The sequence below is a fragment of the Paenibacillus silviterrae genome (assembly GCF_030167925.1).
GTDB lineage: Bacteria > Bacillota > Bacilli > Paenibacillales > NBRC-103111 > Paenibacillus_G > Paenibacillus_G silviterrae.
In genome coordinates this window covers 1,211,103-1,326,445 of sequence record NZ_JASKUT010000002.1, presented here as the reverse complement: position 1 = coordinate 1,326,445, position 115,343 = coordinate 1,211,103, and the positions used below count along the sequence as shown (strand labels likewise).

The window sequence follows — 115,343 nt, the reverse complement described above, 5'->3', positions numbered from 1 at the left end:
AGGCGGAGACGCTCGATCGAAGCCCGGTTGCGGTCCTGTCGGACGGTGGCATTTATATCGGCTGGCGTTTGCTCGGCACCGACCCGGAACATATTTCCTTCCACCTCTACCGTGACGGACAGCGAATCAACAGCGCACCGATAGCAACAAGCACGAACTACTTGGATCCTGAGGGAACCGTCGACTCGACTTATGAGGTCCGAGCCGTCATCGGGGGAATCGAGGAGCAGAGCTCGGAAGCTTTTCCCGTATGGCGGGATCCATACAAGTCCGTTCCGCTTCAGAAGCCTGCAGACGGGGTGATCAACGGCGCAGCTTATACTTACAGTGCAAATGACACCAGCGTCGGCGATCTTGACGGAGACGGCAAGTATGAGCTGATCGTCAAGTGGGACCCTTCCAATTCGAAGGATAACTCCCAAAGCGGGTATACGGGCAATGTCTTTATCGATGCATACCGATTGGACGGTACGCTACTGTGGCGGATCGATCTCGGACGGAATATTCGGGCCGGCGCACACTATACTCAATTCATGGTTTACGATCTGGACGGCGACGGGAAAGCCGAGGTTGCTTTCAAAACGGCGGACGGAACCGTGGACGGTACGGGGCAGGTCATCGGCAGCCCGAACGCGGATTACCGCAATTCCAGCGGATATATTCTGAGCGGTCCCGAGTATCTGACCGTCTTCGAAGGGACCACAGGGAAGGCACTTGCCACGACGAACTATGATCCGCCGCGCGGCAACGTATCGAGCTGGGGAGACAGCTACGGCAACCGTGTGGACCGTTTTCTCGCAGGCGTTGCTTACTTGGACGGGGAACGGCCGAGTCTGATCTTCTCCCGCGGCTATTACACCCGTACAGTGGTGGTAGCTTATAACTGGAGAGACGGACAGCTTAGCAAACAATGGACCTTCGATACCAACACTCCGGGATACGGCGATTATGCCGGCGAAGGCAACCATCAGCTCAGCATTGCGGACGTAGACAAGGACGGCAAGGATGAAATCATTTTTGGCGCTATGGTCCTTGACGATAACGGCAAGCCGCTGTACCGGACCGGACTCGGACACGGGGACGCGCTTCACGCTGGAGATCTTGACCCGAGTAATCCGGGGCTGGAGGTATTCAGCGTACATGAGCACTATCCGAGCTCTGCCGGCATTGAACTCCGGAATGCGGAAACAGGCGAGCTTCTCTGGGGAATTCCGACCAATTACGATGTAGGACGTGGTATGTCAGGAGATATTGACCCGCGTTATCACGGCGAGGAGATGTGGGCTTCCGGGGAATCCGGGGGTGTCTACACGGCAAAGGGACAACGGATTTCCACCAGAACGCCTTCCATTAACTTCGGCATTTGGTGGGACGGCGATTTGCTTCGCGAGCTTCTTGACCACAATTACTCCAGTACGGCAGGAGCCGGTACCGGAAAAATAGACAAATGGGATTATATGAACAGCCGGGCTGTCAATTTATTGACGGCAACAGGCACGTACTCGAACAACACGACGAAAGGGACACCGAACCTGCAGGCTGACCTGTTCGGAGATTGGCGGGAGGAAGCGGTGTGGCGTACGGAGGATAGCAGTGCATTGCACATCTATACAACTAGCGAGATGACTCAGCACCGACTGTATACGCTCATGGATGATCCGCAATACCGTCTGTCGATTGCATGGCAGAATGTAGGCTACAATCAGCCGCCGCATCCGAGCTTCTACTTAGGCGACGGCATGTCCGCTCCGCCCGTACCGAAGCTGAAGCGAACACCGGTGCGAGTGTCCGGCATCGAGGTGACCGGAGTCGGGAAGGCCGACGGGCTGTTTGTCTCCGAGTCTCTTCAGATGGTCGCTTCCGTATTTCCCGCGGCGGCAACGGACAAATCGGTCATCTGGACGGTGACTTCGGAGGACGGAGGACCGACAGCCAATGCTCTGATCAACACATCCGGCGAGCTGAGGGGTCTGGCGGAAGGTAACGTCCTCGTAACGGCTACGGCTGCCGACGGCTCTGGAGCTTCGGGAAGCACACGGGTGCGCATTCGCTCGACCACAATCGAAGGCAATACGATCCACCAATACAGCCTTCCTGAGAAGGACGGCAAGGTGATTGCGGATGTGAAAACGAAAGATCTTCAAGAGGCGGCAAACGCGGCCTCCGACCAAAAGGTCAGAGTAACCCTACATTCGCAAGCCGATTACACCTCGGCGCAAATCAACCTGCCGGCGTCGTTCGTATTCTCGGCGGAAAGTCAGGGGCTCCAACGGCTCGAGATGGATACAGGCATTCTACGTGCTTTCATTGACCCGAATCTGTTCAAGCGGCACAATTTGGACCGCACATCAGTACAGGTGGAGATTTCCTCAAGGCTTGTTGATGTGACCCAGCTTTCCGCCAATGACAGACAGAAGGCCGATGGCAAGCCGGTATACGCCTTCACTTTAAGCATCGACGGGAAAGAAATTCGAGGCTTCGGAGACGATGTGCGGCTCTCGGTCCCTTATTCGGGCGGGAATACCAATCCAATCGTCATCTATATGCTCGATGACAACGGCCATATGTATACGGTAAATAACGGCAGCTATGACCCTGACACAGGTACGGTGATTTTTAAAGCGAACAGATAACGAATAGGTTCGAAACTCACAGACGGCTCCTGATCCTGCAGGAGTCGTTTGTGCTGTAAAACAATAAGAACTTGAAATTCAAATGAAATCAAACTACCCTTACTAAATAAGTCGGATTCGATTCGGCAGGATGGACTGAGGAAGGCAGGGAGAACCATGAAGGATTCTATTTTACATCAATTACATGTTGTGCGGTCTATAACATTAGCTGCTGCAGCCGATGTGCCTGAAACTCAGCTGCATATCATTCCAGGAGGGTATAACAACTCTATCTTTTGGAATTTAGGGCATATATTAATCGTGCAGGAACAGCTTGCGATTCATTTCGGCAGCGTAGAACCTCAATTGCCGGACGAATACATGGGATACTTTGGGCAGCACAGCAGTCCGCTCTCTTGGGACGATGCCCCTCCGCCGTTTGAGGACATCGTATCGTTGTTGCAATCACAGACAGACCATATCGTTCATTGCCTAGGAAATAGAATGGATGAGAGGCTGAGGAAGCCGTTTAAAAGAAACGGCATGTCTATGAACACGATAGGGGAGCTGTTAATATACAGCGTCTACCATGAGGGAGTCCACATTGGCATGATTAATGCTATGATGAAGGTGCTTGGATATAGTCAGCGCTAGGATAGGAGGCCATCCTTCGAGCAGGACACTCGGGGATGGCTTTTTTATGTTATGAAGTGGACGAGCATTCCACCGGTGTCTTGGTCAGGAAGCCGAAGCTAAAATCGCAAAAAAACATAAATTTTCTCCATAAAATTAGGTAGAATACTGTGGCTTGAATCCATTATAGTGGAAATTGTTAGGGGACGATTGCTGTTTAGGGAAGGGGGCACATCCATCCAATGAACCAATAGTATTGAAGTATAAGAATGGGGAGTCAGCACGGCATTCCTATTCAGGAGATGCTGCTGCTCGAAGAAAACGCCGGATAGCCAAAAGAATGAGGCTGACAGAGGAGTTTTAATGAAAGCGCTTTACTTGGGGTGCATTGCATTTATTTCCAACAGGAGGGAAAGCTCTTATGAAATGGAGTAAATCGGCAGCAGGATTGTCCATGCTCGCCATGATTACGGTGCTGGCCGGCTGCGGGGGAGGAGGCCAGGGAACGGGGAACGACCGGCAATCCGATGCTCCCAAGACGCCGGTGGTCGATACGAGTCCCGCAACCTTGAAGGTGTATTTGTCCAACAGCTCGCTCACCGATCAAGATTTGAATACGCTGATCGGGGAACCGCTTAAGAAGAAGTATCCCCATATCAGTATTGAGGCGATAAAGCCTGGCAAAGGTACTTCCATTGCCGAGCTTGTTGCTGCCGGGCAGCCGCCGGACATCATCTATACCAATAACCTCGATTTCGGCACATACAAGACGCTGGATTTGCTAGAAGACATTACCCCGCTTTTGAAAAAGCATCAGGTGGACCTGAACCGTTTCGAACAGCAGATGCTCCCGAGCGACAGCTCGGATAAAGGGGCAGTTTACGGCCTGCCTTTCTTCGCCCACTTCAGCGCTCTTTATTACAACAAAAACATTTTTGATAGATTTGGTGTCCCTTATCCGAAGGACGGTATGACCTGGGAAGAGGTGATCGAACTCGCGAAGAAGGTGTCACGCCTTGACAACGGGGTCGAGTACCGGGGGCTTGATCCCGATACGATCGCCCGAATGGCGATGCCGCTATCCATCACGTTGGTCGACGCCAAGACGAATCGTGCAACGATCGATACGGACGGGTGGCGCACCGTTTTCACACTGGCTAAAGAGATTTGGAGCATCCCGCACAACAGGCCGGAAAAGCTGAATTCGTTCCAGGCCCGAAACTGGTTTATGAAGGATCAGAACGTCGCGATGCTGCCTTACAACAATTTGCTGAACATCGGCCTGGAGGAAGCCTCGAAGCTCGGGTTGAATTGGGATTTGGTCCAATATCCGAGCTATAAGGAGAAGCCGAACCTGTACAACCATGTTGATTCGCAAAATTTCCTCATCGCCAAGTCCAGCAAGTATAAGGATCAAGCGGTTCAGTTCCTGAGTGTAATGTCATCGGATGAAGTGCAAATGGAGAGCGCCCGCAGAACAGCCCGGTTATCCTCTTTGAAAAATCCGGAGATGAAGAAAGCGCTGGGAGCGGATATGCCGTTTCTCCAGGGGAAAAATTTGCAATCCATCTTTAAAAGCACGTCTCCACCCGCCCCTGAGTTTTCGACTTACAATAATCTGGTAAGAGATATTTCGTTTAAAAGCTTCGAGGAATATTTGAACGGCAAAGATCTCAATACTGCCTTGAGGGAGGCGGAGGAGAAGATCAACAAACGGATCGAATCCAACTTAAAAAAATAATCCTCGTGCCAGGCTGCAACGATTTTCGTCCTGCGAAAGGAGCTTATGCAAATGACCCAGGTATGGAACAGGCAGTATTCGGGAATTGTGCGCTTATTCTTGGTATTCAGTTTATTGCTTCCATTGCTCGGCTTCGCCCCTGAGGCCGAAGCGGAGGATACCGGCGGAACGCCATCTCCCTTGCCGTCCGTCAGTATTTCGTTCGATGTATATTCGGATATTTCTCAGGCTGATCTGGAAGCCGGCGGAGGGCTCAGCCTGTCCAATGTAAGCCTCGATTCCGCTGTGTACCGGGGGGATTCAGGGAAAAGCGTCGCCATTGGCGGCCGAACACAGACCTACAACCGGTTAAAAATACCTCATGCTTTCGACGGGCTCAGCATGCAGGCGGGCAAGCACTACAACATTACAATGTGGGCCAAGGTGGGAGCGGGAAGCAGCGTAACGAACGGCTATTTCTTCCTGTCCGTGGTTACGTATTCGGGAGCCAAACAGCCGTCGGACCCCCCATATTATTTCGATACAAATAAATATAAATTTTTGGTTGGCCAAGACGGCTGGACCCAGCTCACACTTCCCTACATGGCCACTGGAGATCCGGTATACGGGATTGCGGTCGAGCAGATCGGCTCCGGCAGTTGGACCCACACGGTACCGGTGTTCCATATCGACGATGTAGAGGTCGCCGAAGTTCCGCCGCCAACCTCAAAGCTGATAACGTTCGATGATGCTGCCAGCGTGCAAAAGGCCAATATTGGTGTCGGAGGGGGACAGCCCGCCTGGGACTTGACCCTGGACAGTACGGTCGTACACGGGGTGTATGGCGGCAAAAGCCTTCATATCGCCGGACGGACGCAGCTCTATAACCGGGTAAAAATTCTCAATGCGTTTAAGGGGCTGGATGTTACGCCGGGAACCCAGTATCAGCTGTCTCTCTATGCGAAGGTAGATAGCGCCAGTCCTATGAAAGCGGGGTACTTCTACATTTCCGTCATCGATATTGGCGGAACCATAACCAACCTGGCCTACTACAGCGACAGAGCCAATTACAGGACCTTGGTCACCGATCAAGACTGGGTACAAGTAACCTTGCCCTATACCGTTGGAGTGGACCCCATCTATGGGATTGCTTTCGAGCAAATGCCGCTGACCGGGTATACGGACGTTGTCGAAAAGCTGTACATCGACGATGTTGAAGTCGTGAAGACCGGGGTTACGACGGAAATACCGCCTTCGAGACTGCCCCCTAAAGGGATGCAAATCGTCGTTGACGGCAAAACGGTTGTATACTTGAACGGCAAACCGGAGGTAAAGGAAGGCGTTCCCTTCCTGCAGCTGACGAAAACCTTCTCTACGTTGAGGGCTGACGTGACATGGGATGAAATGACGCAGACGGCAACCGCCGTGAAGGACGGAAGAACGAGTCAAATTACCGCAGGCGAAAACCAAGCTCAAGTGAATGGCACGACGGTTGGCCTGGCTGCTCCTGCTTACTTGAAGGACGGCGTATTAATGGTTCCGGCGCAGTTTGTGGAAGATGCGCTTGAAGCAATGGTCTCCTGGGATGCCGAGGAGAAAATCGTCACGATCATATCCAAGAAGGTCAATGTCATCCGGGTGGACAAAAGCACAGTACAACAGGAAATATGGGGCTTTGGCGCGACGGCGAACGATCCTGCCTACGACTTCATGAACATCGACACGGCGACACAGCAGACGCTTCTTGATAAATTTTTCGGAATGGAAGATGGTGAAGCCGGTCTCAATATCATTAGACTGGAAGTCAATCCGTTTACGAAAAGCGATCCCGACCCAAGAAACGCGTTCCAGGCTTCCATCGAGCCTGCCCCGGGCGTATGGGACTTTGATACGGATGTACATCAAAGGTGGTTTGCCGATCAGGCAATCCTCCGTAACCCCGCGATGAAATTCGCTGCTTCGGTGTGGAGTCCGCCCGCCTGGATGAAGGATAACGGTTCCGCGATTCGCGGAGGCCGTCTGAAGCCTGAGCATTACGATGATTTTGCCGAGTACTTGCTCATCTGGGCCAAGAAATACAAGGAGGATTACGGCTACGATGTCAATTGGCTGAGCATCCAAAATGAGCCCGAAGCGTTGATGGATTACGCATCGGCCATCTATACGGGGCAGGAGCTCAGCAGTGTATATTCCGCCGTATACGATGCATTTAAGTCAGACGGAGTGGATGTGCGGCTGGGAGCTCCGGAAGGAGGGCATCTCGGATCTTCATCGAAATTGTTACAGCAGATGGATCCGGCCGTCGTACAGAAGCTGGATTATATCGGAACCCACTTCTATACATGGGACACCTATGACGTGTATAACTATGATTTGCGCCATTATAATAAACCGTTGTTTATGATGGAATACAGTATGCCGGACCCGAACGACCCTATGATGGACGGGGGGCTTTTGGTTGCCGAGCAAATCAATGCCGCCTTGGAGCAGGGATACAGTTCCTACCTGTATTGGTGGTATGTTTCCAAGCCTACGGCAGCGACCTCCGGCGTATCCCGCCAATCGCTCGTTGATCTGAAGCTGGACGGTACCTTCACAATCAATAAGAGGCTGTATACGATGGGGCAGTTCAGTCGCTTCATTCGACCGGGAGATCACAAGGTGAAGGTGGAAAGCGGCAACAGCGATGTCACCGTGACGGCAGCCAAGAACATAACATCGAACAAAGAGGCGCTCGTTGCGGCCAATCATTCTTCAGAGGCGGTGACCGTGACGATTCACGGGTTGACGGGAACAGGAATCGAAGTATACCGTACGAGCGGCACGGAAAACATAGCATCCATAGGAAGCTTGACGGCAGGCGGCGGCAGCTTGGAGTACACCCTCGCGCCGAAAAGCGTAACGACGTTCGTCGAGAATTAATTAACAAGAGAAAGCTGCCGAAGGGCAGCTTTTTCTTTAGTAAGAAAAGCTTGCTCAGAGACGAATGTACTTTTGTTGGCAGAAAATTAAGGTGATCGGATACCCTCAGGAAAACGGCTCTGGAATGTTGTATTTACGCAGAAATATTCTTGATTTTAATAGAAACTATGGGGAAAAAGTGCTCCCACTTAACGGACATAATGCTTGCGAAACTCCATCGGGGTAAATCCGCTTTTTTCCTTAAACACCTTGTCAAAATAATTAATGTTGCAAAATCCGCATTGCTCAGCAATTTCCGTAATGGATTTTTCTTCATCAAGCAGCAGGCGCTTGGCATGGCTGATGCGCAGTTGAATTAAATATTGGACGGGAGGCATGCCGAACACTTTTTTGAACAGGCTGGAGAAATAGTAAAGGCTCATATTAACGGTTCGGCAAACCGTCTCCATGTAGACTCGTTCGGCAAGATGCTCTTCCATGTAGTCAATGGCGGGCTTCAGCCGCATATATTGGTTGGCAAATTGGCGAGGGGTGTCTGTGTTCAAATCTTGCTGGTATAGCCGCAGCATAGGGACTATAATCCTGTATATGTTGGAAAGAATGCTGTATTCGTGTCCCACTTCCGCCCGGGTATACTCCTGGTAAGCCAGGTCCATCTCGATGTTCAATCCTGACCACAACGGATGGGACATCTCGTATCTATTAGCAACTTTATCCGACCTCAAGAAAAGGGACAACAGATGCCTGATTTCCAGATTTTCCTGAGAAAGCAGCAGCGTCCTGTCGAATACCATTCCTTGGATGACGCAATTCGCTTCGGGCGAGGTTGTAACGGAATGAATCTGGCAGCTGTTGATAAAATAAATATCGCCCGTTTCAGCTTGAAAGCTATGTTGATCAATCTGAACCCGAGCCGGACCATGTACAATTTTGATTAATTCCAAATGTTCGTGCCAATGTGAAGTAACAAGAAGAGAACGGTCCCGTTGGATGCTCATTTTGAATGGAAAGCGATTCCCTTCAAACGTTTCAGTCTTCTTGTTTGCCGCAGCAAGCATAGGCACGACCACCCCTCTCATGAAATACAAGGTACACTCCCTTATTATATCACGAATAGTCGGCTGTCCGTGCAAAATGGGCTCCAGCCTACCTATTTTTCTAGAACAAAACACAGCACGACCATAAAAAAATACATTCCGGCCGGATGCCCGGGAGGGTAAGATGTGGGTAAGCAACTCCAGTCGTAAACTAAATTTGAAAAATGGGGCGAATCGAATCATGAAGAAAATGCTTGGATTAACGATGGTCTGTGCTTTAGCCGTCGGTACGGTAGCCGGATGCGGCGGTACGGACAGCGGCCAGAAGGCAGGGAATGGGACGAAGGGTGATGAGAAGCTGAAATTTTCCCTTTCGATGGCGACAAGCGGCAACAAGGTTGCCGAGAAGAGCGCGGATGTGAATCAGGAGAAATGGGTGAAGAAGCTCGAGGAGCTGACAAAGACGGATCTCGATATCCGCATGATTCCTCTGAAGGATTTCGATCAGAAGATGTCGTTGATGTTCGCATCGAATGATATTCCGGACGTCGTACAAAATGTCGGCGGTGCTACTACTAAGGGCATGTCGGGTTCCGTTGAAGCCGGGGTATTCATGCCGCTGGACGAGCTGCTCAAGGAACATGCGCCGAATATTATGAAGCTTGTGCCTAAGGAAGCCTGGCAGGAGACAAGCTTTAACGGGAAGATCTATGGAATTCCGTCCTGGCTGTCCAACCCGTCGCGTCGCGCGTTGTTCGTGCGTGCCGATCTTCTGGCCAAGACGGGGCTGCCTGCTCCGAAAACGGTGGATGATTTCCTGAATGTGATGAGAGCAATGAAGAAGCTGGGCGTGGAGCACCCTTACCAAATGCGAGAGAATTTTAAGTATGCCGATACGATTCTTGGAGCTTACGACGTACTGCCGTCGCAATTCGAAGTGCAGGGAGATCAGGTGGTACCTAAGTTTTATGACGCGGACAATATGATGAAAGCGCTGCAGACGTTCAAGACCATGTTCGATGAGGGTCTGATTCCGAAGGATTTTGCTTCGATCAGCTCCACCGATTACGGCAAAAATATCGAATCCGGCAAGGCCGGCATGTGGTCGGCCAACGCGCAAGGGCTGTCCAACTACCGCAGCAAGCTGAAGAACGTGCTGCCTGACGGCAAGATCGAAATCATTCCTTCCCCACGAGGACCGGAGGGCCGCGGCGGACACCTGCTGTACTCGAGCATCAACACCTCTTACTACATTAACAGCAAGGTACCGAAGGAGAAGGCGATTCAGATCATCAAGTTCTTTGATTGGATGACAACGCCGGAAGCGGAGAAATACTTCTCCTTCGGAATCGAGGGCGAAACGTATACAATGGAGAACGGCAAGGTGAAGTTCACGCCGCCGACCGCCCCGGAAGCGATTGACGACGACGGCTTCCGCAGCATGTTCTGGTTCATCCACGACATGGTCTATAACAAGTCGAGGGAGGAGCTGACGCAGGACGGCCGTGACATGATGCAGTATATGGATACCGTCGTATCGAAGGAGGGGCTAGGCTCCGTTCGTTTCGTGCCGGCTCTCGAATCGTTCTCGAAATTCCCGGATTTGGCGCCGCAGGGCGACGATGTAGGGCCGAAGTTGATCATCGACCATATGATCAAGATCATCTACGGCAAGGAAGCCGTCACCGACTGGCCGAAGGTGATCGAGGAATATAAGAGCAAAGGCGGAAACGAAATCGTGAAGGAAGCTACGGAACGATATAAGAAAAAAACAAATGTGATTGTTTCTAATAATCGAAATTAATTTCTCTGGAAAAGTATTTGTTCCCGCATGCGGGCCAACAAGTACTTTTCCCTTTTATTCGTATTAACAGACTCCAGTGGGCAGGATGATCACAAAAAAGTGAAGGAGGGCGCGACATGGACACGAAGGAAAGGATGGATCGAATTCGGGGTATCGAGAGGGAACTTTCCGTTACGATTCAAGAGGGGCGATGGGCTGGACGCAAGGGGGTTTTCACGGAGCCGCCAGTGCGAATTCCTACGGACAAATGGACTGACGCCCCGCTGCTCGGCAATGGCGATGTCGGAGTTGCCATAGGCGGAGGACCGGAACAGCAAACCTTCTACATTGGAAAGAACGACTTCTGGGTACAGCCTCATGTAGGGGAAACCGGGGAACAGCGGCAGCAGCGGCTGCTGAACGACCATGGAAGGAGGACCGGGGCGCGTGTTATTACCGTCGGTCAGGTTACGCTGTTTATGCCCGGATTGGCCGGGGCGGCGTACTACCAGGAGCAGGACCCGCTTCATGCCGAGGTTCGCGGCCATTTCACGGGGGAACGGGCGGAGGTCAGCTTGCGGTCCTGGGTCGCGGCTGAGACTAATCTGCTGGTTACCGAGGTGGTCTGTCTGAAGGGCGATTCGGGCGAGGTTAAAGTAAGACTGCATGCGGGAGAACAAACGACTGACGAAGTGTTCAATTATGAGAACGGTGCGGAGCCGGATCTGATGTGGTTTCGCTATGCCGCCAACTCCGCCAATCTGCCTCAGACTAGGCGCGTAGCGGTCGTCACCGCGGTGCTTGGGGCATCGGTTCGACATGAATGGCGGTTTCAGAATGTGGAGGCTGTGGCGAGCCTCGCGGAAGGGCAGCGGTTAACGGTGATCACGGCTATTATCAGCAACCGGGATCAAGCCGATCCTTTCGCTGCCGCTAAGCAATTAGTGAAGAGCTGTATGATCCCGCTCGGCGGTGATGAAGTGCTGGCCCGACACCAATCGGAGCATCGGCGTTGGTGGCGCAGCTTCTGGGAATCGTCTGAGATTGAGATCGGCGATCCGGTGCTTGAGAAATATTATTACGGTTCGTTCTATATTATCGGCTCCTGTACCCGCAGCGGGAAGCATCAGCCGGGCCTCTTCGGCAACTGGATTACGACAGACCGACCGGCCTGGACCGGCTCCTATACGATGAATTACAACTATGAGGCACCCTACTGGGGGCTCTATGCGGGCAATCGAACGCGGCTGGCCGAATCCTACTGCGAGCCTCTGCTCGATTTCCTGCCATGGGGACGGCTGTTTGCCCGTGAGAAGCTGCAGTGCCGCGGGATCTATATGCCGGTAGAGCTGGGGCCGGAAGGAATGATCTGCTCTATGTTCTTTCACGGGCAGAAGTCTAACGCAGCGTTCGCAGCCGTGAATCTGCTGATGCACATCGACTATACCGGCGACATGAACTACGCCCGTAGAGTCTATCCCTATTTGCTCGAGGTCGCCAATTTCTGGGAGGATTATCTCGTCTTCGAGGACGGCCGGTACGTCATCTACGATGATGATATTCATGAGAGGTCGCATGACCGGAAAAATCCCATTTTGTCGCTGGGCTTCGTCCGCATGATCTTAAACGCGACACTGGAGCTCGGGCAAGAGCTGGGACTTGACGCCGATCGCCGGGAGAAGTGGCGCCATATGCTTGAGCATCTCAGCACTTATCCTACGATGACCCGCAGCGGCAGGACTGTCTTCCGCCTGACCGAGGAGGGAACGGACTGGAGGGATCGCAATTCGCTCGCGGTTCAGCATGTATTTCCGGCCGGTCAGATCGGTTTGGGAAGTGATTCGGGATTACTTGCCGTTGCCCGGGACACGGTCGATGAGATGCAGCGCTGGAGCGATTTCAACGCGTTCCCGACGTATTATGCGGCAGCGGCCCGGGTTGGATATGATCCGGAGGTGATCCTCGAGCGGCTGCGCATCGAGTGTGAGACCAAGTCGCTGCCCAACCTGTCGATTCATCATGGGGGCGGGGGGATCGAGGATGCGTCAGCCGTACCCGTGTGTTTACAGGAGATGCTGCTGCAAAGCTATGACAGGACGCTGCGGCTGTTCCCGGTATGGCCTGCCGGCCGATCGGCCCGATTCCGCAAGCTGCGTGCGGTCGGGGCTTTCGTTGTGAGCAGCGAAATCACCGAGGGCCGTGTGAGCTATGTGGCATTGGCCAGTGAACGCGGTCGTCCATGCACGTTGCAAAACCCTTGGCCGGGCGAAGAGGTAACCGTTTATCGAAACGGTAGGGCTGCCGAGAGCTTGAGTGGAGATCGGCTGACCTTCGGCACATCAATCGGTGAACGGCTGATTCTTCTGCCTAGTTCAGACGGAGAATTCTAAGATGAAGCGAAGAAGAAGCAATGGAGGCGAATCGAATGACTTTTGACAATCGGCATCAACCAAGGCCAATGGCCGAAATCAGCATGGAGCATCCGACCATGAGTTTGTCTGTCGGCATACCGGCGCAGCTGCAGCTGGGCGACCCATACCCTGTGCTGCGGGTCCGGGCAGCCGTATCTTTGATTTGTACCCCCAAGCTCCGGCTTCCCGGCCCCAAGCCGGAAACGCTTGGGCTTCCGCCGGCGGAGCTGACGGCAGGGGAAGAACGGGTGATTTCGCTGCATGGTAGCTGCAGGGTGGAAGGACTGCATGAGCTGACTCTCCATCTTACTTCCGAGGATGGGGCTTCCCATGCATATGACGCATTTGCTTTTACAGCAGTAAAAGATGGCGAACAGTTCGGCCGAAGCCGTATCGCCTACGCCGGCGCGGATGGAGCCATGATCTACGTGCCCGATTACAAGGGCAATCGAATCGCCGATTTTTCACATTGCGGTTATAAAGGTGGAGGTGTCCGGCTGCCGGAGGCGTCCGTACGTGCCGTTGTGGAGCCAGGCAACGGAGATGCGACGGGCATGATTCAGGAGGCCATCAACCGGGTCTCCTCTCTACCGGTTGGGCCCGATGGCGTTCGGGGAGCTGTGCTGTTGAAGCGGGGGCGTTATCTGCTGTCTGGGACGCTCCGTATTGGCAAGAGCGGCGTCGTGCTGCGCGGAGAAGGTCATGGCGAGGACGGTACGATTCTTCATGCGTCCGGTGCCGGCCGCAGGGATATGCTGCGGATCGAAGGCGAGGCGGGTCCCAGGCTGCTGCCCGAGACGGCGGTAAGGATCACCGATATATACGTGCCTTCAGGGGCTAAGTCTTTCCATGTAGAGAACCCGGATGGGTATCGCATCGGTGATCCCGTCATGCTGGTCCGGCATGGTAACGAAGCGTGGATTCACGCGATCGGCATGGACGATATCGTCCCCCGTCCCAACGTCGGAGGCACGAAGCAGTGGACACCTTTTGACCTGGCTTTCGACAGGATCGTCACCGGGATAAGCGGAAATCGGATCACGCTGGATGCCCCGATCGCGAATGCCTTGGAGCAAGGCTACGGAGGAGGAACTCTCGTCCGCTATGAGGATCCGCAGCGCATAGAGAACGTCGGTGTGGAAAATTTGCGCGTCGACTCAGATTACGATCCTCATGTCACCGATACCCAGATTGATGGTAAGCCGGGCGATACGCTGTATGCGGCGGATGAGGAGCATGCTGTCAACTTTGCCGTTCTGAACCATGTCAAGAACGCTTGGGTTCGCGACGTTACGGGCTTTCATCTGGAGCACTCGCTGGTCACCGTCGAGCGCTCGGCCAAGTGGGTAACGATTCAAGATTGTACGGTACGCGAGATGGTCAGCATTATTACCGGAGGGCGGCGGTATGCATTTCATCTGGCCGGTCAACTGACGCTTGTGCAGCGCTGTGATGTGGAGACGGCGAGGCATGCCTTCGTGGTCGACAGCATGGTTCCCGGCCCTAATGCGTTCGTGGACTGCGAATCCAGACACGATTATAACACCAGCGAGCCGCATCACCGATGGTCGGTCGGCGGCTTGTATGACCGGGTGAGGGCACCGATCAATATCCGCGACCGCGGTTGGATGGGCAGCGGCCACGGCTGGTCGGGCGCGCAGTATGTCGCCTGGAATACGGAGGGCAAACTGACGGTGCAGCGGCCCCCGACGGGGCAAAATTACGCGATTGGCCACGTAGGCGTTCAGGCCCCGCCGTTCCTGCCGAATTCGTTCGACCCGCGACCCCGGGAGGAAGGCTATTGGGAAAGCTTCGGCCGGCATGTCGAGCCGCTCAGCCTCTACGCCCGACAGCTGGAGGAGCGGCTTGGGACAGAGGCGCTTGTATGTACCGGCATAGACCGATCGGCAAGTCAGATCTCAGGGTGGGGAGAAGCTAACTCGGGCGAGTCCGAGTAGATGACCTCACCTGCTGCAGCCATCGTAAAAAAACACAAGACGGTTGCAATTTTCCCAATGGCTCGCCTGCCGGCACGGACAGTAAGATGAAGGGGGGGGCGACGGCGGCCGTACTGTTGGAACGCTGTAAAGAGAATGGGGTACGATGGCTGAAGGTTTTGCCTGCGTTTAGTCATTGTCCAATCCTTCGACCCATAGTAAGATCTATGAAAAGACTCGTCATTTTCTAAAGAGATCCTGCAGAAGGTGGAGGTTGGAGACATGAGATTATTAATCGCAGATGATGAACCGATTATTCGCAGCGGCTTAATGAAGATGGCGCAAGACTATACACACAAGTTTCAGTCTATCGAAACAGCCAGGAACGGGGACGAAGCGCTCCAAATGATCGTGCGCTCGGAGCCCGATTTGATTGTGACCGATATCCGAATGCCGAAGATGGACGGCCTGGAGCTTTGCCGCAGGGTATATGACGCCTATCCGCATATTCTCATGGTTGTTGTATCCGGCTACGGTGATTTTGAATATGCACAGAAGTGTTTGTCATACGGGGTGAAGCATTACCTGCTCAAGCCGATCACGCCGCCTGACTTGCACGAGGTATTCGACCAGATCCTGAAAAGCCAGTCACAAAGCTACATTCCCGTCTCCCGCTACGTGGATTGGGTGGAACGGATCGAGCAGAGCGTGTGGTCGCTGCAGGCCGATGAGACAACCCGGCTTATGGCGGAATGGAGGGAGAGCTGCGCACACCTGCCGGCTTTGCAGTTGAACGACTTGATGCACGACGTGCTGGGCTTGCTGCAGAAGCATTTTCAGGAGAAAAACCGTCCGGTTCCCAGCTCCTTGCTCGAAATCTTCCCAAACCGAACAAAGGCTGAGCTGTTCCGGGAGTTCGAGGACCGGCTGCAGGCAGTGATGGACGAGCTGCTCGCTGCCCGCCGCGGCAACTTCAAGGATCCGGTGGAGGAGGCGAAGGCTTATATCGACTCGCATTTATCCGTGGAGATCACCCTGAAGGAAGTGGCGGATATGGTCGGCATCACGCCGACATATTTCAGCGCCTTGTTCAAGAAGCTGACCAATCAAACCTTCGTCAGCTACCGCATTCATAAGCGGATGGAGAAGGCGTGCGAGCTGCTTGCCGTACCCCATATGAGGACTGTAGATGTAGCGGCCGAGGTCGGTTATGACGATTACCCGCATTTTACAAAGACGTTTAAGAAGCTGTTCGGTGTTACTCCGTCGGAATACCGCGCTTCGCTTGGGATCCGATGATGAGGAATTTGAATCTGTCTCAGAAGCTGTTTATTTCGTACCTGATCGTAATTCTGATTTCGCTTACGGGCGTAGGAGTGTTTTCCTACAGGGCTTCGTCCGGTGAGCTGGATCAGCTGGTGCAGAACCAGCTCTCGCAGGTGGTGGGGAATGCCGTCCATCATACGGACCTATATATTCGCAACTATGAGCGGTCGATGGTGTCGCTGCTGAACAGCAATGACGTTAAGCGGTTCATTGATTTGGCGCCTGGAGAGACCGGGTACCCCTATTATGAATTGCGTAAATACATTCGGGAGCTCGGCATCGAGCCGCTCTTTATCCGCAATCCGGAGGTCGCGGATATTTTCCTCCTCAGCTTCAACGGGAATGCGATGTATTTCTATAACGGCATTTCAGGCGAATCGTTCAGCAAGGAGGAGGTCAAGCGGCAGCTGGAATTTTATAAGCGAAACACGAACCAGAACGGCAGTCTGAGTGTCTTGAATCATAGTATTCTGCCGGGGCAGAGCAATTCGATGCTCACGCTTGTCCGCCGCATAAGGGGACTTGCCTCGACAGATCCGGGGGGCATTCTGGCTATTGAGCTGCGTGCGGCTGAGTTATCCGAGCTGTGGAAGGGAATCGATCTTGGTGAGACCGGGTATTTCTTCATCGTCGATGAGGAGGGCAAGTTTGTGCATCATCCGGACAATACCCTGATCGGACAGGCTGTACCTGATTCGATTCGGGAGCATGTACTGGCCTCCGGTCCGCAGGCGTTCAGCGCCAATGTCAACGGCAAGGAGCAGATGTTCATGAGCCGACGCTCGAGCTACGGCAATTGGCGGCTGGTGGTCTCGATGTCATTGGAGGAACTGCATAAGCCATCCGCGACGATCCGTTCAACCACACTGGTAGTCGGCTGCTTTACTTTGGCGCTCGCCTTATGGCTTGCCATCCGTTTCGGCCGATCGATTACAGGGCCGATACGTGCACTAAAGGGTGTTATGCGTCAAACGGAGAAGGGAAACTGGGCGACCATTCCGCTCCCGGAATATCGCGATGAGATCGTGGAGCTCATGAGCCGTTATAATTTGATGGTTAACCGGCTCTCTGAGATGGTTGAGAAGGTTTATCAGGCGGAGCTGCGCGATCAGGAGAGCCGCATGGAGCGGCAGAAGGCTGAGCTACAGTCTCTGCAGCTGCAGATTAATCCGCATTTTCTATATAACACACTCGAAACGATTGTTTGCTACGCCGTAATCCGCGATTCGAAGGAAATTACCGAGATTGTGAAGGCGCTGGCCTACATGCTGCGCTATTCCGTTCAAACGAATCTGGAGGAAATTACGGTGGCGAACGAGCTGAAGCATGTGCTGCATTACCTGGTGGTGCTGCAGCACCGGATCGGGCGGGAATTCGAAATCGACGTTGCCGTGCACCCGAACTATTTGCTGCATAACATGGTCCGCTTGACCTTACAGCCGCTTGTGGAAAACGCGTTTCAGCATGCCTTTCCCGAAGGGGTAGAAGATTATCACTTCATTCGGATCGATGCCGGTGAACAGGAGAACTTATTCTGGGTCAGTGTGGAGGATAACGGTGCGGGCATAAGCGAAGAGAAGCTGCAAGAGCTGCGAGAGAAGCTGGGTACCAACCGTCTGATCGATAAGGAAGGCGGTGCGGCCCGATACGGCGGTATCGGGATCGTTAACGTTCATCGGCGCATCCAGATGGTGTTCGGTGAACAGTACGGCTTAAAGATCGAGAGCGAGGTCGACAAAGGAACGAAGCTAACGATGTTCATGCCTAAATCGGAGCCCGTTCCATTTCCATAGAATCGGAGGGAGTCAAAGTGACGGAGCAAGAGGATTTAATGGATAACGCCGGCTCGGAGAGACCGGGGAGCCAGGCAACTGACGCAGATGCGTCACATGACACACGGATGGCTTGGTGGCGGGAGGCGAGAGTCGGCCTGTTCATTCACTGGGGACTTTATTCATTGCCGGGCGGCATATGGAAAGGGGAGGAGGTAAAGGCCTCCTATGCCGAGCATCTCATGCTGCGGGCGCAAATTCCCATTCATGAATATGAGCGGATTGCAGACGATTTCCAGGCGAAGCAATTCGATGCCAAGCATTGGGTGCGGCTGGCTAAGATGGCAGGTTTGAGGTACCTGATCTTCACCGCTAAGCACCATGAGGGCTTTGCGATGTATGACTCCGGCGTGTCGGACTACAACATTGTGAAGCGTACGTCGTTCGGACGCGACCCGCTGAAAGAGCTGGCGGATGCCTGCCGCGAAGAGGACGTGAAGCTTTGTATCTATTACTCGCATTCGATGGATTGGCATCATCCGGATTCGCAAGGCAACACCTGGGATTACCCGGGCAATATCGGCGCTTACGACGAGGTCTCGGCGTGGATCGGCGATGAAGATAAGCGGTCGCGCTATGAGCGCTACCTTCGAACGTTCGCCCAGCCTCAGGTACGTGAGCTCCTGGAGAATTATGGACAGATAGGTCTGGTGTGGTTTGACTGCGGCCATAAGCTTACGGAGGAGCAGGGGGCTGCGTTCGTGGAAGAGGTTAGGAAGGCACAGCCCGATTGTCTTGTGAACCGACGTGTCTATATGGAGCCCTACGGCGATTACGGCAATACGTCGGACAATCAGCCGCATGTGCGCGTTCCGCGCCAGGATTGGGAATCGATCGCAACTCTTAATGATTCCTGGGGATACAAGGCGGCGGATAACAATTGGAAGACGCCGGAGGCCGTACTCCGCCAGATGATCGATGTGCTCAGCTTGAACGGGAACTTCGTCATCAACGTGGGTCCGACTGGAGAAGGGGCCTTCGATCCGAAGTCGGTAGAGCTGCTGGAGTCCATCGGGGACTGGATGCATACGAACGGAGAGGCCGTATATGGCACGACCCGCAGTCCGATTGGCAAGCCCCCGTGGGGCCGTAGTACGCAGAAAGGCCGGACCTTATATTTGTATGTGTTCGATTGGCCGAAGAACGGAAAACTGCTTGTGCCCGGTGTAAGAAGTACCGTAAAGCAGGCGTATGCCCTTGCTGACCCTAAGCGCCTTCCGCTTGCCATAGAGCGGGCGGGAACGGACGACATCGTGCTTGCTGTTCCTGCGCAGCCGTTCGCCGCGGTCATTCCCGTCATTGCCGTGGAGCTTACGTCCGATTGCGAGACGAACCCGCTGCCGCTGTTGTACGAGGAGGAATACCCGAACGTACTCGGCGCCTTCGATGCCGACATCGGCGGTGCTACCTTGCGCTACGATACGGGGAAGAAGGGCCGTGATAATCTGGTGGCGTGGAACAGTCTCGACGACGAGGCCCGTTGGCGAGTACGCGCGAACGGACCGGGCCGTTACCGGGTTACCGCGGTAATTGCGGCAGATTCCCGTGGGGGAGCAGGCTCGTTCGAGCTGTCCGTAGCACCGGCAGGCGCCGGTTTCGTCGGTGACGGGTCTGTGCAGCGTCTGTTTGGTCATGCGGCCGCAACAGGAGGACTGCAGGAGTTTGCTCCTGTGGAGCTGGGGAGTGTCGATATCGGCCAGGCCGGTGAATACGAGCTGAAGCTGCGTGCGGTTTCGATTCCGGGCGAGACACTGATGAGCTTTAAGCAGTTGATTTTGGAGCGTTTGTGAGTTTAGGAGATTGCCTTCGGCCTTCGGGCCTTAGATGCAGTCTCTTTTAGTTTAGGCATTGTCCACACAGATTTCTGCAAATGGGCAGAAATCGTAAGCAAAATAAGCTACTTCAGCTCAATTTGTTCTATTGAAGGTGATTCATAACGTTTCAAGGAGCGTTACTGGGCCGTGATAAACGCCAGACGCATTGTAACGTGATTTTTTCATCTTACGGTCGCTGATAAACACATATTTGGTACAGTAAGGTGAATTTATAACGTTACAAGGAGCGTTACCGGGCCGTGATAAGCACCGGACGCATTGTAACGCGATTTTTTCATCTTACAGTGGCAGATTGGAGCTAGACTAGAAAGTAGACACACTCTATCAGCGACCTGGTACAATAAAATAAACTAAAAGGTCGAGGTGTGTCATGGGAGATATTCGTCAGCATTTTGATGAAGAGTTCAAGCGTCAAACCGTAAAACACATGCAAGAGAGTGGGAAAACCCCAGCCGAAGTATCCAAGGAATTGGATATCCCCGTAAGCAGCATTCGGGCGTGGAGAAAGCAGTTTACCAACACGGGTGAAAAGTCGCAACTGTTTGTCGATTACGAACGACTCAAAAAGCTCGAAGAGATGAATCGAGAACTTCAAGAGGAGAACGAGATTCTAAAAAAGGCGATGCACTTCTTCACGAAAAACCGAGACTGATTTACGCGTTTATCCGTAAATTCCGCTTCCAGTTTCGTGTTGAGAAGATGTGCTCTGTGATGGGCGTTTCCCGAAGCGGTTACTACAAGTGGCTGAACCGAAAGCCGAGCGAACAGGAAAAGCTTCGCAAGAAACGGATGAAGCGAATCCAGCATCATTTCTATGCCTACAAGCGTCGTTACGGCAGTGATAAGATTGCAGCCAAATTGCGTGAAGAAGGCGATACCATCTCGACGAAAACAGTGGCTCGCCTGATGAAAGAGATGGGGCTGTGCTCTTGCACAGTGAAGAAATACAAAGCAACCACCAACTCGAAACATAATCAACCGGTGTATGACAATGTGTTAAACCGCGGCTTTAACGTACTTGCACCGAACAAGGTATGGGTAACAGATATTACGTACATTGGGACATCTCAGGGCTGGGTTTACCTAGCGAGCGTGATGGACCTCTACTCTCGCAAAATTGTCGGTTGGGCGCTTGGGGAGCGAATGACCAAAGAACTAGTGTTGGAGGCGTTTGACCAGGCTTGTGAACGGCAAAAGCCTCCTCCAGGTTTAATTCACCATTCTGATCGAGGCTCACAGTATGCCTCAAACGAATACCGCGAGCGGCTGACGAAGCATGAGATGATTGGCAGCATGAGTCGTAAGGGCAACTGCTACGACAATGCATGTATCGAGTCCTTCCACAGCGTAATGAAGAAAGAGCTCGTGTACCAAACGAAGTTTCACACCCGAAAACAGGCGTATGATGCAATTTACCGGTACATTGAGTTCGACTACAACCGGATCCGCATCCACTCGACGATTGGTTATCTCACCCCGCATCAGTGCGAGAAGAGGTACTATGAACAACACCGGGTCTCCTAGTTTCTGTGTCTACTTTCTTGACAGAGGTCCAGATGAACATATATTTCGTACAGTAAGGTGATTTCATAAAGTTACAAGGAGCATTACCGGGTCGTGATAAGCGCCAGACGCCACTGTAACGCGATCTATATGCCGCAGGTAACCCATTTCGAGGTGTACATTTTCAAAAAAGTTACGCGGTTTGTTTGGTCAAACGGATGTTCATGTTCAAATGATTTAGCGAATATTTAGACACGTTGTACGTTAGGTAACATAGTTCGCGATCGACAAACGCCCGTTTTTTGAGCCTTCGTGTAGTGCCCATGCCAAAGTATTATTTCAGATAAGTAAAGACACGTTCAATAGCCGTTCGCTGCTTAACAATTCGGCAAACTTAATGTGGGGAGGTCCTCCTTTTTTGTTTGCCGAAAAACCTTATTTCACCTGGGTTTTCTAATTATGAAATTGACTTATTGTGCAACTTTACAGAGAGCGCCTTGGAGTTTCCTCCGCGATCCTGCTCGCAAAGCTGTTCTTTAGCACAATTCGAGGAGCTTAGGCACAAGTCCGGCATGATTTGCTGCTGGTTCGCACAAATTTCCATACATGCTCGTCTTGGATGGCTGCCCAAAGTCAATTGCCCTGGGCCAGAGCCATAGCCGTTTCGGGGAACGGCGTATCTGGATAATTCCATATATTAGGGGCAAGGGAGACCCTTGTAGTTTATAAAAATTGATAATAAATTGAGTAGATCCACTGTAATTATGAGTAGGAAGACCATACGGCTTGAGCGGAGGGATCTATTTGACGGAGGATTTTTATTGCGATGAGGTATTAAGCGGTCGTACATCGGTACAGAAGGTAATGGAGACGCCTAACGTGCTGGCATATCATCACACTCGCCCGTATTATCCTGTTCACATCGTCACGATTCCTAAGAAGCATATTTCTTCTCTACTAACACTGGAACCGGAAGACAATGAGCTCTTACTGGAGCTGATGGACGTTGTTAAAAAGGTAGCATCGCAAGTGCAGTCCGAGTATGGAGCGTGCAGGGTGCTGACAAATTTGGGGAGGTACCAAGACTCCAAGCATCTTCATTTTCATGTATTCTACGGTGAACCACTCAGCGGATAACAAGGCGTTTCATACACAAAGGCAGCCGATGGGCTGCCTTTGTCGCACAGGGAACCGTTAATCGTACTTATCCTCTTCGACTCGAAGCTTATTGTGTACAATGAGCTCGGCTTCGGTTTCGAAGTTTAGATAGAGCGGCGCTGGAAGAAGGTCAATCATCTCTTGCACCATGGGCAGCTCCAAGAAGGCTTCAATCGTTTCAGGCTGTGGCTCTAAACCGGAAGCCCATTCCCGCACGGCGTCGATGAATCGATAAAAGGACGCTTCAAATGCGTTCGCTGCCGCTTCCGAATCCTCGTGATCCGCCCGAGCCATGGAGCTCCAGTTCTGTAAAGCGATCTGCAAGGCTTGTTCAACTTTGGGGCTCATTCCCAATCCTCCTTAACCTTCAGAATGGTTATCTATGCTAAAGTAAAGTATAAAGCTTCTCACGATGTCTTGTACACCTTAGGAGCTTTTGAAGTGAAACAAAATGCATCCCCCATGAATGAATACTGCATGTTCAGCCTCAGATCCCCTTACTATAATGAAATTGTGCTGGAAGCGGAACGATCCGTGACATGAAAAGGGAGAAGGTGCAGTATGGAAAACCGTTCAATAAGACAAGTAATCAAAACGCAGGTTCTGGTGCTGGGCGGCGGCGCAGGAGGGGTGGGGGCTGCAATAGCCGCTGCGCGTGAAGGGGCGGAGACCATCCTGGTGGATCGTCAAGGCTTTCTAGGCGGTAACATGACCATTGGTCTGCCATTATTGGCTTTCCTGGATGCTCAAGGACGGCAGGTCACAGGCGGGCTGCCTCAAGAGATGGTGGATCGTTTGATCGAGCTCGGGGGCTCCTTCGGGCATAGAGAATGCCCGTTACATAACTCAACTACGGTAATAGACCCCAATTTAATGAAAATCGTCGTTTTTGAAAAAATCAAGCAGTACGGTGTGAAGCCTCTATTACACTGTGAAATTATCGGGACGAATGTGGAAGAGGGAGAACTAAGGTCTGTTATTGTAAAAGGAAAAGGCAAGGAAATCGAAATCTTCGCCGATGTGTTTGTGGATGCGACAGGTGACGGCGATGTTGCCTATATGGCCGGAGCAGAGTATGAAAAAGGGCAGTACGCGAATGGAGAAACACAGCCGCCTACGCTCATGTTTACCGTCGGGGGCTTCGATCTGGAACGATTTATGGATTTCTTGCAGGATCATCCGGAAGAATTAAAGCATGGATCCTCTATGAAGATTCGTCCCGGATATACGGCCGAGTTTTTGCGGGCCAGCGAAAACCATGTGTTCGTCGGATTAAAAAACACGATTTCGAGGCTGCGGAAAGAAGGAAAGTGCCCGATCGACCGTGACACGATTATTTATATTAACTTGCCAAGAGAAGGGTACATTGCATTAAATTGCATTCGCATTCTGAACTTTGACGGCACTAAGCTTGAAGAGCTGAGCAGAGGCGAGATCGAATCCAACCTGCAAATCATCCCGCTCATTACTATGCTAAAAGAACATATCCCCGGCTTTGAACATATTTACTTGTCCTCCATTGCGCCGTTCCTGGGGATTCGTGAAACACGGCGCATTATCGGCAAGCAGATGATCCGCGAGGAAGCGGCTGTCAACGGTGTCATCCCGGAGGATACGATCGCGCTAGGATCGTACATTATCGATATTCACAGCGGCTCGGGGGATTCCACCCTGATCCGATCGCTGGCGGGTCCTTACGGGATCACCTACGGGGCGACGATTGCCAAAGATGTGAAACGGCTGATGCTAAGCGGACGGTGCATCAGTGTCGATCCGGTGGTGTTCGGCTCCTCTCGGGTCATGCCGACTTGTATGGCGGTTGGCGAGGGCGTGGGAATCGGCGCTGCCTTAGCTGCACAGAACCGTATTGCCCCCGAAGATGTGGATGTCCAAACGATAAGACACAAATTACGAGAGTACGGTGCCATACTTTCGTTAGTATAACTTTAGGAGGCGGTAATCTTGCAGGAAGGACAGTTGACTTTTTTTGGCGGCGTCGCCAAGTCCGGAGGCGTTCAGGTGCTTTTCGGCAAAGGGAAGCAGGCCGTATTGTTCGATTTTGGTGTGGAGCACAGCAGCCTGCTGTTTCCTAAACAGCTGACGCTGTATGAGCCGGTAGCCGCCACGCCGGGGCGCGAGCTGCGCCAGTATTTGCTCGGCGGAATGACTGCGCCGCTGCCGGAGCTGTACGACCCCGAGCAGCAGAAAGGACTGGATTTCGCCAAGGTGCGGCGGGCCTGGGGGGACTGCGAGCTCCCGCAATACGAGCAGATCCGTTTGTTTATCGGACATATGCATACGGATCACATGGCGGTGCTTCCGTTTGTCCACCCGGATATGCCGGTTTATATGAACCATGACGCTTATTCGTTATTCCGGGGAATGGTGGCCGGCGGCCATTGCGCAGATACGAAGGCCAAGATCACGGCGTGCGACGATTTGACCGTCATCGATTTCGGAGAATTTACGATGCAAATCGTCGAGATGGACCATAATGCGACGGGGGCTGCGGGCATCATCCTTAATGACGGCACGTATAAAATCGCTTATACGGGAGATTGGCGCCGTCAAGGCAAACATCCGGAACGAATCGATCGGTTCATTGATCTATGCCGTGAGAGCCGGGTCGATCTGCTGATTACCGAGGGAACACGGCTTCCCTCCGATCCGGCCAAAGCGCCTTCCTTCCAGATGACGGAGGATGAGCTGCTGGACCGTTACTCGGAAATCGTAGGCAGTGCGGACGGACTTGTGTATCTACAGATGTCGCCACGCGACCTTGAGCGAATGGCCAATATGATCGCCATTGCGACGGAGAGAGGGAGAAAGGTCGCCATGGAAGCATCACAAGCGATCATCTGGCATACCGCGAACCGTGAAGGCATACGAATTTTGCGGGACCACCCGGCTCTGGAAGTGCCGATCCGTATCGTCGACGCAACCGTGACGGAGGACCGGGAGCTCCCGTATGAGACGGTCTCTTTGGAGGAAATGGCCGAACGGAAGGAGGAATATGTGTATTTCTTTAAATTCCCCGATCTTGCCCATATGATCGAATTGGAGGCGCTCGGCGATAGGCAAGACCGTTCCCATTTCATTCAATCGGATTACAGTGTAAAGCTCGATCATGCCGACGTAGCGCGATTCCTTAAGTCATACGGCATCACCGGCCATTCGTTATCCAACGGGGGTCACGCTCACCCCGAGGCGATCTCCGACATGATCAAGCGAATCTCGCCCCAAGCGGTCATTACGCTGCACAGCCGTTATCCGGAGTCGCAAGACACCAGAGGAGTGAAAGCTTATTTTCCGCAAAAAGGGGAGACGGTATCAATATCATCCATAATAGCCGCCGCAAGTGCAGCGATGTAAGCATTCAAGAAGGAGAAGATATACGATGGCCTTGACTACTATTACTTTCGTGAGACACGGCATTACCGATCATAACATTCAGAGAAGAGCGCAGGGCCATACGCAAAATCCGCTGAATGAAACGGGGAGGGCACAAGCGTCCTTAGTTGCGAAGCGGCTTTCCGAGGAGGGCTGGGACGTGTTTATTTCCAGCGACCTTAGAAGGGCCCGGGAGACGGCGGAAATCATATCGGCTGCACTCGGCCGGCCTGTCGATTTCTTCGATGAACGCCTTCGGGAAATGGATAGAGGCAAAATCGCCGACACCATCGAATCGGAACGGATCGAGCGGTGGGGGGAGAACTGGAGAGACCTGGATATGGGACAAGAAACCCATGAGTCGATGCGAGCCCGCGGTAAGAGCTTTGTCCAGGATATCGCATCGCGGTATGCCGGCAAGAAGGTGCTCGTCGTCACGCACGGCTATTTTCTGGGTCAAACCCTGAAGGAGCTGATGCAGGACGAGAGCACCGGCGACGAACTGCGCAATACTTCCGTAACGACAATTGCGCAAAAAGGCGAAAAGTGGGAATATTTGCTATATGATTGCGTGAAGCACTTGCCCGAAACATCCGGAAATGCCGTTAAACGCGGTTAAGCTCGCGGTATTTCGACGGGCTCATGCCCATGGATTGAGCAAATACCCGGCTTAAATAGAAGCCGTTCTCAAAGCCGCAGCGGGAAGCGATTTGATTCAGCGTCAAGTCGGTATCCAGCAGCAGACCGGCTGCTTTGCGGATGCGCAGCGACCGGACGAAGTCCGACGGGGTCATGCGGAACGATCTGCGGAAACGGCGAGTAAACTGCACGGGGCTAAGTCCGAGCATATGGGACAGCTCGCTCATGCCGAAAGGACTATGAGCATGCCGGTACAGCCATTCCGCCGCCCGGTTCATCAGAGCATCCTCCGAATCCGCGAGGCGTGACAGCTCATCCTGCCGGTGCTCTCCTTCCCATACCTCGCAGCTAAGCTGCCATATATCATTAAGGATCATTTGCTTGCGCAGGGCGCTGCGCGGATCAACTGCGAGATGAAGCTTTCGCAAATAAGCGAAGTTCGACGCCAGCCGCTTGCCGTCCGCCGGAAGGGAGAGGACGGACGGCGGCTGCGGCTCGGGCAACGGACTGCCCGCAAATTCGAAGCCGATGTAATGAAGCCCTAGCGGAGACACCATCTCGCGATAAAACGTCAACCCCGGCGGACAGTAAATTAGTTCCCCGGGACCTGCTTCCCCCCTCTCCGCTCCGATCCGGAACCGGAATTTGCCCGTTTCAACGGCAAACAGTACCCAAACGGGATACGAGTCCGCATTCATTTCAAACTTTTCTTTCCGTTCGAAGTAAGCATGAGAAACCATTAGCAGAGTCTGATCCCACAAAGCAGGCGCATCCATAGTTTGGCTCCTTATATGAAATAAAGTATATTCTACATGAATGATTGCTGTATGTTCAAGAAATAAATTGCTGTGTAATATGAAATGGTAAGCGTTTGCATAGAAAGGGTGGTAAATCGTTGAAAACTCGAACAGCGTTGTTGGCAATTTCTGTGATGATAATGGCAGCAGGATGTGGAAGCGGAAACGAAGGCACGCCGAAAGCAGTGGAACAGACCGTAAACACACAGCCTGTTACACTTAAGTTTGCCGTGCACCTTCCCATTAACGACGAATTTACACGGCTGTATATTGAACCGGTCACCAAGAAGTACCCCCATATTACTCTGGAGCTCATTAGCGCCAACACGTTTAAGATTTACGATCAGATCATTGCATCGGGCGAGCTACCCGACCTCTACCTCTCGTTTAACGGGAATATGCCGGGGTTGAAAGAGCGCGGACTTACCATGGATATGAAGCCTCTTTTTCAGCAGCATAAAGTGGACCTGAGCCGATTCGGCCAAAACTATCTGGACGATATTCAATACGCCGCAACCGAAAAAGGGGAATTGTATGGTCTCCCGATCGAAACCGGATTTCATGCGCTGTACTACAATAAGGATATCTTCGATAAATTCGGAGTCCCGTACCCGAAGGACGGCATGACCATGGAGGATGCCTTGGAGCTTGCCAAGAAGCTGACGCGGCTTGACAACGGCATCCAGTACCGCGGATGGGATTTGGGCAGCATCGTCAGAATGGCCCAGCCTCTCGGTTTGGAATATATCGACCGCAAAACGGAGAAGCCGATGATGTCCAGCGAAGGCTGGAAGCGCGTGTTCGAACTCGGAAAGCAAATTTACTCCATTCCCGGTAACGAGCCGTCGAAGGACGCGAATAAGAACAGAGTCAACGGTTTTATCAAGGATCGTTCGATTGCGATGCTGAATGAAACGAACCTGTTCTCCCGGCTTAAGGAAGCGGAGAAAGAAGGATTCAACTGGGACGTTGTCCAGCATCCGTATTACAAGGATAGACCGAATATTTATGGGAATTCGACGGTGTATATGGTAGGAGCGGTTCCGACAACAAAGCATATGGATCAAGTGCTTCAAGTTATGGAAGTGCTGACCTCGGATGAGGTGCAGATGAACGTGTCCAAGGCCGGCCGCATCTCCCCGTTAACCAGCGATGCCGTTCTGAAGGTGTTTGGGCAGAATGATCCTTCCCTAAGCGGCAAGAACGTCGCGGGTATAGTCAAAAGCAAACCGGTGAAATACCCGACCTACTTATATAGGGAAATCGCCGAGCCATTGACCACCAAGAAATTCGACGAGCTGTTGAAGGGCTCGCAGGATGTGAACTCGGCGCTCAGGGAGCTCGACGAGGAGATCGACAAAGCTGTCCAGGCTGAAAAGAAATAGCATAGGGGAGAAGACGGAAAGGGCTGCCCGTTCGGGAGGCCCTTCTGCAGTTAACGGATTCTTTGTTGAAAAACCGGCTTCGTGTCGCCCGGCATCGTAATGATAAGATGCTCGTTGCTAAGCTCGGACTTTGGAGGCATGCTCCAAAGCTTCAATGATGTGTCATCGAATGGTTCGCCGAATACGGCAGTGGCGATCCAGTGAGTCCCCCTTTGCAGTGCAGCCCTTAGCGTCGGAATGACGGTTCGCTTATGGATCAAATTCGTATTCGCGTTCGGATAAATCAACTCTAAGCTTCCACTGCCGTATAATAACTTTATTCCGCTGATCCCATTGCCGAATTGTGCAAACAGCCCATCTACCGATTGCTGCTGAACCATCCCGGTGGATGCTGCTGCATTCGAATCGGCTTCCATACCCAGAGCGAATCCGCCCTCCGCCGCATCCAAATCTCTAGCCGTTTCCACCCGATGGACCCTCACATGCCAGGGGCTTCCCGGAATGATCCAGGTCCGCACCTTTACATTCTCCCAAGGCATCCATCTGGCATAGATCCCTTCTTCCGTAACGGATATTTCTTCACATCTTCTCTTTACCCGATATAAATTATCGCCTTCGCTCAAGGCAAGCATGGAGTCGTAGGCGCCCTGAGCGAGTCCCCACTCCGCTCTGGGTACGCTGAATCCGAAAAAAGTAGAATAGACGAATTTTTCGTATTTAGCGGATGTATGCGTATGTTCATTCGTCGATAAGTGCCCGGAATTAAAAGCAAGGACATGAGCTCCCGCGGTTGTATTACGTCGGCATATGACGAGATGGGGGGCTTGTTGTACCGATTGGTTTTCCATTGCGGGCAACGGCAGCTCCTCTTCATGCCAGAACGAATGATCATCCGGTAATGCTAAGGGGAGAAATGATTTCAAAGCCCAATAGGGCGAGCCAGGGGCATTATAATTTTCCGCCATGACCAGGTTAGGGTACGCATAGCCGATACTTAAAGTGCCATCGTTGTTAAATATCGGCTGTCGGAACCACCACCTTAGGTTTCTGAGTAGTATTCCTTTCATTACTCCCAGAGGGAACGGGTGTACTTCAGCAAAGACCAGCGCAGCCCAGAAGGCTGATTGTGAGAACCGATAAGAAAGACTCCGGCCATACGGCAAAGCGGCACCATCTTCTGCAAACCAATAAATGAACTGTTTGGCAAATTGTGCGGCGCGATCCTTGTACAGGCGGGACCTCACCGGATCTTCATCTTCCATGAGCTTAGCGTAGAGCAGCCCGTAATAATGGAGTGCAAACGGAATATAGTAATCGCTGTGACCTTTCACTCCGTCTGCATACCAGCCTTCGGAAAGATAGAAGCGCTCGATTTCATCCAACGTACGGTAGGTGAGTACTTTATCGTAGGGCAGCCCGGCCTTTTTAAAGCCGACTTGAACCAATACCCGGAAAAACAGCCAGTTGCAGTCCCAAAGCTTACTTTCGTTAATGGACCGTAGCCACGTCGCTAGTCTGTCTAGATCGGCACGGTTCAGCCATTCCTTACATGTGTCCGGAATGAGTGCAAGAGCAAATCCGAAAGCGGCCATCTCGACAGAGCGCTGATCATAATCCGTTGCGGCACCCCAATATTCTTCATGGTCCGGGTTGGTGCCATTGATGATGCCCTGCTTATATATTTCAGTGAGTTCCGAGGTCCCCCCGCCGGCTAGCAGAGGGACAAGTCCCCAAAGAATTCGCGAAAACCCTTCGTATCCCGCTACATCATCACTATAGCTGGCACCGCTGTGACCCATTTGCAGCCGGGCGGAGCCTTTGCTGTAGTAAGACTTTAACGGATCGGTCAATTGAGCGAAAGCAATGCGTAAATTCTCTTTTGTTTTCAACGGATTTTGTGCAATCGGTAAATGGGAATGCAGCATTATAGGTAATGCCTCCTGGCTGTAAATGAATGATAATGATGATTATAACGCAGAAGCAGCTGCAAAAATCACATTTCGGGAAACAAGTAAAAATTGACGAAAAGAACGTCGAAATAGCGTTATCTATAGGGATTCTCCGGCTAGCTATGCTAAAATAACTTTGATGCACGATATATGTACAGGTAAAATCGTGAGTTAATAATATTATTAAAGGGTGCAGAAACATTGGTATAGGCAGGTGCTGAGTAATGAGTCAAACGGAGCAAAAAATTACATTCGGTATTATCGGCGGCGGCTGGAGGGCTGAGTTTTATCTTCGCATTGCCCAAGCGCTCCCTTCCCGGTTCGAGGTCGCCGGAATGGTTGTTCGCGATGCGGAAAAAGGGAAACGGATCGAAAGCATGTTTGGAGTACGGACCTACCGCAGCTTGGATAAGATGCTCGAAGCTTCGGATCCCTCGTTTATCGTATTGTCCGTTCCTTGGGTAGCATGTCCCGGATATATTGCCGAGCTTACGGAGCGTGGAGTACCGGTACTGTCGGAGACGCCTCCTGCGCCTGATCTGTCCGGTTTGATCGAGCTCCAGAGGTTCACTGACGCCGGGGCGAAAATTCAGGTCGCAGAGCAATATCCGTTTCAGCCGCGAAATCAGGCGATCCTGGACATCGTCCGGTCGGGAAAGCTAGGTGAGATTTCGCATGCCCAAGTAAGCTTGGCTCATGGCTATCACGGGATTGCTCTGCTTCGCAAGTGTTTGGGTGTAGGCTTCGATGAGGTAAGGATTACTGCCAAACGGTTCGGTTCACGCATTACGGCAGGACCGGACCGCGGGGGGGAACCGCAGCGGGAGGAGCTTATTCCTACCCATCAAGATATCGCCTGGTTCGAGTTTCCGGATAAACATGGAGTATTCGATTTTACCAGAGACCAGTATTTCTCGTGGATCCGGTCCCCGCGAGTTCTGATCCGGGGTACCCGCGGGGAAATCCACAACGATACCGTACGTTATCTTCATAACTTTCATACGCCCGTTCAAGCGGAGCTTCGGAGAATGAATGCAGGAGAGAACGGGAACCTTGAGGGCTATTATCTCAAGGGTATTTTGCTGGGTGAGGCGTGGGTGTATTCCAACGAATTCGTCCCGGCGCGTTTGACGGACGATGAGCTCGCGATCGCCACCTGCCTCCGCAAAATGTACGATTACGTGAATGGCGGCGAAAGCTTCTATTCCTTGGCGGAGGCTTCGCATGATCACTATCTCAACCTTTTGCTTGGCAAAGCGCTTGAGAGCGGTATGACGGTCACAAGCGAGCGGCAGCCCTGGATGGGATAGGGCGTAGCATCCGGTTCCTCAGGATACATATACAATGCAAGAAGAACAAGCGGAATAACAAAGCCGCTTGTTCTTCTCTTTTAGTGGTATTGTCCAGGAGGAGACACTGAGGCAAACGCATCATTTTGTTAGCGGCTTCAAGTTATGATAGTTTTTCCCTCGAAGATTGTGATAACATTATGAACAATTAAGCTTGACCTACTTCCATGCTAGAGGGGGAACCTACGAATGGCCCGGCCCCGTAAGGTAACATCAGCTCTATACGATTACTTGACACTGCGAAGAAGGATTACCTTAATCTTCTTGATCAGCGTGCTGATCCCTTTTGCAACGATTGGCTCGATCTCGTATTATACGATCTACTCGATTCTGACAGGTAAAATTCAAGCGGGGATCCAGAGCAATCTAAAGCAGGTTCGCATGTCGCTGGAAAGCACGATCAGTAACCTGAACCATGTATCGCAGCAGCTTGCTTTCGAAGGAACTGCGGGGAAGAAGCTGGAGGAGCTGCTGGAGGCTGAAATGCCGTATGACCGCTACGGGCTGACCGACGAGCTGAAGGAGCAGCTGCGTGTCATTACCTTCACGAATCCGTCGATCGGACTTACATTCTACTATTTTCGCAACGACCACAGCTTCCTCTTCGAAAATCTGGGGGTACGCAACAGCTTCGACCCGAACAAGCTCCCCCTCTTGGCGCAATACTACGAAATTTCCTACTATGGCCCTCACATAAGCAACAGCAGCTTCGATAATCAATATGTGCTTTCGGCGATGCGGAAGGTCGATCTTCCGAGCCGCGACGACGTTTACGTTTACATCGAGTCCGCCTTTCATTTGACGCAGACGATTTTGGATAACGACCTGTTTGTCGATGGGCTGTCGCACATTTTTCTGGATAATGACGGGAGAATTGCTTATAGCGAATCTCCGAGCCTCTTCCCGCTGCATACGACCGTCGACGATTTTGCCGGCGGCACCTCGGGTACGCTGAAAGGGCACTATTGGTTCAAGGAGGTCAGCAATCAAGGCTGGAGTATGGTGACGATCATCCCCCAGGCCAATTACAACAAGGAAATGAACCAATGGTTTCTGCAGATCCTGCTGTTCTCGCTTCTCTTCCTCGGCATCAGTTTGCTGCTCGCCTGGCTGCTGTGGAAAATGGTGTACCGGCCGCTCAGCGACTTCCAAAGGGAAATCAAACAAATGTCGCAAGCCCCTGTGCCTGCGGAGCCGATCCGGACGCAAATTCCGGAGTTCGATCATTTGCTGCATCAATTCAGGCTGATGAAGGAGCAAATCTGGCAGCTGTTCGCTGAGGTGGAACAGAAGGAGAGGCGGCGTATCGATCTGGAGGTCGAGAAGCTGCTGTATCAGATCAACCCTCATTTTCTCATGAACTCATTGGACACGGTGCACTGGCTGGCTGTCATGAACGGGCAGAACGAAATCGACCGGCTCGTCCTTTCCTTGAATAAACTGCTGTACTACAATCTCGGCAAGCTGGGCCAGACGGCTACGATGCAGGAGGAGATCGACGCACTTCAGCAGTATCTTATCCTTCAGCAGATCCGCTATGATTTTCAGTTTGATGTGCGCATCCATGTGGATGAAGAAGTGTTGAAGGCTCCGGTTCCGCGGTTTATTTTGCAGCCTCTTGTAGAAAATTCACTGTATCACGGCTTGCATGACGACGGATATATCCAGGTGGATGTGAAGCGGACCGGAGATTTGATGGAAATATCGATCCGCGATAACGGCGCCGGGATGACAGAGGAAACGATCCGGCAGCTGCTTACACAGAAGGAAGCGGATAATCGCAAGGTCGGGATGGGAATCGGCATGAACTATGTCAAAAGAATGCTGGAAAGCCAATACGGCGAGACGGCGTCGCTTGTCATTGAAAGTACGGTAGGCGAGGGCACAAGCGTTTATGTAACGATACCGATAGATCAGGGGAGGGAAATCGCATGAGCAGCATTCGAGTGCTGATTGTCGATGACGATAAATTGGTTCGAAAGGGCTTAATCTCCGCCATGCCCTGGGCTGAGTTCGGCATGGAGGTGGTAGGGGAAGCGAATCACGGGGAGAAGGCGCTGGAATTCATGGGAAGTCACCCTGTGGATTTGCTTCTGACGGATTTGGCGATGCCGGTGATGTCGGGCATTGAATTGATGCGGGAGGTGCGCAAGCGTTATCCGCAAATTCACATCGTCGTACTGACGCTCCATCAGGATTTCGAATATATCCAGGAGGCGCTGCGGCTTGGAGCCATCGACTATATTGCCAAGGTTCAGCTGGAGAAGGAGCGGTTCGACCAAGTGCTGGGAAGAATCGCTGAGAGAATACGGGAGAGCAGCGTTTCCGTGACGCCGGATCCGCGGAACGGGCGGGATGCGAAATGGCTGACGGATCGCGGTTATGTGCTGCTTGCTCCGAAGCATGCAGAGGCTTTGGAGGAAACGGAGCTGGGACCGTCACTTTCCGGCGGTACGTTATCCGAAGCAGGCTTGAACACGTATCTCTGGCTTCCGGCCGATGAAGCTGCGGGAGAAGGATTGCTAAAGCACTGGACCGCCGCTTTGCAGGATGGCAAGGATTGGTCCTTGATTGAGCTTAACGGTCTTCGGAGAGTAACGCGGAAGGAAGCGTTAGCCTGGTTGCAGCGCTATCGGGAAAGGGATTTTTTCTATGATTATGCACCTGGCGATAAAGCCCTGATCCGCGAAGTCGTGACGCAAGACAAGGAGGGGATCGCCTCAAAGGACGGTGAGCTGCTTGCCGGTAAGGCCGAGGAGAATTTGACGCTGGCCAAAGCGGATTGGTCAACCCCGGATTGGGTTCGACAGGATACCGTGTTTACGAAGCTGGTAGAGGGCTTGAAGCAGCTTCGGCTGCCGGAAGTCAAGCTGATCGGACTGCTCTATTCCCTAATCGATGAGTGGAACCGGTTGTTCGGGCCTCTCGGCATGTCCCCCATTGCGTTCCCGGATGCCCTTTATTGTTGGCACGATACCGTAAGCTGGCTGCATGCGACACGAGATCACATCCGGCAGGCGCTCCAGCGGTCGACTTATTCCCAGGAAGTGGTCGAGGCGGTTATGAAAGCGAAGCAGCTAATGCATGAAGAGCTGGATCAAGCCGTGACAGCGGCGGATATGGCTCGAAGGGTCTTGATGAGCCGCGGCTATTTCAGCCAATGCTTCAAGGATGTGATCGGAAGGACGTTTAACGATTATTTGCGGCATATCCGCATGGAGAAGGCGAAGGAGCTTCTGCTGTATACCCATAAGCCGATACATTGGATCGCCGAGCAGACCGGCTATTCGGACGAAAAGTACTTTAGTCGTACCTTTCGCGAGCACACGGGCATACTGCCCAGTGAATACCGGCAGACGCATCGCGGCGGTCAGGAGACCGGTAGAGAGCTGTCAGGTAAATAGGTGTATCAATGTCATATCTCGGGGCTGCCCGGCCCGGCGCTCCGGTCATTTCTCCTACAGAAGTCGTAACCGCTTTCTATCCGTCCGATCGGCACTTTCGTGATACTTTATAAGAGTAAGAAGCAACGATACATGAAACGAAAGAAGGGGAATCCATTGCGAAAATCTAAGAAAGCGGTTCCGTTACTGCTGGCTGCCATGCTTGTTGCCTTATCCGCCTGCAGCGAGACGAAGGATCAAGCCAAGGGAGACACGCCGAAGGAAGCCGGGCCATCGAGCTCCGCTCCGGGGGATCCGTTCGGGAAATACGAGAAAGCGGTTACGATCAACATCGGCAAGGAGGTCAATCCCTCCGATAAGACGCTTCCGCCTGGAGACAGCACAGAGAATAACCAATATACCCGCTATGTCAAAGAGCAGCTGAACGTCGAGGTGAAGAACGCCTGGCAGGCGGCAACCGGCAAAGATTACGATCAAAAGGTGAATCTTTCTATCGCAAGCAACGATCTGCCGGACGCCATGATCGTCAACGACACGCAGCTGCGGCAGATGGTGAAAGCGAACCAGCTGGCGGATTTAACCGAGGTATACAAGAATTATGCCTCTCCGGCTGTGAAGAGCATTATTGACTCTACCAAGGGCTTGGCGATGAAGGCAGTCACCTTTAACGGGAAAATGCTGGCTATTCCAAACGTTACCACGGAGTCCGATATGGTTCATCTCATGTGGATTCGCAAGGATTGGCTGGATAAGCTCGGCTTGCAGCCGCCGAAGACAATCGATGAGCTGGAGAAGGTTGCCAAAGCGTTCGTGGAACAGGACCCGGACGGCAACGGCAAAGCGGATACGATGGGAATCGTCGGACCGCAATCCGGCGGTTTGCTGCATGCGAACTTTATTGCTCCGAACAATAACAATTACGGCTTTGATCCGGTGTTTTCCTCCTACCATGCATATCCTGGCTTCTGGCTGAAGGATAAAGACGGCAAAGCGGTGTACGGCTCGATTCTGCCGGAGACCAAGACCGCTCTCGCGAAGCTGCGCGATTGGTACGCCAAAGGGCTGATCGACAAGGAAATCAGCGTGAGAAAGGACTCGGCTGAGCTGATTAAGAGCGGTAAAGCCGGCATTTGGTTTGGCATGTGGTGGGGAGGCTACGGTCCGCTGGGCGATGCCATCAAGAACGATCCGAAGGCGAATTGGCAGGCATATACCGCCCCGCTCGATGCAAGCGGCGAGTTTACCCCGCATATGGGGACGCCGTCCAATAAGTTCCTGGTTGTCCGTAAGGGTTATGCGCATCCGGAAGCGGCGCTGAAGCTGGAGAACCTGCTGCTGCGCGACGAATCGAAGATGGACGTGAAGGTATCGCTGGATAACTACCCGCTTCGTATCGTTTTCGCACCGATGGATGAAATGGATGTCACCTACAAAATGATGAAGGAAGTGCTCGCCGGCACGAAGAAACCGGAGGATATGGATTTGCCGGGTTATAAGCTGCTGAAGGCGGATGCGGAGAACGTCAAGAAGGTGAAGCTGGAGCCGTACGATAAGATCGATATTGAGTATTGGAATCCGAATGCGGATTTCGGTGTATGGAAGCGGATGTATTCTACGTTCGTAGGCATTGGCGCGCTGCAAAAGCCGTATAAGAGGACATATAGCCTGACGTATTCCATGACAAAGACGATGGAATCCAAATGGCCTACGCTCGACAAGCTCGAGAAGGAAGCTTTCCTGAAGATCATTATGGGCGCGGCGCCGATCGATTCGTTCGACACGTTCGTTCAGGAGTGGAAGAAGCAGGGGGGCGACCAGATTACGGCAGAGGTAGAGGAGCAAGCGAAGCAGTAAGAAGCAAGCGGGCGCCGGCCGCCGGTCGGCGCCGCCATTCGATGACAGAGAAGGAGTGAGCTGAAGCATGAAGTCCAAAGGCTTCGCCAAGCATTACTATCTCATGCTTCTGCCGGGATATGTATGGCTGACGCTGTTCAGCATTGTACCGATGTTCGGCTTCGTGATCGCTTTCCAGGACTACAACCCGGGCCTTGGTATGATGCATTCCGAATGGATCGGACTGGAAAATTTCAAATATTTAATGTCCCTGAGTGACAGCAGTACGGTAATATTCAATACGCTGAATATTGCGGTGATGAAAATCATCGCCAATCTGTTGGTTCCTATGGTCTTCGCTCTAATGCTGAATGAGCTGCGAATGGCCATTCTGAAGCGCTGGATTCAAACGCTCGTTTATTTGCCTCATTTTTTATCCTGGGTCATTCTTTCGGGGATCCTGCTGGATGTCTTTGCTTATCAAGGACCGGTAAACCATCTGGTAACGGCCTTCGGGGGCGAACCGGTGCTGTTCTTCGGCCGGGCGGATTTATTCCCCTTCTTAATTGTCGGAAGCGATGTTTGGAAGGAGTTCGGCTTCAATACGATCATCTATCTCGCCGCTTTAACGGGGATTAATCCCTCGCTCTATGAGGCGGCAGCCATTGACGGGGCTACGCGCTTGCAAAGGCTTTGGTATGTGACGATTCCCGGCATTGTCACGACGGTCGTGCTTCTGGCGGTGCTGAGCCTCGGGAATGTGCTGAATGCCGGCTTTGACCAAATTTTTAACTTATATAATCCGCTTGTGTATTCGACGGGCGATATTATCGATACGTGGGTGTATCGTACGGGGCTGGTTAACCTGCAGTATGGTTTGGCTACGGCGATGGGCCTGTTCAAATCCGTCATCAGCTTCTTGCTGATCATCATTTCGTACGCGCTCGCTTCAAAGTTTGCCAATTATCGTATCTTCTAATAAAGGAGCATGGCTATGGTCAGAGAAGCAACGCTTGGCTCCAGGGTGTTCGATGGGCTGCTGGTGGTACTGCTTGTCGGCATTGCGCTGCTATGCCTGCTGCCGCTTTGGTATACGCTCGCCATCTCGTTAAGCACCAATTCAGCAGCTGAGGCCGGTCTTGTGAAGCTGTGGCCGGTGGGCTTGAACCTCAATTCTTATCAAGAGATTATGGGCGACAGCAAATTTTTCAATTCCTTTTGGATTTCGATTCAGCGGGTCGTGCTGGGGGCCGGCGTCAGCTTTGTGGTAACGGTTCTAATGGCTTATCCCTTGTCCAAAACGAGCAAGGAGCTGCCGCTTCGCAATGTGCTGATGTGGGTTCTCGTATTCACGATGCTCTTCAACGGCGGTTTGATTCCTTGGTACCAAACCGTGAAATCGCTTGGTTTGATCAACAGCATCTGGGCGCTTGTGCTCGGACACAGTGTGCCGATGTTTAACGTCATTCTGGTTGTCAACTACTTCCGCAACCTGCCGAAGGAGCTGGAGGAGGCGGCGCTTGTCGACGGGGCCGGACCATGGTACATGCTGGTGAAGCTGTTCATCCCGCTGGCCGTGCCGGTGCTTGCCACCGTTACGCTGTTCAGCATCGTGTACCACTGGAATGAGTTTTTTAACGGCTTGGTGCTCATGTCAAAGGCGGATAAATATCCGCTGCAAACGTACATCCAGCAGCTGGTCGTCGTGATCGATGCGAGTACCATGGATACGGAGCAGCTGAAGCGGCTCAGCGAGCTGTCCAACCGGACGCTGAATGCGGCCAAAATTTTTATCGCGATGATTCCGGTATTGATTATTTATCCGTTCCTGCAGCGCTTCTTCATTCACGGGATTACGCTAGGCTCGGTAAAGGAATAAGAGAGAGGGTTGGTTACGGCATGAAATTTACGGATGGCAACTGGTTATTGCGGGAAGGACTGACAGTACTGGGAGCCGTACAGGCTCATGAGATCGAACGGAGAGAGGACCGGCTGACGGCTTATGTCTCGCCGAGACCGCTTGTAAGCCGATCCAGCATGCTGGATACGGGGCTGCTGACGGTAAGGTTCCACTCTCCCATGCCTGGCGTAATCGGTGTAAAGCTGATTCACCATGAGGGGATTCTCGATCGGGGGCCGGCTTTCGAGCTGCAAGCCGCTGAAGGGAGCCACACGGTGATTGTAGAAAACGAGCAGGAAGCCCGGTTGACCAGCGGCAGCTTAAGTGTCCGGATCCGGAAGGGAGCGGACTGGGCGGTCGATTTCCTTCGAGGGGAGGAGCGGATCACCGGAAGCCGCGCCAAATCGATGGCATATATTCGGGATGCCGCGGGGTCGGCTTATATGCGGGAGGAGCTGGATCTCGGCGTAGGCGAATGGGTGTATGGACTCGGAGAGCGCTTTACGCCGTTCGTGAAGAACGGGCAGGTCGTGGACATCTGGAACAAGGATGGGGGCACCAGCTCTGAGCAGGCCTATAAGAACATTCCGTTCTATGTTACGAACAAAGGCTACGGTGTTCTCGTCAATCAGCCGGAGCTGGTTTCCTTTGAGGTCGCCTCGGAGAAGGTGAAGAAGGTTCAGTTCAGTGTTCAGGGCGAGTCAATGGAATATTTCGTTATCGACGGTCCGACGGTAAAGGAGGTTCTGGGCAAATATACCGGGCTGACCGGGAAACCCGCGCTTCCTCCCGCATGGAGCTTCGGCTTATGGCTTTCCACCTCCTTTACGACCAATTACGATGAGGCAACGGTCAATTCCTTCATCGACGGCATGGCGGAGCGGGATTTGCCGCTCCATGTGTTTCATTTCGACTGCTTCTGGATGCGCGAATTTCATTGGACGGATTTTCAGTGGGATAAACGCGTGTTCCCGGATCCTCAGGGCATGCTAAAGCGCTTGAAAGACAAGGGCTTAAAAATCTGCGTCTGGATCAATCCTTATATTGCGCAGCGGTCCCGTTTGTTTGCGGAGGGCTTACGGAACGGATATCTTGTGAAGCGGCCGAACGGAGACGTATGGCAGTGGGATCTGTGGCAGCCGGGCATGGCGCTGGTCGATTTCACCAATCCGGAGGCATGCGAATGGTATGCAAGCTATTTGAGGGGACTCATTGATATGGGAGTGGACAGCTTCAAAACGGATTTCGGCGAGCGCATCCCGACCGACGTGATTTATCATGACGGTTCCGATCCTGTGAAAATGCACAATTACTACACTTTTCTTTACAATAAAGTGGTTTTTGGCGTGCTGGAGAGCGAGCTGGGGAAAGGGCAGGCGGCGGTGTTCGCGCGGTCGGCGACCGTCGGCGGTCAACAATTTCCGGTTCATTGGGGCGGGGATTGTTACGCGGATTACGAGTCCATGGCCGAAAGTCTTCGGGGCGGTCTGTCGCTCGGTTTGTGCGGGTTCGGCTTCTGGAGCCATGATATCGGAGGCTTCGAGGCAACAGCGCCGGCGCACGTATTCAAACGCTGGCTGGCCTTCGGCTTGCTTTCCAGTCACAGCAGACTGCATGGCAGCAAGTCCTACCGTGTACCTTGGGCGTACGACGAAGAAGCGGTGGAGGTCACGCGCCTCTTTACGAAGCTCAAATGCCGGCTGATGCCGTACTTGTTCGAGACGGCGGCGCAGGCTGCGGAGCAGGGGCTGCCGAGTATGCGTGCCATGCTGCTGGAGTTCCCGGACGATCACACCTGCGAGTTCCTGGATCGTCAGTACATACTGGGAGAGCAGCTTCTTGTGGCACCGGTGTTCAGTGAGGCAGGAGAAGTAAGCTATTACTTGCCGGAAGGACGCTGGACGCATTTGCTGTCGGGGGAAACCGTGGAAGGCGGAAGATGGCGCAAGGAAACGTACGGGTTTCTCAGCCTGCCATTATTGGTCCGGCCCAACAGCATCATCGCCTTCGGTGCGGTAGATACGCGACCGGACTACGATTATGCCGATCAAGTGGAGCTGCGGGTGTATGAGCTGGAGGAAGGCCGTACGGCCGCTACGGTGGTACGGGATGTTTCAGGCGCAGCTGAGCTGCGGGCGTCGGTGAGCCGGGAGGGAGCAAGCCTGCTGCTCGAGCTGGAAGGCAGCGGCAAGCCGCTTACGATTGCTCTTACGGGGATGGGAGAAATCGCTGCTGTAGAAGGGCTGGAGGCCGTAGTGGAAGGCAGCAGCCTTCGCATTCCCGCAGGGGTAAAGGCGGTTCGGGCGCGAGTGCTCCTGCAAGAATCACAGTAATGCAAGAAGGACTATTCCTTGGCCTATGGAGTTCAGGCTTTGAGGAGTAGTCCTTTTTTGCGCGTAGCTTTAAAAAATCACGTTAAGGCGCACAGATTCACCGGCGAGTAGCTTGTAAGGCGAAATAATCACCTTACATAGACCTAGTCCTCCGATTTCACTCGCAGAGGTACGTTGAAACGTGAAAAAATCACGTTATGGCGATAAATCTGTCCATCAAGCAGGAGGTAAGATGAAATATTCACTTTACAGCTTGGGGAGACAGCCGACCGGCTGACGAGTATACAGCAATCGCCTTTCCCTACGCTATCTCCGCAAGCTGCAATCAAGCCTTCACGAAGTCAATCTCCTGGAATCGGGCGACCTCTTTCAGCCAACGTTCCTGGACGAAGGCAACATGATCAGGGTGCTCGTTGTAAGCGGTATAGTCATCCTGAGAGTCGAACTCCATGCAGAAGCCGAAGTCAAAGTCTGTCTTCGGGCTGATCTGGCGCAGCACCTCGAAGTTCTTCACAACGGGTATACCGGTTAGAATGCGGTAGCCATCCTCAAGAAATCGAGCCGTCTCCGGCGCCTCCTTGGAATGCTTTAGTGTAAAAACCGCCATATGGCGTATCGTGCCGTTACCCATAGACATGATTAACATCTCTCCCGTACGATAGGTTGGACCTTCCTTCCAAATTCATCCTAGCAGATGAGATATGAAACCGGCAAGACAGGTGAAGGAACTACCATATCTTTACCATTTATTTTCAAGGGATTTAATGCTATATTCCTACTATAAAGGTCGATAATTGTCGTAAAATGTAGAAATGCCATTGAAAAGGGCAAACTTGTCGAAAGTCAAGGACGCAAAGCTTCGGGCCTAACGCAGCATGCTATGCTATGGCAGCCGGGCAACCATTGGGGGGATCGTGGAAAGAGCTGCCCATTAGAGGCGGCTTTTTTTTGGTGGTTTGATTGGATTGAGTTCACTATCAGACAAGAAGACAAACATGACAAACGGAGGGGTATTCATGGAAATGATGAAACATCTGAAGGTCGGCGTAAAAATCAATCTTCTGATCCTGTTATGTGTGATAGCTTTGCTGACTGTCGGCATTATCGGTTACACAGGCATGTCAAGAATGAATAACGCATCGAAAGAAATGTATAATTACAAGCTGCTGCCGATTCAGTACTTAAGTGCGATGCAAACCATTTCCTATCGACAAGAAGCCAACTTACTTGAACTGATGATCACAATGGACGATAAAATGAACGATAAGCTTTTGGATGAGATCAATCAAGCGTCCGCGGACACCGACAAGCTGATGAACGATTATTTGCAAACCGAGCTTGATCCTAGGGAAAAGGAGCTGGTTGAAAAATACAACCCCGTCCACCAGAAATTTCGGGAAGCACGCAAGGAATTACTTGCTGAGGCGCAAAAAAACAATAATGAAGCAGCTTATTCCATCTATTTACATAAAGTAGGACCTCTGAAGGATCAACGGGATAAGATCATGAACGATCTGATTCAGTATAACTCCCAGACGGCCAAAGAGATCAACGATGAGAACAAAAACGCCTTTTACTCGGCTCGCAACGTCATGATTATCGTATTTATTGCGGTACTGCTCTTAAGTATCGGCTTCGGCTATTTGATTTCCCAATCGATCGGACGTCCGATCAATCGTGTTCTGAGTATTTTGGATAAGGTGGCTCATGGTGATTTGCGTGAAACCGCTGACATTCAATCCCGGGACGAGGTTGGAAGATTGGCGGAGGCGCTGAATCATACCATTCAGAGCATGAGAGGAACTATAGGCGGTATTCTCGCTTCGGCCGAAAGCGTAGCTGCAGCAGCCGAACAGATTTCGGCAAGCTCCGAAGAGGTTGCTACTGGCAGCAATGAACAGGCTCAGGAGGCTCAAGCGATTAACGAGCTGTTCAGAGAATTGTCCGTAGCCATTAACTCGGTAGCCGTTAGTGCGGAGCAGGCGGCCGAGCTGTCGGAGGAAACCATGTCCATGGCGCAAAATGGAGGAAAAGTTATCGACCGATCGGTACAAGGAATGGAATCGATCCATCGTCAAATGGCTCTGCTGGAGACGGACTCCAACCAAATCGGAGAGATCATCGATGTAATTGAAGATATTTCGGATCAGACGAACCTGCTTGCTCTGAATGCAGCTATCGAAGCCGCTCGTGCGGGTGAAATGGGCCGCGGCTTTGCCGTCGTTGCCGATGAAGTACGGAAGCTTGCCGAAAGAAGCGGTGAAGCGACAAAGCAAATCAGCGAGATTATTAAGGGGATGCAGCAAAATACCAAGCTAAGCGTTTCCGCTGTGAATGAGGGTACCGTGGCCTCAAGGCAAACGGGTGAAGCCTTCCAAACCATCATGACTGTCGTGAATGACACGGCGAGCAAAGTATCCGAGATTGCAGCAGCCTGCGAGGAGCAAGCGGCTCAGTCGACGGAGGTGCTTCAGTCGATCGAGAAAATTTCCGCAGCGACGGAGGAAGCGGCAGCCAGCAGTCAAGAGACGGCATCCACCTCTCAATCCCTCGCTCAGCTAGCGCACGAATTAAAAAATATGGTAGCCGCCTTCAAACTAAGCTAAGAAGGTACCGATTGAACAAAACGTCCTGCTTCTTCTTGGGAGCGGACGTTTTGTTTTCACGTTTATTTCCGCTTGAAAGCCCCCAGCGCCATGATCAACAAGGGATACAAAAAGCCGAACACTACAGCATACGGCGGATATACGGTCGAGTCCCATTCGGCCATATACACGACATTGGGATAGACGACAAGCGACATGACGACAAGGATCATGCCGAAGGGCAAAGCAAGCGGACGGTAGTCCTTCAGCTTCAGCGTTTGAGCGAGTCCCGTCACACACGCGTAGGAGTACAATGTAATTTTGAAGTAAATCGAGAGAATCCAGATCCCTGCCAAGATCGACTCGATGCGCTGAAAAAAATCGGCGATACTGATTTTCCTGGCAAGCACATAGCTTGGGTACTGCTGCCGTGCCGTGCTCTCCGCCCCCATTACCGCGATGCACAGCAAGGTAATTAGTACAATCACAACGCCGCCGATGGCCGATCCGACGAGCAGCCCTCTCCTTGCCCGATCCCTATGGCGTATGTGTTTGGGAAAGAACATCAGCAGCACGACCATTGGAAGCGATGCCGTACCAATTACAGCTAAGACAGCCTTGGCCATGGAGGGCAAGCTCGTATTCAAAACCGGTTCCAAATTCGAGAGCTTGGTATCCGGAATGATAAGGACAACGAAAATCATAAAAAGCATGATAAACCAGGGAAAAAAAACCTCCGCCGCCCGGGCGATCGTCTCGAGTCCGGAACGCAAGCCCATCATGACAACCGCAGCAAACAGTATGTTGATAAATTGGATCGGTGTTTCCGGCATAACCTGTGTCGTTACGAAATTTCCGATATAGGATAACAAGGTAGCCGAACCGATAAAAGAAAAGAAAATCAAGGGCAAAACGAGTGCCGTTCCGACAACCGGTCCATAAAGGGAATGCGTATATTCAACAAACGTCATCCCTTCCATCCGTTTGCCGACGGCATGAAAGAAGAGAACGATAGCCAATCCAACCAAAGAGCCAAGGAGTGCAGCCATCCAAGCATCGTTGCCCGCAACTGCCGCAAGTCCGGCAGGAATGATTAGAATGGTGGTTCCCACGGTAAAGAACATGGCAAGTATCGTAAATTGACGAACAGACACCATCATCGAACCTGCCCCCGCTTCGTCATTGTAAGAATCGCTCCAGCATATCGCTTACGGGTGTAAAGACAAAGGCAACAGCATCCAGCGGATTCGGGATCTTCCACTGGAGCGTTTCGGCCGTACTAAGACCCAGCCCGGTGAGCAGCAGCAGCGAAAAGCACAGAAATTCTCTCGTATCCTTACTCCGCCATAATGCGGGTCCCTCCACAAGAGCGATTCCCGCTGCTGCAGCGATAATCCCGATCAGCGACCACATGACTTATTCCCCGCCCTTGACTTGGATTGGATTGGTTGTTGTGCCGAGTCTTCGAATTTTGGCATCCACTTGGATGTTGACCTCCAGGTCCCGGAATTCGCGATCCCAATCCTTCGCGTACGGTTTCCAGGCTTGGGGATCGGTTTTGCTGAGTACACTTCCAAAGCCGAGGATATCCGACTGAAACACCTTCTGCGCTTTACGAACCGCCGATGCAGCATAGCCGCGAATAACTTCCTCGGAGCGCTTTTCCAGCTCTTCAATCGTCTCGGTCTTCGTCAAATCAATAGCGCAGGAGGCATCTCCGATGTTCTCCTCAAGCTGGATGGTTACAGCGATACTCGGCTTGCCTTGACGAAATGCTCCTTTCACGCTCGACTTTGCCCGGATGACCTCCATGGCCAATTGGCCTCCGTTCGGACAAGGAATCTGCCCCACGGAATTGTTTACATGACCAAGAATATAATTGTAGCCCTTACTCTCTTCTTCCGTGAGCCAGCCGATCAGCTTATCACCCTTAAAAGCGGCAAGCTGGAAAAGCTTGATGTTTGTAATCATTTTAATTTGTTCTACATTTTCCCTGGTTTCGATATTTCCGGGTCCCGAATGCCCCGATAACGTAACGCCCGTCAAGGAAGGCTGCTTGCCCTCCTTCGTCAGATCCTCCAGAAGTTCATCCAAGGTCACCTTTTTGGCTGCAGCCCAAGATCTCTCGACGGCTTCTAACGATTTATAAATCTTGTTTCCAGGAATGACTTCCTGAGGGATGGTGTACACCCTTAGAATTCGCTCAGCGGAATAACCCTTGGAAACGAGAATGGCAAAGTTGGCCCTTAACTCATGATCCCGAGAAAGGAAATCAATCGTCCCCTTAACTCCCTCCCTGGCCAGCTCCTCTCCGAAAATGACAACCCTTAGGTGGGACATAAGCATTTTCCTCGGGGACTTCGTGGTCATGCGCCTCAAAGCTTCAAATACCGTCTTGCCGGTCTCCGTGTACGTTTGAACGGGAATCCCCTTGCCTCCCCGGTCCTTGGGGGCGATCTCTCCCGGATTTACGATTTGTACCGAAATTGCGTAGCCCCCTTCGACTTTATCCAACCCAAGAGCCAAGGCAATGGCCACCTCATTCAGCTCGCGCCGGTTCCAGCAGCCGGTTGCCACACAAATGATGCTAAGCCATATGATCAACACCGCTAGACGTTTGTTCATCGAATCCCTCTGTTTGCTAAGGCGTTGTCGGAGTTATCGCTGCCTGTCAGCAGGCTTTCCTTGTTTGCGGGAGAACATGGAGCGCATGGGCATTCGGAAAATGGTATCCTTCTGTTCTTCCAGCTGAAGAGGAGCAAATGGCGACAAATACGGGATTCCGAATGACTTCAGCTGACATAAATGAAGCACAATGGCGATTAAGCCGATCGTAATGCCGTATAAGCCGAACGATGCCGAAAGCCCCATCAATACAAAGCGCAGCAGCCGCAAGGAAATGCCCATATTAAACGATGGAATCGCAAAATTAGAAATCGCTGTAATGGATACCACAATCACCATGGCAGGGGAGACGAGCCCCGCTTCTACAGCGGCCTGTCCAATCACCAGCGTGCCTACAATCGACACCGACTGTCCGATGGTCTTGGGCATTCGGACGCCTGCCTCACGCAGGATTTCAAAAGTAATCTCCATCAGCACGGCTTCAACAAAAGCGGGAAAAGGAACCCCTTCGCGCTGAGCGGCCAAACCGATAAGCAGCTGCGTAGGAAGAAGCTCATGGTGAAATGTCGTTACGGCTACGTAAAGCGATGGAGCGAGCAGGGTGATAAACAACGCAAGGTAGCGCAGGATTCGGATGAGTGTAGCAAAATCCGCCCTTTGATAATAGTCCTCGCTCGAGATATAAAATTGCGAGAACAACGCCGGAACCACAAGCACAAAGGGCGTGCCGTCCACAAGTATGGCTACCCGGCCCTCCAGCAGCGATGCGGCTACCGAGTCCGGGCGTTCTGTATTGATCATTGTCGGAAAAGGCGTCAGCACCTTATCCTCGATCAGCTCCTCGATCGTTCCGCTCTCCAGCACGGAATCGATATCTAAGCCGTCCAGCCGCCGCTTGACCTCTTTCAGCACCTGCTCATTCACAATGCCTTGGATGTACATGATCCCTACATCCGTTCTCGTGATTCTGCCGATGAGCCGCATTTCCAGCCACAGCCTTGGATCCTTGATTTTACGTCGGATCAATGCCGTATTGGTTCGGATGGATTCCGTGAAGCCCTCCCGCGGTCCGCGGATGACGCTTTGAGAGGCAGGCTCGGAAACATTGCGCTCCTTCCAATTTCTCCCGTTGGCGATCAGCGCGGCCGCCTGACCGTCCAGGAGTATGGCAATATCCCCGGACAGGACCGCATGGAATAGGGCGTCAAACGTATGGACCTGCTCCGTCTCGCCAATAGCAAGAGTGGAGTCCATCAAGACGCGCATCGGATCCTTCTCCAAGGTATCGTTACCGTCCAGCCTCGCCACTCTTGCATCCAGCATCAGGGCCTCCAGAACATGCTTGGATTCCGCTAATCCGTCGGTATAGATAATGGCTGCCCGCAGCATGCCGTCGACGCCGATAACCACTTCCCGGATGACGATATCGCTGCTGTTTCCCACTGTTTTTCGGATGAAATGCAAGTTAGCGTCCAGAAGGGCTTCGAGCGAAACGGAGGCAGCAGCCGGATCAGACGTCCCGGGAGCGGTGGAGGAGCTCTTGCGAGGTCGTTTCCACAAGCGTCGCAGCATACTTCAGGGTCCTTTCCAGCAAATGGTTTATGAGCATGTTGCCCCGCGGAAGGCTATTTTATGCATGCTTACAGGACATTGCCTAAATCCGCGATAAACACGCGCCGATCTCCATCGACGTACCCGTTAAACACGATGTGCCTGAAGTCCGGTGCCCAAGCAGGGTGGGGATCCACACGCAGCGCATTGTTGGCCTTGGCTCCTTCATGAGCGACGCGGATTCGAACCAGCGATTGCTCCGCCTCGGTCGTAAGATCAATCCAGCGGAGGGGCACCGTCCCGTCTCCGTACGCAACCGGCTCCTTCTCATAGGAGTCGGTCAATATATGACGCCCGTCCGGATGAACGGTCGGATGTCCTGAACCCGGCACGGCATCCGTGATTTTGCCCAAGCCCGTGCCGTCGTATTTTACCCGCACCAGCTTAAGCTTTCTGTCTCCATCGAGCGCGAGGTTCATTGAAAGATGCTCTCCGTCCGGAAACCAGTTGATGTGATGTCCGCCCTTCACCCATTGCTCCGGACCGACAGCCACATGCAACTCGCTTCCGTCCGGCTTCAGCGTCACTACCCAGAAGGCCAATCGCTTACTGATCTGATTCCATGGCTCGGCCTCCTCAGAGTGAAACCAGCGCATTGTGAAGAGCAAGCGGTCTCCTTGCGGGTTGAATTTGCAGTGGAAGCCATACAGCTCTCCGTGTCGGTAGGCATCCCGATCGATAAGAGGCTGCGCTTTCTCCATCACCTCGGCAAGAGATACCAGCAGCCGGCGATTGCCGGATTCGGTGTCGGTAATGTACAATCCGTCATCGGCACGGAAGCCGAAATTGCGCGGAACGAGCTCATCAGGGAGCACCACGCCGTAGCCAAACTGGGTCCGGCGCATGGCTGCGGCGCTGGCGCAGATGATCCATCTTCCATCAGGTGAAATGCGATAAATCGAACCCTCGTATCGGCGTTTCTCACCTGTTAGAGGATTCAGGCGCGTAACGAACGGCTCCCAGTTTGCCGTGTCTACATCATTGAAGTAGAGCGATGCATCGTCCGCGCCCCAGTTCAGGTTGGCACCAAGCTGCGGCTCCCAGCCTCTCGTATCGGCAACAACCGTTTCTTCCGCCGTGTGAAGGTCGATCACTACAATTTCTGCGGTTTCTCCCGGCAAATTGAGGCGCGGTTGATCGGGCATACGCAGGACCGCCAAATAGCGGCCGGAGGGGCTGACTGGAGACGTATCGAAGAAGCGGTGAAGTCCGCCGCCTTTCGGAGTCACGCACCATACAGGAACCTTGGGATCAAATTCGGTATACCTCGGGAACAAATTACTGATGATCATCGGTCATCATCTCCTCCGTTGGGGTTACTTTAAGTATAGCGGGTTCCTGCAGCATGAGGTTTATCTATAACGTATCTCTTCTTACCCAAAAGGGATATGCTGTATAATGGAGGAACCATCACCTAATCCAATGGGGGGGTTGCTCCATGCAGCGTTACGGTGTACAAATTTTATGGACGGCGCGTTACGACTACGATAAAGGAAGACGGCTTCGGCCGCATAACCACGCGTTTTATCAATTCATTTGGGCGGCGGAAGGAAGAGGGGTGTTTCAATGCGGGGAGGAGGTGTACCCGCTGGAGGCCGGGACCTTGTACTGTCTGCAGCCTGGAGTGATTCACGGGCTAACGGCAGACCGCTCTACGAAAGTGAAAACCCTCGATATCAAATTTGAGATTGTCTCTTCCGAGCTGGAGCAAGCGGCGAGCAGGCTGCCGTCACGAATTCCTCAGGTAAGCGGAGACATCATACAGCTGCTCGACCGGATCCGCAGGGAAGGGGCACAGCAGCAGCCCTACTACAGGGAGCTGGCCAGTCTCCACCTGGTGGAAATATTGTACCGCTTGAGCAGAGCAGCGTATGAAGCATCTCCCGAGAATCAGCGAAGCGGCCACACCGTGATTCCAGGTCCTTACACTCTTCCGACGGAAGGCTCCTATGCCGCTGCCAAACAAATTGAAGAATGGATCAAGCAGCACGCGCTGGAAACCTGGACCATTGCGGAGATGGCCTCACAGCTCGGCTATAGCGGGCACCATCTGCAGCAGCTGTTCAAGAAATACCGAGGCTGCACTATTGCCGGCTATCAACGGGAGATTCGGATTGTTCGGTCGAAAGAGTGGATGGCGTATTCGGATTACACGCTCAAGCAAATTGCAGAGAAGGCGGGCTTCAAGACCGTTCAGCATTTCAGTCGGATGTTCAAGCAGCTGGAGGGGGAAACACCGGGAGCGTGGCTTGCCCGCGAGAAGAGGGGGATCCGAAAGGACATTATTTTCCCGTCTTAGAAATTTTTGCAACGTAGGCCCATCCCTATCGTATAGATGCTAGAAGCAGTTTGAATATGCGAATATTGGGGTGTTACTTGTATTGTGGAAACGTGGATAACTTCAATCATGAACGAATACGGCTATGTCGGCGTCTTTCTGTTAATTGCGCTAGAGAACCTATTTCCTCCCATTCCGTCGGAGATCATATTAACCTTCGGCGGCTTCATGACAACGCAATCCGAGCTCTCGCTAGGGGGAGTCATTGTTTCCTCTACACTCGGCTCCGTGGTGGGCGCCGTTCTCCTCTATGGCGTAGGTCGGCTGCTTGACATGAGCAGACTGGAGAGAATCGTTACCCGTTATGGACGCCTTCTCCGGCTGAGCGGGGAGGATCTACACAGAACCTTCGGCTGGTTCGAGCGATACGGCTCTTGGGCGGTATTCCTATGTAGATTTGTGCCCCTGATCCGAAGCCTTATTTCGATTCCGGCAGGTACCGTACGCATGAAGATCGTGCCTTTCCTGCTGCTCACAACGCTCGGCTCCCTTATCTGGAATGCTGTTTTGATCTACCTGGGTGCAGCCGTCGGCGCTTCATGGGAATCGATCGTTCACTATATGGATGTGTACTCCAACTTCATATACGGACTTCTGCTCGTGCTCCTTGTCTTATTTGTCATCGTTCAAGTGAGGAAGAGAAAAGGGATCCGCCCCGAATAAGGCGGTCGGGTACCTTAGTTAAAATGTATTGACACCGGTGTACGGCCGATGATAGTATCTAAACAATCAAGCTAATCCGACAAAATGAATAGGAATTAATGCTGTGCATTGTCGACCAGACCACTGGAGACACCTGACTTGTCGTTACAAGTTAGGTGTCTTCTTTTTTGCCTTATATGCATTATTCTTATCCCGTATATAGAGGTGAGCCCACTGTGCAGATGAAAAGATTTTCCGATTATCAGAAGGACGGGAACCTTGTTTGGACGCAGCGTTCTTCCCATGGCGAGCATAATCTTTTTGAAGAGCATTGCCATGATTTTATTGAGCTGGTTTACGTCATACACGGCCAGGGGAAGCATATCATCCAACATGATTGCTATGAGATACGTGCAGGAGATGTTTACATAATCATGCCCGGTGAAGTGCACTCGTTCCCCGAGGTTAAGAAATTCAGCTTGGAAATCGTCAATTGTCTCTTTCCGATGGATTCGCTCATCTCCTGTCTGCCGGCTGAACCGGAATCTCTGGCGGAACTGCCCTATATCCTGCCGATGTATAAGCCGGGCACACGAATGCCGCGCCGGCAATCGCTCAGTTCGAAGGAATCATCCGACGTTCTGTCTCAGCTGGAGGAGATGATAAAGGAGTGTAAGGACAGCCAAAGCGGTTCGAAGATCATAGTGAAGCATCTGTTAATTAAGCTGCTGATCCAGCTCTCCCGGAACATTCGAAATCAGAGCATGCCGGCGGAGCCGTCGGTAAAGCCGCTAACGGTCGGATACGAGATTCTCGTGAGGAATGTCTGCACTTATCTCGAGCATCACTTTGATCAGAAAATTACAGCGGAAGACTTGGCCAAACAATTCATGATAAGCCCGAGACACTTGCAACGAATTTTCGGGAGGGAAAAGGGAAAAAGCATTTCGACCGTACTGCAGGAAATTCGAATGGAGCGTGCCAAGCAAATGCTGCTGGAAACGAGCAAAAGCATCGATTCCATCGCCACGGCCGTCGGCTTTCACGATTCCTCCTTCTTCTGCCGGCTGTTCTTCCGGCATACCGGCTGCACGCCTAGAAGCTATCGTAAACAAACGAATTACCGATAGAAACCGAAACCGTTTCTATCGGTTTTTTGTTTGATATGAATTTTCATTAAGTCCGAATCGGCAGGATTTAGGTCTCAATCGAACAAAACGAGACGGAAAATATGCGTTATGATGATAACAATAATAAAACTTATAAAACCAAGGGAAATACTTGGTTAAATGGATGGGAGTGTTGTTACATGAAATCTACCAAATTAAACCGCGTGGGTGCGTTAATTGTGCTGCAAGCAGCTATGCTGGCCATAACGGCATGCGGAACCGGTGCAGGCGGGAGTGGGAAAGAAGGGGCCGCAGCGGGCTCGAATGCCGGGCAGGAAGGCCCTCTTGAGGTCAGTATTATGACGATTACACCGAGCACCCCGCCCGCGGCCGATGACAATGTCATCAAGCGGGAAATCGAGAAGAGAACAAATTCCAAGCTAAGCATTAGCTGGATTTCCAATAATGTATATAACGATAAGTTGAACATTACACTGGCTTCGGGGCAAATTCCCGACATTACCTTTATCAGCGATCCGTTCGGCACTTCCTTTCGGACTCTCGTAAAGCAGGGAGCCTTCTGGGATATCACACCCTATATCAAGGATTACCCGAATTTGCAAAAGGGCATTCCGGACGTGGCTTGGGAGCTGACGAAGCTGGAGGACGGTAAAAACTACGGCATTCCGCGGGGGAGAGATGCGAATGACGTATCCTTCCTGATTCTGCGCAAGGATTGGCTCGATCATTTGGGCCTTAAGCCGCCCACGACAACCGACGAGCTTTATCATGTATTGAAAGCATTTAAAGAGCAAGACCCTGACGGGAACGGCAAACAGGATACGTTCGGGTTATCCACGGGAATCGATACGTTAACGGGCGTTTTCCAAGAGATTTTCAATGGAGCGGCCGGCTCTTGGAAGAAGACGGACGGCAAGCTGATCTACACACCGTTTTCACCAGAGACTCGCAGCTCGTTGGAATACTTGTCCAAGCTCTATAAAGAAAAGCTTCTTCCCGAGGATCAGCTATCGCTCAAAACGACGCAGGTTCGGGATTATTATAAAGGCAACAAGGCCGGGGCGGTCATTGATAAAACGGGTACGGGTCCTAAGGTGTATGCTCCTGATCTGAAGAAAATCGTTCCGTCCTATAAACAGGCTGACTTTTATCCGCTAGCTACACTGAATGGCTTTGTTCCGAAGGGAACGGGCTTTAACGGGATTCTGGCAATTCCCAAAACGGTCCCGGAAGCCAAAATGAAACGGATTCTCCAACTGGTGGATACCTGGTTGACAGCGGAGGTGTCCTCCATTCAGCGCGTTGGCCTTGAGGGTGTTCATTACACCAATCAGAACGGTGTCAAGGTTGTCGATCCCGACAAGCTCATTGCGGATAGCGCCTCCGATTTCAATCAAATTGTCAACTCCATTGACCCTGCCTTAAATCCTCCGCCGGCCAATGAGGAATTAAAGGAATTTGAAGAGGTAAGCAAGAAGGTCGATGGAGAGCGAATCAAGCGCAATGTGCCCGATATTGGGGTGGGACTCTATTCCGAGACGGCTCAGAAGCTGCTCCCGGATTTGGAAAAACGCATCGCCGATTTAAAAGCCAAGATCATTATCGGGCGCGAACCGATTGCCGCCTGGGATGAATTTGTCGCCAAAGCTAAGGCGGATCCGCAATTCGCCAAGGTTACGGAAGAGATCAACCAGGCTTATCATAAGCGAAGCGGCCAATAATCCAGGAGGAACATCATGATGTCATCCGATCCTATTCCTGTCCGAACCGACGGTTCCCGCTTGCGGTCCGTGCCCCCGCGGCCAAAGTACCTCCGTAAGCTGATCCGTGATGTGCGCCGCGAGCCGTACCTCTATCTATTAGCGCTGCCGGGAATTTTATTTTTTGTAATTTTTAAATATGTTCCTATGTGGGGAGTGGTGATCGCCTTTCAGAACTACTCTCCGCTTGCTGGAGTGACTGGCAGCCCATGGGTAGGACTTGAGCATTTCCGCACCTTTTTTGAAACACCTGAATTTTGGCTGCTGTTTCGCAATACGATGGCGATCAATCTTTTGAATCTGGCGCTGTTCTTTCCATTGCCTATTCTTATTGCGCTATTGCTTAATGAACTGCATCATGTCGTGTATAAGAGAATCATTCAATCAGTTCTGTACCTGCCGCATTTCTTATCGTGGGTCATCATTACGGGACTTACGTTCACTCTTTTGGCAAAGGGTGAGGGGCTTTTGAATCATATGTTGGAAGCGGCGGGCTTGGAAAGAAAAGATTTTCTTACGAATCCGGACGGCTTCTGGCTGCTGGTGACGCTACAGTCCATGTGGAAGGAAGCGGGCTGGGGGACTATCGTTTTCCTGGCGGCCATTGCAGGAGTCGATCCGCAAATTTACGAGGCTTGCCGCATGGATGGTGCGAGTCGACTCCGCCAAATGTGGCATGTGACTCTTCCTGCCTTACGGGGGGTTGTCATTATATTATTGATTTTAAGACTTGGGGACATCATGGATGTCGGGTTTGAGCAAATATTCCTGATGTATAATGGTGCCGTCTCCGATGTAGCGGAAGTGTTCGACACTTATGTATACCGGATCGGCATTGGGCGCGGCCAATTCGGCTACAGCACGGCCATCGGATTGTTTAAGTCGGTCGTCGGGTTAGTCCTTGTCTTGGCTTCCAATAAGCTGGCCAAGAAGCTTGGGCAGGACGGGGTCTTTTAGTCGCTAGGGGGGAAGGTCATTGTGATGAAAAAGAAGAACACGGATTGGGGAGATTTGTTCTTCCGAAGCATGAATGCGGCAGTGCTTGGTTTGCTGGTACTGTTGACGTGCTTCCCATTTTATTACGTCCTCATCGTTTCCTTGACGGATCCGGCGGAATTTCTGCAAAAACGATGGGTTCTTTGGCCGGAGCAATGGAGCTTGGATTCCTACCGTTACTTGCTTTCGGCTAAGGCGTTCGTCCGTTCCATCGGCAATAGCGCTTTTCTGGCCGTGGTCGGCACAGCTTGCTCTCTTACGGTAACCTCGGCATTAGCCTACGCTCTTTCCCGACGAAGAATGAGAGGACGCAGGCAGGTCCAGCTAATGGTGCTGTTAACCATATTGTTTAGCCCCGGGATGATTCCGGCCTACATGCTGGTGAGACAGCTGGGACTGTTGAACAGCATGGGGTCGATTATTATTCCCACGCTAGCCAACGGATGGAGTGTATTGCTGATGAAAGCATTCTTTGACAGTCTCCCCTCCGAATTGGACGAATCCGCATCCATCGACGGGAGCAATGAGCTGCGGACATGGCTCTCGATCATCCTTCCGTTATCTCTTCCCGCACTTGCTGCCTTTGGCTTATTTTACGCCGTCGGGTATTGGAATCAATTCTTCTCTGCGTTACTATATATTAATGACGCCAAGAAGTGGCCCATTCAGGTGCTTTTACAAAATATGCTGCTCAGCGCGTCGAATACAGAGCTTGACGCAAACGACGTTTCCACACAGCCTCCGCCTTCGGAAATGTTGAAGATGGCGGCCATTATCATCGCTACCGTGCCGATTGTCATCGTATATCCGTTCTTGCAGAAGCATTTTGCCAAGGGCGCAATGGTAGGTTCCATCAAAGGCTGATAGCGAAGGAGGAGTTACACAATGGACACCAGACCTAATATCATTTTCCTGATGACGGACCAGCAGAGGTGGGATTGCATCGGACGGTTTAACAGCAGCATCAAGACGCCGACCTTGGACCGGCTTGCGGATGAGGGCATTGTATACACTCAGGCGGTATGCCAGGCACCGATGTGCGTCCCCAGCCGAAGCTCCATGATGTTCGGTCTGTACCCCTCACAGCTGGGGGTGAGAACCAATCATGGCGGGCTGTATTTCGAAGATAAGCTGCCGGTGGAGCCATTGTCGGAGCTGCTTCGGAAGGCAGGCTATCAAACAGCCGGGTTCGGAAAGACCCATTGGAATCACGGTCTCCATAATCCGAGTCCGCCTACACGAGGCTTTGAGGTCAGGGCTGTAGGCTTGGCGCGAAACAGCGGGCACTATGAGACGAATGCCATGATGATGGGAGACGATGATCCTGAGGGGCTTGCAGCGTATTCGCTGGAAACCCGGGATTACGGCAGCGGGGAGGAAAATGCGAACGGATATCTCGGCTGTACCAGCAGCGTGCCGATGCATCAGCACAGGGACGGCTGGGTCGCCGAGAAATGCAAACAATTTATTCAATCCGGCATCGATGCTTCCCGCCCTTTATTTCTTTACTTATCTTTCCTTAAGCCTCATGCAGGCTTCAACGTGCCTAAGGAATTTGAGGATTGGTATCGTTTGGAGGATATACCGGACATCGATCAACCGCCTTGGGAAAGAGAGGAAGGAACTCATCTGGCAAGCGGCGGGGAGAGAGACGCCCGATCCGACGCCGGGTACTGGGAGAGGCGGAAGGTATGGGAGGGGCTTAGCCCGACGGAAAGAAGGAGGACGACGCTGCGGTACTGGGCCAACTGCTCATGGCTGGATCATTATTTTGGTCAAGTCTTGGACGGTCTGCGGGAAAAGGGGGTGCTGGACAACGCTCTCATCGTCTTCGTATCCGATCACGGTGAAATGCTAGGGGAAAGAAGGCATCGCTTCAGTAAGTACTGCCTGTACGACAGCAGCGTAAGAGTACCTCTCCTTCTTTCGGGCTCTGCGCTTCCCGATTCGCTGCGAGGTACAGTGGATGAACGGCCGGCTGAATTGATCGATCTGGTTCCGACAATTGCTTCCATGGCAGGGGCAGAGGTCAGCCCTCTCCTGCCGGGACTCGATCTCCTCGAGGAGAAGCGTCGCGGCGGAACCTTCTGCGAATTTCATAGAAAGACGGAGGACGGTTTGTTTGCGGCACCGGCATTGATGTGGCGCAAGAAGGAATGGAAGCTGATCCTTTATTTGCCGGGCCATCTGAAGGACGCCATAACCCGATTGAACGAGCTTCAAGGTGAGCTGTACCATCTCACGGACGACCCGGCGGAGTGGACGAATTTGTTCGATCAAGAGTCGTACGCAAAAATTCGGGAGCAGATGACGGCAGAGCTGCTCATGCATTTGGCATGCACATGGACGCGAGGGCCGTTTTTTTATGATAATCAAGGGTACAAGGCTCTTGGATAGGAATAGTCCAAAACAGCGAGAACCGGTAGGGCATTATATGCCTTACCGGTTCTATTATTGTCTGCTGGGCGGGAGGAATCACTTCGCACCTGCGTAAGCTGCAGTGGTTAGTTGTATTGCGTTCGCACGAGATTGGATTCTTTGATGATGAAGAATATACGAGCCTGCGATGGCAAGGTAGCCAAGTACAAATGCGAACAGCCCGGAGTTGATGTCACCGACGGAAATGATGGAATACAGCGCCCCCGTTAAATCAAAAACGAAGCCGGCATACACCCATTCCTTGATACGCGGAAATCCGGGAATGAGAATAACGATGGACCCGAGCAGCTTGGCGATGCCGAGAAAGGGGAGCAGGTACGCCGGATAGCCGAGATGCTCGAAGAAGGCAACCGACTCCGGGGAGGACATCATATTGGGGATGGCCCCCAATCCCATTAAGGCAATCATGAATACCGTACAAATCCAATAAAGAACGTTCTTTTTCATCTTTTCTTCACTCTCCTGATTCATTCAGATGTTGCTGCAGCAGCAGCTCGTTTTGATATTTACAATATACCCTAACAGGAATATTCCTGTCAAGGAATACATTGAAAAAAAGTTTTTTGTCTTTTTAACGCGGTTTCTTGTAATAAATTTATTACAATTAATAAAGATATTAACAGATGACTCATTGGGTTCAGGTAATCGGGAGCAATAGGGGGGAATGTCTGCTTAATCTTAAGGGAATCTGGAGTGACGAGGTGATATGGTATCATAGGGGCTCCGCCTATCACTCGTTGGCTTTTACCGGGATCGGGATGCTGCGGATGATAAGTATGATTTGCTTTGTCAAGGGCGCAGGAGAAGTAATAGAAGCCGAAAAAACCTTACGGAAACCGATGATATCCTCGGACCGTAAGGTGTTTTTTCATTGTAGCAGATTCTCGTCATTTTACAGCGGACTGCATATGCTCCAGAATTGACTTCGGCTCTTCGAGGCCTGCCCAGAACAGCTTCAGCTCTTGGCCAAAGCCGTCAAGCGCCTCCATGCTGATGTTCAAATCCCTGTAATCGGCAAAGGTCGGGACGATCTCCCTGTAAAGGTGGTACCTGGACGGCAGGTCCGGTCCATCCACCGAGGAATCGTCGGCAGCGGCGATATTTGCCGGCAGGCTCAGCGTTCTGCGATGAAGGAGGCGCTGGGACGGTTCCGATGCCAGAAACCGGACGAGCAGACGCGTCGCTTCCTTCTGTTTGGAGAACCGGTTGATGGCGATGCCTGTAGCCAACAGCAAGGTTTTGGGTGTCAGGCTATAGGGCAAAGGTGTAATGTCGTACTGGAAAGAGAGATTCTTCAGCAGTTGGAGGCCGTAGTAGCTGGTCATGATCATGCTTGTCTTCTGCTGCTTGAACAGTCTTTCCGCATCCCCGTCTCCTTCGGACAAAAAGGCCGGCAAAAAGCCCTGCTGATGAAACAAACTGCGGCAGGAGTGAAGAATGTCCCAAAGCTCCGGGTCGGTGAACCGGTAGCCGGATGCATCCTTCGCAAACCGAAAGCCTGATTGCAGCAGGAAAATAGGGAACCGGTTCAACGATTCGATATGTGAGAAGAAGCCGATAATGCCCGTCTGCCGGTTGATCTCCGCCGCATTCTCGAGGAGCCGGTCCCACGTCCATCCGCTGTTAGGCTCCCGCAGGCCGCATTGCTTAAACAAATCCTTGTTGTAGCAAAGCACGATCGGCGAGAACATGAGGGGGACCGAGTAAAGAATACCTTGTTCGGTAAACAGATCGGCCAAGAACGGATGCTGGTCGGCAAGCGGCGATTGGGGCTCCAGCAGCGGAAGGGCATCGGCTTCATGCATGTCCATGAAATTGCGGTTGTTTAAAGTAAACGCATCCAGGAAGCCTTGCTCCAGATAAGCTCTTATCGAGTGCGAGTATTTGGTGTAGGGTAAGGTAACGGTCTCCACACGGATATGAGGGTGCTTCTCGTAGAACCGCTCCAGCAGTTCGGGAAGGAAATCCTGCTCCATCACGGAAGGATAGATGCCGAATCTAAGCGTCGTTACAGGGGGCGTGTCCGGCGGGGACACCCGGTTCCCTACCCGTGGAATTTTGGTAATTAATCCTTCGTTAACGAGAATGTCCAATGCCTTGCGTACGGACTTTTTGCTCACTTGAAACTGCTCTCCGAGTACAATCTCGGACGGCAGGTAGCTGCCCTTCGGCCGCAGGCCATTCACAATCTCCGTCCGAAGCGTCGTCAGCATGTCATCCATGCGCCCTTGAAACGTGATACGATCCGGTTTACCGCTCATTCCATCACCTAACCTCGAAGAACCCATTTTTCGCATATTATAACATACCTGCACTTTGCGAACAATTAGGTTACCACATAGGTACCACAACTCCGGAAAAATACAGAAAAATTCGTTGACAGCCCCATTTTCATGGTCTAGTATAGGTACCAAAAGGATACCACAACATCCAGAAATACCCTCTCCAACGGTTGTCCCTTTGGAATATTATCGCAAAGGAGGAAGACATCCCTTTTACTCACCAACAACTATGATGGCGCTTACATTTTTTCTGTCAAAAGGCAAGGATAAGTTGAGTGCATTCGTTATTTTATAAGGAATCTGACTTGTATAAGGAGGTTGTTTAATGAACAACGGAATATTTCGCGGTTTGACGGTCATGATGTGCTGTCTGCTCGCCATTACGGGCTGGATCGGCGGGGCTGCAGCTGCGGAGAGCAAGCTGTCTCAGAAAACCTTCGGTAATCCGGAGGAGCTCCTTATTCCCAATAATTATACCGTAGCGGTGTTTAACGGTACGGCAGGCAAGGAAGACGGCCGCAATGTGCTTTATGCTACAGCGAAGGGGAAGCCGGGCTATCTCAACGTAATCGACTTGGACGATTACAAGCTGCTGCGCAGCCTCCCGCTCGCTCCTTCCGAGAGCTCCTGGGCGCACACAATTGCCCCTGACGGCTCGCTTTACCTCGCAGCGGACGGTGGAGGCGCAAGACTGTGGCACTACTCTCCGGTGACCAAAACTCCCGTGCAAGTCGCCCAGTTCGACGGACAATCGGTGCCTAACAGCATCACGACCGATGAGCAAGGCCGCGTCTATGTGGGAACGTATCCTGGCGGTAAAGTATACCAATTTGACCCGGTCACCAAACAAACGAGAGATTACGGCCGAATGATCGGCGATACGGCGCAGGAATATGTTCGTTCCATTGCTTATCAAGGCGGCAACATCTATGCGGGCACAGCACACCGCCAAATCGTCAAGGTCAATGTGACAACAGGAGAGAAGACGAATATCGCCGGCTCTCTTCAAGTCAAGGAAGATACCGTGTACGATCTGAGCACGGTAGACAATCGATACTTGCTCGCCCGTTATACGGATGGAAGCGGCATCCCGGGAGAAGCGTTCATCTATGATACCCAAACGGAAGCTTGGTTTGATGTCGTACTGGATAATGTAACCGGACTTCATGCTACGGATTCCTTGAACGGCAAGCTCTATTATATGTCCGACAAAAAGCTGAAAACGTTCGATTTAACTACTCATCAGGTTGAGTTGACCGGCATGGAATACGCAAGCGGATTTCGTGGTGCGGATTGGGTGGAATTCCCCAATAATCCCTTGCTTCCGGGTAAAAACCTGGTCACCGTTCGATACGACGGCGGCGTGACGGTAATGAATATCGAAACGAAGCAGGTGCATCTGTATCCTCCGGTCATTCCGGGTCTCCCCGGGGTGGTAAACCGGCTGCAAAGCGTCTCGCCGACGCAAATCATTACAACCGGCTCCCAAGCCCGCTCGTCGCTCGTGAATTTGACCGATAAAACGGCAAAGCCGTTTAGCATCGGGCAGGCGGACAGCGTATATCCGGTCGGCAATAAGGTATACATGGGGGTTTATCCCGAAGGCGGACTGTATGAATATGACCTGACGGCGGAGCCCGGCGCAACCAATCCGAAGCGACTGGTGGTACTAGGCAACGAACAGGAACGGTTGGTCAATATTACGAGCGATAATAAAGGCAAGCTGTATATTTCCACCATCGCCAGCTACGGCAACCTGGGCGGCTCCATGACGATTTATGATCCTGCAACCGGGGAAACCGAAGTGCACCGCAATATCGTTCAAAACCAAAGCGTACTTAGCATGACCTTCCACAATGGAAAAATCTTCGGCTCCACGACAATTCGCGGGGGACTTGGATCCGAGCCGTCGGAAGCGGAAGCGAAGATTTTCGTTTGGGATGTCGAAAAGGAACAAAAAGTCACCGAGTTTCCGCTGCGTGTGCCCGGTCTGGATAAGCCGATCTTTATCGGTGATCTGGCCGTAAGACCAGACGGCTTGATCTGGGGAGCGTCTTATGAATTTATTTTTGCCATTGATCCGAATACCTACGAAGTAGTGAAAAGCAAGAAGCTGTATCCGAAGCTGAATTTCAGCCAGTGGGCGCATCATCCGCTTCGTTGGTCCAAGGACGGATTACTTTATGTTCTGTTCAATAACAAATTGACGGTTATCGACCCGGATACGCTGGATTTCCGGACGCTTGCCGACACCTCGCGCTTTGATTTGGGCATGGATGGCCATCTGTACTTTACCGATATGCAGACGAACACGATTCTGTATCGGATGGAAATCGACGGCGAGGTGGTAGAGCTTCCTCCGGGCGTACCGGTTCCAGTAAGCAACTACAGCTTGGAAGACAATCTCAACAATGGCGCCATTCCGGGCTGGAGCCCTCTGTTTGCAACCGGATCAGGCTACCGGTATGAAGTCAGCGGCGAGCGCAGCTTTAAAGGCCAGAAGAGCTTGAAGACGATCGATACGCTGCGGACTGCCTCGGTTGCCGTCCAAAGCGATAAAATTGCCGTCAAGCCGGGAGAAGAGTATGAGGCTGGGGTTCAAATATACATTGAATCCGGGCAGCCGGGCTTCATGTTCCGATTCTTCGACAAGAACAACGCTACCTTAACGACACTCGAAACGCACTTGGACGAAACTCGTCTGGCTCAGTGGCAGAAAGTCACCCTTAAAGGCAAGGCGCCGGCGAATGCGGCTTACGCCAGACTGATTGCGGTAACCTCAAGGTATAACATCGCAACGGCTTACTATGACGATTTCTTCGTAAATGAAAAGGATCCTATCGCGCCGACCTCGGTCGTTACGTTAAACCCGTCTCCGAATGAGTTTGGATGGATCAACAGCGACGCAGCTGTAGCCATTACAGCGAACCGCGCCTACTCCATCACGTACTCCGCCGCAGGCGCGCAGCCGATCGAGAAGGCTACGGTGAAAGGAAATGCGGTACAGTTCCCGATTACTCAAGAAGGCGTCACTACCGTAACTTATTCTGCGATGAACTTCTCGGGCATTTCCGAAACGCCTGGTACGCTGGATATCCGCTTAGATAAGACGGCGCCGGTGATCCAATTCTCGGGACAACCGGCGTATACGGTATCACAGGCGGTTTACATCGGCTGTACGGCTTCTGATAACTTGTCGGGCTTGGCGAGCAACCCGTGTGCGGGACCGCTGACATCGCAGCCGGCTTATGCGTTCGAGCCTGGAAGCCACGAGGTTACAGTTACTGCTCTGGATAAGGCAGGCAACGTAGGCTCAGCGACCTTCAGCTTCCAGGTTGTAGTGAACTACGACGGCTTAGCCGAGCTGGTGCGGCAATTTGCCGCAGCGGATCCCGGGGTTGCCGAATCGCTTGCCCAGAAGCTGTTGAACGCTCAGGAGGCGGAGCGACGCGGCAATACGAATGCAGAAGCTGGGATGCTTAAAGCCTTCTTAAACGAGGTCGACGCCCAGAGCGGGAAGAAGTTATCCGTAGAGCAGGCGCAGCTGCTCAAGAAACTAGCCGCCCATTTGTAACGTGTCTAAGGCAGCTGCCTTTAGGATTGAGAATCGATCCTGGGGGCGGCTGCCTTTCTTTTGGGCTGCATAGTTCATGCAGCATTTACCAATACTAAGAGGAATAAAAAGCAGCATAAGAGGTGACTCATGAAGCGAACGTGGTGGAAGGAAGCCGTGGTGTACCAAGTGTATTGGAGAAGCTTCTACGATTCCGACGGAGACGGCTACGGCGATCTGGAAGGACTCATTCAAAAGCTCGATTATATCAAAAGCTTGGGCGTTGATGTCATATGGCTCAATCCGTGTTATGAATCTCCTGATCGTGATAACGGGTATGACATCTCGGATTACGAGAAAATCATGGACAAAGCCGGTACCATGGATACCTGGGAGCGCCTGCTCAAGGGCGTTCACGAACGGGACATGAAGCTGATTATGGATCTGGTTGTGAATCATACCTCCGACCGGCATCCTTGGTTTATCGAGGCACGCTCCTCCAGGGACAACCCTAAGCGGGACTGGTACATTTGGCGCGACGGCAGGAACGGAAGCGCGGAGCCGCCAAGCAACTGGCGATCGTATTTCTCACCCTCCGCATGGGAATGGGATGAAGGAACGGAGCAGTTTTATTTTCATTCCTTCGCGGTGGAGCAGCCGGATTTGAATTGGCGCAATGATGCTTTACGCCGGGAGATATACCGAATGATGCGCTCTTGGCTGGATAAAGGGATTGACGGCTTTCGATTGGATGCTATCGCTTTGTTGGCCAAGCCGGAGGTTTTCTCGGATGTCGGCGACCCTTCCGATATACGTTATTTGACCAACAATCCCGGCGTTCACGACTATCTCAAGGAGATGCACGAGCAGGTGCTGAGGCATTACGACATTATGACCGTGGGCGAGGTCGCCTTTGCCACGCCGCCTGATGGACTGCTCTATGTGGACGAGAGCCGGCGTGAGCTGGATTCTCTGTTTCACTTCGAAATTGCGGACGAAATGCCGAGCTGGGATATGCTTGGCTACAAGGAAATTCAATCGAAATGGCATCGGGCCTTCTATGGCCGAGGCTGGAATTCCCACTTCCTGAACAATCACGATCATACCCGCCAAGTGACGCGATACGGCAACGATGGCAAATACCGGGTGGAATCGGCGAAGCTGCTTGCCACGCTGATCCATACGTTACCGGGTACGCCTTACATTTATCAAGGCGAGGAGATCGGGATGACCGGGGTCCGGTACGAAACGATTGAGGAATACAATGATATCGCCATGCGCAACAAATATGAGGAAGAGGTCGGCAAGGGAAGACCTGCAGCCGAGGTGCTCGCCGAGCTGCAGCCGCGGAGCAGGGACAATTCGCGCACGCCTATGCAGTGGGACGGCTCCTCACAGGCGGGCTTTACGAAGGGAACGCCTTGGATTGCCGTCAATCCGAACTATCGAGAGATCAATGTCGAGGCAGCGCTTGCGGACCCTGATTCGGTGCTGAAGTATTATCAGCAGCTGATTTTATTGCGTAAGAATAACCCTGTGATGGTTTACGGCGATTACGAGGATCTGCTGCCGCGGCATGAGCAGCTCTACGCTTACTTGCGTTCGTGGAACGGGGTAGAGTGGCTGGTGGTGCTGAACCATCACGACGGGGAGACGGATACATTACCGCTTTCGGAAGTGTTCACAACCGCCCTTGCGAGAGTCGTACTGTCCAATTACGGATGGGATCGTCCGACGCTGCCGGAGCGGATGCGACCGCATGAAGCCGTTATTTACGAAGTAAGCTCAACGTAGCTTGCGTACTTGCATACAGATGGAACAAAGGGCGGACCGAACCATGCTTTTCAAGCAATCGGGCCGCCCTTCTTTTCACCTTACATCAATCAAGATCCATGGACTGCTCAGAGGGGCGTAACGTTACGTTCCAAGTCGTTGTTATGCCTTCGTTCAGCTTCACGAGCCGATAACGAGACCCTCTTCCGGAAGTGAGTATTTCCGAATGCCCATCGGTATCGATCCGCTCGACCTCCCCGGGAAACCGGATCTCCACTTGCTGCGTCGTATCAGAGGTAAGAGTGACGACAAGATGCAACTCTGCCATGTTCCAGCGTAACGAGACCGTCATCCCGCCCCGGCAGCGGAATTGCCGGAATTCCCCCTTCATCCAGCGCTTCGGAAGAGCAGGCAGCAACTTGATAAGACCTTTAGCTGAAAACAACAGCATCTCTTGCATAGCGGCGGTCCAGCCGAAGTTCGCGTCAATTTGGAACGGTGCCCGGCCCATATTCATGGTGATGCCCATGTTACGCCAATCATTATGATAAGTGAAAAGGTTGTCGCCGAGGCAGGAGCGGCTCAGAATATTAAGGCATTCGAGCGCCCGGTCTCCGTCACCGAGTCTCGCGTAAATGTTCGCCATGTGGGCAAGGGACCAGCCCGTTTGCTGGCTTAATCCGATGATGAGCCGCTTCTCAACGGCAATGCGACACGCTTCAAACAGGCTGGGATTCGTTTCTTCCGTAATTTCAAACCCGGGAAACAGCGGATATATATGCGATTGGTGGCGGTGATGATAATTATCCTTAAAATCCGGGTGCAGCCACTCCCGCATGGCCCCGTCCTCGTTAACCTGATAATCCGGCAGCTTCTGCAGAAGCGCTTCCCAGCGGGGGAGCGATTCCGCCTCGATTCCGAGCTTCCGGCATACTTCGCACAGATTACTGAGTACCTCGCGCGCAATCGCCACATCCATTGTTGCGTTTAGAGAAACAGCTAGCTTGCCGCACCCTTCGAAGGAGCCGTTCGCATGGTTTTCCGGTGAATTAGAAGGGGAGAAGAGCCATTTGCCGTTCTCGTCCTCGATCAAGAAATCTTCGTAGAATAAAGCGCACTCCTTCAGGAAGGGGAGTGCCCGCTCTTGTAAGAACGATACATCCCCCGTAAATAGCCAATAATCGAAATAATGCTGAGCGAGCCATCCCGCGCCCGCCGTCCAATAGACCACATGGGGCTGCAAGTTCTTCTTCAGCCCCGATTCCGGCGATGCGAACAACGGGCTTAGAATTCCCCGACAGCCATAAAACGACTTCGCATTCCGCCGCATGTCCGGGACCAGCGAATCAAAGAAATCGTAGAAGGGTGCGGCAGCCTCAGCCAGATTACCCGATAGCGCCTGCCAATAGTTCATTTGAATGTTCTCGTTATTAAAAAACGCGGAGCTCCACGCGGGTGTAAAGTCCCCGTTCCAGATTCCCTGGAGGTTGGCGGGCAGCCCATTTGACCTGGAGCTGGACAAAAGCAAATAGCGGCCGTAGTCGTACATGCGTTCAACGAGAGCAGCGGGAGCATCGCCTTCATAGGCGGTTAACAGTAGCCGCTCGTTTGAGGCAGCCCTTTCTTCTCCGACGTCCAAATCAATACCGGCACGGAGAAACAGTGCACGATGCTCGAGAGTGTGGCGTTCAAGCAGTGCATCATAGTCAACGGGGGAGCTGTCCAACAGGCGCTTCAGCCGCTCGCGTTCGGCTTCGTCTCCGGACGCTGCGCTCATCTTGAGCAGAATGACGATTTCATTGGCATGGTTTACGACCAACCGGTCCGTCTGTACTTCGTTCTCCCCGCCGATAGGGATAATCCGTGCGACCGAGCAGAAGGGCGAACCATTCTCATGGCGGCCCCAGGCGTGCATATATTGCTGCTCCGCGGTGAACTCATGAGTGAACCCGTGCATCTCGGCCTGAACCGCATCGTGCAGAATCAACTGCATGGATATAGGCATCAGGGGGGCGCCATGCGACCGGATGGAAAGAACAAGCATGTCGTCCGTGCGGGAAACGAACAAGCGCCGTGATTTTCGGATACCGTTATCCGTCCACTCCACGGCGATTTCGCCGGTCTCCATATCTAGCGTTCTCCTGTACTGGCGAAATGCGCCATCGACCCCGGTGAACAGCTTCAGATCAAACCCGGGCTGATATTTGGCTGTCGCCGCCTTATACCCGGCTTCCTTCATTTTGTCCGGATAGTATTGGTTCGCTTCCGCGTAGTTTCCCGCAGCAAGTAGTTCTCGAAGCTCCGCCAGATGAACGGACAGGTCCGGAAGTGCCGTAGTTTTGCCGCCGTACCACAGCGCTTCATGATTGATTAATACGGTTTCCTCTGCTATGCCTCCGTAGACGAGCGCACCCAATGTCCCGTTGCCTCCGGGGAGCGCATCCTGCCATCTTACGGCAGGCTTCGTCATGGACATCAGATGACTGCGGCTTTTGTGTACCGCCGGTACCTCAGTGCCGCCCAGATGTGTGTTGGCCATCGCCCTCATCCTTTCCGCATTTACTGTTGTTAGATATAAATGTTTCTGAAACATTTCAAGTAATGATACAATGAATCCCCTTTCTGAAACAAGTGAAAATTGACAACCATTTCTAAACAACGGCTAAGTTTGTAGGGAACGGGCAGCTGTGCGGCTTAGTGAAACGTCTTGCCGGGGGCGAAAGAGAAGGGGGGTGAAAGGCGAAACAGGGGCGACGAATGGCTTCGCCGCTGGTCGGTTCGCTTCCCGGTGGTGGAGCAAAGTTGTACTCTACAGCAGCGGACGGACGGAACTGCGGGCAGTAAACGTACCCGGCAGCACGATTTCCTGAGGCTCCAGCTCGGGGTCGCGCTGCTGACGGAACAGAAGCTCTACGGCTATGGTTCCGATGAGCTTGCCCGACTGATTGATCGACGTAAAAAAGCTTTTGTATTCCTCCGGCAGCGCGGTATACGATTCGTCGAAGGTCACGAGGCTAATATCATCCGGAATACGGAGCCTCTTCTGATTCAGCACGCTGATGACCGTCCCGAGCATGCCCGGCGAAGTGACAAAAAGGGCAGACGGCCGCTCGTCCGCGTCAAGCATATGACTTAGTAAACCTGCCGCCGGCTGTTCGTCGCTTTCCAGTGCCTCGAACCGCGCATTCGATGGAATGTTATGTTCCATCAGCGCATACCGGTACCCTTTTATTCTTTCGGTATAGGTGTAGTGCTTGTTCGGTGAAACGAGCCCTATCCGCCGATGTCCTTGGCCAATGAGATGCGTCATCAAAGTGACCGCTCCCATGAAGCTATCTCCTCGGACTAAGTGGGCGCCTAGACCCTCGACTTTCTGATCAACAAGCACAAGGGGAATGCCGTGCGCCTGCACCTGCTGCAGATGTTCCCTCTGCCCCCGCTCCGAGCTCATCACAATAAGCCCCTCGATTCCGCGGCCAATCATGCTGCCCGTAAGGGCCGTTTCCCGCCCGCCGTTAGAGTTGCCGAGAAGAATCAGGCAATCCTGCTCGAAGGCCTTTTCCTCTGCTCCCGCCAAAATTTCGATGCCGAAGGAGTGTCCCCATATTTGTTTGCCGAAAGGGAGGATCATCCCCAGAACTCCGTTCCCGCCGCCGCTCGAAGAGCGCTTCAGCTCATGCGGCTGGAACTGTAGGGCCTGCAGCGCATCCAGAACTTTTTGTCTGGCTGCTGAGGAAACCGTCTCGCTGTTGTTGATTACACGGGAAACTGTAGCTTTGGAGACACCGGCAAGCTTGGCTACTTCATCGAGTTTAGACATGTGGAACATCTCCTGTTTCATAGGTTGTTTCATCTCTTATGCGCTTGAACGAACACAAACTTTCTTTTAAATATTAAAGAAAAAAGCCATTTTGTCAAATTCTTCTTGATCCTGGGATCGAGTTTATCGTATGATTAAAAAAGAAACATTACTGAAATGTTACATTGATCATCTAGTTTATAAAAACGAAGGAGGAGTGCGACGTATGGTCGTAATTAAAAAAAGCTGCAGCTTGGCGCTTTCTGCCGTGTTGCTGGCTGCTGTTTTACAAGGATGCTCCGGAGAGGGTTCCCTGCAACAAGACGGCGCAGACAAAGCAAAAAATTCTCCTGCTATCACTTCCGAGCCGGTACATCTGACGATGTACGGGAGCATGTCGGACGAATTGTTTCAGAAGCTGGTCGCGGAGCCCGTGAAGATGAAGTACCCGAATATTACGATGAGCCAGATCAAAAATGAGAAAAAAATAGAGGAGTTGATTACGGCGGGTGAAGTGCCGGATATGATTAACGACACCATCGCATCGATTATTAAGTACGAGGAATTGGGCCTGACGGAGGACTTGCATCCCTATGTGAAACAATTCAATATGGATCTGAACCGAATCGATCCGATTGTGCTGGACACGGTCCGTAAAACCTCCGGTGACGGCAAGCTTCTGGGGATTCCCATTTCGGGCAATGTCGTCATGATGTATTACAATAAGGATATTTTCGACCGCTTTGCCGTTCCCTACCCGAAGGACGGTATGACATGGGATGAGGTATACGATCTGGCGAGACAGCTGACCCGATCGGACGGTGCCGTTAAGTACCGCGGCTTTGATTTTCAGGATTCATTCCAATTTGCAGCGAACCAGCTGTCCTTATCCGTAGTTGATGCCCGGACGAACAAAGCATTTGTGAATAACGACGGCTGGAAAAAGCTGTATGAGAATTACGCCCGATTTTTTCACATTCCCGGCAACGAGGTGGACGCAGCTACGTATGGCAAAGGCTTGAACCAGTTCTTGAAGGACAGATCGCTCGCCATGTACGTCACCAGCTCGATTTTTTCGAGGCTTCCGGATGCGGTAAAGGAGGGGCTGAACTTCGATGTCGTCACTTTACCATCTTTCGCGGAGGCTCCTAATACAACGACCCAGGTGGATGGAGGCGTACGAATGATAACGTCGACGAGCAAGCATAAGAACGAAGCTTTCGCCGCTTTGTCCGCTATGCTATCTGAGGATGCGCAGAAGCAAATCGCTTCGCTCGGCAACACATCGGTACTGAAGGACAGTAAGATTAACGAGGAATTTTTCGGAAGAAGTCAGGAAATATTGCAAACCCGCAACCGTCTTGGCTTTGTCAAAAACAAGCCGGCCAAGCCGCCTGAGTTTATTACTAAATATGATGCCGCCGCTTATGGAATCGTACGCTCACAATTCAAGAAATGGGTGACGACCGGACAATCGGACATCAACTCCATCTTGAGAGAGGCGGAGGAATTGGTCAATAAATCAATAGCCGATGCCCGTAAGTAGCGGATCGGGATTCCAACGGTCTGGATAAAGTCCGGTATCCATTGTTGTAAGCGGTTCCGACGGAGGAGGGAGTAAAGGAGAAGAATCCAAAAGGCGCTGTCCTCTAAAGTAGAGAATCTACTTAGCGGACAGCACCTTTTTGTTAAGTTAGGGCTTTCCTTTTTATCATCGCTACGCCATACAAAGGCAGCCGGAGTTGTTCCGGAACGGCTTGCCCGGATTCTACATCCGTATACGAGTGATCATCTAAAGCGATTTCCTGCTCAGTCCCGCTGAAGTTCATCAGAAACACGTAGTCGTGCTCCCCGTCGGTTCGGAGCTGCGCCGTTACGCCTTCCGGCAAGTCTGCATCCAAAGCCCGGCGAATCCCTCCTTGCTTCACAAGCTCGGTATACAAGAGCTTATAGAACTGCGGATCGCTGACACGAGCGGCCAAATAATAAGCCTTGCCTGCGCCTAGCGAATTCACCGTCAAAGCCGGGCGGCCGGCGTAAAAATCGTCTTCGTATACCGCCAGCACTTCAGCTCCCTCCGAATGGATGAGCTCGCAGAGCTCCCGAACCTCGAACCCGCCTTGCAGGCCAAGCGGATTGCCCGGCTGGAGGACGATGCCGTTGCGGTCGTGGTCATGCAGACCTTCGATTTCCTCCGCCCAGATGCCGAGCGTCTTTCGAAGCGGTCCAGGGAACCCTCCAAGGTGACACAGGTCATTCTCGTCCACGATGCCGCTCCAATAGGTGGCCACGAAGGTGCCGCCATTCGCAACGAATCTTTCGATCTGCTCCCCGGTTTCTTGACGCATCAGATACGCCATGGGAGCGATAAGCAGCCGGTACTTAGAGAAATCGTCTCCCGAGCCGATAATATCCGTCGGCACGCCGAGCTCCCAAAGCGCCTTGTATTGCTGCATCACCGTGTCCTCGTAATGAATTCCCTGGTTACGCGGACCTTGAGCGTCCTTCACCGCCCACCAGTTGTCCCAATCGAATAAGATGGCCGCATCCGCCGGCGTCGTGGTTCCGATGACTTCCGTTATACGAGATAACGTTTGTCCCAGCGAGGCTACGTCATGGAACACGCGTGTATGCTCGTGTCCGACATGATCGACCACCGCTCCGTGAAACTTCTCGCTGGAGCCGCGGCTTTTGCGCCATTGAAAATATTGCACAGAATCGGAGCCATGCGCCACCGCCTGCAGGGAAGAAAGCCGGTGCATGCCGGGACGCTTCAGCTTGCTGATCGGCTGCCAGTTCGTCAGGCTTGGCGTGCTCTCCATCAGCATAAACGGCTTACCCTGCAGCGAGCGGAATAAGTCATGGTTGAATGCAAACCAAGCGGCTACGGCATCATCGGATGAATCCGGACGGTTATGCCAAGTGGGATAAGCGTCCCAGGAGATCACGTCCAGGATGTCGGCGAATTTCCGGTAATCCAGTCCGGAGAAGTTGTACATCATGTTGGTCGTCACCGGCAGCTCAGGATGGAACGCTCTTAGCGGTGCGATCTCATGCTTGCAGAAATCGACGGTTTGATCCGTAACGAAGCGCCTCCAGTCCAGGTTATGCCCATGGACCGCCGTTTCTCCAATGGGGGACGGGGACTCAATCTGCTCCCAATCGGTATAAGTGTGGCTCCAGAAGGAGCTCCACCACGCATGATTCAGAGCATCAAGTGTTTGGTACTTCGTGCGAAGCCATTGCCGGAAGGCTTCCTGACAGAAATTGCAGTGACAGTCGCCGCCGTACTCGTTCGAGATATGCCAGCCGATCACTGCAGGATGCTTCGAATACCGCTCGGCCAGCTTCGTATTCATGATGGTGACCTTCTCGCGGTAAACGGGTGAGGTGAAGCAGTGGTTATGCCGGCGGCCGTGAAGATTTCGCTGTCGATTCGCCGTTACGCGCAGCACCTCGGGGTACTTGGCCGACATCCAGGCAGGCCGCGCGCCGCTGGGGGTTGCCAGCCAGGCATAGATTCCGTTCGCTGCGAACGAATCGAGCACCTCATCCAGCCATTCGAAGGTAAACCGGCCTTCCTCGGGCTCTAAACGGCTCCAAGAGAAAATTCCTACGGCCATGACATTGCAGTCAGCCAGCTTCATGAGCCGAAGATCTTCCTTTAAGATGTGAGGCTCATGAAGCCATTGATCAGGGTTGTAATCGGCCCCGTGCATAAACACAGGGAGCTTGCTGCTGATAGGAGGGGGCTTGACGGTCAAAGCAATCGTTCCTTTCTATTTTCATGTTATAAACGAAATTCATAAGCAGCATTGTTGAGGCAATGAACTGCCGTTTAGTATATAATCCATTATAACGCGGGATTTTCCCTGAATATAGAAACGGATTTTCTTATTTCTATAACAATTTTCACATTAAATAGGGGAGGGGATGGGTTATGCAGCGCTTCGCATTTCTTATGCATTCCGAATTGGAAACGAAGCTGCCCGTCTATATGTGCGGCGCAGGCTACTGGACCAGCCAGGAAACCATCATCCGGCCTAAGGGCTATCCGCTGCCGCAATGGCTGTTCTGCACCGATGGGGAAGGGGAGCTGAAGCTGGGCGGGGAAATCTGCAGCGTCAAGCCGGGGATGGGCATTTTCCTGAAGGCCGACGAGCCTCATGAATATCGGGCCATTCGGGAGCCATGGGAGATCTATTGGCTGAATTTCAGCGGGGAGCAAGCAGAACGCATGTCATTGCTGGCGGGTTTGACGCGGTCGGGCGTTTACCGTATTACGAACTATGACTTGATACTGCATCATATGAAGGCAGCGCTTACCTTCGCCCTGTCCGAGAAGCCTCTCGCGGGCATGGAATGCTCGAAGCTGATATACAGCCTGCTGATCGATATCACGAAGTGCATTACCGTACATCAGCCGTCCATCGAACAAAATTACATGCGGCTTACGCCGGTCTTCAACTATATGGAACAGCATTACGCAAGCAAAATCTCGCTTGAGGAATTGGCGGAGCTGCTTGGCGTGTCGACGCAGCATTTATGTCTGCTGTTCCGCAAGATCGTGCATTGCCGACCTATCGAATATTTGAACCGGCTGCGAATTAACAAAAGTAAGGAGCTTATGCTGAAGGAATGGGATGCACGGGTAGGAGAAATCGCACGCAGAGTCGGGTTTGATACACCAAGCTATTTCAGCACGCTGTTTAGGAAGGCCGAAGGCATGAGTCCGGAAACGTTCCGCAGACTTAATGGCATGAGGTGATAGGTGGATAGAATTGCAGGATCCGTTTTTTTTCGGCATTCAACGCGGAGCGCGGGGCTTGGCAGAGCCCCGGGCCGCTTCTATCTGCCCTAACGCGTGCTTTTGCGATAATGTCCCGGGGTAGAGCCGGTTATTTTTTTGAACGTCACGTTAAAATTGGCCGTATGCTCGAAGCCGGTCGCCTCCGCAACGGCACCGATCGGAATTGACGTTTCCCGAAGCAGCCGTTTGGCCTCACGAATGCGTACGAGCTGAAGATATTCCTTGAAGTGGAAGCCGGTAATGCTGCGGAATATTCGGCTTAAGTACGACGGACTGATATAAAAGCGCCTCGCGACATCATTCAGCGTCAGCCCGGTGGCATAATGCTCAACTACATATGCGGCAATTTCGGAAACCTTCTGATGCATGGGGTGAGAGGAATGGGCAAAGCGCTGGCTCTGCTTCCTTTCGTTCCGGTGCATGAGAACCAGCAGCTGCGTGAGACTTGCCCGTACAAAGGCGGAGCAGCCTTCCTCTTGCCCTTGGCACTCGTGAATCATTCTTCGCAGCAGCTCCTCAACGGCCGCCTGTTCATTCACGGAAAACCGAAAAATGCGGGAGGGTCGCTCCTGGGGAAGCAAGTGAATTCGAGCGCGTGCCAGCTCCGGCTGAATGAACGCATCGGTGAAGTTGACCAGGATCCGTTCGCACTTCGACGCTTCCGAGCTTGTCGACCTGTGAGGATCGTTCGGATTAATCAGAATCATATCGCCCTTCTGGAGCAAGTACACTGTTTCGTTCAGGAAGAAGATGCGTTCCCCTTCCATCACATACAAGATTTCATAAGAAGGGTGCGCATGGGGGCCGCGCATCTGGCCGACCAAATTTGTGTAATGTATGGAAAAATCATTATCCTCAATGGCATATTTGACGATGGATAAGTCGCTCATGTGTCAGCCCCCGTGACCTTAATTAGCTTCATCGTACCACATGGATAGGAGACAAGGAAGCTTTCCGAATGGCTCAACGTGACAAAAAAAGCAAAAAAATAGGAGAATAACGCAAAGAATTTTTGTTTTTTTGTATGCTATCATGAAGTATAACAACGGCACACAGAAAACAATCGCTTCCAGAACATGCATCATGAGCCCGACTCATAAAGTGCTGCATATTAAGAAGGAGGTCGTGTTTTTTATGTTGAAAAAAGGTTTCGTACTCTCCGCAGCCAGTCTCCTTATTTTAAGCGCTTGCAGCGGCCAAGTGGCCCAGAATCCCGGGGATTCGCCGAAGCCGGTGCAGAGTAAGGACCCGGTTGAGCTGGTGGTTTATTCGACGGCAGCTACGTCGGAGGAGGAATTCAAGCAGAAGTTTACCGATCCGATCGAAAAGCAATTTCCCGAAATCAAGCTTAAATATATTAAAAAAGGGACAGGCACCAATATTGATGAATTGGTTTCCGCTGGCCAGCATATCGATCTCTATTATGAAAGCGTTAACTTTTTCCACACGATGACCCGATATGGCCTCGCCACAGATATGTCCGACCTCATTAAGAAGCACAATGTCGATATCAGCGCGTTCGAGCCTACGATGATCGATTATGCGAGGGCGATGTCCGGCAACGGCATTTACGGTCTCCCGGTATCGACGGAGAATGTTATTTTGTTCTATAACAAGGATATTTTCGATAAGTTCGGAGTGTCTTACCCGAAAAACGGGATGACATGGAATGAAATACACGACCTGGCCAAGAAGCTGACCCGTAATGAGGGCGGTAAGCAATATTTGGGCTTTGTTGCGTCGCCGGCACATACGCTTAGGGCGAATCAGTACTCGCTCACGTTCCTGGATCCGAAGACGGACAAGGCGACGATTAACGCCAACGAAAAGTGGAAGCAGGTATATCAAACGTACTATATCGAAGGTTCGACCGATGCAGGCTACAAGGCTGTGATGGGAACGTTGAAGAACAAGCTCCCGTATAAGGACGCCTTCCTCAAAGATAGAAATCTTGCCATGTTCGCTTATTTGTCTCAATTGGACTGGGCCGCAGGCGGCGCGGAGGGAATGAACTGGGATATCGCCTCCTTGCCAACCTTTAGCGATCTGCCGGGGGTCGGCTCCTCCGCTTATCCGTTCTACTGGGGCGTCACCGCCCAAAGCAAGCATAAAGACGAAGCGATGGCCGTCATTAAATACCTGACCGGCAAGGAGTACCAGACCAAGCAGGTTCGTGGAGGAACGATGACGACGCTTAAAGACGACGCGATCAAGAAGCAGTTCGGCGAGGACAGCAAGCATAAGGACAAAAACCTGAGCGCGGTGTTCCATAATAAGTATGCACCGCTTCCGGCGAAGTCGATGGTCGAGGGCGACGCTCAGCCGGCTTACGAAAACGCGGTTCATGAAGCGGCCCTTGGCACGGCGGATCTCAATACGCTGTTCCGTACCATAGAAGAGACGGCGAATAAAGCGGCGGAAAGCGCAAAAGCGAAGAAATAATTCAATAAGCCATGAATTCGCTTGGATTGCGGATTCATGGTCTTTTTTTGGCCTCCTGCGGATAAAGAAACGACAAGTAAAGACAAAAGGTATCCCTTTGGGGCAAGCAAGTGTCATGCTAAAATATAGAAGGGGAGAGGAGCCCATCGCATGAAAACCTTGGTAACGATATGGAAGAAGGAGCTCCGTGAGTTATTTTTCTCCGACGAGGTGGTCAGTAGACTGCATGAGGTTTCCGATGTGGATTGGGTGACGGCAGGGGAGCCCTATGAAGCGAAGCAGCTGCTGCAGGATATAGGCAGCTACGATGCGGTACTGACTTCATGGGGTTCGCCGAAGCTGACCGCCGAGATTGTAGCTGGGGCCCATAAGCTCCAATTTATCGGACACGCCGCCGGTACACTTATTCCCTACGTGGATCCCCTTGTCTTCCGCAAGAGGATCACGGTGGTCAATGCCAACATGGCCTTGTCGAAATCGACGGCTGAGCTTACCCTTGCTTTGATGCTGGCCGGATCCTGGAATATTTGCAGCTTGCGCGATCAGCTTCGCTCGGGAATCTGGGGAGGAAACGGGGGGACCGTGAACGGTCTATACGGACAGCCGGTAGGCATTGTCGGCATTGGTGAGGTGGCGAGGGAGGTCATCAACCTGCTTCGCGGCTTCCATACGAACATCAGGTTGTTTTCTCCTTATTGCAGCGAAGAAGAAGCACAGCAGCTCGGCGTTACCCTATGCAGCTTAGAGGAGCTGCTGTGCGAAAGCCGTATCGTATCCCTTCACGATACACTGACACCTGCTACACGGGGAATGATTACCCGGGAGAAGCTTCAATTGCTTCCCGACGGCGCACTGCTGGTGAACACCGCCCGGGGAGCGCTGGTGGAAGAGGAGGCCTTGTGGCAGGAGCTGTCCTCCGGGCGAATCCATGCAGCGTTAGATGTATATCATCAAGAGCCGCTAGCGGCGGAGAATCCCTTGCTAAAGCTGCCGAATGTGATTTGCCTGCCTCATATCGGGGCTTTCTCGAGCTACTGGAAGGCACAGCTGGGGGCGATGGTGGTGGAGGATTTGACCCGTTTTGCCTCGGGACTCCCTGTATTGCGGGGGATAACGGAGGAGCGTTTCTTACGAATGACCCATCGTTAAGGAGGACTGCAGATGAAATTATCGTTTACCACATTGGGCTGTCCGGATTGGGATCTACAGCTGATCATCGGGAGAGCGGCCGAGTACGGCTTCGACGCCATTGATTTCCGGGGCTTGAACGGCGAGCTCCAACTTTATAAGCTGCCGGAGTTTGCAGAATTCGCCCGCAGCACCAAGGAGGCAATAAAGGATGCGGGGCTGACGGTATCCTGCTTCTCCAGCTCGGTAAAGGCTTTTTCGGCCGGTGATCTGGATCCCAATATAGAGGAAATCCGGTCGTATGCGAAATTGTGCTCGCTGTTCGAAACGCCTTACATCCGCATATTCGGAGGCGGCATAGGGAATGTAAGCCGTCAGGAGGCCGTAGCTATGATGGTGGCTCACCTCGATAAACTGGGGACGATTGCGAAGGAATATGGAGTGAAGCTTCTGCTTGAAACGCATGATGATTGGACCTCCTGCGCGGATGTGAAGGCGGTTATGGAACAGCTGGATCCCGAAGCGATCGGGGTGCTGTGGGATCTGCATCATCCCTACCGGGTGCTGGGTGAGTCCCCAGAAGAGACACTAGCCGCATTGGGACCATGGATCCACTATACCCATGTGAAGGATTCCCGGCTGACGCCGGACGGCAAGAGGCCTTTCCAATATTGCCGTACGGGGGAAGGAAGCATTCCGCTGCCAGAAATGATCGGTCTCCTTCGCAGCCGCGGGTATGACGGTTATTACACGCTCGAGTGGGAAAAGAAGTGGCATCCCGACCTCGAAGATGCGTCAATCGTCTTCCCGCACTATGTTCAGTATATGAGGCAGTTAACCGAATAAGCCGAAGCAGCAGTCAGAGCCCAGTCGTTCCTCCGAGTGGGCTTTTTCCTGATCCTCAAAGGTCTGTTGTTCGAGAACGTCGCGAACGATAAGCGCTCGGCGGCATTTGATATCGGGCATGAAAGGCTCTGCAGAAGTAGGGATAGCTGTTAAAGCCTGCCGCTTCGGCGATGTCTTCGAGTCTCATATCGCTCACAAGTAAACGTTCCGCCGCGATGGTCAATCGAACATTGACGGCATACCGCATGATGGATTGCCCGAACGTCTTGGAAAATATATGCGATGCGGTGGAAACGCTGATATCATGCTGCTTCGCGATTTCCTTAAGCGTTAGCGGTTCCGTAGCATGAAGCTCAATGTACTGTTTTAACCGGTAGGGCAAATATTGATCATTCCTTGCGTTGCCTGTGACCCGGTTGCGAACGGCGCGCTCCAAGGTCAGGTAGAGCACCCGAAGCAAATAGTCCAGCAGCTCCGCATTATCTTCCCGAATATTCCGTTTCTCATAGACGATACGCCGCCATAAGGATACAACCTCATCACTTACCCCAACGCTTGCATGCTCCGGGAAGGAGCCTGCTCCGCACTTGTCCTCGATCCATGTTCCCGAGCAGTACAAGTAGTAATCAGCGCTGTCAATCGGCAGCGAGCCGTTGTCCGACGGTTCGGAGTCGATCATCAATTGATAGGACTCTCCTGGCCTTGAAAGGATGAGATCTCCCGGTTTCAAAGGGTACCAGGTTCCGTTAAGGCTTGCTTTACATGTCCCTTTCACTTGCAATCGGAGCAGAAATCCGGTTATTTGGCTTTTCTTTCTACTATAATACGGCTTGCGGTGCTGCGAGTATCCCGCATGATGAAGGGTGGCTTCGGATAAGCCCATACTCTCGCCTCCTAATGGGGTTGTTATGATTACAAAACAACATTATGCAAGATAAGTCAAGAGTAGCTGAATAAGTCATTCCTATCCAATTGAACGCTTATTATACTTTACTTAACAACATACAAAGGAGTGATATGGCAGTGAAGAACAACATCGCCGTGCAGCTGTACACATTGCGGGAAGAGTGCAAGTCGGATTTTCCGAAAGTGCTTCGGGAAATAAGTCAAATGGGATATGACGGAGTCCAATTCGCAGGCTTCCATGATTATGATCCTCTAGAATTGAAAGCGGTTATTTCGGAAACCGGTCTCGGTGTAGCCGGTATGCATTATAGCTACAAATTTCTGGCAGAGACTACAGCTCAGGCTATCGAGGAGGCCAAGTTGTTCGGTACACCGGATCTTGTGTGCTCAAGTATGATACAGGAGCTTCGAAGCACGGAAGGATACATCGCTGCGAAAGAGGAGCTGAACGCGATAGCCAAACGGATAAAGCCGAATGGCATGCGTCTCAGCTACCATAACCATGCGTATGAATTTGATACGAGCATTGACGGCAGGGACGCGTTGTCGTATTTACTGGACCCGGCAGAAGAGAACGACATTCTCGCGGAAATCGATGTTTACTGGGTCAAAAAGGGCGGACGAGATGTGACGTCGTTCCTTAAGCCGTACGTAGGCCGCATGCCGATCATTCACCTGAAGGACATGTCAGACGACGCAGAGAAGTCCTTCGCTCCGGTCGGTACCGGCACCATCGATTTCACTTCGATTCTACAATGGGGGGAAGCCTCCGGTGTTGAATGGTACGTTGTCGAGCAGGACGTATGCAAGTCCGATCCGATGGAATGCGTCCGGACAAGCCTGGCTCATTTGAGCAAGCAGTTTGACGCTTTAAAGATGAAACGATAGGGGGATCCAATATGGGCAAAAAGTGGAAGGTCGGCATTGTAGGAACAGGGAACATATTTAAGACCGCGCATATGAAGACCTGGATGGAGCATCCGGAAACGGAGATCGTGGCGGTATGCGATACGAATTTGGAGCGTGCGCAAGGCATCGCCGAATCGATCGGTTTGGACCAATCGAAAGCGTATGGAGATTACAAGGAGATGCTTCGCTCGCAGGAGGATATAGAGGTTATCGATATTTGTACGCCTAACCTGTACCACTCCATCGTTGCGATTGATGCGCTAAAGGCCGGCAAGCATGTTTTCTGCGAAAAGCCGGATGCCGTGAATCCGCAGGAAGCCCAAAAGATGGCCGATGCGGCCGCAGTCAGCGGAAAGCTGCTCATGACCATGCGAAACAACCGGTTCACGCCGGGTGCCCAATTTCTAAAGCGATATATTGCGGAGGGGAACGCCGGAGAAATCTATACCGGTCGCTGCGGGTGGGTGCGTAGACGCGGGATTCCCGGCAAGGGCGGATGGTTTACAACAAAGGAGCTGTCCGGGGGCGGACCGCTCATTGACTTAGGGGTTCATTTTATCGATGTGGCAATGTGGTTTATGGGCAATCCGAAGCCGGTAGCTGTCAGCGGTGCGGTGTATACAAAGTTTGCCAGCAGCGAGCTGTCGGATTCGATCCACAGCTCATTCGGGGAAAGTCAGAAGGATGGTACCTTCGATGTAGAGGATTTGGCCACGGGCTTCATTCGATTTGATAATGGAGCCACCCTTCAGATTGAATTCAGCTGGGCCTCCAACATCGGGGAAGAGACTAATTTCGTCGAGCTGCGGGGAACGAAGGCTGGGGTAAGCCTCAAACGGGGACAGGCGCAAATCTTCACGGAATCAGCGGGGCAATTAACCAATGTGGAGCCGGTCATCAAGAACCGCCAGGTAGACGCACATGGAGAGAACATCAAGCATTTTATCAACTGCTTGGCTGGCCGTGAGGAGCCGATCATTCTGCCATCGCAAGGCGTAGATATGATAAAGATTTTGACGGCGATATATGAGTCTGCGGAGACGGGACGGGAAATTCGATTATCGTGGTAATTAGTGCGGCAGTCCGGGATGGCTTCAATGCCCAGGGCTGCCGTTTTTGTTTGACGACGATTTTCTTTTTGGGTTACCAATATTTGGATCCATTAGGCAATGGCCGTTGCTGGGAACCATTCCTAGTCATACATTACCGTAAAAGAAGTCCATGCTGCCGAGGAGGAGCTGTACTTGGGAAAAATACGTTTTCACCGTATGTTTCAACGGGAGCCAAAGCTGCGGGCCTACTTGCCAAGCACGGCGATCTGCAATCCCGAACGACTGAGGGAGTATTTGCAGCGCTATCGCACAGTGTTTATTAAGCCGGATGGAGGCTGTCGCGGAATAGGAATCGTTAAGGTTTGGCAGGGGAATGACCGCATTTCTTTCGTGAAAATCAAAGGGAAGCCGCAATCCGTTCCGACCATTCATGCCTTGTATAAGAGACTGCACTTATCCCGTCGACCTCACATTGTACAGCAGGCTATTCAACTAGCACAAATCAACGGCAGACCCTTCGATATTCGCGTGATGATGATGAGAGATCAACGGAATCGCTGGATATGTACCGGAATGGTCGCCAAAGTGGCGGGCGCGGATAGTGTAATAACCAATGTTGGCAGAGGCAAAGGCTGTGTTATGTCCATAAACAAAGCACTGGAAAAGTCCTTAGGACTTACCGGGGGGCAGGCTGCAAGGAAGAAGGAAGAGCTTATTAGAGTAGCTTCTTTATGCACCCGCATTTATAGCCGAACAAGATATGAATGGCAGATCGGATATGATCTGGCGCTGGACCGGAAGGCCAAGGTGTGGTTTATCGAATCCAATCCGAGGGTGCCTGCGCATAATTTGTTTTTGAAGGAGCCGGAGTCTTACCGAAAGATAAAACAGCTCGCAGCCTTCCATAGAAGCAAGGGGGGGACTAGGTAAACGCCATAAGAAACCAATCTTGCGAAAAGACACACGAACTGGGTGTCTTTTTTCTTGTGCAACAACGGATTTCCTATTCCAGGCCGTTTAAGCTTCCTGCTGCATTCTCCGAGTTGAATTTGTTGTACCATTTACACCCCAAATAGGTTATGTTTATAGTGTTACTTGACAATGCAGACGGGGGTATATAGGTTTGGACGAGCTCGAACCGTTATTGTTAAATGTTCTGTTTATTATTATTTTCTTATTGTTCATACCGATGTTTATGCACATCAATCGATTCAACAGATTGGCTACTTTCCATAAAAGAAAGTGGATTCAACTTATATCTGCCGGTATTGCCAGTATCAGCTGTATTATGTTCCCCATCACAATTGTCGAGGGCTACATATATGATTTGCGGTTAATTGCCGTTGTGCTCGGAGGGCTCTACGGGGGAGTTGCAGGAAGCATATTTTTAGTTGCCGCCACACTGACGTTCCGGTGGTTTTGGCTCGGCGGTTCGGGGGCCTCGGCTTCAATTATCGTTTGTACCATACTTCTGTTAGTTATCATTTTACTGACTAAACACTATGTAAACGCATCCAGACGTCATAAACTCATCCTGGGGAATGCCGTTTCCATGTTCGCCGCCGCACTCGCTTTAACTGTTTCCATCGTCATTTTTCAGGTTGTATTGAATTTGTTTTTTGTTATTTCGTATTTGCTGTTAACGTTGTTCACAACCGCCATAGTCATTTACATCTATGAGGTGTTTCACGAAAATATGTTGATCGGCGAACGGGTGATCAAAGCCGAGAAAATGGAGATGGTCAGCCAACTGTCCTCCTCCATCTCTCATGAAGTGCGTAACCCGCTTGCCGTGGTGAGAGGTTTTTTGCAAATGATGGAGCAAACGGAAATACCCGTTGAAAAAAGAAGCCAGTTTTTAAAAATTTGTATCGGCGAGATCGACAGGGCGAACGACATCATTCAAAATTACTTGACGTTCTCCAAGCCGGCCGTACAAAATGTTGGAATTATGGATATCAAGGATCAGCTGCAAAAGGCAATTCATATCATTAGCCCGCTTGCAAACATGAACTGCGTAGAAATCAAATCGAAATTGGAATCGTACTCTATTAAAGGCGAGCCGCAGCTGCTGCAGCAATGCTTGCTAAACCTTACTAAAAATTGTATTGAGGCCATGCCGGACGGCGGAAGCTTGTACATAGAAACAAAGGTGCAAAACGGGGAGCTTGTTATCGTGATCGCCGATACAGGCAAAGGGATGACGACCGAGCAATTATCTCGCATAGGAGAGCCTTACTTTACTACAAAAGGGCGGGAGGGTACCGGTCTTGGTATGATGACCGCTATGCGAATCATAGAAATGATGCGTGGCAAGCTGACGGTCTCGAGTCATATGAAGAAAGGCACTACGTTTACGATTCGTTTCCCCCTCGAAGCATCCGGCGAACAAGCCAGCTGAAGCAAACCGGTTCACTTCCCTTCGCGGGAGCGGGCCGGTTTTTCTTTTCCCAGCCGGTTCAGAGATTGCAGCTCACCCTTTGTAATTATAATCCGGAATCGCGGACCATCTTCGACGCAGCTCATGCGCCGCGGCCTTAGGCTTTCTCTCCCGGGTAAAAACTCCTTTTTTGTTGCCCTGCACGCGAAGGATTCCTTGACTTGTGTTGAAATCAGCGAAGTTCCATACTTGCTCCCCAACGAAACTGACAAATTCATCGAATATTTCGTGATTGGCCCGTAAATACTCCACTTGATATTCTTCCGTGAACATTACCGGATCGGTATCGTGCAGGCCGGCCACTGTATCTGCGCCGTACTCTGTCATCATAATCGGTTTATCCGGGCAGCGCTGGGTCCATTGCTTTAATTCCTTACGCAGCTTAAGCCTAGCGATCTCTAAAGCACCTCCTTCAGCATACCAGCCGTAGTAGCGGTTTAACGCTAATACATCAACAAGCTCCGCCACTTTACATGTATCAGGTGTGGACCACATATGCGTAACAATGGTAACCGGACGCTGCTGCGGGTCACAGTCCCTTGTTAATTTCACTAACGGTTCGAAATACTCATAAGCTCCTTCCTCTTCGGAGGCGGGCTCGTTGGCGATCGACCACATTACGACGCAGGGATGATTTTTGTCGCGCGCTACGAGTTCTCGGATGACATCTTGATGGTGGCCGAAGGTTCCAATATGCTCCCAGGTATTCCGTCTAACGGGTTGCCCGAACATGGTTGCGGCAAAATTCAAATGAACCCCGACGGCAGGCACTTCGTCAATGACAACGATACCTTCCCGATCCGCGAGCCTCATCAACTCCTCGGAATATGGGTAATGGGCGGTGCGGAACGAATTGGCGCCCATCCATTTCATTAATCGGAAGTCCGTCACATTCACCGCTTCGTCGAAGCCGCGGCCATGGATCGGGGAATCCTCATGCTTGCCAAAGCCTTTGAAATAAAAAGGCTTACGGTTGATCAGGAACTGGCCGTTCTTCACTTCCACCGTCCGGATGCCAAAGGGCTGCTCGTAGACGTCAATCGGACTTCCATCCTGATGTAGCTCAACCCGGAGCGTATAGAGGTAGGCATTAAGCGGCTCCCAAAGTATGGCCGACGGGATCCGGTACTGCCCCCTGTGGCCCTCGACCTGCGCTACGACTCCGCCGGATTCGTCGATGACGCTCGTCTTTACGTCAGCTTGCCCTTCCACGAAGATTTCATAATCGACAATCCCCATAGTATCCTGCCAATCCGTAACTACCGTAATATCTTTGATATAGACGTCTGGTGTCGTATATAGCTTGACAGGTCTGTGGATACCGGCGTAGTTAAAAAAGTCGAAGTTAGGGCTGTTGCGCGCGACCTTCCCCATGCCTTCGATCTCGACCTCGTTGTAGTTGCCAACCGGAAGCGTCGTTTCATCAACGATATTGTTAACGGCTACGGTTATGCGGTTTTTGCCCGGTATTACCACACTTTGAATCTCCGCTTCGAAGGGAGTGAAGCCGCCTTTATGCTCCGCGACCAAAGCTCCGTTGATATAAACCTTAGCCGTATGGGTGACAGCGCCCAAACGTAATACCAGCCGCTCGGAGGACAGCATAGCCGGCACCGTGAATTCCCTTTCGTACCACACCCACCCGACGTGATTGCGGATATCTGCACTTACACCGACATCATTATAGGATGCTGGAACAGCCATTGAAATGGCATGGGTGAGCTTATTTTCGTGCCACTTTTCTTCAAAGCCATTGCCGGTGTCCAGTTTAAATGACCAAATTCCGTTTAAATCGAGAATTCCTCTTGTTTCGGTAACGATAGGGTATAGCATAACATCCATCTCCCATCTCATTTGAAATCGCTAACATAGTTACATTATACTTAGAACTTGAATGGAGATTATAATACTAAGTTAGCATTTATAGGACCAAATTAGCATGGAGGGGCAGACGAAGGAATATGATTTCAGCCGGAACGACTGTATTTTACTTGACTGACCTGAATACCTACATTTGGGATGACTCAGCCGGTCTGAAGCTGTCCTTCGAAAGGACTTCACTGCCGGAGTTTCTCAAAGAGCTGCAGGCCGCCGACTTCTGGGCAATGTTGTGCGCAGTGCGCAAAAATCCGGACCAGGCTTCCGTCTATACGAATGTCCATGGCCTCTCTTACGTTGCAGCGTTATGGAAACAGGGCGGAGAGAACATGCTTTTTGCAGCCGGCCCTTTTCTGACACACCTGCCCGAACTATCCAAGCTTACATACGGAATGAATTACGAACAGAGCGAGAAGATCGTTTTGGAAGCTTTTTTTCGAGGACTGAAGCTTATGGGGAATTCCCAAATCCGGAGCATAGCGAGTATTGTGCACCGAATCGGCGAGATTCCTCAGATTTCATTGCAATATATAGACGTACGCCAAGCCAATGCAGTCAAAAGCGGACAACGGAGAGCTCCTCTGCAGGAGGCGATGGATCAGCCGGATCCCGGGTATGCCGATCTGATTGAGCTCAGATACAACCTGGAGAAGCAAATGATGCACGCGGTCGAGCTTGGGGACATTGCTAGGCTCAAACAGTCGTTACTGAAATCACGGGATTTGTTCGACTTCTCCGAGCGTTATCCCGGGAGGCCGCTCAGGGCGCTCAAAAACGGACTCATCGTGTTAAACACGATTCTGCGAATATCCGCCGAGCAGGGGAAGGTACCTCCTTTCTTTCTGCATCATTTATCTGAGAAATTTGCGATTGAGATCGAGCGTTTGGAAAGCTTGGACATGCATCAGAGGCTGGTGGAGCAAATGTGCATGGAGTATTGCAGCTTAGTGAGAGAATATACGCTGGCAGGGTACTCGGCTCTCGTCCAGAAGGCGGTCGGTTACCTGGAGGTGCATCTAGGGCAGCCCTTTGAGCTCGAAGGAATAGCGCGATATTGTTCCGTTCACCCGGCACATCTCTCCCGGCAATTCAAGAAAGAAACCGGATATACGTTGACGGATTTTCTGAATAGGCTGCGAGTCCGGGAAGCTAAAGCGCGGCTCCGGTTGGACCGCAGTCCCATTGAAGAGATTGCGTCGAAGCTCGGCTTTGAGGATCCCTCGTACTTTGCCCGTGTGTTTAAGAAGCAGGAGGGTGTGACGCCTTCGCAATATCGAAATTCGAAGGATGAAAGTTCTGACTAATAGAATAAAGCGCCAACTCCTTAAAAAACCGCAGACATCAGTTAAAAAACCGGACGGTCAACCGGCTGAGTTTATGTTACAAAGAGAGGAAGAGGCGGAATTGTTGCATTCTAAACATATCGTGATTATTTAAAGTTCCTTGTCATGTGACACATCCCTTATACTCGTGGGGCACATCATTACTTAGTTGAAGGAACGATATTGATGAACCTTATGGAAAAATCTCATGAATGGACAGGGCTGCGCACGGTGCCAAACGGAATTGAAGAAGCTCCCGAATACAGGCTTGCTGCCGGAGAAGAAGCCCGGTACACCTATGACCATGCAGCGGATTGGAGAGCCTGGGACGGCATCGCGCTGGAGGTTTGGGTTCCGCAGGGCGAGACCGTGGAGCTGACACTGGAGGTGATACCACTTCGTGTCGGCAGGCCTGAGTATATCACGTCTGCCACGGCGACCGCGGTTGTGGCCGGACAGGGCTGGATGCCGGTGGAGCTGAGCTTGGACACATTTGATTATATGAAAATGACAAACGCCTTCTGGCGCTTGATCCACCAAGTAAGCATCCGAGCCAAGCGGCAGGAATGCGGCAGCGGCGTCGAGGAGGAAATTCGCCTTCGCGGGCTGTGCCTGAAACGGCGCGGCTTGGTCACGCTGAATGCGGAACGATTGTCTTATGCGGCGGAGGCCGGGGACTATGCCGGTTATTCGGTCCAGGTGACCAATGAGTCCGCTGTGCGGCAAGCCGTTGCGCTTCGTCTGGACAGCTACGGCTTTGAGTCCGTGCAGCCTGCGGTAGAACCGAATACGCTGCTGTTAGACCCCGGTCAATCGGAGCGGGTAACGATCCGTGCGTTCATTCACGAAGGCATGGCTCCCGGCGGCTTTGAGAAGCTTACGCTGGTCGCCTTGCCGAACGGCGATGTGCGAAGCGAGCAAAGGCTGACTCTCTATGCGGTACGCCGGCTGCCGCACCCGTATATTATGCATACGGAAAGCGGCTGGGATGATGTGCTGCACAACGTCCGGAAATACGATTGGGCGAAGCGGGAGCTGGAGCATTATATCGCGAAAGCTGAAGCATGGGTGGTCCCGGAGACGCAAGGGGCCGGAGCGGCTTATGCCTATGAGCTTGCGGAGCGCTTCAATCTGCATGCCGCAGGTGTGGCATGGAAGCTGACCGGAAGGCAGGAGCTGCTGGAGAAGGCGATGCTGTTCCTCCGCCGATTCGTCGATCCGGTGCAAGGCTATCCGTCCACCGATGCGCCGGTGTTTCATATATATTCCTCGCCGGAGGAGCTGGAGCTGAAGACGCCTCGGGCGGTAAAGGTATGCGGAGGCGGTCTGATCCATGAAGGTGAATTCATGCTGGATGTCGCTTCCGTTTACGATCTGCTGTACGATGCTCCGGGCTGGTCGCAAGAGGATCGCCATCGGGTTGAGGCGGCCTTCCGGCTGTTCATAGAAAAGGTCGATTGGATGATAACGGACGGAGATACCAATAACATTCCGTCCGGTGGAATGGCGGGGGCGCTGCTGTGCAGTCTCGTCCTGCAGGATATGCACTGGATCCGCCGATTCATCCACGGACCCGGCGGATTCGCGGATATGGTGGCGACGGGAATTTTGGATGACGGCTGGTACTTTGAGGTGGCAACGAATTACGTGCAGCTGTTCGCAGACATGTTCACCAGGGTCGTGCAGGCCTGCGAGCCATGGGGGCTGGGCCTGAAGCACCTGCAAGTACCCCCGTCTTATCGTCGCAATGCGATGCTGTCGCCTTGGTCGCTGCCCCGCGAGCAACGTTTCCTCGGGATGTCCTTCGAGAAATACGGTCCGGTGAAGCGGAATTACCGGTCGGTCCGGGACGTATGGGATGCCATGCTTCCGTTCGTTGATCATCGCGGGATCTTGTTCGGAACGAACGATTCGACGGATAAGGATATGGTAAGAGCCTATGATCTTGCCTATTACATCTGGAGAGACCCGAAATACGCCTCCGTTCTGAAGGGTGCTGACAGAAGGGATTTGGTCTATGGTGTCGGCGAGCACCCGGTCGACGTACCGAAGCATGCGGAGGCTTCAGCTTACGCGGATAATGCGGGACTGGCGATACTGCGTTCGCAGAAGGACACGCGCATTGAGGCCGTGATCAAGTACGGCACACACGGCGGGTATCACGGCCACTTCGACCGGACCGGACTTGTCGCATTGATGAGGTACGGCAAGAATGCTTACGGCCCTCTTGCTTCCTGGTACGGCTACCATTCCTTCATGTTCAAAATGTGGGTGCAGGCTTCCCTATCCCACAACATGGTAGTCGTTGACGGGCGAATGCAGGAGCCGGTTGAATCGAAGCGGCTGCTGTTTCACGCAGGACGCATGCTGAATGCTTGCGTAGTGGAAACGGTGGCGCGCTGGTGTGACCCGCCGTATGGCGGCCAGACGCCTTACCCCGAATCGTTCCCGCGGGAACGAGGCTGGATCGAAGGGCGCGAGCTGCCTGAGACCTTCTCTCAGCGGGAGCAGGGGTCCGTCGGAGCCTACTCGGAGCCGGTTCTGCAGCGGCGGCTCGTAGCGGTTACGGACGATTATGTTGTAATCGCGGACTATCTGCGCGGGGAACAGGAGCATGTGTATGATTGTCTGAACCATTATCAAGGCTATCTGGGTCTTGAGGCGAGGAAGTCGACCCACGTAAGACATACAGGGAAAATGGATGAAAATCCTTTCGGTGCGGGTCAATTCATCACCGATTGCGACTGGTATGCTTGCGAAGCGCCTGCTCTCCTTCGATTCTCACATGATTATGACCGGTGGAAGGATGACAGCGAGGGCCGTCATATGCTGCACAATGAAGAGGGCCGGATGGAGCTGCATCTCAGGTCGCTATGGCCTCCGAAGCAGGAGATCATGACCGGCTGGTACGCGGAAGCGGCTCCCGTAAACAAGCGGCTGCGTTACGAAATTCTCGCAGACGACAGGCTCCTGGAGCAGGGTCAAATCGGCGCCTGGATTCTCGGCAAGCGGAAGATTCGCGTACCGCTGGAAGGGGCCGCCTCGTTCACCCTTCGCGTCAATGTCGAGAAGGCGTCCCGCAAGACGGTCTTCTGGGGCGACCCGGCAGTGCTTATGCAGGATGGACGGCGTATACGTCTGCAGGAGCTTCCGGTCGAATACCGGAACGTGGATACCGGGAATGGACCCGGTCAGGATTATTACGGAGGTCCGGTGCATCTTGAAGGAGAGCCGTACCCGGACGCATTGCCGTTCGAGCCTGCGGATACCAAGGAGCCGGCCGAAGCCGTCTATGACCTCACGGGATGGGAGGCGGTCGCCTTCGAGGCTGTGATCGGAGGCGACTATCCGCTCGGTGACGATCCGGCGCGGCGTAAGACGATCAGCATCCGCCAAACAGGCAGGGAGGCGTTGTTCCTGACGCTGCTGGAGCCGCACCGGGAGTGCCCGGCCATTGCTTCGGCCGAAGCGATGGCAGCTGGGAAGCTGGCGGTGCGGCTAGCGGACGGAAGGCTGCAGGAGCTGGAGCTGGAAGGCTTTTACGAAGCTCAAGCGGAGCCTCGTATTAGCATCCGGGAGTGGAAGGAAGGGCAGCTGCTGCGGCAGGAAACTGCCAACACACACGCATGACAGGCCGCCTCCGGAGGACACGCGTTATGGATTAGACCGAAGACCGGCTGATCGCATAGCTCCAATACCGGCGGCGCCGCCCTTCTTCTCATGCCATGCTGCACGAGCCCAGGGAAGGCGGCGCCGTTTATTTTGTGAGGAGGGAATCGGGTATGCCGGCAATCAAGGCGTTTATGCTGAAGAAAAGCTTTTTGATCCGCATCATTATATCCTATCTCATCGTCGGTTTGCTCGTTGTCGGAGCCCTGACCATGATCATCATCTATAAAGTGTCAGGGCACTTGACGGACGAAATCAACACCTCAACAAACCGTGCGATGGAGCAATCCTACAATGCGGCTCAAATCTTGATAAATTCCACCTATTCCAATTTTGCGAGTGCTTACACGAAGGCGGATATTCAAGTGGGGTTCTACAGCGATCATTTCACTACCACCGATATGGGACGCATCGGAGCAAGGCTTTCTGAATTGGCGGGCTCGAACCCGCTCGTGCACTCCGTGTATGTAGTGAATCAGAGTGAGCGGCTGGTGTTCTCCTCCTTGTCCACCGCCCGGGGGTTTTCTGAATTTTATGATCAGGATGTGCTGTCTCTGCTCGAGACAACCCAGCCGTATCGTTCGGGAATCTTTATTCCGAGGCATGCGCGGTTTCAAGTGGACGGACGGGAAGTGGACAAGAATCTGATCTCCATTCTATACCTCAGTATTCGAGAGGACAGGGTGACCAATGGCGCCATGGTGCTCAACCTGGATCAGGATGTGCTGCAGCAAACGGTCATGAACGGCACAGGCAGCGCGTCCTTCCAATCGATGATTTTGAATCAACAGGGAACGGTCATTTCCCACTCGGACAGCCGTATGCTCAATACGAACCTGTCCGGAACGGAATACGTAAGGAGCATCATCGCTTCGGAGGAGCAAAAGGGGAATTTGAAGGTCGCGATCGACGGCAAGGACTCCCGCGTATTCTACATGAAATCGGATACGCTGGGTTGGATCTTCATTGGCAATGTCAATTACGATCAGCTGCTCAGCAAGGTGAATGAGCTGCAGAGCTACATTCTCGGCGTTACGGCCATCATGCTGATCATGGTGATGATTTCGGGTATTTTTTTCACCCGTATGATCTATGGTCCGATTCATCGTCTTCTCACCAAAGTTCGCAGCGCTTCCCCAGGCACACCCTCGGATAACGTTTCGGAGCTGGATTTGCTATCGGGTACCTTTGCCTATTTGGAAAATAAAATTCAGGATCTTCAGTCCAGCGTCGCCGGCTACCAATCCGTCGAACGGCTCCAGCTGTTGCGGCTGCTCACGCAGGGCGGCTGGTCAGGTGAGCAGGAGATGACCCGCAAGCTGCAGAGTGTAGGCATTGCTTTGCCGTATGACCATTTCCGCGTGGTCCTGCTCCGGCTCGATGGCTATAGCGCGCTGACGGATCGATACCCTCGTGCGGATATTTCCTTGCTAAAGTACGCGGTTTCCAATATTGCCGAGGAGCTTGGGCGGGGCAGAGGGATCAACACGGTTTGTTTCGAGGATGAAGCGGATGCCCTGACTCTTCTTATCAATCTTCCTGAAGCGGCGAGCTTCTCCGAAAGCCGGACGGAGGAGCTGCTCCGTGAGATCCAATCGAACGTATCGGTATACCTGAAGCTGTCGGTTTCTGCCGCGATCGGGACTCCGGCCCAAGGGATGCTGCAAATTCCGGATGCCTGGCAGGGGGCGTATCAGGCCTCGCGCTACCGGATCGTGCAAGGTATGCGCTGCTTGATCGGCGCCGATATGGAGGAAACGCGGGAGTCGCTGCAGGATAGCTTGTCGGGCAGTCTGGAGAAGCAGATCACTGATCAGATGAAGCTTGGGGACATGGAGAAGACCAGGCAGGCGGTCCGCGAGTACATGGGTGTGCTGCGAAACGCGCCTTACGACGAAATGATGCTGCTTCTCACACAGCTGCTGATCGCTACAGCGCGGACTGTCCGAACGATGGCCGCCAGCGAGGAGCAGACGTTCGATATCGGTCTCTTAAGCCAGCGGCTGAACCGCTCGGAGACGCTGGAGCAAATAGAGGTGTGGTACTTGGAGCTGTGTGAGAAAGCAGTCTCGCTGCGGGATAAGCAATCCTCCCAAAAGAATCGTCTGATCGTCGATAAAGTCAGGCAGTATATTCACGAGCATTACGCCGATCCGAACCTGAGCATTGAGACGCTCGTTCAAGTAGGGGGATTATCGGCGAACTATATGCGCAAGGTTTTCAAGGATATGGAAGGGCAGTCGATCACGACGTATGTCAACCATTTCAGGTTTGCCAAGGCGAAGCAGCTGCTGACAACAACGGACCTTCCCGCGAACAAAATCGGTGAAATGGTCGGCTTCGACAATACGAATTATTTCTATGTTTCCTTTAAAAAGCACTGCGGCAAAACGCCGGATCATTACCGGAAATCGTTAGAACCGGAAGATAAACTCTTGTAAATCGTAAGCATTTGTATACATTGTTATTTTTCGAAGTGTCTGTTTGGCAGAAATCATGGTTTTTCATCGGAATCCGTACTTTCTCTCCTTTTCCTTCTGAGCTAAGGTAAGAGCGTGAACGACATCATGAAGTGCAGGCTTCGTTAAGTGAAGGAGGAATCAAAGCAATGAGCGATACGGTGATCGGCTCGCAGCCGTATGCCCGGAGAACGACTGGTAAAAAGAGGGGCGTTATCGGTTCGTTTTTTTACGAGCTAGTAAGAAATAAGTTCTTGTATGTACTCGCTTTGCCCGGCATCATCTGGTTCTTCATTTTTGCTTATTTGCCCATGGGCGGGATTGTGATCGCCTTTCAGGATTTCAAAGCGATGAAGGGCATTACCGGAAGCGAATTCGTCGGCTTGAAAAACTTCGAGTTTTTCTTTCGGTCTAGCGATTGGATCAAGATTGTATGGAACACGCTGTACTTGAACCTTCTGTTCATCACGTTCGGTACGCTGTCTTCCGTAGCTATCGCTATTATGGTCACGGAGCTGGGCGGCAAATGGTTTAAGAAGGTGGCGCAATCCGTCATGATCTTCCCGCACTTCCTGTCCTGGACGGTCGTAGCGATGTTCGTGACAGCCTTCGTCGCTACGGAGGGCGGCTTCTACAATCAGATTCTCAGCTTATTCGGATTGCCGCCCGTTTCCCTGCTTTCTTCTCCGGAATATTGGCCGACCATTCTCGTGCTTTTGAAAATATGGCATGGTGCAGGCTTCGGTGCCATTGTTTACATGGCAACGATTTCCGGCATCAACCCGGAAATCTATGAATCCGCCTCAATGGACGGGGCAAGCCGCTGGCAGAAAATCATCCACATCACGCTGCCGCTGCTCAAGCCGACGGTCATTCTTCTGACCATCCTGGCGATCGGCGGAATATTTAACGGAGACTTCGGGCTTATCTATGCGATTGTCGGACGCAACCCGGCTTTGTACCCGACTACGGACGTCATTGATACCTATGTATTCCGTGCATTGCTTGATCTGGGGGATATGAGCATGTCTGCGGCGATCGGCTTCCTGCAATCGCTGGTCGGCTTCCTTCTTGTCGTTACCGTCAATTACATTGCGAAGAAGACGGCCCCGGAATCGGCGATTTTCTAGGAAAGGAGTACGACACAGCATGATTAAGGAAAGCTTAGCGGACAAACTGCTTAAGGGTGCCTTTTATTGCATTCTTGCCGCCTTCTCGCTCTATTGCCTGGTGCCCTTCGTAGCGGTAGTTTCCAGCTCAATCTCCTCCGAGGCCTCGATCCTTCGTAACGGCTATATGCTGTTTCCGATCGAATTCAGCCTGGAGGCGTATCAGCTGATCTTTCAGGACAATACCATCTATAAGGCTTATGGCGTGACGATCTTTATTACCGTTGTCGGTACCGTGCTCTCTATGATTTTTACTAGCGCTATGGCTTATGCCATTTCCGTCAAATCGGTAAAATACCGCAATGCGATTGCCTTCTACGTTTATTTCACGATGCTGTTCCATGGGGGGCTCGTGGCCAGCTACCTGCTCATCTCCAAGTACCTCGGCATGAAGGATTCCATTTGGGTACTCATTGTTCCCGGCATGATCAGTGCATGGAATATGTTTCTCCTGCGCAACTTCTTCGCCTCCATCGATGAGTCGCTGGCCGAATCCGCCAAAATGGACGGAGCCAACGACGCCTATATATTGTTTCGTATCATTCTTCCGGTGTCGCTTCCGGCGCTGGCCACCATCGGTCTCTTCTATGCACTGAGCTATTGGAACAAATGGTTTGACGCGCTGTTATATATCAGCGATCCCAATTTATATCCGCTTCAATATTTGATCCAACGGATTATGAGTAACCTGGAGTACGTCAATCAGTTATCCGCTGATGTGACGATACCGAACTTTGTTCCACCGGCTATGACTGTCCGTTTGGCGACCACAATCGTCACCATTGGTCCGATCATTTTCCTTTACCCGTTCCTGCAGAAGTATTTCGTCAAGGGACTGATGGTTGGCGCGGTGAAAGGATAATGCATATAGAAAAGGGAGGGCAATACAAATGAAGGCAAAACGTATCGCAACCGCATTACTTGCGCTGGCCATGGTAGGTACATCCGCAGCCTGCAGCAGCACGGAGAAGCAAGGGGCAGCAAATTCCGCAGGTGGCGACAAGGGGGGGACTTTACCGCCGGTAACCTTGAAAGGAATGCTGTTCGGCGAAGCGCCGAAGGATTTGCCGCTAGTACTTCAAGAGTTTGAGAAACGTACCCAAGGCACGCTGAACACGAAGTTATCTATTGCGTGGAACCCGAACAGTGACCATAAGCAGAAGGTGAAGCTGATGATGGCTGCCGGCGAGGAAATGGACTTCGTCTTCGATGCGGACTTCATGAACCTGAAGGAGCTCATTCCTCAGGGCGCCTATGTGCAGCTGGATAAATACTTCAACAACGATGCTTATCCCGGATTGAAGAAAGCGTTTTCTCCAGAATTTGTAGAAGCAAATAAGCGTGACGACGGTCACATCTATACGATCCCGTTTACTCAATATTTCTATGACATTCAAGTCGTTATGCTGCGTAAGGATCTTCGCGAAAAATATGGCATGAAGCCAATCAGCAGCTATGAGGAGCTCGAAGCATTCTATAAGAAGGTGCAGGAGAACGAAAAGGGCATGACCCCGCTTGCTCTGAGAGGCAGCAGCGGCTTCCAGGATATTCTTGCAAGCGACGGCCCGGATATGAACACGGTCCGGCCGATCCTGATCTCGGGCATTCCTTATCTTGTTCATTTAACGGATGATTTGAAGAAGGTGCAGAATGTCGTAGTGCTGGGCGATGCAGCCGCGGAGTGGTCCAAGCTTCCGGCACCGTTCAACACGATGAAAACGGCGTTCCCGCAGTATGACAAGTGGGCGGAGTGGAGCAAATATCTGGAGAAGGACGTGCTGAGCCAGAAGGACCAAAAGGCATACTTTATGTCGGGCAAGGCGGCGTCCTACCACGGAACACTTTCCGCTTATGCCGCTGACCGGAAGAAGCTTCAGGAAACACTATCGGGAGCCGACCTGGAGTTCTTCGTTTTCCGTGCCAATCAGCGCGAGATGAAGCCGAAGGCAATTTCCACGAACTATAAGTCCAATAACTCCGTGGCGATTCCCGTCACGAGCAAGAATGTCGATCGGACAATGAAATTTTTCGATTGGCTGTTCATGAGCCGGGAAAACCACGATTTGTTCGAGTACGGAATCCAAGGCAAGCATTGGGAGCCGGTGGGCGACACAGGACTGAAGCTGCTGGAAGAGTCCAAGAGCTATTCCTTCCCCGGCTATGAGCTGACCTGGAATCCGACCATGATACGCCTTGCGTCCGATTTGGATGAAACGGCGAAGAAGTATTACGAATATTCGGCGAAACCGGACACGTACTATGCGGGAGTGCTTTCTAAATTCACCTTCGACAGCAGCGCGGTGAAATCGGAATTTGCGAATATCGCCTCCAAAGCGGAGCCTTGGGTGCAGCTGCTGAAGGCCGGACAAATGAAGGATTGGGAAGCGCAGGCGGTAAAGCTGAACGGCGAGCTGAAAGCAATCGGCATGGCTAAACTCCGTGCGGAGCTTCAGAAGCAGGTGCAGGCTTACTTGGATAAAGGCGGTAAGTAACAGTGGCAGGCGTCAGGTGGCAGGCATGGTCCTGCCACCGTTTTTGCTTAAAAAAGCGCGGTTCCTCCTTAAATAATCGCGCTCCTTTTTGCGAGCGGGGACTATATAATGTGAACCATACCGAGCTATGCGGGGACGATGGAAAAGGGGACCTCAAATGACAGTGATATTTTCAACTCATGTGAAGCCGGATCGCGCTTATTACGAGCAGGCCGCTCAGTACGTACTGAAGCAAATCGACCGCAGTCTCGCGGTGTTTCGCGACACCTATCCCGCACCGGCCAGCACAAACAACGTGTATCCGGCCATCGACAATATCGAATGGACGTCCAGCTTCTGGACAGGGATGCTGTGGCTGGCCTATGACCTGACCGGTGAGGCTAAGTACCGGGAGGCAGCAGAGTATCAGCTCGCAAGCTACAAGAGGAGAATCGAGGAGCAAATCGAAACGGAAACGCACGATCTCGGGTTTCTTTATACGCTGTCGGCGGTGGCTGCTTATCGCCTCACAGGCAACGAAGAAGCGAAGGAGATGGCAATCAAGGCGGCGGATTTGCTTGCAGCGCGATATTTCCCAAAAGCGGGAATTATTCAGGCTTGGGGTAATCTGAACGATCCTGAGCAGTGCGGACGAATGATTATCGACTGCCTGATGAATCTCCCGCTGCTGTATTGGGCGACGGAGGTCACCGGCGACCCGAAGTATGCAGACTACGCCAAGACGCATGTGAAGCAAGCGGCGAAGTATATTGTAAGGCCTGATGATACTACCTACCATACGTACTATATGGATGTAGGAACAGGCGCTCCGAAATACGGCAATACGCACCAGGGCTACGCCGATGATTCGTGCTGGGCCCGCGGTCAAGCCTGGGGGATGTACGGTTTTCTGCTGAGCTATATCTATAACGGCGACGAATCGCTTGTGGCGCTTTCCAAGCGGCTGACGGATTACTTCCTGACCCGGCTTCCGGAGGACGGCATTGTTTATTGGGATCTGGTGTTCACTGAAGGCGAGGAACAGGAGAAGGACAGCTCCTCGGCGGCGATTGCCGCTTGCGCGATGCTTGAGCTTAGCAAGCATTTGCCGACAGGTGACGCGGATAAATGCAGATACGAGGATATGGCGCTCTTTTTATTGCAGTCGCTTAATGAAGGCTATACGACGAGAGACGTACCGGACTCGAACGGAGTTCTTCTTCATGCGGTGTATAACAAACCGCGCGGCATGGGGATCGATGAGTGCAATCTGTGGGGCGATTATTACTATTTCGAAGCGCTTGTCCGGGTGCTCAAGAACTGGAAATTGTACTGGTAATAAAATGAATAACCGGAAGCGGGAGAACCTACATAATTATCCTCCCCGTAGGGCATTCTATACGCGCAGCATGGAGCTGTGAGTAAAGAAACGGAGGTGTTTCTCTTGGCTAACGATAAAGACAATTCGGTATGGGATAAGACGAAGAACGCGGCCAAGGAAGGTGCGAACGTCGTGAGCGACACATTCGATGTTATCGGCGACGCTGCTTCCAACACGGCCAAAAGAGTGACGGGCGAGCGTCACACATCCATGGAGACAGCAGTGGAAAAAGGGGACTAAATCGCTGCGGTGATTATGCTCTCTACAAAGTCCGGTTGCGATAAGCAGCCGGTCTTTTTCTTGCTCACGAATGTACCTCCCCGAGAGGGCTTCGATAGAAGCTTTTCTTATGGAAGGACATGAGGATGACTGCGATGATGTCGTACGCAAGGGCTGGAATGCCGCCCGTTGACGCCCTGAAGGAAGCGCCCGTATACTTAGGATATGATATCGACCACGGTACGACCATGGCTGCGCCTGTCGAGATGAAAGCAGTGTGCACAGCAGAACAAATGGAAGCGGGTCACGTTCTCATCTTGACTGGGAGAATGCTGCATTTATTGAAGGAGGATCCCTCTATGAATATGGAACTTGCCAGAAAATACGCTCCCTATTTGTCCTTTGACCGGAAGGAGCCGTTCTATCCTGCATTAACGGGAGTAACGTTTTTGAAAGAGGGCGATAATTCTCCGTCTTTCCGCAGAAGCTTCTATTGGGAGGATTATCCGGGTGCGACTGTTATTGAGTATGCCCTTTATTGGGATTACGATATTCAGCACATGTATGATTTGGAGCATGTGTGGATCTACGTAGGGCGACATGGGGAAGTGCTTGATGCGGAAGCAAGCTTTCATGGAAAATATCTTAAAGGCCTGCTGCCGGACCGCAGCAATCTGGAGGAGGAGACGCATGTCAGGCTGTACTCCCAGCCGGGCAAGCATGCGTTCCTTCCGAAGCCGGAGCTGTTTGAGCTTGTGCCGGATTTACGCAAAGCAACGAAGGAAAGGGCCGGCGTTGGCGGCCTGCTGATCACAGGACCGATGGAAGGGGTATTGGAAAAGGAGGAAGGGACAGATCTTCTCGTAGAGAAGTATTTATTCTCGGAGGGCTTTATCCCTTCCATGGAGTTCATCCCCTATACGTTGACCGATGATCAGTTTGTCAGCTGGGAGGTACTTTCCCTTGCGATTCCCGAGCGCATTGAAGCTTGTTTAAATGAGCTTCGCAGTTTATCGCTGTGAATATCATTTGTATCCTACCCGGCATGTACACCTCGAAATGGGTTACCTGCGGCATATAGACCGCGTTACAGGGCGTCTGGCGCTTATCACGGCCCGGTAACGCTCCTTGTAACGTTATGAAATCACCTTACTGTACCAAATATGTGTTTATCTGCCACTGTAAGATGAAAAAATCGCATTACAGGGCGTCTGGCGCTTATCACAACCCGGTAATGCTCCTTGTAACGTTATGAAATCACCTTACTGTACCAAATATGTGTTCATCTGCGACCGTAAGATGAAAAAATCGCGTTACAGGGTGTCTGGCGCTTATCACGGTCCGGTAACACTCTCTATAACGTTTGAAATCACTTTATTGTTCACAAGAATTTTGGCTATATGAATATCGTTTATCGCACATATGCAATTAGCCAAGCAAGATTACCTTGAAGTTACGGCAGGCGGACCTGCGGATAATCGATTGCTGATGGCTTCCGCCAGGATGTACACCAGTAGTGGAAACATAATATAGTACGCTGGATCCCAAGGTGCGTGAATTTCGAGTATCCCCGCAAGGGCTAGTGCGATGGTTGCCGTTGAGTAAACAAGAACCAGCAAGGCGAATCTCATCCATCGCCGAATTCCCTTGAGCTTAACAAGCGCCACTACCGCGAGCGCGCCAAACAAATAATAAATTGAGGAGAATGCCGTTGTATCGCGAGCGACATCGCTATACCAACCGGGGTGGTAGGAACGGTTCATAAAAAACATGATGGGGAGAATATGAAGGGTTCCCAGGATCGGACCAACGCACAAGATTAGGTATAACGAATGAATCCAGCCTTTTACAGGTCTTAGTAAGCGCGGGTATATTGCTTTCGCAGCCGCAAAATAAAATATCAAACCGATGGAAGTGTATTGAATTCGCCACCATTTTAATGTATATATTTGCAGCTTGACGAATAGCAGCTCCACAGCGGCGATCAATCCGATAATGAGAAAAATCCATACCCAGCGTAGACGGAAGGCGGAGATAAAGGTTGCGAGCGTTGGGATAATGAACATGTTGGAGGTCAGCGCACCCATGTTACTGTCGTAGTGTTCGTTGTTTTTAAGCAAATGGGGATGATATTCGTAGCTTCCCCCAAAAATGTAAATGACCGTTTCGATGAGATAAGCCACCTGTACCATGATAAGGAACATAAAAATGCTCGGGTGCATACTTTTCTTGAAACATACAAAGATAAGAATGCATAGGCTTAAGAGACTTAAACCTAAATACCAATAGGATGAGTAACTCATGAAGGCTCGCCTTTCCCATGTTCTTATGTCATGCGGATGATAAAAATGGAAAAGCATATAATTATTATATTTGTTACTTTTGATAAAATTATTCATTCGGATGGGGAGGACCTGCTTGAGCTTTCACGGGCTCCAGATATTAACGCGGCATATACAGAAGCAAGCCTGCTCCCCTCAGGCTGGCATTAGCCTAACAAGAGGCGGAGCTGCTTCATTTTTTGCCTATGACAATGATGAAACACTTTATCGTCGCCAACATTATTCAACAGATATAAAAAGCCGGTGCTGTTAAGCGCATCCCAATCTTCCGTCTTGGCGTGAGTTCCGAGTACGCGCTTCATCTCCTCAACGAACCTCGAGAGTTTTTGGATATTTTTCGAGTAATCCGAATCCTCTGTTCCCCACTCCACATCGGCAAAATCGGCAAAGCTGTCAAGCACGCGGATAAGCCCCTGACGCAAGGTTTTGTTAATGTTTACTTTGGAAGCGGGCTTGGTTACGGGCTTTGAACCGGCCAACCGTATATCAACGTCCGTCACCTCGGTCATGCTAACGGTGTCGAAAAGCTCTTCCTCAGCCGGGGAGCTTTTCGGCGTTGTACCCATTTTTTTCACTTTTCCCTTCATGCTCTGCATCAAAAGAAGCAACCCTTTAAGTCCTTCAAGGCTCTTATCCTTCAGCGCTTCATTCTTGGCGTCCTGAATAGCAGCCAGCAGCACTCCTCCGAGGGTTAGTTCCAAGTCGGATTTCATAGACAAATACTTGGCATACCAATCCGTGAGATAGGAGGCCCCTGTGCACTCCTCCTCGTTCTCACTGCTCAGTAATCCGTCGATTTCGGACATGATCTTTGCAATTTCTATATCCGACATGTGAGATTTTAGCAAAAAATGCAAAGTTCGCTGATGAAACGGCAAGGATCGTAGTAGGTGAAGGTCAAGAATTCAGTTACTATAGATCTGGTAATGCGGATTAAGCAAAACTGCGGCATAATACATCGGTAAACGAGAGGAATTGGCATGCGTACTGACTACAAATTTAATTTTACAAACCTCCCCAAGGAGGGGGATATAGGTGTTCCTTTTGATGCAATGAAAGGTGTTCCCCTGTACGATGAAGCGGTGGGGTACGGGTTTATCCGAGAAACCTGTGCCTTACCCGCAAGAGAAGTACATACAGAGACCATTCGATCGGATGGAAATGGGTTTGTCATCTATGAACCTGAATTATATACCGGAGAGGGCTTTGAGAAAGAAAACTATAATCATTACGGCATGGCCTTTCGGATTCAGGTCCCTCCAGGTGCTTATGAAATTATCGTAAGGACAACCTCGGATATTTCCGACGCGTACGTTTCGATTTCCGGTATGCAAGCCGGACGTATTCTGGAGGGCGGGCACTGGGATGCGGCCAAGCTGATTCCGTTCAAGTATCCGGCGGTGGTGAGCGGGAATGAATGGACTTATCGCTATTGTAACGGACGAGAGTACCTAGATATTGAAATCGAACCGAGGACAACAGGGGTGCCTGTAGGCTTGAAGGAAATTGTTCTTAGGCAGATATCCCCGGAGGTGCGGACCGAGGAGGAGGTCCCTTCGATTTTCCTTCTGGGGGATTCTACTGCGAAATCCTACACCTTTGAAGAAGCCCCGATGAGCGGCTGGGGCCAGGTTATTCCCAGGTTGTTCGATGAAAGTAAAGGGAATGTCGTGAATTACTCCATGGGCGGACGGTCCTTCAGGAACGCTTATGCGGAGGGAAGATGGAACGATATTCTGCTGACAGGAAAAATAGGCGATTATGTGCTCATACAGTTCGGGCATAACGATGAGAGAGAAGATGAGCATCGCCGGTTCGGCAGAGGTTCTACGGAAGACATGTACGAACGTTATCTTCTCGATTGGTATCTTCCTGCCATTCGTGCAAGAGGCATGATTCCGGTTCTCATTACTCCCATGTCAAGAATCAAGGGAAATGCTCAGCCGGGGCATAGGTATACGAACTCTTTTACTTTACGCAAATTTCCTGATGTGTTGAGAAGAATAGGTGCCCAGTCGGGCATTCCTGTACTGGATCTGAATACGGCAAGCCTGGAGTATTATAACCAAATCGGGGTGGAGTCGACCACGGCTCTATACATGTCGATTGAAGCCGGGGAAACCCCCGGTAAGACCAACGACGGCAGCTACGCGAACGGGCACCCTGCACAGAAAATCGACGGTACGCACTACAAGGAGGCGCTTTCCAAGCAATTTGCCCGAATGGTTGTTACAGAGCTGGCAAGCAAGGCGGCGGATGGCGATCCGACTTCCGGAAAGCTATATTCTTTTCTGAAAGAAGAAGTGAAGGAAGCCATTGAATCAAAGGTTTGGTCGGATATTTTTCCGGAAATGGCTTGCGACACGACATCGGGAGAAGGCTCGTATTACCGGAACCAGATTGAAAAACTGATCCAGCTGAATGTCCTGCATAAAGACGATCACGGATGCTTCCAGCCGGAGCGGACGATACAGGTGAGCGAATTCGTTGATGCCTTAAGCAAGCTTATGGGCCTAACCCCTTCTTTGCTAAGAGAGTACGCAAATGGGGATTTAACCCGGCAAACCATGGGAGCGATACTGTATGACGCTTACCAGGCAAGATTCACAAGTAAGCCCGGATATATGACGGACTATAACGGCAAAACACTTGTCCCGGGCGATCCGGGCTATGATCCGAATCTGGATGCGGGCGTACAAGGAGTGCAATTCGATCCCTTGGTTTCGTATGAGCAGCTAACAGATACCGGCAGCATCCATCCTTCGCTGGCTGCGAAAGTCAAAAGCGGCTTACCAACTTGGCCTCATCCGGTCCGAGAAAGGCATCGCCAGGGGAAGGATGATCAATGGCACCGAGCTCGAGCCGCAAACCAAGGTTACCCGTGCGAAAGCGGCTAAGGCACTCTATTTTATGTGGGTACTAGGACAGCCTGTCCATGCGGAGAATCATACGATACCAATAAAGGAGAAAGCTCACTAATGACCGGAACGAAACGAATTGTCGTATCCCAAGACCATAGGGGAGACTATGTCACGGTGTCTGAGGCTATTGAAGCCGTGCCGGAAAACAATCAGGAGCCGGTTGAGATTTACATCCGGAACGGGGTGTACAAGGAAGTGATCACGGTGCCGGCGAACAAACCGTTCATTTCCTTGATCGGAGAAAGCATGGAGCATACCATACTGACCTATGACAATTATGCAGGCAAAGAGAAGCGGGAAGGAGAAAATTACGGAACCACAGGAAGTGCCAGTGTGTTTCTCTATGGCCATGACTTTACCGCCCGTAGCCTGACCATGGAAAATTCATTTCGGAGAAGCAATGCTGTAACTAGCGGAACCCAAGCAGTGGCAGTATACGCGAGAGGAGAACGAATGAGCTTCCATAAGGTCCGGTTCCTTGGTCATCAGGATACGCTCTACGCTCATTCTGGCAGCCAATATTACTATCAATGTTACATTGAAGGGGATGTTGATTTTATTTTCGGCGGAGCTCGTGCCGTCTTCGAGGATTCGGATATCGTTTCCTTGAGCCGGGGTTCCGAAAGTAATAATGGGTACATAACAGCGGCCAGTACTCCGATCACGCAGCCCTATGGCTTTCTCATTGTGAATTGCCGTCTACAAAGTGATGCACCGGCGGGGACGGTTTATTTGGGTAGACCTTGGCATCCGGGAGGCGACCCAAATGCCATAGGTCAAGTCATTGTGAGGGATAGTGAGCTTGGAGCGCATATTCATGCTGCCGGCTGGACGGACATGTCAGGCTTCAAAGCGGAAGACGCCCGATTCTTTGAATATCGGAATACAGGCCCCGGGGCGCTGAAGACGGATACACGAGCGCAGTTATCCGATGAACAGGCACTCAAGTACACACCACGGAAGGTGTTGGATTGGGAGCCGGCACGTTAGCATATTCCATGGAACAGCCCGTCATTATCGAACGGGCTGTTTGTCATCTATAACATATTCATTGCAGTTCGACAATATATGTATACGTAGGGAAAGCATCCGGATTTTGGGTGGTGGATACGATGCTGTCAGCATATAGAAGTCATGATTTATGGCGGGTGTATACCCACACAACCTTTCAAGCCTTGGTCGATGCGATCATTCCTCCCACGCTGCTCTATGGGGTGAAGGTTATCCCTGGGGCTGCCCAGCTTCAGATCGAGCTTTATGTTATCGATGAGCTGGATTCCTCCCAATTCATACCGATCGATGTGGATTCCGCGAATAAGCCACCTCCGTTATCATGGGCAACGGCTCACTTGTTAGATACCGGAGCCAATCAACTAATCCTCCGGAGACTGCAGCAGACCGGCTGGCCATCTCATCTTTCTCCATGGGGGAGCTTCGCTTCTCTGGACAGAATCGATAGGCTGAGGACGCTGGACCTGATAGATCGTATTGAGCTTCCTGTCCAATGGTTAATTCCCCCTTACCGGAACGATCCTGCTCTTATTCAAACGATGATGGATTCATTGCATCAATTGACCATGTTCGGTTACTATTCCGAATGGGTTGGGTACGGAACGACTCGCGGATTTCCTCCGACAGACCGCCGGTTGGAGAGCTTTCCTCCCGGCTGGAGGGTTGCCGGCTACCCGGGCGTTTCGTTCGGCTACCGTGATTTGTGTGGATTTCTTTTAGAATACCCTCATGATAAAAGGGGAATGCCGAATGAATGATCCGGATATAATCGTCATCGGCTCAGGCGGCGGCGGAGCTGTTATAGCCAAGGAGCTTGGGGAGAAGGGCTTACGTGTTCTGGTGCTGGAGGCCGGTCCCTGGTACGGAAATTCGAGATGGCCTGAGCCCAACGAGGAACGAGGAGGGCTAATCAGTTCCGACACAAAAGATCTGAACATCTCTCTGTTCAAAGAGCAATACACCAAGTACGAAGATGATATGAACAATCTGATCATGGGGAAGCTTCGCTGGGGGCCTGCGGACCGAAGCCGCGCACCTTGGCACAGGAATATAAGGCAAAGAGGATTTATATGGCAAAACTCAGGGGTGGGAGGGACGACACAATCTTATCTTGCGAACAGTCCCCGTGCTTTTCCAATAAGTGTCGACGGCGTTTGGCCGATCTCTTATCGCGAGCTGATTCCGTATTACGAGAAGGTCGAAGCGACGTTACCTGTAGAATTCGCGCCTTCGACCTCTAAGGAAGAATTGTTTTATTACGGAGCCAGAAAAGCAGGCTGGCCGCTCATCCCTACGTTAAATGTGACGAGTCCCGGTTATCGCCCGCAGCCGAATGCAATTCTGCGGCCTAACAGGAATCTGACCCATCCTGACTATTCGCTGGAGCAGCTGTCATGGATGCCGGGGTGTACGCTTGCCGGACATTGTATTAACGGCTGTCCGCATGGGCCGTCGGTAGATAAAATCGCAAAACGATCAACCAATGTGAGCTATGTGCCGCTAGCCTTGCAAACGGGCCGCGTAGCCATCCGCCCTAATACGTTCGTAACCCGCATTTTGACGGAGAAGGGTTCCTCCGAGGAATTACGAGCCGTAGGTGTAAATGCACGCGATACATGGACCGGTGAAATGGTGGAGCTTCGAGCTAAAGCCGTCGTTATGGCTGCGGGCGCAATCGAGAGTCCCAGGCTTTGGCTGAATTCCGGCTTACCCGGTAACCCTTGGGTGGGGAGAGGGATGGTAAACCATTATTTTGACTGGGTGACCGGTATGTTCGATGAAAAAGTATTGCTATCCATATTGGGGAGTCCGGATTGCAATCCTTTCGTTGGACATTCCTCCGGAGGAAGACTGGATTACCCCGGATTAGGTTCCATTATCGTAACCGGGCTTAGTCCCGGGTTGACCGCTTCTTTGACCTTTGGACTGAGTCAAGCGGGATACAGCGCTTTCTCCAATCCCCTTGCAGAAATAACTCCCTATGCCCAAGGTCGCATCGCAGGACCGGAGCTTCAGCGCTGGATGGAAAACTACCGTAGAACGCTCACGCTCGTCATCTTTGCCGAGGATGAAGTGGAATACCGTAACGGGGTTACACTGGACCCTGTTCTGAAAGATGAGCATGGCCCCATTCCGAGAGTTTCTTATTTACCAGGGGAACAAGGAAGGAGAAACCGCGACAAGCTGGTAGCCATTGCGGTAGATATTCTTTGGAAAGCCGGTGCTTCCAAGGTGCTCCGTACGGATTTGCCGGCCGCCCTCATGATCCATATCGAAAGCACAATGAGGATGGGGTTTGTCGTGGATGAAGCCTGTGAAGCGTACCAGGTGAAGCGCTTATTTATAGCAGATAACAGTGTTCATGTAAATGGGATCGGAGGCGCCAATCCTACGCTGACGACGCAAGCCCTGGCTACGCGAGCCGCCGAAAAGCTGATGGAGAGATATTTTGGTTAAAAAGGAGGAAATGACCGCATAATAAAAATAAAAAAGGTAGTGTAGGCAATGAATATTCTAGAGCTGATTGCGGATTCCGTTAAGCCTTTTCTGGATGGCGAAAAGCCTCCGTTACATGTCGGGGAAGTTATGAATTTGTGGTTTTATTTAAGTGCCACGGAGGAGACCATGCAAGGGGAACAGGTTTCTTACAATACCGTTCAGGATCCCGAGCTGAAGGAGAAGCTGAAAGAGGTGATTGAGTCGGTTCATAAACCGATTCAAGAGGAGCTTATTCAATTCCTGCAAGCGGAAGGGATCCCTTTGCCCAAGGATTCCCATACGAAGCCTCTTGGTGATTTTCGCAGCATCCCGGAAGGCTCCAAGCTGTCTGATGAGGAAGTGGCGAGCTTACTCAGCTTCAATATTGTGCTGGGGATCAACTATGCCTGTCGAGGGATGACGGAAGCCGTTCGGCCGGATATTGCCGCCATGTTCGCCAGATACCAAATGAAAAAATTGGCCTTTGCGATCCCTTTTCGGGACCTCTTAAAGCGTAAGGGCTGGTTGAAGGTCCCGCCTTATTACAAGCCTTGAACGCCGGCTGAGCCCTTTCTCTTCCGAACGGAAGCTGGAGGGGCTTATTTAGGCTTCAGGTGAAGATAGGAAAGGAGGGCCCGATGAAAAGCCCTCCTATTGCTGCACTCCAGCACCTTGTTATTACGTTGTGACTTGATAACCATGGACCAGGTGCCCCAGCTCCTGCTTTACTTGAATTGCTTCTTCACTGCTTTCTTGATTGTCAACATACTGAGCAACGGCGGAATAAATGCTTTGCAGCTCCGAACGGTAATCCGCGGCAGCGCCGTTATCCGTTCTGGACATCCGACCGATCAAATCGGAGGTTTTCTCCCTAGTATCGTCAGGAATGCCGAACAAATTTTGCACTTTGGTCAGTGTTTGCATGAGATCGCCTGTATTCATCCTTGTTCTTACCTTCCTTAGTAAAGTGAAAGTGTCACCTTCTATAAAGTTCCAAAGTGATCCTGAAATTATTCACATTATCTAAGTTGTGGGGAGAAGGAGGCTCAGAATGAGTCCCTTCTTACCGGATTTTACTGTTCACGCTTTGGTGCAAGCTCAATGGCTTGTCTAAGAGCTTCCTTCAGGCTTTGCTCATCCGCGATTCCCTTGCCGGCAATATCAAATGCCGTTCCATGGTCGACACTGGTGCGGATGATCGGCAGGCCGACCGTGATATTGACGCCGGCCTCCAGCCCCAAGACCTTGATAGGACCGTGTCCCTGATCATGGTACATGGCGACAACGATATCGAAATCACCGCGTGTTGCCCGGAAAAATAACGTATCGGCCGGCAGAGGGCCGAACGCCTGAATACCTTCTTCCTGCGCCCGCTTTACGCCGGGAATAACCTTCTCCTCTTCTTCGCCATAGCCGAAGAGGCCGTTCTCGCCGGCATGCGGATTAATCCCGCAAACCGCGATTCTCGGCGAGGCATATCCGGCCTTTTGGAGCGTTTCGTGCGCCATGCGAATAACTTTGTAGACCCGCTCGGGATTGATCATGCGTACGGCGTCAATGATGCCTACATGCGTAGTTACATGGATGACCTTCAGCTTAGGAGCGGACAGCATCATGGAAAAATCCTCAGTACCGGTTAATTCAGCCAAAATCTCCGTATGACCGGGATAAATATGTCCGCCTTTATGAAGGGCTTCTTTGTTCAGCGGAGCCGTGCAAATGGCGTCGATTGCTCCCGCGTTGGCCAGCTCGATCGCTTTCTTCAAATAAGTGAAAGCCGCGTGGCCCGCCTCAGCGGACACTTGCCCGATGGGGAGGTCGGCCGTTACAAGCCCCTGATCCAAGCAATCCACCGTTCCCGGTTGAAATTGTGCTTCGGATAAGGAGGCGATCTTATGAATTCGCAGACCGGTGCGTACGAATTGATCTGCGCGCTCTAAGATGGCGGCATCGCCGATAACGAACGGCTTGCAGCTATCGTATAGCTGTGCATCCTTCAGCGATTTCATAATAATTTCAGGTCCGACACCTGCCGGATCTCCCATGGTAATGCCTATGATTGGTTTGTTCATTTGGTTGGCTCTCCCTTCAGCGCATGCTTGGCATGCAATAAGCTGTTTTCATTTCCAAAGGCTCCTGCTTTCGTGACCACCAAAAGAGGATTAGCACCGATCAGCCGCCCTAACGGGATGCCTGGCTCCACTTCTTGTATCAGTTGAATGCCGGATACGCTCAGCTGCTTGCAAACGGCTTTCGCCGTATCTCCTCCGGTCAAAATCGCACCTTGCAGCTTGGCCTCTTGCATCAATCGGGAAGCGACTTGACCGAGCAGGGAAGCAATCCGGTTGGAAACGTCGGTGGAGGTCATGCCTCGGGCAGCCCCTGCTTCTTGGGACAATCGAACATCCTCCGGTGAAGAGCTGGCATATAGAGAGGCATCGGAGCCGGAGGATAAAACGGCCGTCAGCTCAGCAAAGCAGCGGTCCATTTCCTCCTGCGCCCCGTCTTCCGAAGCCACACCCTTGACCGTGTTGAATTCGACGCCGGTCACTGCCGCGTCTTGATTGAATACGGCGACCTGAGCCCGTGTCACTGTGGAGATACTCCCTGCTACAAGCAGTACGGGATGACGGGAAGCAGGGAGAGCTTCCGAACGGACAGAGCCTGCAGGTAAAGAAAGTGCTTCGGGCAAATAGTCGGTAAGACCTGCGGAGCCTGCCCACAGAAGGCGGTAACCGCTCGATGAGAGATGTTCGGCAATCAGCTTCATATCATCTTCGGTTGACGCGTCGAATACGATAAGCTCCGTCTTTTCCTCGAGAAGCTTCCTAATGGCGAAAGCGAAGGCTTCCGCTCCGGCACGGAGCGTTTCCAGACGGATCAGCCCCACCTTGCGTCTCGATTGACTGGAGAAAAGCTTCACCAGATCCGACTCCAAAACAGGACACTTGGGATCATTCGCAATCTCCGTCCGATGAACGGGCACACCGTTCAGGTGGTGAATGCCCTGTAAGGTCGTACGGCCAATCCTCGGAAAGGCCGGCGCAATAACGGCAAAATCAAATGGTATTTCATCCATCACGGCGTCGATTTCAATACCCAGATTTCCTCGTAGCGTTGAATCCATTTTTTTGTAAATATGATGGAACCCGAGCTGTTTGACTTGGGCCGCGGCTTCCTTCACGCGGTGGTAAGCCGTCTCCCGCGCAACGGAACGGCTATCGGTATCCATTACTACAGCCTCCACACCGGATCCATCGGCTGAAAAATGAGATAAATCAAAGATGACCTGCGTAGCTAGGCCTTTTCTCGCGAGCTGCACACCGGAGTCGGAGGCTCCGGTCAAGTCGTCGGCGATGATAGCCATATATTTCATAAATAGGACTCCTCCCATCCAAATCTAGTTTTACAGGGCGTGGAAAGGTCCCGGAAACGAATGCTCCGGGACGAACCCAAGTCGATGTCAACTATCCGATTTGACTTTTGACTCCTATTTTCTTGGCATACCAAGCGGTAACAATCGGTACAAGAATGGCGGTGACGATAACGCAAGAAGCAACCAATGCGGTAGCGGAAGGAACGAGTGGAGCATAAGCGGCATTCGCCGCGGCTACAGCTGCGGGTACTCCGGCAGCATTACCTGCAGTGGATGCGGCGGAAATACCGGCAATTCCGTTGCCGCCGATGAGACGGTCCGTCAGCACCAGCGTAAGACCTGTTATTAGAACGACTCCGGCACCAAGCAGAATGCCCAAGAAGCCTGCTTTCCAGACGGTTTGCAGATTCAGACCTGCACCGAGCGCGAACGCAAAGAACGGAACCAGTACCGGAACGGCTTTGCCGAGAAACTCACGCATGTCCTTATCCAGGTTGCCGAGGATCATCCCTACAATCAGCGGCAATATGGCGCCGACGAAGGTTTGCCAAGGGAAGGCGGCAAGTCCGGCAATACCGAGTGAAATCATGGTGAAGAAAGGACCTGATTCCAAGCTCATCACGGAGTAGGCGCCGACATCCTCTTTCTTACCGAACTGCCCCATAAGCGCCATGTACAGCCCGCCGTTGGTATCGTTCATCGCTGCGACGATAGCAAGCACGGACAAGCCTGCGAAGAAGCCCTCGCTGATCATGCCGTTGCCAAGGAATTGAGCGGCAACAAAGCCGACGATGATCGCCGTAACAATCTTGGTGGCGAGAAGAGTTCCCCCTTTTTTCAAGATATAAGGGGTTGCCTTGAAATTGATCGTAGATCCCATACACACGTAGAACACCGCCAAAATCGGCAATGAGCCCGTCATCAGCGCTCCGGTAAAGGAGCCGAAGGTTTTCCCCATATTGGGGAACAACGTGGTGATGATCGCTCCGATAATGAGCGGTACAATCATCATGCCGCCGGGAATTTTCTCAATGGATGCTTTAATTCTCATGGTGTATCCTCCTAGAATAATAGATTGCTTTTAACCAATATTGTTGCAATATGCAACATTGTTTAGATGTCTTCTCGGCATCTTTATTATAAAACGGCTTTCATAAAAGGATCAATACTACACGTGTTTAATAATGCAACACATTTTTGAGTTTTCTCCATAGTGTGGACCGATTGATTCCTAATCGCTGTGCCGTCCGCGACTGGTTCATCCCTTCCTTTTGAAGGATGGTGAGTAAAATTCTTTGTTCAATTTCTTCCCATGTCCCGGACAGGTTCAGGGTCGCGGTATGCTGCGCCGCCTCGGTCCGGAGCGTCTCCTTCAGCTGAAGCCAGCCCTTCTTGGCTTCCTCCATGCCAATGTAATGGCCGTCGGTTACCGAGAGCATATGCTCGAGCACCAGCTTTAGCTGTTGAATATTTCCTGGCCATAGCTTATTCATAAGTTCATCTTCTAATACATCTCGGCGAATTCCTACGATTTGCCGCCCAAACCGGGAATTATAATTTGCGATCAGCACGCGGGCGATATCATCGATATCCTCCAACCGTTCCCGCAGCGGCGGAAGGTACAAGCTGGATTCCTCGAAGATGCGGGCAAAATCAGGATTCAGCAGCTCCTTTTTAAGCAATTGCTTGATGGGCATCAATGCCGTGACGATGAATCGAGCTTGGAGGCCGGTAAGGATGGCCGCAAGCAGCTTGTTCTGAAGTTCTTGACTCGATTCTTCTATATGGGTGAGGCAGACGGTCCCCGCAAAGTCCTTGTCCAAAAGTCCGGGGTACGAAGCATTGCCGAACAGAAGTGCATCCAGCTCCTGCTCATTCAGCTGATGGCATGGGATCACGTATAAGGGCTCATTCCGGCGGCTGCTCGCCGAATGAATCGCTTGTGCCAGTAAGGCTTTGCCTGTACCGGCTTCGCCTCCAATCCAAACAGGAATATCGCCGGGTGCCAGCTCCTGGGCGCGGGACACAGCCTTGCGAATCACACTGCTCGATCCCATCACCTGGGTAAAGGCTGCGATGCGTTCTGTGACCTCGTAGGAAGCAAGTGCAGGATTCATCCCGCTCTGCTCGATGGGATACATATACACTAAATAGCGGAAGCCAAGCTCACCTTTCTCGGTGGGAGTGACCATCTCAATATTCATCCCTCTCCGTTGAAGGCGTTTGGATGGCACCGGTTCACCGGATGCTCCCATACGGTTCAGCTCATCGATATATTTATTCCACGCGGGATCAATTCCGGACAGCTTCATGCCCCGGATGACGCTTTGGTCATAGCCGAGCAAGGCGGACGCCGCCGCGTTGGCATATTGAATTTCGCCTTGATCGTCGATGGCGAGCACTCCGGTCCGGTGATTACCCAGAATCAGCTCATACAACCGTTCATTTTCTTGCGCTTTGTTGACGACATCGTACATTCGCCTGACCTCGGCCAACGCTTCAATAATGGATTCTCTCCCGGATGTAATAAGAATGCCGTTATAGCCCATCTCTTCGGCCGTGTTTACCGTCACCACATCGCCGAGGACGATCTGAGCACCGTGCCCGAACGCCTGCTCCAGCGCATTTCTTACTTCGCCGGCATGCTCTACGGAATAGATGGGAATATCAAAATCGAGCAGACTGGACACTTCCGCTACACCGCGGCAAATGTTCGGGAAACCGATGATAGCAACCCGGCTGTTGGAATGCTTCACTAACGTGAGCACGCGCAAAATATCATAGCCGGAAACCGGAATGTCCACTACCGGCGTGGAGACATGGCTGCGGATCAGGGTAGAGGTTCCCCCGCGGCTCAGGATCACGTCGTAGCGGTCTCCTTTGGCACTCATAACGATAGGTAATGCGTTCTGGAGATCGGCGACTTCTATATTCATTTCGATGCGTGGATCATCTTTTACTATCGTTTCCAGCAGCTCTTTCAATCCGGGGTATGGTGCAATTGCCAACACTTTAATTTTCAATCGATTCACCTTATTCTGTGCAGGAATAGTCTGTTGCAAAATAAAACAATTTAATTATACAATAAGTGTTGATTATTTAGTGAAAAAATAATCTTCTTGACAAATCAATTGACTTGTGCAGGTTCTTGACAGGAGTATGGTATAGTAATCAATATCGTTCCTTATTGAGGAGCTTCAGGGGATCATAGGAGGCATTCATTTGTATCAGTACCAGAGCCAAACGTACGATAGGGCGGATTTCAGCGGGCGTGATCTGCGCCTTGGCGAGCTATCCCATTGTGTCTTCAAGCAGTGCAGCTTCACGAACGCTCTAATGGAAGAAATGACTACGACCAGCTGCCGCTTCATCGAGTGTGACTTTAGAGGTGCGCTTCTGAACGCTTCGATTCATACGGAGACGGCCTTTGAAAACTGTAATTTTACCGGAGCCAATTTATTCGTTTCCCGATTTACTGATTGTAAAATGACCGGGTCGGATTTTTCCTCCGCCCAGTTGGACGGCATTACGTTGATGAGAGGGGACTGGTCCTACACGAATTTACGTCATGCCCGGTTAAACAAGCAGGATTTGCGGGAAGTCCGCTTTTATGAGGCCGATCTGTCGGATGCCGTACTCGAGAAGGCAGATCTGAGGGGGAGCGACCTAACGCGGGTTTTGCTGAAAAGAACGAAGCTGGCGGGAGCCGATTTGCGCGGGGCTGTCCTGGAAGGCGTTGATTTGAAATCGCTGGATGTCAAGGGTGTCCGTATGGACCGCGAGCAGGCCATCTTGTTTTTGCGCTCCTATGGGGCAAAAATCGACTAAGGAATGGAAAAAGCTGCAGTCCGTCAGAAATTGACGGTGCTGCAGCTTTCGTATGTGCTTGAAGCCGGTATCTTAAATTAAGCGTGCCAGATTCGCGGCATCGGCAAAGGCTCCTTGCCAAGCTCGGCCCAAATATATTTGAGCAGCAGCTCCGTTTTCAAGCCCGCCGAAGCCGGATCGTCCCAAAGGTTGTTGATTTCACCGGGATCCTCTTTCAAATCGAACAATTCCCCATACGTTTGGTTGTAATAAACGGTTATTTTGTAGCGCCGATCGACATAAGTTTTTTGATGAATGGTCGTCGCTTCATGGCGGAATTCACAAATTGCGTGGTCTCTCGCCTGACTTTTCTGCCCAAGCCAAACCTCGCTTTGGTCGACTCCGGTCATTCCGTGCGGGATCGGCAAGCCGCACAGCGAGAGGAAGCTGGGAGCCAAATCCACCAAGGATTGAATCGCATCCGACTGTACTCCGGCCGGAACCTTGCCCGGGTATCGCACGAGAAAAGGAATTTTAATCAAATCCTCGTAATGGAAGCCCCCTTTATGCTGCAGACCGTGCTGTCCGAAGAAATGACCGTGATCCGTTGAGAAGACAACGATAGTATTCTCCGCTAATCCAAGCTCATCCAGCTTATCGAGAATGCGGCCGATATATTTATCCATACAGCTGATCATGCCGTAATAGGTCGCGACAATCTGTTTACGCTCCGACTCCGGCAGCTTCGTATGAGAGTGATAGCCGTGGACGCCGTAACCGCTCTCCTTAAGATAGGAGAAATCCGGTTTGTCAAGCTGCGTCATTCCGAAATGCGGGGGATTCTTCTCATGCTCCCCGGGTGTCACACGAGGGATCGTCAGCTTGTCGGGATCGTACATCGTATCCCACGGCTCCGGTACCAGGTAATCGGGGTGCGGATCGAAAAAGCTTGACCACAAGAAGAAGCTTTCTCCGTTCTCTCGGTACTCCTCCAATAACGCGTTGGTTCGCTCGGCAATCCAAGTATTATAGTGAAACTCTTCCGGAATAGGCCATTTGTGTCGTATCGAAGGATCCATTGTCCCT

Annotated in this window: 82 protein-coding genes, 1 pseudogene and 1 riboswitch (2 of these 84 cut by a window edge); of the genes and pseudogenes, 57 read left to right on the top strand and 26 right to left on the bottom strand. The window is 51.9% G+C overall.

Annotated elements, in window-relative coordinates; all coding sequences use genetic code 11:
* From QMO62_RS28870 to QMO62_RS28855, 4 genes are all read left to right on the top strand, one after another.
* Positions 1 to 2,633, top strand: partial view of a rhamnogalacturonan lyase family protein gene (locus tag QMO62_RS28870; RefSeq protein WP_284646714.1) — the 3' portion only. Its footprint begins 1,048 nt before the window's first position; 2,633 of the gene's 3,681 nt are visible here — the last part of the coding sequence; its start codon lies off the left edge, out of view; the stop codon is at positions 2,631 to 2,633.
* Between the two features lie 156 nt (positions 2,634 to 2,789).
* On the top strand, positions 2,790 to 3,266 hold the full coding sequence (locus QMO62_RS28865) for a DinB family protein (protein WP_284645947.1): 477 nt from the start codon (positions 2,790 to 2,792) through the stop codon (positions 3,264 to 3,266).
* Positions 3,267 to 3,666: 400 nt separating this feature from the next.
* Entirely contained in the window at positions 3,667 to 4,986 is a 1,320-nt protein-coding gene (locus QMO62_RS28860; RefSeq protein ID WP_284645946.1) for an ABC transporter substrate-binding protein, read from the top strand.
* A gap of 51 nt (positions 4,987 to 5,037) precedes the next feature.
* Positions 5,038 to 7,887 carry a stalk domain-containing protein gene (locus tag QMO62_RS28855; RefSeq protein WP_284645945.1) on the top strand — a complete coding sequence of 950 codons (2,850 nt, stop codon included), beginning with the start codon at positions 5,038 to 5,040 and terminating at the stop codon, positions 7,885 to 7,887.
* A 188-nt stretch (positions 7,888 to 8,075) separates the two neighbouring features.
* Here the strand turns inward: QMO62_RS28855 and QMO62_RS28850 are convergent, their stop codons facing one another.
* Positions 8,076 to 9,167 carry an AraC family transcriptional regulator gene (locus tag QMO62_RS28850; protein ID WP_284645944.1) on the bottom strand — a complete coding sequence of 364 codons (1,092 nt, stop codon included), beginning with the start codon at positions 9,165 to 9,167 and terminating at the stop codon, positions 8,076 to 8,078.
* Here QMO62_RS28850 and QMO62_RS28845 point away from each other — a divergent pair.
* From QMO62_RS28845 to QMO62_RS28805, 8 genes and pseudogenes are all read left to right on the top strand, one after another.
* Positions 9,166 to 10,728, top strand: a complete 1,563-nt coding sequence (locus tag QMO62_RS28845; protein WP_284645943.1) for an extracellular solute-binding protein — start codon at positions 9,166 to 9,168, stop codon at positions 10,726 to 10,728. The two genes, QMO62_RS28850 and QMO62_RS28845, sit on opposite strands and share 2 nt — an antisense overlap.
* Before the next feature lie 116 nt (positions 10,729 to 10,844).
* Positions 10,845 to 13,097 carry a glycosyl hydrolase family 95 catalytic domain-containing protein gene (locus tag QMO62_RS28840; RefSeq protein ID WP_284645942.1) on the top strand — a complete coding sequence of 751 codons (2,253 nt, stop codon included), beginning with the start codon at positions 10,845 to 10,847 and terminating at the stop codon, positions 13,095 to 13,097.
* Between the two features lie 35 nt (positions 13,098 to 13,132).
* Positions 13,133 to 15,076, top strand: coding sequence for a pectate lyase family protein (locus QMO62_RS28835; protein ID WP_284645941.1), 1,944 nt, complete (start codon positions 13,133 to 13,135; stop codon positions 15,074 to 15,076).
* Between the two features lie 261 nt (positions 15,077 to 15,337).
* The gene (locus tag QMO62_RS28830) at positions 15,338 to 16,354 is read left to right on the top strand and encodes a response regulator transcription factor (protein WP_284645940.1); all 1,017 of its coding nucleotides are present in this window, start codon (positions 15,338 to 15,340) and stop codon (positions 16,352 to 16,354) included.
* Positions 16,351 to 18,174 (top strand): cache domain-containing sensor histidine kinase, encoded by a 1,824-nt coding sequence (locus tag QMO62_RS28825; RefSeq protein ID WP_284645939.1) that lies wholly within the window; start codon positions 16,351 to 16,353, stop codon positions 18,172 to 18,174. The genes QMO62_RS28830 and QMO62_RS28825 overlap by 4 nt, the downstream gene beginning before the upstream one ends.
* Positions 18,175 to 18,191: 17 nt before the next feature.
* Positions 18,192 to 20,003: an alpha-L-fucosidase gene (locus QMO62_RS28820; protein WP_284645938.1), complete on the top strand. Its 1,812-nt coding sequence runs from the start codon at positions 18,192 to 18,194 to the stop codon at positions 20,001 to 20,003.
* 424 nt (positions 20,004 to 20,427) lie between these two features.
* Positions 20,428 to 21,572: pseudogene (locus QMO62_RS28810) on the top strand (IS3 family transposase).
* Positions 21,573 to 22,355: 783 nt separating this feature from the next.
* Positions 22,356 to 22,688 carry an HIT family protein gene (locus QMO62_RS28805; RefSeq protein WP_284646713.1) on the top strand — a complete coding sequence of 111 codons (333 nt, stop codon included), beginning with the start codon at positions 22,356 to 22,358 and terminating at the stop codon, positions 22,686 to 22,688.
* Between the two features lie 57 nt (positions 22,689 to 22,745).
* Here the strand turns inward: QMO62_RS28805 and QMO62_RS28800 are convergent, their stop codons facing one another.
* A complete protein-coding gene (locus QMO62_RS28800) occupies positions 22,746 to 23,057 on the bottom strand; it encodes a Sec62 family protein translocation protein (protein ID WP_284645937.1) in 312 nt (103 codons plus the stop codon).
* A 213-nt stretch (positions 23,058 to 23,270) separates the two neighbouring features.
* Between QMO62_RS28800 and QMO62_RS28795 the strand changes: the two genes are divergently transcribed.
* The 3 genes from QMO62_RS28795 to QMO62_RS28785 are packed head-to-tail and all read left to right on the top strand — an operon-like array spanning position 23,271 to position 26,718.
* On the top strand, positions 23,271 to 24,653 hold the full coding sequence (locus tag QMO62_RS28795) for an FAD-dependent oxidoreductase (RefSeq protein WP_284645936.1): 1,383 nt from the start codon (positions 23,271 to 23,273) through the stop codon (positions 24,651 to 24,653).
* A gap of 18 nt (positions 24,654 to 24,671) precedes the next feature.
* Positions 24,672 to 26,081, top strand: a complete 1,410-nt coding sequence (locus QMO62_RS28790) for an MBL fold metallo-hydrolase (protein ID WP_284645935.1) — start codon at positions 24,672 to 24,674, stop codon at positions 26,079 to 26,081.
* Positions 26,082 to 26,106: 25 nt separating this feature from the next.
* Entirely contained in the window at positions 26,107 to 26,718 is a 612-nt protein-coding gene (locus QMO62_RS28785) for a histidine phosphatase family protein (protein ID WP_284645934.1), read from the top strand.
* Here the strand turns inward: QMO62_RS28785 and QMO62_RS28780 are convergent.
* Entirely contained in the window at positions 26,705 to 27,514 is an 810-nt protein-coding gene (locus tag QMO62_RS28780) for a helix-turn-helix domain-containing protein (protein ID WP_284645933.1), read from the bottom strand. The genes QMO62_RS28785 and QMO62_RS28780 overlap by 14 nt on opposite strands.
* Positions 27,515 to 27,675: 161 nt before the next feature.
* On the opposite strand from QMO62_RS28780, the gene QMO62_RS28775 reads away from it, so the two are divergent.
* Positions 27,676 to 28,920: an ABC transporter substrate-binding protein gene (locus tag QMO62_RS28775; protein WP_284645932.1), complete on the top strand. Its 1,245-nt coding sequence runs from the start codon at positions 27,676 to 27,678 to the stop codon at positions 28,918 to 28,920.
* 50 nt (positions 28,921 to 28,970) lie between these two features.
* Here the strand turns inward: QMO62_RS28775 and QMO62_RS28770 are convergent, their stop codons facing one another.
* Entirely contained in the window at positions 28,971 to 30,845 is a 1,875-nt protein-coding gene (locus QMO62_RS28770) for a DUF2264 domain-containing protein (protein ID WP_284645931.1), read from the bottom strand.
* 248 nt (positions 30,846 to 31,093) lie between these two features.
* On the opposite strand from QMO62_RS28770, the gene QMO62_RS28765 reads away from it, so the two are divergent.
* The 7 genes from QMO62_RS28765 (at position 31,094) to yicI (ending at position 41,688) form a co-directional block, all read left to right on the top strand.
* Positions 31,094 to 32,179, top strand: a complete 1,086-nt coding sequence (locus tag QMO62_RS28765; RefSeq protein WP_284645930.1) for a Gfo/Idh/MocA family protein — start codon at positions 31,094 to 31,096, stop codon at positions 32,177 to 32,179.
* Between the two features lie 228 nt (positions 32,180 to 32,407).
* Positions 32,408 to 34,153, top strand: coding sequence for a sensor histidine kinase (locus tag QMO62_RS28760; protein ID WP_284645929.1), 1,746 nt, complete (start codon positions 32,408 to 32,410; stop codon positions 34,151 to 34,153).
* Positions 34,150 to 35,622: a response regulator gene (locus tag QMO62_RS28755; protein WP_284645928.1), complete on the top strand. Its 1,473-nt coding sequence runs from the start codon at positions 34,150 to 34,152 to the stop codon at positions 35,620 to 35,622. The genes QMO62_RS28760 and QMO62_RS28755 overlap by 4 nt, the downstream gene beginning before the upstream one ends.
* 198 nt (positions 35,623 to 35,820) lie before the next feature.
* Positions 35,821 to 37,476, top strand: a complete 1,656-nt coding sequence (locus tag QMO62_RS28750) for an extracellular solute-binding protein (RefSeq protein ID WP_372516758.1) — start codon at positions 35,821 to 35,823, stop codon at positions 37,474 to 37,476.
* Between the two features lie 67 nt (positions 37,477 to 37,543).
* On the top strand, positions 37,544 to 38,434 hold the full coding sequence (locus tag QMO62_RS28745; RefSeq protein ID WP_284645926.1) for an ABC transporter permease: 891 nt from the start codon (positions 37,544 to 37,546) through the stop codon (positions 38,432 to 38,434).
* Positions 38,435 to 38,449: 15 nt separating this feature from the next.
* Positions 38,450 to 39,334: a carbohydrate ABC transporter permease gene (locus QMO62_RS28740; RefSeq protein ID WP_284645925.1), complete on the top strand. Its 885-nt coding sequence runs from the start codon at positions 38,450 to 38,452 to the stop codon at positions 39,332 to 39,334.
* 20 nt (positions 39,335 to 39,354) lie between these two features.
* Entirely contained in the window at positions 39,355 to 41,688 is a 2,334-nt protein-coding gene (gene yicI, locus QMO62_RS28735) for an alpha-xylosidase (RefSeq protein ID WP_284645924.1), read from the top strand.
* A gap of 325 nt (positions 41,689 to 42,013) precedes the next feature.
* Here yicI and QMO62_RS28730 read toward each other — a convergent pair whose 3' ends face one another.
* Positions 42,014 to 42,325 (bottom strand): Dabb family protein, encoded by a 312-nt coding sequence (locus QMO62_RS28730; RefSeq protein WP_348651735.1) that lies wholly within the window; start codon positions 42,323 to 42,325, stop codon positions 42,014 to 42,016.
* Positions 42,326 to 42,504: 179 nt separating this feature from the next.
* Positions 42,505 to 42,593: riboswitch (cyclic di-GMP riboswitch) on the top strand.
* Positions 42,594 to 42,704: 111 nt separating this feature from the next.
* Between QMO62_RS28730 and QMO62_RS28725 the strand changes: the two genes are divergently transcribed.
* Positions 42,705 to 44,294: a methyl-accepting chemotaxis protein gene (locus tag QMO62_RS28725; RefSeq protein ID WP_284645923.1), complete on the top strand. Its 1,590-nt coding sequence runs from the start codon at positions 42,705 to 42,707 to the stop codon at positions 44,292 to 44,294.
* Positions 44,295 to 44,356: 62 nt separating this feature from the next.
* Here QMO62_RS28725 and QMO62_RS28720 read toward each other — a convergent pair whose 3' ends face one another.
* From QMO62_RS28720 to QMO62_RS28700, 5 genes are all read right to left on the bottom strand, one after another.
* On the bottom strand, positions 44,357 to 45,433 hold the full coding sequence (locus QMO62_RS28720) for a GerAB/ArcD/ProY family transporter (RefSeq protein WP_284645922.1): 1,077 nt from the start codon (positions 45,431 to 45,433) through the stop codon (positions 44,357 to 44,359).
* Positions 45,434 to 45,452: 19 nt separating this feature from the next.
* Positions 45,453 to 45,686, bottom strand: coding sequence for a hypothetical protein (locus QMO62_RS28715; RefSeq protein ID WP_284645921.1), 234 nt, complete (start codon positions 45,684 to 45,686; stop codon positions 45,453 to 45,455).
* 3 nt (positions 45,687 to 45,689) lie between these two features.
* Entirely contained in the window at positions 45,690 to 46,898 is a 1,209-nt protein-coding gene (locus QMO62_RS28710; RefSeq protein ID WP_284645920.1) for a Ger(x)C family spore germination protein, read from the bottom strand.
* 33 nt (positions 46,899 to 46,931) lie between these two features.
* On the bottom strand, positions 46,932 to 48,458 hold the full coding sequence (locus QMO62_RS28705; RefSeq protein WP_372516745.1) for a spore germination protein: 1,527 nt from the start codon (positions 48,456 to 48,458) through the stop codon (positions 46,932 to 46,934).
* Between the two features lie 80 nt (positions 48,459 to 48,538).
* Positions 48,539 to 49,801, bottom strand: coding sequence for a TolB-like translocation protein (locus QMO62_RS28700; protein ID WP_284645919.1), 1,263 nt, complete (start codon positions 49,799 to 49,801; stop codon positions 48,539 to 48,541).
* A gap of 146 nt (positions 49,802 to 49,947) precedes the next feature.
* Between QMO62_RS28700 and QMO62_RS28695 the strand changes: the two genes are divergently transcribed.
* The 7 genes from QMO62_RS28695 (at position 49,948) to QMO62_RS28665 (ending at position 57,772) form a co-directional block, all read left to right on the top strand.
* Positions 49,948 to 50,808 carry an AraC family transcriptional regulator gene (locus tag QMO62_RS28695; RefSeq protein ID WP_284645918.1) on the top strand — a complete coding sequence of 287 codons (861 nt, stop codon included), beginning with the start codon at positions 49,948 to 49,950 and terminating at the stop codon, positions 50,806 to 50,808.
* 84 nt (positions 50,809 to 50,892) lie between these two features.
* Positions 50,893 to 51,510 carry a DedA family protein gene (locus QMO62_RS28690; RefSeq protein ID WP_284645917.1) on the top strand — a complete coding sequence of 206 codons (618 nt, stop codon included), beginning with the start codon at positions 50,893 to 50,895 and terminating at the stop codon, positions 51,508 to 51,510.
* A 221-nt stretch (positions 51,511 to 51,731) separates the two neighbouring features.
* Positions 51,732 to 52,619 (top strand): AraC family transcriptional regulator, encoded by an 888-nt coding sequence (locus QMO62_RS28685; protein ID WP_284645916.1) that lies wholly within the window; start codon positions 51,732 to 51,734, stop codon positions 52,617 to 52,619.
* A gap of 179 nt (positions 52,620 to 52,798) precedes the next feature.
* Positions 52,799 to 54,340, top strand: a complete 1,542-nt coding sequence (locus QMO62_RS28680; protein ID WP_284645915.1) for a type 2 periplasmic-binding domain-containing protein — start codon at positions 52,799 to 52,801, stop codon at positions 54,338 to 54,340.
* 15 nt (positions 54,341 to 54,355) lie between these two features.
* Positions 54,356 to 55,336 (top strand): ABC transporter permease, encoded by a 981-nt coding sequence (locus QMO62_RS28675; protein WP_284645914.1) that lies wholly within the window; start codon positions 54,356 to 54,358, stop codon positions 55,334 to 55,336.
* A 24-nt stretch (positions 55,337 to 55,360) separates the two neighbouring features.
* Positions 55,361 to 56,239: a carbohydrate ABC transporter permease gene (locus QMO62_RS28670; protein ID WP_284646709.1), complete on the top strand. Its 879-nt coding sequence runs from the start codon at positions 55,361 to 55,363 to the stop codon at positions 56,237 to 56,239.
* A gap of 21 nt (positions 56,240 to 56,260) precedes the next feature.
* Entirely contained in the window at positions 56,261 to 57,772 is a 1,512-nt protein-coding gene (locus QMO62_RS28665) for a sulfatase family protein (protein ID WP_284645913.1), read from the top strand.
* Between the two features lie 78 nt (positions 57,773 to 57,850).
* Here QMO62_RS28665 and QMO62_RS28660 read toward each other — a convergent pair whose 3' ends face one another.
* Positions 57,851 to 58,261 (bottom strand): DoxX family protein, encoded by a 411-nt coding sequence (locus tag QMO62_RS28660; protein ID WP_284645912.1) that lies wholly within the window; start codon positions 58,259 to 58,261, stop codon positions 57,851 to 57,853.
* Positions 58,262 to 58,701: 440 nt separating this feature from the next.
* Positions 58,702 to 60,075, bottom strand: a complete 1,374-nt coding sequence (locus QMO62_RS28655; protein WP_284645911.1) for an extracellular solute-binding protein — start codon at positions 60,073 to 60,075, stop codon at positions 58,702 to 58,704.
* A gap of 346 nt (positions 60,076 to 60,421) precedes the next feature.
* Between QMO62_RS28655 and QMO62_RS28650 the strand changes: the two genes are divergently transcribed.
* The gene (locus QMO62_RS28650; protein WP_284645910.1) at positions 60,422 to 63,670 is read left to right on the top strand and encodes a hypothetical protein; all 3,249 of its coding nucleotides are present in this window, start codon (positions 60,422 to 60,424) and stop codon (positions 63,668 to 63,670) included.
* Positions 63,671 to 63,799: 129 nt separating this feature from the next.
* On the top strand, positions 63,800 to 65,443 hold the full coding sequence (locus QMO62_RS28645) for a glycoside hydrolase family 13 protein (protein ID WP_284645909.1): 1,644 nt from the start codon (positions 63,800 to 63,802) through the stop codon (positions 65,441 to 65,443).
* 85 nt (positions 65,444 to 65,528) lie between these two features.
* Here QMO62_RS28645 and QMO62_RS28640 read toward each other — a convergent pair whose 3' ends face one another.
* Both QMO62_RS28640 and QMO62_RS28635 read right to left on the bottom strand, forming a co-directional pair.
* On the bottom strand, positions 65,529 to 67,961 hold the full coding sequence (locus QMO62_RS28640; RefSeq protein WP_284645908.1) for a glycosyl hydrolase family 95 catalytic domain-containing protein: 2,433 nt from the start codon (positions 67,959 to 67,961) through the stop codon (positions 65,529 to 65,531).
* A 270-nt stretch (positions 67,962 to 68,231) separates the two neighbouring features.
* Positions 68,232 to 69,242 carry a LacI family DNA-binding transcriptional regulator gene (locus QMO62_RS28635; protein ID WP_284645907.1) on the bottom strand — a complete coding sequence of 337 codons (1,011 nt, stop codon included), beginning with the start codon at positions 69,240 to 69,242 and terminating at the stop codon, positions 68,232 to 68,234.
* A 205-nt stretch (positions 69,243 to 69,447) separates the two neighbouring features.
* Between QMO62_RS28635 and QMO62_RS28630 the strand changes: the two genes are divergently transcribed.
* Positions 69,448 to 70,767, top strand: a complete 1,320-nt coding sequence (locus QMO62_RS28630) for an ABC transporter substrate-binding protein (RefSeq protein ID WP_284645906.1) — start codon at positions 69,448 to 69,450, stop codon at positions 70,765 to 70,767.
* A gap of 142 nt (positions 70,768 to 70,909) precedes the next feature.
* On the opposite strand, the gene QMO62_RS28625 is transcribed toward QMO62_RS28630, so the two are convergent.
* Positions 70,910 to 72,985, bottom strand: coding sequence for a beta-galactosidase (locus QMO62_RS28625; RefSeq protein ID WP_284645905.1), 2,076 nt, complete (start codon positions 72,983 to 72,985; stop codon positions 70,910 to 70,912).
* Between the two features lie 176 nt (positions 72,986 to 73,161).
* On the opposite strand from QMO62_RS28625, the gene QMO62_RS28620 reads away from it, so the two are divergent.
* Entirely contained in the window at positions 73,162 to 73,989 is an 828-nt protein-coding gene (locus QMO62_RS28620; protein WP_284645904.1) for an AraC family transcriptional regulator, read from the top strand.
* An 89-nt stretch (positions 73,990 to 74,078) separates the two neighbouring features.
* On the opposite strand, the gene QMO62_RS28615 is transcribed toward QMO62_RS28620, so the two are convergent.
* Complete coding sequence (locus QMO62_RS28615; RefSeq protein ID WP_284645903.1) at positions 74,079 to 74,921, bottom strand: helix-turn-helix transcriptional regulator; 843 nt, start codon at positions 74,919 to 74,921, stop codon at positions 74,079 to 74,081.
* Between the two features lie 244 nt (positions 74,922 to 75,165).
* Between QMO62_RS28615 and QMO62_RS28610 the strand changes: the two genes are divergently transcribed.
* The 3 genes from QMO62_RS28610 to QMO62_RS28600 all read left to right on the top strand — a co-directional run bounded on the left by QMO62_RS28610 (position 75,166) and on the right by QMO62_RS28600 (position 78,447).
* On the top strand, positions 75,166 to 76,473 hold the full coding sequence (locus QMO62_RS28610) for an ABC transporter substrate-binding protein (RefSeq protein WP_284645902.1): 1,308 nt from the start codon (positions 75,166 to 75,168) through the stop codon (positions 76,471 to 76,473).
* A gap of 150 nt (positions 76,474 to 76,623) precedes the next feature.
* On the top strand, positions 76,624 to 77,622 hold the full coding sequence (locus tag QMO62_RS28605) for a hydroxyacid dehydrogenase (RefSeq protein WP_284645901.1): 999 nt from the start codon (positions 76,624 to 76,626) through the stop codon (positions 77,620 to 77,622).
* A 12-nt stretch (positions 77,623 to 77,634) separates the two neighbouring features.
* A complete protein-coding gene (locus QMO62_RS28600; RefSeq protein WP_284645900.1) occupies positions 77,635 to 78,447 on the top strand; it encodes a sugar phosphate isomerase/epimerase family protein in 813 nt (270 codons plus the stop codon).
* Between the two features lie 55 nt (positions 78,448 to 78,502).
* Here the strand turns inward: QMO62_RS28600 and QMO62_RS28595 are convergent, their stop codons facing one another.
* Positions 78,503 to 79,330: an AraC family transcriptional regulator gene (locus QMO62_RS28595; RefSeq protein ID WP_284645899.1), complete on the bottom strand. Its 828-nt coding sequence runs from the start codon at positions 79,328 to 79,330 to the stop codon at positions 78,503 to 78,505.
* A 140-nt stretch (positions 79,331 to 79,470) separates the two neighbouring features.
* Here QMO62_RS28595 and QMO62_RS28590 point away from each other — a divergent pair, with 140 nt between their 5' ends.
* From QMO62_RS28590 to QMO62_RS28575, 4 genes are all read left to right on the top strand, one after another.
* Positions 79,471 to 80,241, top strand: coding sequence for a sugar phosphate isomerase/epimerase family protein (locus tag QMO62_RS28590; protein ID WP_284645898.1), 771 nt, complete (start codon positions 79,471 to 79,473; stop codon positions 80,239 to 80,241).
* Positions 80,242 to 80,252: 11 nt separating this feature from the next.
* A complete protein-coding gene (locus QMO62_RS28585; protein ID WP_284645897.1) occupies positions 80,253 to 81,332 on the top strand; it encodes a Gfo/Idh/MocA family protein in 1,080 nt (359 codons plus the stop codon).
* A 174-nt stretch (positions 81,333 to 81,506) separates the two neighbouring features.
* Positions 81,507 to 82,244, top strand: a complete 738-nt coding sequence (locus QMO62_RS28580) for a YheC/YheD family protein (RefSeq protein WP_284645896.1) — start codon at positions 81,507 to 81,509, stop codon at positions 82,242 to 82,244.
* Between the two features lie 259 nt (positions 82,245 to 82,503).
* Complete coding sequence (locus tag QMO62_RS28575) at positions 82,504 to 83,715, top strand: ATP-binding protein (protein WP_348651743.1); 1,212 nt, start codon at positions 82,504 to 82,506, stop codon at positions 83,713 to 83,715.
* Between the two features lie 72 nt (positions 83,716 to 83,787).
* On the opposite strand, the gene uidA is transcribed toward QMO62_RS28575, so the two are convergent.
* On the bottom strand, positions 83,788 to 85,587 hold the full coding sequence (gene uidA / locus QMO62_RS28570) for a beta-glucuronidase (RefSeq protein WP_284645895.1): 1,800 nt from the start codon (positions 85,585 to 85,587) through the stop codon (positions 83,788 to 83,790).
* A gap of 158 nt (positions 85,588 to 85,745) precedes the next feature.
* Between uidA and QMO62_RS28565 the strand changes: the two genes are divergently transcribed.
* The 9 genes from QMO62_RS28565 (at position 85,746) to QMO62_RS28525 (ending at position 99,344) form a co-directional block, all read left to right on the top strand.
* On the top strand, positions 85,746 to 86,936 hold the full coding sequence (locus tag QMO62_RS28565; protein ID WP_284645894.1) for an AraC family transcriptional regulator: 1,191 nt from the start codon (positions 85,746 to 85,748) through the stop codon (positions 86,934 to 86,936).
* Between the two features lie 213 nt (positions 86,937 to 87,149).
* Positions 87,150 to 90,584 carry a COG1470 family protein gene (locus QMO62_RS28560; protein WP_284645893.1) on the top strand — a complete coding sequence of 1,145 codons (3,435 nt, stop codon included), beginning with the start codon at positions 87,150 to 87,152 and terminating at the stop codon, positions 90,582 to 90,584.
* Positions 90,585 to 90,736: 152 nt separating this feature from the next.
* A complete protein-coding gene (locus QMO62_RS28555; RefSeq protein ID WP_284645892.1) occupies positions 90,737 to 93,064 on the top strand; it encodes an AraC family transcriptional regulator in 2,328 nt (775 codons plus the stop codon).
* Positions 93,065 to 93,231: 167 nt separating this feature from the next.
* The gene (locus tag QMO62_RS28550) at positions 93,232 to 94,212 is read left to right on the top strand and encodes an ABC transporter permease (protein WP_284645891.1); all 981 of its coding nucleotides are present in this window, start codon (positions 93,232 to 93,234) and stop codon (positions 94,210 to 94,212) included.
* 19 nt (positions 94,213 to 94,231) lie between these two features.
* The gene (locus QMO62_RS28545; RefSeq protein ID WP_284645890.1) at positions 94,232 to 95,113 is read left to right on the top strand and encodes a carbohydrate ABC transporter permease; all 882 of its coding nucleotides are present in this window, start codon (positions 94,232 to 94,234) and stop codon (positions 95,111 to 95,113) included.
* Between the two features lie 28 nt (positions 95,114 to 95,141).
* A complete protein-coding gene (locus QMO62_RS28540) occupies positions 95,142 to 96,743 on the top strand; it encodes an ABC transporter substrate-binding protein (RefSeq protein ID WP_284645889.1) in 1,602 nt (533 codons plus the stop codon).
* 157 nt (positions 96,744 to 96,900) lie between these two features.
* A complete protein-coding gene (locus tag QMO62_RS28535; protein WP_284645888.1) occupies positions 96,901 to 98,061 on the top strand; it encodes a glycoside hydrolase family 88 protein in 1,161 nt (386 codons plus the stop codon).
* Between the two features lie 105 nt (positions 98,062 to 98,166).
* Positions 98,167 to 98,343 (top strand): hypothetical protein, encoded by a 177-nt coding sequence (locus QMO62_RS28530; RefSeq protein ID WP_284645887.1) that lies wholly within the window; start codon positions 98,167 to 98,169, stop codon positions 98,341 to 98,343.
* 125 nt (positions 98,344 to 98,468) lie between these two features.
* Entirely contained in the window at positions 98,469 to 99,344 is an 876-nt protein-coding gene (locus QMO62_RS28525; RefSeq protein WP_284645886.1) for a hypothetical protein, read from the top strand.
* A 420-nt stretch (positions 99,345 to 99,764) separates the two neighbouring features.
* Here QMO62_RS28525 and QMO62_RS28520 read toward each other — a convergent pair whose 3' ends face one another.
* Together QMO62_RS28520 and QMO62_RS28515 are read right to left on the bottom strand one after the other, a co-directional pair.
* Positions 99,765 to 100,526 (bottom strand): hypothetical protein, encoded by a 762-nt coding sequence (locus QMO62_RS28520; protein WP_284645885.1) that lies wholly within the window; start codon positions 100,524 to 100,526, stop codon positions 99,765 to 99,767.
* Positions 100,527 to 100,810: 284 nt separating this feature from the next.
* Positions 100,811 to 101,497: a hypothetical protein gene (locus tag QMO62_RS28515; protein WP_284645884.1), complete on the bottom strand. Its 687-nt coding sequence runs from the start codon at positions 101,495 to 101,497 to the stop codon at positions 100,811 to 100,813.
* Between the two features lie 219 nt (positions 101,498 to 101,716).
* On the opposite strand from QMO62_RS28515, the gene QMO62_RS28510 reads away from it, so the two are divergent.
* The 5 genes from QMO62_RS28510 to QMO62_RS28490 all read left to right on the top strand — a co-directional run bounded on the left by QMO62_RS28510 (position 101,717) and on the right by QMO62_RS28490 (position 107,629).
* Complete coding sequence (locus tag QMO62_RS28510; protein ID WP_284645883.1) at positions 101,717 to 103,561, top strand: GDSL-type esterase/lipase family protein; 1,845 nt, start codon at positions 101,717 to 101,719, stop codon at positions 103,559 to 103,561.
* A gap of 81 nt (positions 103,562 to 103,642) precedes the next feature.
* Entirely contained in the window at positions 103,643 to 104,575 is a 933-nt protein-coding gene (locus tag QMO62_RS28505; RefSeq protein ID WP_284645882.1) for a pectinesterase family protein, read from the top strand.
* 122 nt (positions 104,576 to 104,697) lie between these two features.
* Positions 104,698 to 105,354: a hypothetical protein gene (locus QMO62_RS28500; RefSeq protein ID WP_284645881.1), complete on the top strand. Its 657-nt coding sequence runs from the start codon at positions 104,698 to 104,700 to the stop codon at positions 105,352 to 105,354.
* Complete coding sequence (locus QMO62_RS28495; protein WP_284645880.1) at positions 105,347 to 107,053, top strand: GMC family oxidoreductase N-terminal domain-containing protein; 1,707 nt, start codon at positions 105,347 to 105,349, stop codon at positions 107,051 to 107,053. Before QMO62_RS28500 ends, QMO62_RS28495 begins: the two co-directional genes overlap by 8 nt.
* 48 nt (positions 107,054 to 107,101) lie before the next feature.
* On the top strand, positions 107,102 to 107,629 hold the full coding sequence (locus QMO62_RS28490) for a DUF3231 family protein (protein ID WP_284645879.1): 528 nt from the start codon (positions 107,102 to 107,104) through the stop codon (positions 107,627 to 107,629).
* A gap of 123 nt (positions 107,630 to 107,752) precedes the next feature.
* On the opposite strand, the gene QMO62_RS28485 is transcribed toward QMO62_RS28490, so the two are convergent.
* The 5 genes from QMO62_RS28485 to QMO62_RS28465 form a co-directional block, all read right to left on the bottom strand.
* The gene (locus tag QMO62_RS28485) at positions 107,753 to 108,016 is read right to left on the bottom strand and encodes a hypothetical protein (RefSeq protein WP_284645878.1); all 264 of its coding nucleotides are present in this window, start codon (positions 108,014 to 108,016) and stop codon (positions 107,753 to 107,755) included.
* Positions 108,017 to 108,147: 131 nt separating this feature from the next.
* Entirely contained in the window at positions 108,148 to 109,146 is a 999-nt protein-coding gene (gene pdxA, locus QMO62_RS28480) for a 4-hydroxythreonine-4-phosphate dehydrogenase PdxA (RefSeq protein WP_284645877.1), read from the bottom strand.
* Entirely contained in the window at positions 109,143 to 110,450 is a 1,308-nt protein-coding gene (locus QMO62_RS28475; RefSeq protein WP_284645876.1) for a four-carbon acid sugar kinase family protein, read from the bottom strand. The genes pdxA and QMO62_RS28475 overlap by 4 nt, the downstream gene beginning before the upstream one ends.
* 91 nt (positions 110,451 to 110,541) lie before the next feature.
* Positions 110,542 to 111,501, bottom strand: a complete 960-nt coding sequence (locus tag QMO62_RS28470) for a 2-keto-3-deoxygluconate permease (RefSeq protein ID WP_284645875.1) — start codon at positions 111,499 to 111,501, stop codon at positions 110,542 to 110,544.
* A 127-nt stretch (positions 111,502 to 111,628) separates the two neighbouring features.
* Positions 111,629 to 113,461, bottom strand: coding sequence for a sigma-54-dependent Fis family transcriptional regulator (locus QMO62_RS28465; RefSeq protein WP_284646707.1), 1,833 nt, complete (start codon positions 113,459 to 113,461; stop codon positions 111,629 to 111,631).
* 211 nt (positions 113,462 to 113,672) lie between these two features.
* On the opposite strand from QMO62_RS28465, the gene QMO62_RS28460 reads away from it, so the two are divergent.
* A complete protein-coding gene (locus QMO62_RS28460) occupies positions 113,673 to 114,278 on the top strand; it encodes a pentapeptide repeat-containing protein (protein WP_284645874.1) in 606 nt (201 codons plus the stop codon).
* Between the two features lie 77 nt (positions 114,279 to 114,355).
* Here QMO62_RS28460 and QMO62_RS28455 read toward each other — a convergent pair whose 3' ends face one another.
* A protein-coding gene (locus QMO62_RS28455; RefSeq protein WP_284645873.1) for a sulfatase family protein crosses the window boundary here: on the bottom strand, positions 114,356 to 115,343 show its 3' portion. 524 nt of this gene lie beyond the right edge of the window; 988 of the gene's 1,512 nt are visible here — the last part of the coding sequence; the start codon falls outside the window, past its right edge — the gene reads right to left on this strand; the stop codon is at positions 114,356 to 114,358.

Bases quoted from the DNA above. Each gene is read 5' to 3' on its own strand.
- QMO62_RS28725 (WP_284645923.1), top strand. From the start codon at position 42,705: ATGGAAATGATGAAACATCTGAAGGTCGGCGTAAAAATCAATCTTCTG.
- QMO62_RS28615 (WP_284645903.1), bottom strand. From the start codon at position 74,921: ATGAGCGACTTATCCATCGTCAAATATGCCATTGAGGATAATGATTTT.
- QMO62_RS28830 (WP_284645940.1), top strand. From the start codon at position 15,338: ATGAGATTATTAATCGCAGATGATGAACCGATTATTCGCAGCGGCTTA.
- QMO62_RS28715 (WP_284645921.1), bottom strand. From the start codon at position 45,686: ATGTGGTCGCTGATCGGGATTATCGCTGCAGCAGCGGGAATCGCTCTT.
- QMO62_RS28555 (WP_284645892.1), top strand. From the start codon at position 90,737: ATGCCGGCAATCAAGGCGTTTATGCTGAAGAAAAGCTTTTTGATCCGC.
- QMO62_RS28655 (WP_284645911.1), bottom strand. From the start codon at position 60,075: ATGAGCGGTAAACCGGATCGTATCACGTTTCAAGGGCGCATGGATGAC.
- QMO62_RS28840 (WP_284645942.1), top strand. From the start codon at position 10,845: ATGGACACGAAGGAAAGGATGGATCGAATTCGGGGTATCGAGAGGGAA.
- QMO62_RS28770 (WP_284645931.1), bottom strand. From the start codon at position 30,845: ATGCTGCATTCCCATTTACCGATTGCACAAAATCCGTTGAAAACAAAA.
- QMO62_RS28525 (WP_284645886.1), top strand. From the start codon at position 98,469: ATGACTGCGATGATGTCGTACGCAAGGGCTGGAATGCCGCCCGTTGAC.
- QMO62_RS28515 (WP_284645884.1), bottom strand. From the start codon at position 101,497: ATGTCGGATATAGAAATTGCAAAGATCATGTCCGAAATCGACGGATTA.
- QMO62_RS28540 (WP_284645889.1), top strand. From the start codon at position 95,142: ATGAAGGCAAAACGTATCGCAACCGCATTACTTGCGCTGGCCATGGTA.
- QMO62_RS28865 (WP_284645947.1), top strand. From the start codon at position 2,790: ATGAAGGATTCTATTTTACATCAATTACATGTTGTGCGGTCTATAACA.
- pdxA (WP_284645877.1), bottom strand. From the start codon at position 109,146: ATGAACAAACCAATCATAGGCATTACCATGGGAGATCCGGCAGGTGTC.
- QMO62_RS28550 (WP_284645891.1), top strand. From the start codon at position 93,232: ATGAGCGATACGGTGATCGGCTCGCAGCCGTATGCCCGGAGAACGACT.
- QMO62_RS28720 (WP_284645922.1), bottom strand. From the start codon at position 45,433: ATGATGGTGTCTGTTCGTCAATTTACGATACTTGCCATGTTCTTTACC.
- yicI (WP_284645924.1), top strand. From the start codon at position 39,355: ATGAAATTTACGGATGGCAACTGGTTATTGCGGGAAGGACTGACAGTA.
- QMO62_RS28775 (WP_284645932.1), top strand. From the start codon at position 27,676: ATGGCAGCAGGATGTGGAAGCGGAAACGAAGGCACGCCGAAAGCAGTG.
- QMO62_RS28610 (WP_284645902.1), top strand. From the start codon at position 75,166: ATGTTGAAAAAAGGTTTCGTACTCTCCGCAGCCAGTCTCCTTATTTTA.
- QMO62_RS28510 (WP_284645883.1), top strand. From the start codon at position 101,717: ATGAAAGGTGTTCCCCTGTACGATGAAGCGGTGGGGTACGGGTTTATC.
- QMO62_RS28635 (WP_284645907.1), bottom strand. From the start codon at position 69,242: ATGTCTAAACTCGATGAAGTAGCCAAGCTTGCCGGTGTCTCCAAAGCT.
- QMO62_RS28855 (WP_284645945.1), top strand. From the start codon at position 5,038: ATGACCCAGGTATGGAACAGGCAGTATTCGGGAATTGTGCGCTTATTC.
- QMO62_RS28520 (WP_284645885.1), bottom strand. From the start codon at position 100,526: ATGTTCCTTATCATGGTACAGGTGGCTTATCTCATCGAAACGGTCATT.
- QMO62_RS28630 (WP_284645906.1), top strand. From the start codon at position 69,448: ATGGTCGTAATTAAAAAAAGCTGCAGCTTGGCGCTTTCTGCCGTGTTG.
- QMO62_RS28640 (WP_284645908.1), bottom strand. From the start codon at position 67,961: ATGGCCAACACACATCTGGGCGGCACTGAGGTACCGGCGGTACACAAA.
- QMO62_RS28535 (WP_284645888.1), top strand. From the start codon at position 96,901: ATGACAGTGATATTTTCAACTCATGTGAAGCCGGATCGCGCTTATTAC.
- QMO62_RS28595 (WP_284645899.1), bottom strand. From the start codon at position 79,330: ATGGGCTTATCCGAAGCCACCCTTCATCATGCGGGATACTCGCAGCAC.
- QMO62_RS28620 (WP_284645904.1), top strand. From the start codon at position 73,162: ATGCAGCGCTTCGCATTTCTTATGCATTCCGAATTGGAAACGAAGCTG.
- QMO62_RS28585 (WP_284645897.1), top strand. From the start codon at position 80,253: ATGGGCAAAAAGTGGAAGGTCGGCATTGTAGGAACAGGGAACATATTT.
- QMO62_RS28490 (WP_284645879.1), top strand. From the start codon at position 107,102: ATGAATATTCTAGAGCTGATTGCGGATTCCGTTAAGCCTTTTCTGGAT.
- QMO62_RS28695 (WP_284645918.1), top strand. From the start codon at position 49,948: ATGCAGCGTTACGGTGTACAAATTTTATGGACGGCGCGTTACGACTAC.
- QMO62_RS28505 (WP_284645882.1), top strand. From the start codon at position 103,643: ATGACCGGAACGAAACGAATTGTCGTATCCCAAGACCATAGGGGAGAC.
- QMO62_RS28710 (WP_284645920.1), bottom strand. From the start codon at position 46,898: ATGAACAAACGTCTAGCGGTGTTGATCATATGGCTTAGCATCATTTGT.
- QMO62_RS28560 (WP_284645893.1), top strand. From the start codon at position 87,150: ATGGAAAAATCTCATGAATGGACAGGGCTGCGCACGGTGCCAAACGGA.
- QMO62_RS28495 (WP_284645880.1), top strand. From the start codon at position 105,347: ATGAATGATCCGGATATAATCGTCATCGGCTCAGGCGGCGGCGGAGCT.
- QMO62_RS28600 (WP_284645900.1), top strand. From the start codon at position 77,635: ATGAAATTATCGTTTACCACATTGGGCTGTCCGGATTGGGATCTACAG.
- QMO62_RS28860 (WP_284645946.1), top strand. From the start codon at position 3,667: ATGAAATGGAGTAAATCGGCAGCAGGATTGTCCATGCTCGCCATGATT.
- QMO62_RS28845 (WP_284645943.1), top strand. From the start codon at position 9,166: ATGAAGAAAATGCTTGGATTAACGATGGTCTGTGCTTTAGCCGTCGGT.
- QMO62_RS28785 (WP_284645934.1), top strand. From the start codon at position 26,107: ATGGCCTTGACTACTATTACTTTCGTGAGACACGGCATTACCGATCAT.
- QMO62_RS28765 (WP_284645930.1), top strand. From the start codon at position 31,094: ATGAGTCAAACGGAGCAAAAAATTACATTCGGTATTATCGGCGGCGGC.
- QMO62_RS28685 (WP_284645916.1), top strand. From the start codon at position 51,732: ATGAAAAGATTTTCCGATTATCAGAAGGACGGGAACCTTGTTTGGACG.
- QMO62_RS28660 (WP_284645912.1), bottom strand. From the start codon at position 58,261: ATGAAAAAGAACGTTCTTTATTGGATTTGTACGGTATTCATGATTGCC.
- QMO62_RS28825 (WP_284645939.1), top strand. From the start codon at position 16,351: ATGATGAGGAATTTGAATCTGTCTCAGAAGCTGTTTATTTCGTACCTG.
- QMO62_RS28675 (WP_284645914.1), top strand. From the start codon at position 54,356: ATGATGTCATCCGATCCTATTCCTGTCCGAACCGACGGTTCCCGCTTG.
- QMO62_RS28740 (WP_284645925.1), top strand. From the start codon at position 38,450: ATGGTCAGAGAAGCAACGCTTGGCTCCAGGGTGTTCGATGGGCTGCTG.
- QMO62_RS28780 (WP_284645933.1), bottom strand. From the start codon at position 27,514: ATGGATGCGCCTGCTTTGTGGGATCAGACTCTGCTAATGGTTTCTCAT.
- QMO62_RS28795 (WP_284645936.1), top strand. From the start codon at position 23,271: ATGGAAAACCGTTCAATAAGACAAGTAATCAAAACGCAGGTTCTGGTG.
- QMO62_RS28700 (WP_284645919.1), bottom strand. From the start codon at position 49,801: ATGATCATCAGTAATTTGTTCCCGAGGTATACCGAATTTGATCCCAAG.
- QMO62_RS28730 (WP_348651735.1), bottom strand. From the start codon at position 42,325: ATGTCTATGGGTAACGGCACGATACGCCATATGGCGGTTTTTACACTA.
- QMO62_RS28680 (WP_284645915.1), top strand. From the start codon at position 52,799: ATGAAATCTACCAAATTAAACCGCGTGGGTGCGTTAATTGTGCTGCAA.
- QMO62_RS28800 (WP_284645937.1), bottom strand. From the start codon at position 23,057: ATGAGCCCCAAAGTTGAACAAGCCTTGCAGATCGCTTTACAGAACTGG.
- QMO62_RS28605 (WP_284645901.1), top strand. From the start codon at position 76,624: ATGAAAACCTTGGTAACGATATGGAAGAAGGAGCTCCGTGAGTTATTT.
- QMO62_RS28500 (WP_284645881.1), top strand. From the start codon at position 104,698: ATGCTGTCAGCATATAGAAGTCATGATTTATGGCGGGTGTATACCCAC.
- QMO62_RS28835 (WP_284645941.1), top strand. From the start codon at position 13,133: ATGACTTTTGACAATCGGCATCAACCAAGGCCAATGGCCGAAATCAGC.
- QMO62_RS28475 (WP_284645876.1), bottom strand. From the start codon at position 110,450: ATGAAATATATGGCTATCATCGCCGACGACTTGACCGGAGCCTCCGAC.
- QMO62_RS28760 (WP_284645929.1), top strand. From the start codon at position 32,408: ATGGCCCGGCCCCGTAAGGTAACATCAGCTCTATACGATTACTTGACA.
- QMO62_RS28575 (WP_348651743.1), top strand. From the start codon at position 82,504: ATGTTTATGCACATCAATCGATTCAACAGATTGGCTACTTTCCATAAA.
- QMO62_RS28850 (WP_284645944.1), bottom strand. From the start codon at position 9,167: ATGATTCGATTCGCCCCATTTTTCAAATTTAGTTTACGACTGGAGTTG.
- QMO62_RS28665 (WP_284645913.1), top strand. From the start codon at position 56,261: ATGGACACCAGACCTAATATCATTTTCCTGATGACGGACCAGCAGAGG.
- QMO62_RS28670 (WP_284646709.1), top strand. From the start codon at position 55,361: ATGAAAAAGAAGAACACGGATTGGGGAGATTTGTTCTTCCGAAGCATG.
- QMO62_RS28645 (WP_284645909.1), top strand. From the start codon at position 63,800: ATGAAGCGAACGTGGTGGAAGGAAGCCGTGGTGTACCAAGTGTATTGG.
- uidA (WP_284645895.1), bottom strand. From the start codon at position 85,587: ATGCTATACCCTATCGTTACCGAAACAAGAGGAATTCTCGATTTAAAC.
- QMO62_RS28750 (WP_372516758.1), top strand. From the start codon at position 35,821: ATGCTTGTTGCCTTATCCGCCTGCAGCGAGACGAAGGATCAAGCCAAG.
- QMO62_RS28545 (WP_284645890.1), top strand. From the start codon at position 94,232: ATGATTAAGGAAAGCTTAGCGGACAAACTGCTTAAGGGTGCCTTTTAT.
- QMO62_RS28650 (WP_284645910.1), top strand. From the start codon at position 60,422: ATGAACAACGGAATATTTCGCGGTTTGACGGTCATGATGTGCTGTCTG.
- QMO62_RS28745 (WP_284645926.1), top strand. From the start codon at position 37,544: ATGAAGTCCAAAGGCTTCGCCAAGCATTACTATCTCATGCTTCTGCCG.
- QMO62_RS28485 (WP_284645878.1), bottom strand. From the start codon at position 108,016: ATGAATACAGGCGATCTCATGCAAACACTGACCAAAGTGCAAAATTTG.
- QMO62_RS28470 (WP_284645875.1), bottom strand. From the start codon at position 111,501: ATGAGAATTAAAGCATCCATTGAGAAAATTCCCGGCGGCATGATGATT.
- QMO62_RS28755 (WP_284645928.1), top strand. From the start codon at position 34,150: ATGAGCAGCATTCGAGTGCTGATTGTCGATGACGATAAATTGGTTCGA.